The 110,940-nt window shown below is 67.2% G+C and carries 110 protein-coding genes, 1 other RNA gene and 2 pseudogenes (2 of these 113 cut by a window edge); 57 read left to right on the top strand and 56 right to left on the bottom strand.

The genetic code is table 11. The annotated features are described in order from the left end of the window. The 3 genes in view from ACW17V_RS06165 to ACW17V_RS06155 are tightly spaced (at most 18 nt apart) and all read left to right on the top strand, a layout consistent with a single transcriptional unit that may run on beyond the window. Positions 1–644 carry the 3' portion of an ABC transporter permease gene (locus tag ACW17V_RS06165; RefSeq protein WP_492107981.1) on the top strand. 565 nt of this gene lie to the left of the window's left edge, so only the last 644 of its 1,209 coding nucleotides appear in the window; its start codon lies off the left edge, out of view; the stop codon is at positions 642–644. Further along, positions 641–1,390, top strand: coding sequence for an ABC transporter ATP-binding protein (locus ACW17V_RS06160; RefSeq protein ID WP_492107980.1), 750 nt, complete (start codon positions 641–643; stop codon positions 1,388–1,390). Before ACW17V_RS06165 ends, ACW17V_RS06160 begins: the two co-directional genes overlap by 4 nt. 18 nt (positions 1,391–1,408) lie before the next feature. Continuing rightward, positions 1,409–2,413 carry an HlyD family secretion protein gene (locus tag ACW17V_RS06155; protein ID WP_492107979.1) on the top strand — a complete coding sequence of 335 codons (1,005 nt, stop codon included), beginning with the start codon at positions 1,409–1,411 and terminating at the stop codon, positions 2,411–2,413. Positions 2,414–2,477: 64 nt separating this feature from the next. Here the strand turns inward: ACW17V_RS06155 and ACW17V_RS06150 are convergent, their stop codons facing one another. Continuing rightward, a complete protein-coding gene (locus tag ACW17V_RS06150; protein WP_492107978.1) occupies positions 2,478–4,652 on the bottom strand; it encodes a copper-transporting P-type ATPase in 2,175 nt (724 codons plus the stop codon). 197 nt (positions 4,653–4,849) lie between these two features. Between ACW17V_RS06150 and ACW17V_RS06145 the strand changes: the two genes are divergently transcribed. Together ACW17V_RS06145 and ACW17V_RS06140 are read left to right on the top strand one after the other, a co-directional pair. Continuing rightward, positions 4,850–5,755 (top strand): SDR family NAD(P)-dependent oxidoreductase, encoded by a 906-nt coding sequence (locus ACW17V_RS06145; protein WP_492107977.1) that lies wholly within the window; start codon positions 4,850–4,852, stop codon positions 5,753–5,755. 233 nt (positions 5,756–5,988) lie between these two features. Continuing rightward, on the top strand, positions 5,989–7,287 hold the full coding sequence (locus ACW17V_RS06140; RefSeq protein ID WP_492107976.1) for an outer membrane protein transport protein: 1,299 nt from the start codon (positions 5,989–5,991) through the stop codon (positions 7,285–7,287). Positions 7,288–7,344: 57 nt separating this feature from the next. Here ACW17V_RS06140 and ACW17V_RS06135 read toward each other — a convergent pair whose 3' ends face one another. Next, a complete protein-coding gene (locus ACW17V_RS06135) occupies positions 7,345–8,457 on the bottom strand; it encodes an Mrp/NBP35 family ATP-binding protein (protein WP_492107975.1) in 1,113 nt (370 codons plus the stop codon). A gap of 105 nt (positions 8,458–8,562) precedes the next feature. On the opposite strand from ACW17V_RS06135, the gene hflK reads away from it, so the two are divergent. Genes hflK through ACW17V_RS06120 form a run of 3 tightly spaced genes read left to right on the top strand, consistent with a single transcriptional unit; the run spans position 8,563 to position 11,588 of the window. Then, positions 8,563–9,651: an FtsH protease activity modulator HflK gene (gene hflK / locus ACW17V_RS06130; protein WP_492107974.1), complete on the top strand. Its 1,089-nt coding sequence runs from the start codon at positions 8,563–8,565 to the stop codon at positions 9,649–9,651. Then, positions 9,648–10,499 carry a protease modulator HflC gene (gene hflC / locus ACW17V_RS06125; RefSeq protein WP_492107973.1) on the top strand — a complete coding sequence of 284 codons (852 nt, stop codon included), beginning with the start codon at positions 9,648–9,650 and terminating at the stop codon, positions 10,497–10,499. Before hflK ends, hflC begins: the two co-directional genes overlap by 4 nt. A gap of 51 nt (positions 10,500–10,550) precedes the next feature. Continuing rightward, the gene (locus tag ACW17V_RS06120) at positions 10,551–11,588 is read left to right on the top strand and encodes a purine nucleoside permease (protein ID WP_492107972.1); all 1,038 of its coding nucleotides are present in this window, start codon (positions 10,551–10,553) and stop codon (positions 11,586–11,588) included. 33 nt (positions 11,589–11,621) lie between these two features. Here the strand turns inward: ACW17V_RS06120 and ACW17V_RS06115 are convergent, their stop codons facing one another. Together ACW17V_RS06115 and ACW17V_RS06110 are read right to left on the bottom strand one after the other, a co-directional pair. Beyond that, positions 11,622–12,131, bottom strand: a complete 510-nt coding sequence (locus tag ACW17V_RS06115) for a group I truncated hemoglobin (protein ID WP_492107971.1) — start codon at positions 12,129–12,131, stop codon at positions 11,622–11,624. 11 nt (positions 12,132–12,142) lie between these two features. After that, positions 12,143–12,991 carry a DUF3034 family protein gene (locus ACW17V_RS06110; RefSeq protein WP_492107970.1) on the bottom strand — a complete coding sequence of 283 codons (849 nt, stop codon included), beginning with the start codon at positions 12,989–12,991 and terminating at the stop codon, positions 12,143–12,145. 229 nt (positions 12,992–13,220) lie between these two features. On the opposite strand from ACW17V_RS06110, the gene ACW17V_RS06105 reads away from it, so the two are divergent. Then, a complete protein-coding gene (locus ACW17V_RS06105; protein WP_492107969.1) occupies positions 13,221–13,802 on the top strand; it encodes a cupredoxin domain-containing protein in 582 nt (193 codons plus the stop codon). Positions 13,803–13,811: 9 nt separating this feature from the next. Continuing rightward, positions 13,812–16,157: a putative bifunctional diguanylate cyclase/phosphodiesterase gene (locus ACW17V_RS06100; RefSeq protein WP_492107968.1), complete on the top strand. Its 2,346-nt coding sequence runs from the start codon at positions 13,812–13,814 to the stop codon at positions 16,155–16,157. 18 nt (positions 16,158–16,175) lie between these two features. Here ACW17V_RS06100 and ACW17V_RS06095 read toward each other — a convergent pair whose 3' ends face one another. The 3 genes from ACW17V_RS06095 to ACW17V_RS06085 are packed head-to-tail and all read right to left on the bottom strand — an operon-like array spanning position 16,176 to position 18,108. Beyond that, positions 16,176–16,841 carry an HAD family hydrolase gene (locus ACW17V_RS06095; protein ID WP_492107967.1) on the bottom strand — a complete coding sequence of 222 codons (666 nt, stop codon included), beginning with the start codon at positions 16,839–16,841 and terminating at the stop codon, positions 16,176–16,178. Further along, complete coding sequence (gene serB, locus ACW17V_RS06090; protein WP_492107966.1) at positions 16,838–17,686, bottom strand: phosphoserine phosphatase SerB; 849 nt, start codon at positions 17,684–17,686, stop codon at positions 16,838–16,840. Before serB ends, ACW17V_RS06095 begins: the two co-directional genes overlap by 4 nt. A gap of 47 nt (positions 17,687–17,733) precedes the next feature. Next, positions 17,734–18,108, bottom strand: a complete 375-nt coding sequence (locus tag ACW17V_RS06085) for a hypothetical protein (RefSeq protein ID WP_492107965.1) — start codon at positions 18,106–18,108, stop codon at positions 17,734–17,736. Between the two features lie 103 nt (positions 18,109–18,211). Here ACW17V_RS06085 and miaA point away from each other — a divergent pair, with 103 nt between their 5' ends. Further along, positions 18,212–19,135: a tRNA (adenosine(37)-N6)-dimethylallyltransferase MiaA gene (gene miaA, locus ACW17V_RS06080; protein ID WP_492107964.1), complete on the top strand. Its 924-nt coding sequence runs from the start codon at positions 18,212–18,214 to the stop codon at positions 19,133–19,135. On the opposite strand, the gene ACW17V_RS06075 is transcribed toward miaA, so the two are convergent. Continuing rightward, the gene (locus tag ACW17V_RS06075) at positions 19,089–19,535 is read right to left on the bottom strand and encodes a hypothetical protein (protein WP_492107963.1); all 447 of its coding nucleotides are present in this window, start codon (positions 19,533–19,535) and stop codon (positions 19,089–19,091) included. The genes miaA and ACW17V_RS06075 overlap by 47 nt on opposite strands. A 235-nt stretch (positions 19,536–19,770) precedes the next feature. Between ACW17V_RS06075 and ACW17V_RS06070 the strand changes: the two genes are divergently transcribed. From ACW17V_RS06070 to ACW17V_RS06055, 4 genes are all read left to right on the top strand, one after another. Then, on the top strand, positions 19,771–20,268 hold the full coding sequence (locus ACW17V_RS06070) for a CinA family protein (protein WP_492107962.1): 498 nt from the start codon (positions 19,771–19,773) through the stop codon (positions 20,266–20,268). Positions 20,269–20,498: 230 nt separating this feature from the next. Next, a complete protein-coding gene (locus ACW17V_RS06065) occupies positions 20,499–22,307 on the top strand; it encodes an acetolactate synthase 3 large subunit (RefSeq protein WP_492107961.1) in 1,809 nt (602 codons plus the stop codon). Positions 22,308–22,351: 44 nt separating this feature from the next. Then, positions 22,352–22,906: an acetolactate synthase small subunit gene (gene ilvN / locus ACW17V_RS06060; protein ID WP_492107960.1), complete on the top strand. Its 555-nt coding sequence runs from the start codon at positions 22,352–22,354 to the stop codon at positions 22,904–22,906. A 12-nt stretch (positions 22,907–22,918) separates the two neighbouring features. Beyond that, positions 22,919–23,791 carry a hypothetical protein gene (locus tag ACW17V_RS06055; RefSeq protein ID WP_492107959.1) on the top strand — a complete coding sequence of 291 codons (873 nt, stop codon included), beginning with the start codon at positions 22,919–22,921 and terminating at the stop codon, positions 23,789–23,791. On the opposite strand, the gene ACW17V_RS06050 is transcribed toward ACW17V_RS06055, so the two are convergent. Further along, positions 23,788–24,699 carry an AraC family transcriptional regulator gene (locus ACW17V_RS06050; protein WP_492107958.1) on the bottom strand — a complete coding sequence of 304 codons (912 nt, stop codon included), beginning with the start codon at positions 24,697–24,699 and terminating at the stop codon, positions 23,788–23,790. The two genes, ACW17V_RS06055 and ACW17V_RS06050, sit on opposite strands and share 4 nt — an antisense overlap. A 335-nt stretch (positions 24,700–25,034) precedes the next feature. On the opposite strand from ACW17V_RS06050, the gene ACW17V_RS06045 reads away from it, so the two are divergent. The 7 genes from ACW17V_RS06045 to ACW17V_RS06015 all read left to right on the top strand — a co-directional run bounded on the left by ACW17V_RS06045 (position 25,035) and on the right by ACW17V_RS06015 (position 30,284). Continuing rightward, positions 25,035–25,301 (top strand): Atu4866 domain-containing protein, encoded by a 267-nt coding sequence (locus ACW17V_RS06045; RefSeq protein ID WP_492107957.1) that lies wholly within the window; start codon positions 25,035–25,037, stop codon positions 25,299–25,301. Continuing rightward, positions 25,280–25,645, top strand: a transfer-messenger RNA (tmRNA) gene (gene ssrA / locus ACW17V_RS06040). The genes ACW17V_RS06045 and ssrA overlap by 22 nt, the downstream gene beginning before the upstream one ends. Positions 25,646–25,870: 225 nt before the next feature. Beyond that, the gene (locus ACW17V_RS06035) at positions 25,871–26,353 is read left to right on the top strand and encodes an SspB family protein (protein WP_492107956.1); all 483 of its coding nucleotides are present in this window, start codon (positions 25,871–25,873) and stop codon (positions 26,351–26,353) included. Between the two features lie 3 nt (positions 26,354–26,356). Then, on the top strand, positions 26,357–26,827 hold the full coding sequence (locus ACW17V_RS06030) for a PaaI family thioesterase (RefSeq protein ID WP_492107955.1): 471 nt from the start codon (positions 26,357–26,359) through the stop codon (positions 26,825–26,827). Positions 26,828–26,836: 9 nt separating this feature from the next. Continuing rightward, positions 26,837–27,607 carry a C13 family peptidase gene (locus tag ACW17V_RS06025; RefSeq protein ID WP_492107954.1) on the top strand — a complete coding sequence of 257 codons (771 nt, stop codon included), beginning with the start codon at positions 26,837–26,839 and terminating at the stop codon, positions 27,605–27,607. 103 nt (positions 27,608–27,710) lie between these two features. After that, complete coding sequence (locus tag ACW17V_RS06020; RefSeq protein WP_492107953.1) at positions 27,711–29,831, top strand: serine hydrolase domain-containing protein; 2,121 nt, start codon at positions 27,711–27,713, stop codon at positions 29,829–29,831. Positions 29,832–29,897: 66 nt separating this feature from the next. Beyond that, a complete protein-coding gene (locus tag ACW17V_RS06015) occupies positions 29,898–30,284 on the top strand; it encodes a hypothetical protein (RefSeq protein WP_492107952.1) in 387 nt (128 codons plus the stop codon). Here ACW17V_RS06015 and ACW17V_RS06010 read toward each other — a convergent pair. Further along, positions 30,252–30,692 carry a RusA family crossover junction endodeoxyribonuclease gene (locus ACW17V_RS06010; protein WP_492108745.1) on the bottom strand — a complete coding sequence of 147 codons (441 nt, stop codon included), beginning with the start codon at positions 30,690–30,692 and terminating at the stop codon, positions 30,252–30,254. The two genes, ACW17V_RS06015 and ACW17V_RS06010, sit on opposite strands and share 33 nt — an antisense overlap. After that, positions 30,650–31,189 carry a DUF1697 domain-containing protein gene (locus tag ACW17V_RS06005; RefSeq protein ID WP_492107951.1) on the bottom strand — a complete coding sequence of 180 codons (540 nt, stop codon included), beginning with the start codon at positions 31,187–31,189 and terminating at the stop codon, positions 30,650–30,652. Before ACW17V_RS06005 ends, ACW17V_RS06010 begins: the two co-directional genes overlap by 43 nt. Before the next feature lie 127 nt (positions 31,190–31,316). On the opposite strand from ACW17V_RS06005, the gene fumC reads away from it, so the two are divergent. The 6 genes from fumC to ACW17V_RS05975 all read left to right on the top strand — a co-directional run bounded on the left by fumC (position 31,317) and on the right by ACW17V_RS05975 (position 34,966). Next, the gene (fumC, locus tag ACW17V_RS06000; RefSeq protein WP_492107950.1) at positions 31,317–32,708 is read left to right on the top strand and encodes a class II fumarate hydratase; all 1,392 of its coding nucleotides are present in this window, start codon (positions 31,317–31,319) and stop codon (positions 32,706–32,708) included. Further along, the gene (locus tag ACW17V_RS05995) at positions 32,708–33,157 is read left to right on the top strand and encodes a GNAT family N-acetyltransferase (protein WP_492107949.1); all 450 of its coding nucleotides are present in this window, start codon (positions 32,708–32,710) and stop codon (positions 33,155–33,157) included. The genes fumC and ACW17V_RS05995 overlap by 1 nt, the downstream gene beginning before the upstream one ends. Beyond that, positions 33,154–33,558, top strand: a complete 405-nt coding sequence (locus ACW17V_RS05990; protein ID WP_492107948.1) for a DoxX family protein — start codon at positions 33,154–33,156, stop codon at positions 33,556–33,558. The genes ACW17V_RS05995 and ACW17V_RS05990 overlap by 4 nt, the downstream gene beginning before the upstream one ends. Positions 33,559–33,628: 70 nt before the next feature. Next, entirely contained in the window at positions 33,629–34,399 is a 771-nt protein-coding gene (locus ACW17V_RS05985) for an AAA family ATPase (RefSeq protein WP_492107947.1), read from the top strand. Positions 34,400–34,413: 14 nt separating this feature from the next. Further along, on the top strand, positions 34,414–34,656 hold the full coding sequence (locus ACW17V_RS05980; protein ID WP_492107946.1) for a type II toxin-antitoxin system CcdA family antitoxin: 243 nt from the start codon (positions 34,414–34,416) through the stop codon (positions 34,654–34,656). Between the two features lies 1 nt (position 34,657). Beyond that, the gene (locus tag ACW17V_RS05975) at positions 34,658–34,966 is read left to right on the top strand and encodes a CcdB family protein (protein WP_492107945.1); all 309 of its coding nucleotides are present in this window, start codon (positions 34,658–34,660) and stop codon (positions 34,964–34,966) included. A 3-nt stretch (positions 34,967–34,969) separates the two neighbouring features. Here the strand turns inward: ACW17V_RS05975 and ACW17V_RS05970 are convergent, their stop codons facing one another. Then, positions 34,970–35,374, bottom strand: coding sequence for a YccF domain-containing protein (locus ACW17V_RS05970; RefSeq protein ID WP_419317646.1), 405 nt, complete (start codon positions 35,372–35,374; stop codon positions 34,970–34,972). Positions 35,375–35,573: 199 nt separating this feature from the next. On the opposite strand from ACW17V_RS05970, the gene ACW17V_RS05965 reads away from it, so the two are divergent. After that, positions 35,574–36,422, top strand: coding sequence for an FkbM family methyltransferase (locus ACW17V_RS05965; protein ID WP_492107944.1), 849 nt, complete (start codon positions 35,574–35,576; stop codon positions 36,420–36,422). On the opposite strand, the gene ACW17V_RS05960 is transcribed toward ACW17V_RS05965, so the two are convergent. Further along, positions 36,415–37,008, bottom strand: a complete 594-nt coding sequence (locus ACW17V_RS05960; protein WP_492107943.1) for a hypothetical protein — start codon at positions 37,006–37,008, stop codon at positions 36,415–36,417. The genes ACW17V_RS05965 and ACW17V_RS05960 overlap by 8 nt on opposite strands. Next, positions 37,008–38,018, bottom strand: coding sequence for a polyprenyl synthetase family protein (locus tag ACW17V_RS05955; protein ID WP_492107942.1), 1,011 nt, complete (start codon positions 38,016–38,018; stop codon positions 37,008–37,010). The genes ACW17V_RS05960 and ACW17V_RS05955 overlap by 1 nt, the downstream gene beginning before the upstream one ends. Positions 38,019–38,161: 143 nt before the next feature. Here ACW17V_RS05955 and ACW17V_RS05950 point away from each other — a divergent pair, with 143 nt between their 5' ends. Further along, complete coding sequence (locus ACW17V_RS05950) at positions 38,162–38,905, top strand: tRNA1(Val) (adenine(37)-N6)-methyltransferase (protein WP_492107941.1); 744 nt, start codon at positions 38,162–38,164, stop codon at positions 38,903–38,905. A 138-nt stretch (positions 38,906–39,043) separates the two neighbouring features. On the opposite strand, the gene ACW17V_RS05945 is transcribed toward ACW17V_RS05950, so the two are convergent. Continuing rightward, the gene (locus ACW17V_RS05945) at positions 39,044–39,607 is read right to left on the bottom strand and encodes a nucleoside 2-deoxyribosyltransferase (RefSeq protein ID WP_492107940.1); all 564 of its coding nucleotides are present in this window, start codon (positions 39,605–39,607) and stop codon (positions 39,044–39,046) included. A 54-nt stretch (positions 39,608–39,661) separates the two neighbouring features. Here ACW17V_RS05945 and ACW17V_RS05940 point away from each other — a divergent pair, with 54 nt between their 5' ends. The 3 genes from ACW17V_RS05940 to ACW17V_RS05930 all read left to right on the top strand — a co-directional run bounded on the left by ACW17V_RS05940 (position 39,662) and on the right by ACW17V_RS05930 (position 41,807). Further along, positions 39,662–40,459 carry a CAP domain-containing protein gene (locus ACW17V_RS05940; protein ID WP_492107939.1) on the top strand — a complete coding sequence of 266 codons (798 nt, stop codon included), beginning with the start codon at positions 39,662–39,664 and terminating at the stop codon, positions 40,457–40,459. Between the two features lie 64 nt (positions 40,460–40,523). Continuing rightward, complete coding sequence (locus ACW17V_RS05935) at positions 40,524–40,844, top strand: metalloregulator ArsR/SmtB family transcription factor (protein ID WP_492107938.1); 321 nt, start codon at positions 40,524–40,526, stop codon at positions 40,842–40,844. 12 nt (positions 40,845–40,856) lie between these two features. After that, positions 40,857–41,807 carry an acyl-CoA desaturase gene (locus ACW17V_RS05930; protein WP_492107937.1) on the top strand — a complete coding sequence of 317 codons (951 nt, stop codon included), beginning with the start codon at positions 40,857–40,859 and terminating at the stop codon, positions 41,805–41,807. Positions 41,808–41,829: 22 nt separating this feature from the next. On the opposite strand, the gene ACW17V_RS05925 is transcribed toward ACW17V_RS05930, so the two are convergent. From ACW17V_RS05925 to ACW17V_RS05900, 6 genes are all read right to left on the bottom strand, one after another. Next, entirely contained in the window at positions 41,830–42,411 is a 582-nt protein-coding gene (locus ACW17V_RS05925; RefSeq protein WP_492107936.1) for a YceI family protein, read from the bottom strand. Positions 42,412–42,522: 111 nt separating this feature from the next. Next, a complete protein-coding gene (locus ACW17V_RS05920) occupies positions 42,523–43,026 on the bottom strand; it encodes an SRPBCC family protein (protein ID WP_492107935.1) in 504 nt (167 codons plus the stop codon). Beyond that, on the bottom strand, positions 43,013–43,369 hold the full coding sequence (locus tag ACW17V_RS05915) for an ArsR/SmtB family transcription factor (RefSeq protein ID WP_492107934.1): 357 nt from the start codon (positions 43,367–43,369) through the stop codon (positions 43,013–43,015). Before ACW17V_RS05915 ends, ACW17V_RS05920 begins: the two co-directional genes overlap by 14 nt. Before the next feature lie 103 nt (positions 43,370–43,472). Continuing rightward, complete coding sequence (ilvC, locus tag ACW17V_RS05910; protein ID WP_492107933.1) at positions 43,473–44,492, bottom strand: ketol-acid reductoisomerase; 1,020 nt, start codon at positions 44,490–44,492, stop codon at positions 43,473–43,475. Positions 44,493–44,699: 207 nt separating this feature from the next. Further along, entirely contained in the window at positions 44,700–45,092 is a 393-nt protein-coding gene (locus tag ACW17V_RS05905; protein WP_492107932.1) for a DoxX family protein, read from the bottom strand. A gap of 181 nt (positions 45,093–45,273) precedes the next feature. After that, on the bottom strand, positions 45,274–46,176 hold the full coding sequence (locus ACW17V_RS05900; protein WP_492107931.1) for an RcnB family protein: 903 nt from the start codon (positions 46,174–46,176) through the stop codon (positions 45,274–45,276). A 104-nt stretch (positions 46,177–46,280) separates the two neighbouring features. On the opposite strand from ACW17V_RS05900, the gene ACW17V_RS05895 reads away from it, so the two are divergent. Further along, complete coding sequence (locus tag ACW17V_RS05895; protein ID WP_492107930.1) at positions 46,281–46,835, top strand: DUF924 family protein; 555 nt, start codon at positions 46,281–46,283, stop codon at positions 46,833–46,835. Between the two features lie 73 nt (positions 46,836–46,908). Next, complete coding sequence (locus tag ACW17V_RS05890) at positions 46,909–47,748, top strand: thymidylate synthase (protein ID WP_492107929.1); 840 nt, start codon at positions 46,909–46,911, stop codon at positions 47,746–47,748. On the opposite strand, the gene ACW17V_RS05885 is transcribed toward ACW17V_RS05890, so the two are convergent. Then, the gene (locus tag ACW17V_RS05885) at positions 47,745–48,767 is read right to left on the bottom strand and encodes a zinc-binding dehydrogenase (RefSeq protein WP_492107928.1); all 1,023 of its coding nucleotides are present in this window, start codon (positions 48,765–48,767) and stop codon (positions 47,745–47,747) included. The two genes, ACW17V_RS05890 and ACW17V_RS05885, sit on opposite strands and share 4 nt — an antisense overlap. Before the next feature lie 94 nt (positions 48,768–48,861). Here ACW17V_RS05885 and ACW17V_RS05880 point away from each other — a divergent pair, with 94 nt between their 5' ends. The 4 genes from ACW17V_RS05880 to ACW17V_RS05865 all read left to right on the top strand — a co-directional run bounded on the left by ACW17V_RS05880 (position 48,862) and on the right by ACW17V_RS05865 (position 53,783). Beyond that, on the top strand, positions 48,862–49,374 hold the full coding sequence (locus tag ACW17V_RS05880; RefSeq protein WP_492107927.1) for a dihydrofolate reductase: 513 nt from the start codon (positions 48,862–48,864) through the stop codon (positions 49,372–49,374). Positions 49,375–49,463: 89 nt separating this feature from the next. Continuing rightward, complete coding sequence (locus ACW17V_RS05875; protein ID WP_492107926.1) at positions 49,464–50,624, top strand: DUF3667 domain-containing protein; 1,161 nt, start codon at positions 49,464–49,466, stop codon at positions 50,622–50,624. A gap of 144 nt (positions 50,625–50,768) precedes the next feature. After that, entirely contained in the window at positions 50,769–52,805 is a 2,037-nt protein-coding gene (locus tag ACW17V_RS05870) for an ATP-binding protein (RefSeq protein WP_492107925.1), read from the top strand. A 66-nt stretch (positions 52,806–52,871) separates the two neighbouring features. After that, a complete protein-coding gene (locus tag ACW17V_RS05865) occupies positions 52,872–53,783 on the top strand; it encodes an SMP-30/gluconolactonase/LRE family protein (protein ID WP_492107924.1) in 912 nt (303 codons plus the stop codon). Here the strand turns inward: ACW17V_RS05865 and ACW17V_RS05860 are convergent. The 6 genes from ACW17V_RS05860 to ACW17V_RS05835 all read right to left on the bottom strand — a co-directional run bounded on the left by ACW17V_RS05860 (position 53,780) and on the right by ACW17V_RS05835 (position 57,958). Continuing rightward, on the bottom strand, positions 53,780–53,917 hold the full coding sequence (locus tag ACW17V_RS05860; RefSeq protein WP_492107923.1) for a hypothetical protein: 138 nt from the start codon (positions 53,915–53,917) through the stop codon (positions 53,780–53,782). The genes ACW17V_RS05865 and ACW17V_RS05860 overlap by 4 nt on opposite strands. Positions 53,918–53,965: 48 nt before the next feature. After that, the gene (locus tag ACW17V_RS05855; protein ID WP_492107922.1) at positions 53,966–55,057 is read right to left on the bottom strand and encodes an NADH:flavin oxidoreductase; all 1,092 of its coding nucleotides are present in this window, start codon (positions 55,055–55,057) and stop codon (positions 53,966–53,968) included. Between the two features lie 150 nt (positions 55,058–55,207). After that, positions 55,208–56,419, bottom strand: a complete 1,212-nt coding sequence (locus ACW17V_RS05850) for an acyl-CoA dehydrogenase family protein (protein WP_492107921.1) — start codon at positions 56,417–56,419, stop codon at positions 55,208–55,210. A gap of 5 nt (positions 56,420–56,424) precedes the next feature. Then, positions 56,425–56,715 carry a putative quinol monooxygenase gene (locus ACW17V_RS05845; protein WP_492107920.1) on the bottom strand — a complete coding sequence of 97 codons (291 nt, stop codon included), beginning with the start codon at positions 56,713–56,715 and terminating at the stop codon, positions 56,425–56,427. Positions 56,716–56,810: 95 nt separating this feature from the next. After that, positions 56,811–57,104, bottom strand: coding sequence for a hypothetical protein (locus ACW17V_RS05840; RefSeq protein ID WP_492107919.1), 294 nt, complete (start codon positions 57,102–57,104; stop codon positions 56,811–56,813). A 158-nt stretch (positions 57,105–57,262) separates the two neighbouring features. Continuing rightward, the gene (locus ACW17V_RS05835) at positions 57,263–57,958 is read right to left on the bottom strand and encodes a TerB family tellurite resistance protein (protein WP_492107918.1); all 696 of its coding nucleotides are present in this window, start codon (positions 57,956–57,958) and stop codon (positions 57,263–57,265) included. Between the two features lie 285 nt (positions 57,959–58,243). On the opposite strand from ACW17V_RS05835, the gene ACW17V_RS05830 reads away from it, so the two are divergent. Beyond that, complete coding sequence (locus tag ACW17V_RS05830) at positions 58,244–59,065, top strand: hypothetical protein (RefSeq protein ID WP_492107917.1); 822 nt, start codon at positions 58,244–58,246, stop codon at positions 59,063–59,065. Positions 59,066–59,256: 191 nt separating this feature from the next. Here ACW17V_RS05830 and ACW17V_RS05825 read toward each other — a convergent pair whose 3' ends face one another. The 12 genes from ACW17V_RS05825 to ACW17V_RS05770 form a co-directional block, all read right to left on the bottom strand. Further along, positions 59,257–60,708 (bottom strand): GH1 family beta-glucosidase, encoded by a 1,452-nt coding sequence (locus ACW17V_RS05825; RefSeq protein WP_492107916.1) that lies wholly within the window; start codon positions 60,706–60,708, stop codon positions 59,257–59,259. A gap of 96 nt (positions 60,709–60,804) precedes the next feature. Next, positions 60,805–63,006, bottom strand: coding sequence for a bifunctional diguanylate cyclase/phosphodiesterase (locus ACW17V_RS05820; RefSeq protein WP_492107915.1), 2,202 nt, complete (start codon positions 63,004–63,006; stop codon positions 60,805–60,807). A gap of 177 nt (positions 63,007–63,183) precedes the next feature. Next, positions 63,184–64,254, bottom strand: a complete 1,071-nt coding sequence (locus tag ACW17V_RS05815; RefSeq protein ID WP_492107914.1) for a M48 family metallopeptidase — start codon at positions 64,252–64,254, stop codon at positions 63,184–63,186. Position 64,255: 1 nt separating this feature from the next. Continuing rightward, on the bottom strand, positions 64,256–65,329 hold the full coding sequence (locus ACW17V_RS05810) for a YjgN family protein (RefSeq protein ID WP_492107913.1): 1,074 nt from the start codon (positions 65,327–65,329) through the stop codon (positions 64,256–64,258). 69 nt (positions 65,330–65,398) lie between these two features. Further along, positions 65,399–68,107: a methionine synthase gene (gene metH, locus ACW17V_RS05805; RefSeq protein ID WP_492107912.1), complete on the bottom strand. Its 2,709-nt coding sequence runs from the start codon at positions 68,105–68,107 to the stop codon at positions 65,399–65,401. After that, positions 68,104–68,505, bottom strand: a complete 402-nt coding sequence (locus tag ACW17V_RS05800; protein WP_492107911.1) for a DUF4259 domain-containing protein — start codon at positions 68,503–68,505, stop codon at positions 68,104–68,106. The genes metH and ACW17V_RS05800 overlap by 4 nt, the downstream gene beginning before the upstream one ends. Before the next feature lie 2 nt (positions 68,506–68,507). Further along, positions 68,508–69,587 carry a homocysteine S-methyltransferase family protein gene (locus ACW17V_RS05795; protein ID WP_492107910.1) on the bottom strand — a complete coding sequence of 360 codons (1,080 nt, stop codon included), beginning with the start codon at positions 69,585–69,587 and terminating at the stop codon, positions 68,508–68,510. Continuing rightward, on the bottom strand, positions 69,584–70,453 hold the full coding sequence (gene blaCAU / locus ACW17V_RS05790) for a CAU/MBL1b family subclass B3 metallo-beta-lactamase (RefSeq protein ID WP_492107909.1): 870 nt from the start codon (positions 70,451–70,453) through the stop codon (positions 69,584–69,586). Before blaCAU ends, ACW17V_RS05795 begins: the two co-directional genes overlap by 4 nt. After that, the gene (gene metF / locus ACW17V_RS05785) at positions 70,450–71,409 is read right to left on the bottom strand and encodes a methylenetetrahydrofolate reductase [NAD(P)H] (RefSeq protein ID WP_492107908.1); all 960 of its coding nucleotides are present in this window, start codon (positions 71,407–71,409) and stop codon (positions 70,450–70,452) included. The genes blaCAU and metF overlap by 4 nt, the downstream gene beginning before the upstream one ends. Further along, positions 71,406–72,383 (bottom strand): metalloregulator ArsR/SmtB family transcription factor, encoded by a 978-nt coding sequence (locus tag ACW17V_RS05780; protein ID WP_492107907.1) that lies wholly within the window; start codon positions 72,381–72,383, stop codon positions 71,406–71,408. The genes metF and ACW17V_RS05780 overlap by 4 nt, the downstream gene beginning before the upstream one ends. A gap of 43 nt (positions 72,384–72,426) precedes the next feature. Next, positions 72,427–72,801: a VOC family protein gene (locus tag ACW17V_RS05775; RefSeq protein WP_492107906.1), complete on the bottom strand. Its 375-nt coding sequence runs from the start codon at positions 72,799–72,801 to the stop codon at positions 72,427–72,429. A gap of 2 nt (positions 72,802–72,803) precedes the next feature. Further along, positions 72,804–73,163, bottom strand: coding sequence for a winged helix-turn-helix transcriptional regulator (locus ACW17V_RS05770; RefSeq protein WP_492107905.1), 360 nt, complete (start codon positions 73,161–73,163; stop codon positions 72,804–72,806). A 31-nt stretch (positions 73,164–73,194) separates the two neighbouring features. On the opposite strand from ACW17V_RS05770, the pseudogene ACW17V_RS05765 reads away from it, so the two are divergent. Together ACW17V_RS05765 and ACW17V_RS05760 are read left to right on the top strand one after the other, a co-directional pair. Then, a pseudogene (locus ACW17V_RS05765) lies at positions 73,195–73,476 on the top strand (carboxymuconolactone decarboxylase family protein); the annotation flags it as partial. Positions 73,477–73,507: 31 nt separating this feature from the next. After that, positions 73,508–73,740: pseudogene (locus ACW17V_RS05760) on the top strand (carboxymuconolactone decarboxylase family protein); the annotation flags it as partial. Here ACW17V_RS05760 and ACW17V_RS05755 read toward each other — a convergent pair. Next, positions 73,741–74,619, bottom strand: coding sequence for a LysR family transcriptional regulator (locus ACW17V_RS05755; protein WP_492107904.1), 879 nt, complete (start codon positions 74,617–74,619; stop codon positions 73,741–73,743). A 72-nt stretch (positions 74,620–74,691) separates the two neighbouring features. On the opposite strand from ACW17V_RS05755, the gene ACW17V_RS05750 reads away from it, so the two are divergent. After that, on the top strand, positions 74,692–75,129 hold the full coding sequence (locus ACW17V_RS05750; RefSeq protein WP_492107903.1) for a nuclear transport factor 2 family protein: 438 nt from the start codon (positions 74,692–74,694) through the stop codon (positions 75,127–75,129). A 1-nt stretch (position 75,130) separates the two neighbouring features. Here ACW17V_RS05750 and ACW17V_RS05745 read toward each other — a convergent pair whose 3' ends face one another. Further along, positions 75,131–76,090, bottom strand: a complete 960-nt coding sequence (locus ACW17V_RS05745) for a 2-hydroxyacid dehydrogenase (protein ID WP_492107902.1) — start codon at positions 76,088–76,090, stop codon at positions 75,131–75,133. A 147-nt stretch (positions 76,091–76,237) separates the two neighbouring features. On the opposite strand from ACW17V_RS05745, the gene ACW17V_RS05740 reads away from it, so the two are divergent. Beyond that, positions 76,238–76,978 carry a sulfotransferase family 2 domain-containing protein gene (locus ACW17V_RS05740; RefSeq protein ID WP_492107901.1) on the top strand — a complete coding sequence of 247 codons (741 nt, stop codon included), beginning with the start codon at positions 76,238–76,240 and terminating at the stop codon, positions 76,976–76,978. 106 nt (positions 76,979–77,084) lie between these two features. Here ACW17V_RS05740 and ACW17V_RS05735 read toward each other — a convergent pair whose 3' ends face one another. Both ACW17V_RS05735 and ettA read right to left on the bottom strand, forming a co-directional pair. After that, positions 77,085–79,391 carry a hypothetical protein gene (locus ACW17V_RS05735; protein WP_492107900.1) on the bottom strand — a complete coding sequence of 769 codons (2,307 nt, stop codon included), beginning with the start codon at positions 79,389–79,391 and terminating at the stop codon, positions 77,085–77,087. Between the two features lie 131 nt (positions 79,392–79,522). After that, positions 79,523–81,190: an energy-dependent translational throttle protein EttA gene (gene ettA, locus ACW17V_RS05730; RefSeq protein ID WP_492107899.1), complete on the bottom strand. Its 1,668-nt coding sequence runs from the start codon at positions 81,188–81,190 to the stop codon at positions 79,523–79,525. A gap of 227 nt (positions 81,191–81,417) precedes the next feature. On the opposite strand from ettA, the gene ACW17V_RS05725 reads away from it, so the two are divergent. From ACW17V_RS05725 to ACW17V_RS05705, 5 genes are all read left to right on the top strand, one after another. Next, complete coding sequence (locus ACW17V_RS05725) at positions 81,418–83,709, top strand: TonB-dependent receptor (RefSeq protein ID WP_492107898.1); 2,292 nt, start codon at positions 81,418–81,420, stop codon at positions 83,707–83,709. A 203-nt stretch (positions 83,710–83,912) separates the two neighbouring features. Beyond that, a protein-coding gene (locus tag ACW17V_RS05720; protein ID WP_492106886.1) for an IS630 family transposase occupies positions 83,913–84,855 on the top strand; the annotation gives its coding sequence in 2 pieces (ribosomal slippage) (positions 83,913–84,248 and positions 84,250–84,855; 942 coding nt in all). A 33-nt stretch (positions 84,856–84,888) separates the two neighbouring features. Continuing rightward, entirely contained in the window at positions 84,889–85,953 is a 1,065-nt protein-coding gene (locus tag ACW17V_RS05715) for an alkaline phosphatase D family protein (protein ID WP_492108744.1), read from the top strand. A 94-nt stretch (positions 85,954–86,047) separates the two neighbouring features. Continuing rightward, entirely contained in the window at positions 86,048–88,261 is a 2,214-nt protein-coding gene (locus ACW17V_RS05710; protein ID WP_492107897.1) for a S9 family peptidase, read from the top strand. Positions 88,262–88,393: 132 nt separating this feature from the next. Then, positions 88,394–88,597: a hypothetical protein gene (locus ACW17V_RS05705; RefSeq protein WP_492107896.1), complete on the top strand. Its 204-nt coding sequence runs from the start codon at positions 88,394–88,396 to the stop codon at positions 88,595–88,597. A 573-nt stretch (positions 88,598–89,170) separates the two neighbouring features. Here ACW17V_RS05705 and ACW17V_RS05700 read toward each other — a convergent pair. Beyond that, a complete protein-coding gene (locus tag ACW17V_RS05700) occupies positions 89,171–89,521 on the bottom strand; it encodes a DUF2200 domain-containing protein (protein WP_492107895.1) in 351 nt (116 codons plus the stop codon). A gap of 121 nt (positions 89,522–89,642) precedes the next feature. Here ACW17V_RS05700 and ACW17V_RS05695 point away from each other — a divergent pair, with 121 nt between their 5' ends. From ACW17V_RS05695 to ACW17V_RS05685, 3 genes are all read left to right on the top strand, one after another. Beyond that, complete coding sequence (locus tag ACW17V_RS05695; protein ID WP_492107894.1) at positions 89,643–89,972, top strand: hypothetical protein; 330 nt, start codon at positions 89,643–89,645, stop codon at positions 89,970–89,972. 65 nt (positions 89,973–90,037) lie between these two features. Then, a complete protein-coding gene (locus tag ACW17V_RS05690) occupies positions 90,038–90,820 on the top strand; it encodes a thioesterase family protein (RefSeq protein ID WP_492107893.1) in 783 nt (260 codons plus the stop codon). Positions 90,821–91,109: 289 nt separating this feature from the next. After that, positions 91,110–92,603, top strand: a complete 1,494-nt coding sequence (locus ACW17V_RS05685) for an amidase (RefSeq protein WP_492107892.1) — start codon at positions 91,110–91,112, stop codon at positions 92,601–92,603. 4 nt (positions 92,604–92,607) lie between these two features. Here the strand turns inward: ACW17V_RS05685 and ACW17V_RS05680 are convergent, their stop codons facing one another. The 6 genes from ACW17V_RS05680 to ACW17V_RS05655 all read right to left on the bottom strand — a co-directional run bounded on the left by ACW17V_RS05680 (position 92,608) and on the right by ACW17V_RS05655 (position 98,926). Next, positions 92,608–92,766, bottom strand: coding sequence for a hypothetical protein (locus ACW17V_RS05680; RefSeq protein ID WP_492107891.1), 159 nt, complete (start codon positions 92,764–92,766; stop codon positions 92,608–92,610). Next, positions 92,760–93,377, bottom strand: a complete 618-nt coding sequence (locus ACW17V_RS05675; RefSeq protein WP_492107890.1) for a hypothetical protein — start codon at positions 93,375–93,377, stop codon at positions 92,760–92,762. The genes ACW17V_RS05680 and ACW17V_RS05675 overlap by 7 nt, the downstream gene beginning before the upstream one ends. Beyond that, entirely contained in the window at positions 93,374–94,780 is a 1,407-nt protein-coding gene (locus ACW17V_RS05670) for a right-handed parallel beta-helix repeat-containing protein (RefSeq protein ID WP_492107889.1), read from the bottom strand. The genes ACW17V_RS05675 and ACW17V_RS05670 overlap by 4 nt, the downstream gene beginning before the upstream one ends. Beyond that, on the bottom strand, positions 94,777–96,288 hold the full coding sequence (locus tag ACW17V_RS05665; protein WP_492107888.1) for a tetratricopeptide repeat protein: 1,512 nt from the start codon (positions 96,286–96,288) through the stop codon (positions 94,777–94,779). Before ACW17V_RS05665 ends, ACW17V_RS05670 begins: the two co-directional genes overlap by 4 nt. 286 nt (positions 96,289–96,574) lie before the next feature. Continuing rightward, on the bottom strand, positions 96,575–97,798 hold the full coding sequence (locus tag ACW17V_RS05660) for an acyl-CoA dehydrogenase family protein (RefSeq protein WP_492107887.1): 1,224 nt from the start codon (positions 97,796–97,798) through the stop codon (positions 96,575–96,577). Between the two features lie 12 nt (positions 97,799–97,810). Further along, positions 97,811–98,926: an acyl-CoA dehydrogenase family protein gene (locus ACW17V_RS05655; RefSeq protein ID WP_492107886.1), complete on the bottom strand. Its 1,116-nt coding sequence runs from the start codon at positions 98,924–98,926 to the stop codon at positions 97,811–97,813. A 146-nt stretch (positions 98,927–99,072) separates the two neighbouring features. Between ACW17V_RS05655 and ACW17V_RS05650 the strand changes: the two genes are divergently transcribed. Then, a complete protein-coding gene (locus ACW17V_RS05650) occupies positions 99,073–99,636 on the top strand; it encodes a hypothetical protein (protein WP_492107885.1) in 564 nt (187 codons plus the stop codon). Positions 99,637–99,818: 182 nt separating this feature from the next. Here the strand turns inward: ACW17V_RS05650 and ACW17V_RS05645 are convergent, their stop codons facing one another. Continuing rightward, positions 99,819–100,472: an OmpW/AlkL family protein gene (locus ACW17V_RS05645; protein ID WP_492107884.1), complete on the bottom strand. Its 654-nt coding sequence runs from the start codon at positions 100,470–100,472 to the stop codon at positions 99,819–99,821. 179 nt (positions 100,473–100,651) lie between these two features. Between ACW17V_RS05645 and pepN the strand changes: the two genes are divergently transcribed. The 3 genes from pepN (at position 100,652) to ACW17V_RS05630 (ending at position 106,455) form a co-directional block, all read left to right on the top strand. Continuing rightward, on the top strand, positions 100,652–103,243 hold the full coding sequence (gene pepN, locus ACW17V_RS05640; protein ID WP_492107883.1) for an aminopeptidase N: 2,592 nt from the start codon (positions 100,652–100,654) through the stop codon (positions 103,241–103,243). Positions 103,244–103,400: 157 nt separating this feature from the next. Further along, the gene (gene pleC, locus ACW17V_RS05635) at positions 103,401–105,941 is read left to right on the top strand and encodes a cell cycle histidine kinase PleC (RefSeq protein ID WP_492107882.1); all 2,541 of its coding nucleotides are present in this window, start codon (positions 103,401–103,403) and stop codon (positions 105,939–105,941) included. A gap of 145 nt (positions 105,942–106,086) precedes the next feature. Continuing rightward, positions 106,087–106,455: a UrcA family protein gene (locus tag ACW17V_RS05630; RefSeq protein ID WP_492107881.1), complete on the top strand. Its 369-nt coding sequence runs from the start codon at positions 106,087–106,089 to the stop codon at positions 106,453–106,455. 9 nt (positions 106,456–106,464) lie between these two features. Here ACW17V_RS05630 and ACW17V_RS05625 read toward each other — a convergent pair whose 3' ends face one another. The 3 genes from ACW17V_RS05625 to ACW17V_RS05615 are packed head-to-tail and all read right to left on the bottom strand — an operon-like array spanning position 106,465 to position 108,550. After that, complete coding sequence (locus ACW17V_RS05625) at positions 106,465–106,911, bottom strand: NUDIX domain-containing protein (protein ID WP_492107880.1); 447 nt, start codon at positions 106,909–106,911, stop codon at positions 106,465–106,467. A gap of 4 nt (positions 106,912–106,915) precedes the next feature. Beyond that, a complete protein-coding gene (locus ACW17V_RS05620) occupies positions 106,916–107,947 on the bottom strand; it encodes a S1/P1 Nuclease (protein ID WP_492107879.1) in 1,032 nt (343 codons plus the stop codon). 18 nt (positions 107,948–107,965) lie between these two features. Continuing rightward, positions 107,966–108,550 (bottom strand): glutathione S-transferase family protein, encoded by a 585-nt coding sequence (locus ACW17V_RS05615; protein ID WP_492107878.1) that lies wholly within the window; start codon positions 108,548–108,550, stop codon positions 107,966–107,968. Positions 108,551–108,637: 87 nt separating this feature from the next. Between ACW17V_RS05615 and ACW17V_RS05610 the strand changes: the two genes are divergently transcribed. After that, complete coding sequence (locus ACW17V_RS05610; RefSeq protein ID WP_492107877.1) at positions 108,638–109,135, top strand: 3D domain-containing protein; 498 nt, start codon at positions 108,638–108,640, stop codon at positions 109,133–109,135. 65 nt (positions 109,136–109,200) lie between these two features. Here the strand turns inward: ACW17V_RS05610 and cckA are convergent, their stop codons facing one another. Further along, a protein-coding gene (cckA, locus tag ACW17V_RS05605; RefSeq protein WP_492107876.1) for a cell cycle histidine kinase CckA crosses the window boundary here: on the bottom strand, positions 109,201–110,940 show its 3' portion. It continues 348 nt past the right edge of the window; only the last 1,740 of its 2,088 coding nucleotides appear in the window; its start codon lies off the right edge, out of view; the stop codon is at positions 109,201–109,203.

Below are 110,940 nucleotides of genomic sequence, written 5' to 3'. Positions count from 1 at the left end.
ACGGCAAGACCATCACCATCGCCGTCGTCACCACCGGCTATCCCAACATCATCCAGCCCACCCTGGTGGTGTCGCGCGACACCCTGCGAATGCTGGGCGAGGCCGACACCGGCCAGCGGGTGGGCCCCCTGATGGTGCAGATCCGCGATCCGGCCCGCGCCGAGATCGTGGCGGCCCAGCTGAACAAGAAGGCCGACGGCAAGTTCCGCGCCTGGACCCGTCAGGAACTGGCCGACGCCAATTCCAGCGCCATGCTGGACGACCAGATCATCGGCATCATGCTGGGCTTCTCGGCCTTCCTGGGCCTGCTGATCGGCGTCGCCATCACCTGGCAGACCCTGCGCGGCGCGATCATGGCCAATATCAAGGAGTTCGCCTCCCTGCGCGCCCTGGGCGTGTCGATGGGCGACCTGCGCAACATCGTCATGGAGCTGAGCTTCTGGGTCGGCATCGTCGGCGTCGGCGCGGCCGGCCTGCTGACCTGGCTGGTCACCCTGCTGGCCAGCGCCGGCGGCGTGCCGATGTTCTTCCCGCCCAGCCTGATCATCATTGTCGCGGTCTTCCTCGTGGTCATCGCCATGCTCTCCGGCTTCCTGTCGCTGGGCATCCTGAAGAACAGCCAACCCGCGGACCTGCTGCGATGAGCAACGATCACAGCCACAAACGCGGCCAGAGCGCGCTGTCTGCCCAAGGCATCGTCAAGCGCTTCAAGACCGGCCGCACCTTCATCGAGGTGCTCAAAGGCGTGGATTTCGACGCCAAGCACGGCGACGTGACCATGGTCATGGGCCCCTCGGGCTCGGGCAAGTCGACCCTGGTGGCGGCGCTGTCGGGCCTGCTCAAGCCCGACGAGGGCAAGGTCACCGCGCTGGACGCCAATGACCTGTGGTCGCTGTCCAGCAGCAAGATCGACAAGTTCCGCCTCGACCACTGCGGCTTCATCTTCCAGGGCTTCAACCTGTTCCCGGCCCTCACCGCCAAGCAGCAGGTGATGACGGTGCTGAAGTACCAGAACGTGGGTCCCGGCGAGGCCTCGCGCCGCGCACAGGCCGCTCTGGAGTCGGTGGGCCTGGGCCCGCGCGTCAACCAGCGGCCGTCAGAGCTGTCGGGCGGCGAGAAGCAGCGGGTGGCCATCGCCCGCGCCCTGGCCAAGAACCCGAATCTGATCTTTGCCGACGAGCCCACCTCGGCGCTCGACGGCAAGAGCGGCGAGATCGTCATCAAGCTTCTGCGCGCCGCCGCGACCGAACGCGGCGCGGCCGTTATCTGCGTCACCCACGACCCGCGGCTGGAGGCTTATGCCGACCGCGTCATCCACATCGAAGACGGCCGGATCCTGGACGACGTGCGTAGAACGCCCGACGCCAATCCCGGTCCGCTCAGCCACTGACTTTTTGGGGAAACCGCTATGTTCGGCTTTTTGCGCCGCCCGATGTTCTGGATCGTCATCGTCGTGCTCGCCGTCGGCGGCGGCGGGTTCTTCTACATGAAGAGCCAGGCGGCTGAGAAAAAGAAGAAGCTCGAGGTGGCCGCGGCTCAGGAAGAGCCCAGCCCCTACGCGGCCATCGCCAACGGCAAGGCCGATGTCGAGGGCGGCATCATCCAGGTCGCCGCCCGTCGCGGCGGTGTGGTCGAGGCCGTCTATGTCCAGGAAGGCGATGTGGTCGTGAAGGACCAGATCCTGGCCCGCCAGCAGAGCGATGAGGGCCGCCTGGCCGTCGAACGCGCTTCGGCCGAAGTCGCCCAGGCCCGCGCCGCCCAGAACGCCACCCGCGTCCAGCTGGCCACGGCCCAGCGCGAGCATGCGCGCCTCAGCAAGCTGACCGCCAGCAACTTCGTGGCCGGCTCGCGTGTCGACGCGGCGTCGGACGCCATCGCCAACGCCCGCGCCACTCTGGCCGCCCAGCAGGCCCAGGTCGCCACCGCCGTCGCCCGCAAGAACGAGGCCCAGTATAACCTCGAACTGACGGTGATCCGCGCCCCGATGAACGGCCGCATCGCCCGCCGCTACGCCAATCCCGGCGCCGGCGCCTCGACCCTGAACGTGTCCAACATGTTCGACCTTGAGCCCGACACCCAGCGCATCGTCCGCGCCGAGATCGTTGAGGCCGACATCCCCAATGTGACTAACGGCCAGGAAGTCGAGATTCAGCCCGAAGGCGATCCCGACAAGGTCTATATCGGCCGCGTCCTGCGCCGCGCCGCCGTGTTCGGCGCCCGCAAGCTGGCGTCCGACGATCCCAGCCAGCGCAGCGATGAGCGCGTGGTCGAGGTGGTGGTCAGCGCCGACGGCGCCCCGCTGCTGGTCGGCCAGCGCGTGCTGGTCAAGTTCATGAAGCCCGGCAAGAAGGCCGGCGTGAAGCGCGACAAGCCCACCGCCCCTGTCAGCGGCGGCATGACCAAGCCGAAGTAGGCCAACAGCGTCCAAAGACGACGACACGCCGGGCGGCTCTCCGCCCGGCGTTTTTCGTTGGGGCTCAGGCCTTCCAGGCCCTCAGGCGCAGAGCGTTGCCGATCACGCTGACCGAGCTGAGCGCCATGGCCAGGGCGGCCAGCTGCGGCGTCAGGGTCAGGCCAAAGGCGGGATACAGCACCCCGGCCGCGATCGGCACGCCGGCGGCGTTGTAGGCGAAGGCGAAGGCCAGGTTCTGGCGGATGTTGCGCATCACCGCCCGTGACAGCGAGCGGGCCCGGACCACACCCATCAGGTCGCCGTTCAGCAGGGTGACCCCGGCCGCCTCCATCGCCACGTCCGCGCCGCCGCCCATGGCGATGCCGACATCGGCCGCGGCCAGGGCCGGAGCATCGTTGACGCCATCGCCCGCCATCGCCACCGACGCGCCCTCGGCCTTCAGCCGTTCGACGACCTGGGCCTTGCAATCGGGAAGCACGCCGGCCTCCACCTCGTCGATGCCCAGGGCGCGGGCCACGGCCATGGCGGTGACTTCATTGTCGCCGGTCATCATCAGCACGCGAACGCCCTGGTCCTTCAGCGCCTTGATCGCGGCGCGACTGGACGGGCGGATGGGATCCTTGATCGCCAGCAGTCCGGCGGCCGCGCCGTCCAGCGCCACGAAGACCACCGTCGCCCCCTCGCCTCTCAGCGCCTCGGCGCCCTTGGCCAGATCACCGACCGCGATCGCCAGATCGGCCATGTAGGGTTCGGCCCCGATCGCCACGCGGCGGCCCTCGACCAGACCGGTCACGCCGCGTCCCACGGGCGAGTCGAATTCAGCGACCTTGGCCAGGGACAGCTTTCGCGCCTCGGCGGCCTCAACGATGGCCTTTCCCAGCGGATGCTCGCTGCCGCGCTCCAGGCTGGCGGCCAGACGCAACAGCTCGCCCTCCTCCAGTCCGACGGTCTGGATGGCGGTCAGGACGGGCCGGCCTTCGGTAAGCGTGCCGGTCTTGTCGACGACCAGCACGTCGATGCGCTCCAGCCGCTCCAGCGCCTGGGCGTCCTTCAGCAGGATTCCCGCCTGGGCGCCGCGTCCGACGCCGACCATGATCGACATCGGCGTGGCCAGTCCAAGGGCGCAGGGACAGGCGATGATCAGCACACCCACGGCCGCGACCAGGGCGTTGGCGAGACGCGGCTCGGGCCCGACCAGCGCCCAGGCCGAGAAGGCCAGGACGGCGGCGCCCAGCACGATGGGTACGAACCAGGCCGAGACCCGGTCGGCCAACCGCTGGATCGGCGCGCGCGACCGCTGGGCCTGGGCGACCATGGCCACGATCCGCGACAGCAGGGTGTCGCGTCCCACCCGCTGGGCCTGCATGACAAAGCCGCCGCTCTTGTTGATCGCCCCGCCGACCAGAAGCGAGCCTTGCTCCTTGAGCACCGGCATCGACTCGCCGGTCACCATGGCCTCGTCGACATGGCCGCGCCCTTCCAGCACCACGCCGTCGACGGGAATCTTCTCGCCCGGCCTGACCCGCAGCCGGTCGCCCACCAGGATCGCGTCGATTTCGACCTCGGCGTCCTGGCCGTCGGCGCCGATGCGCCGGGCCGTTCGCGGAGCCAGATCCAGCAGGGCGCGGATGGCGCCGCCGGTGCGCTCGCGCGCCCTCAACTCCAGCACCTGGCCCAGCAGCACCAGGACGGTGATCACCGCCGCGGCCTCGAAATAAACCGGCGCCTGTCCGTGATGGCCCTTGAAGCTGGCGGGCAGCAGATCCGGCGCCAGGGTCGCGACCAGGGAGTAGAGATAGGCCGCGCCCGTCCCCAGGGCGACCAGGGTGAACATGTTGAGGCTGCGCGCCAGGATCGACGCACAGCCGCGCTGGAAGAACGGCCAGCCGGCCCACAGCACCACCGGCGAGGCCAGCGCCAGCTGGATGAAGGCGTTGGCGCGGTCACCCCACGGCGGCATGAAGCCGAACAGGTGCGCGCCCATGTCCAGTACGAAGACCGGCAGGGTGAAGACCACAGCGATCCAGAGCCGGCGGGTCATATCCGTCAGTTCGGGATTGGGGCCATCATCGAGTTCCGGCGTTTCGGGCTCAAGCGCCATGCCGCAGATCGGACAGACGCCGGGACCCACCTTCCGAACCCTGGGATGCATCGGACAGGTGTAGAAAGATCCGATGGCGGCGGACGCCTGCGCCGCGCCTTTTGGAGCGTGGGCGGGGTGTAGCGGATGGTCAGGCATCGCGAGTTTCTCCTGGCGTCCGGCCATCGCCATACGCCTCTGCGGCCCATGACACTGTGATCAGGGCCAAGGCTCGGACACGGAACGCCTGAGCGGCGCCAAACGTCAGGGCCGGGCGGCGCCGGCGCCCTTGACGCCTCCCCTCCCGCGCCGCACAAACGCGCCAAACCAAACACGCGTTTGAGGGAGACTAGGGCATGTCGGACATCCGTTTTGACGGCAAGGTGGCGATCGTTACGGGCGCGGGCGGTGGCCTTGGCCGACAGCACGCCCTGGAACTGGCCCGTCGCGGCGCCAAGGTGGTGGTCAACGACCTGGGCGGCAGCGTCGACGGCTCGGGCGGCTCGTCCGACGCGGCCCTGAAGGTCGTTGAAGAGATCAAGGCGGCCGGCGGCGAAGCCATCGCCCACGGCGCCTCGGTGACGGACGACGCGGGCGTCGCCGACCTGGTCAAGACCACCATGGCTGCCTGGGGCCGCATCGACATCCTGATCGCCAATGCCGGCATCCTGCGCGACAAGACCCTGAGCAAGATGGAGCTGGCCGACTTCGAGGCGGTCATGCAGGTCCACGTCTGGGGCACCTTCAAGCCGATCAAGGCCGTCTGGGACATCATGAAGGCCCAGAACTACGGCCGCATCGTCGTGACGACCTCGTCGTCGGGCATGTACGGCAATTTCGGCCAGTCCAACTATGGCGCGGCCAAGATGGCGGTGCTGGGCCTGATGAACACCCTCAAGCTTGAGGGCCAGAAGAACAACGTCCACATCAACGCCATCAGCCCCGTCGCCGCCACGCGCATGACCGAAGGCCTGATGCCGCCGGAAGTGCTGGCCAAGCTGGCGCCCGAGGCCGTCACCCCCGGCGTCGTCTATCTGGTGTCGGACGAGGCCCCCACCGGCGCGATCCTGACCGCCGGCGCCGGCGCCTTCGCCCTGTCGCGCATCTACGAGACCGAGGGCGTCTATCTGAGCGACGGCGAGCTGTCGGCCGAGGGCATCCGCGACCACTGGGGCCAGATCACCGCCGAAGACGGCCAGAAGGCCTATTTCAACGGTGGCGAGCAGGGCCAGAAGTTCTTCCGCAAGATGGCGGGCGGCTGATAGTCTTCGCGCAATGAAAGTGACACTTTGAGCGTCACATTTCTGCCAATACTGACATAACAGCGATTGAAACGGGGCCCAGGCGGCCCCGTTTCTTTGACCGCTTCAACAAAATTCACCGCATCGGGAATAAATAGCAACGGTTTCTGACCAGATGCGTTAGACGCGGCGCTCCTCCAGCGCCGCAAAGACGCTTGGGGACTTCTCCTCCCCAAGAAGGTCTCGTCAGTCTCATGTCCTTTTCGCGTAACCGCCTCGCCGCCGGCGTGGCTTTCGGCGTGCTCGTCGCCGCCTCCCAGGCCTCCGCTTCGGCCTTCTACCTGCAGGAACAGTCGGTGCGCGGCGCGGGCCGCGCCTATTCGGGCGAGGTCGCCGACCGCGGCGCCGCCAGCCTGTGGTGGAACCCCGCCGCGATCGCCGGCCTGGAGACCAACGAAGTCTATGGCGGCCTGCACGCCATCCAGGTCGACTCGGATGTCAATGACAACGGCTCGACCATCACCCGCCCGGTGCCGCCCACAGGCCTGACCACCCCGGTCGGCGGCAGCCTGCGCGCCTCCAAGCCGATCAAGGACGGCATTGTTCCCAACTTCGCCAGCGCCTGGCGGATCAACGACCAGCTGACCCTCGGCCTGTCGGTCGCCGCGCCCTATAACTTCACCACCGAGTACGGCCCGCGCAGCTGGACCCGCTATGACGCCCTCAAGTCGCGCCTGACCACGGCCGACATCCAGGGTACGGTCGCCTATCGCGTCACCGACAAGCTGGACCTCGGCGTCGGCGTCAGCGCCGTCTATGCCGACGCCGAGCTGACCAACGCCCTGCCCAACATCTCGCCGCTGCAGGCCGATGGCCTGCAGTCGCTGAAGGGCGACGGCTGGGCCTATGGCTGGACCGTGGGCGCCCAGTACCGCCCCACCCCGGCCCTGACCCTGGGCGCCAGCTACCGCGCCAAGGTCGACCACACCCTGAAGGGCGACATCGCCGTCTCGGGCCTCCTGGCCCCGATCCCGGCCGCCAGCAACTTCAAGACCGCCGGCGAGGCCGAGATCACCACCCCGTGGATGGCCATCATCGGCGCGCGCTGGGCGGTCAATGACCGCGTCACCCTGAACGGTTCGGTCAGCCGCATCGGCTGGAGCGAGTTCGACGCCATCCGCGTAAAGTTCGCGACCTCGGGCTCGACCAGCGTCCAGGACTACAAGGACATCACCACCGCCGCCGTCGGCGTCGACTATCAGGCCAGCCCGCGCCTGACCCTGCGGGCCGGCGTGCAATATGATCCGACCCCGACCCCGGACGTCGGCCGCACCGCCCGCGTGCCGGACGGCGACCGCATGATGTACGCAGCCGGCGCCACCTGGGCGGCCCAGCCGAACCTGAAGCTCGACGCGGCGATCAGCTACATCGGTTTCGACGACACGAAGATCAATCGCACCGACGTGACGGCGACCAGCTCGACCGTCAACCTGCGCGGCGACGTGACGGGCTCGGCCGTCGTGATGTCGACGGGCGTTCGCTACAGCTTCTAGGGGCTGGCGAAATCTGAACTGAAGAGGCCGTCCGGGGAGACCCGGGCGGCCTTTTTGCTAGGCCTGAAGCCCGGTCCACAAAGTTTTGGCCGCCCCGGCGAACGCCTTGGCGGCGGCGCTGTCGGGCCTGCCCAGCACTACCGGCAAACCGCCGTCGCCGCCTTCGCGGACGGCCAGTTCGATGGGCACCTCGGCCAGCACCGGCACGCCCAGCTTCGCGGCCTCGGCCACGCCGCCGCCAGAGCCGAAGATCGGGATCGGGGCGCCGGTCGAGGGATCGGCGAAGAAGGCCATGTTCTCGATCAGGCCTAGGATCGGCGTCGCGGTCTTGCCGAACATAATCGCCGCGCGGCGGGCGTCGATCAGGGCGACTTCCTGCGGGGTGGTCACCAGAACCACGCCGTCGATGCGCAGCTTCTGCACCAGGGTCAGCTGCACGTCGCCCGTACCCGGCGGCAGGTCGACGACCAGCACGTCCAGCGGCGCGGCCTCGGAGCCCCAGGCGACGTCGTGGATCATCTGGCGGACGGCGGACGAGGCCATCGGGCCGCGCCAGATCATCGCCTTGCCCTCGTCGACCAGGAAACCGATCGACATGATCCTGACGCCGTGGGCGTCCAGCGGCTGCAGCTTGCCGTCCTCGAAGCTGGGCTCGCCGTCCACGCCCATCATGCGCGGGGCCGAGGGGCCGTAGATGTCGGCGTCCAGCAGCCCGACCTTCAGGCCCATCGCCTGAAAGGCGCAGGCCAGGTTGGTGGCGACGGTGGACTTGCCCACCCCGCCCTTGCCCGAGGCCACGGCGATCACGTGGCGGACATGGGCGGGCTTTTCGGCTTCCGGCGGCGGGACCATGCGGGCCTGCGGATCTTCGGACACCCGGGCGCCCTTGCGCGCGCGGGTGACGCCTTCAGCGGCCTGCGCGGTCAGCACTACCTGGGCGACATCGACGCCCGGCAGGTCGGACAGGGCTTTCTCGGCCGCCGCGCGCACCGGCGCATAGGCGGCGGCGCTGGTGGCGGGAACCTCCAGCATGAAGCCGGCGCGACCGTTGCGCACCACCAGGCCCTGCACCAGACCGGCGGCCACAAGCCCCTGGCCGGTCACCGGATCGACGATGACATCCAGGGCCGCGCGGGCCTCGTCGAGGGTGGTGGATGCGGCGCCAGTCACGTCTATGTCTTGCCTTGTTGGGTGGGGGTCCTCATATCCGCGTGTGGGGAACGATTTACAATCCCCGCTGAAAAATCAAAAGCCGACGGGAAGACGACGCCGCTCATGCCGTGGAACGACAATGCTGGCCCTGGTCCCTGGGGTTCTCCGCCGCCAAATGGCGACAAGGACAATACGCCGCGCCCTGGTCCGCGCCGCCCATTAGGCGGACCGCGCGATCCCCAGACACCAATCGACCTGAACCAGGTGCTGGAAGACCTGACCGCGCGGCTGCGCGGCTATTTCCAGGGCCCAGACCGCCCGCGCGCCATCGCCACGGCGGCCGGCGCCGTCGTCGCCCTGTGGGCGGTGACAGGCGTCTATGTGGTGCAGCCCAACCAGCAGGGGGTGGTCAGCACCTTCGGCGCCTTCTCGCGCGTCGCCAATCCGGGGCTGCGCTACCACCTGCCCTTCCCGATCGAGGGCGTGGAGAAGGTCTCGGTCAGCGAAATCCGCACCACCGACATCGGCGCACCGGGCGCGGACGGCGGCGAAGAGCGACTGATGCTGACCAGCGACGAGAACATCGTCGACCTGGCCTTCTCGGTGCAGTGGCGTGTGTCTGATGCGCCCAAGTACCTGTTCAATGTCCGCGATCCCGACAGCGTGATCCGCGCCGTGGGCGAGAGCGCCATGCGCGAGGTGGTCGGCAAGACTGCCCTCACCCCGATCCTGACCACCGGCCGGGGCCAGCTTCAGCTGGAGGCCGAGCGCCTGATGCAGCAGATTCTGGATCGCTATGACGCCGGGGTCTTCGTCGAAAGCGTGCAGATCCAGACGGCCACCCCGCCGCCGCCGGTCATCGACGCCTTCCGCGACGTGCAGCGCGCCAGCCAGAACGCCCAGTCGGCCGCCAACGTCGCCCGCGGCCAGAGCGCCCAGATCGTGCAGCAGGCCAAGGGCTATCGCGAACAGGTCGTGCGCGAGGCGGCCGGTGAGGCCGCACGCTTCAACCAGGTCTATGATCAGTACAAGCTGGCCCCGGGCGTGACGCGCGAGCGTCTCTACATCGAGACCATGCAGCGCGTGCTGGCCAATTCGAACAAGGTCATCATCGACAGCAAGGGCGCCAGCGCCCCGGTCATCCTGCCGCCCGATGCGTTCCGTCCGCGAACCGCCACCGTGGTCAAGTCCATCGACGGAGCCGTCCAATGATCCGTCCGCAAAACCGTCTCACCGCCATCGGCGTCGCCGCCGGCGCGCTGCTGGTCCTGCTGGGGTCGACTGTCTATCAGGTCGATCAGCGCCATCAGGCCCTCGTGGTCCGCTTCGGCGACCCGATCCGCGTGGTGCGCACGCCCGGCCTGCACCTGAAGGCGCCGTTCCTGGATCAGGTGGTCAAGTTCGACAACCGCAACATCGCCCTGAACGCCGACCAGGAAGAAGTCATCGCCGCCGACCAGGAGCGCCTGGTGGTCGACGCCTTCGTTCGCTACCGGATCAGCGACCCTCGCCAGTTCTACAAGACTCTGCGCGACGAGGCCGTGGCCCGCGACCGGCTGGAGCGCATCGTCAACGCCTCGTTGCGCCAGACGATCGGCCGCGCCAATTCCGAAGAGGTCATCGCCGGCAAGCGCGCCGTCGTGATGGCCGCCATTCGCGACGATGTCGCCCGTCAGGTCTCGGCCTCCAACCTGGGCGTTCAGATCATCGACGTTCGGATCAAGCGCGCCGACCTGCCCGAAGCCAACCAGAAGGCCGTCTTCGAGCGCATGCAGACCGCCCGCCAGCAGGAGGCCGCCCAGCTGCGCGCCATCGGCGAGCAGCAGAAGCGCGAGATCGTGGCCACCGCCACCGAGGAAGGCGAAAAGATCCGGGGTGAGGGCGACGCCCGCCGCGCCGAACTGTTCGCGTCCAGCTTCGGCCGGGACCCGAACTTCGCGGCCTTCTATCGCTCGATGCAGGCCTATGAGGCGTCGCTTGGTCAGGGAGACGCCACCCTGGTGCTTTCCCCCGACAGCGCATTCTTCAAGTACTTCCAGCGCGGACCGCAAGCGCAGTAAGAACCAGGGCCGCGAGATTCTCTCGCGGCCCTTTTTCTTTCGAGGAAGACCATGCGTCGTCTCGCGGTTCTCGCCTGTCTTTTCGCCTGCCTGGCTTCAGCGCCCGCCCTCGCCGCCCCGCTTGAGGTTCGCGTGGTGGTGGTCACCGCCTTCGAGATCGGCGAGGACACCGGCGACAAGGCCGGCGAGTTCCAGGCCTGGGCCCAGGTCATGCCGCAGAAGATCCCGTTCAAGACCGGCTTTCGCGACCTGCGCTATGATCCGGCCCGCAAGGTGCTGCTGCTGTCGACCAGCATGGGCACCAACCGCGCGGCGATCTCGACCATGGCCCTGGGCCTTGATTCGCGCTTTGACCTCTCCAAGAGCTACTGGCTGATCGCGGCCATCGCCGGCGTCAATCCCAACCAGGGCTCGGTCGGCTCGGCCGCCTGGATCGGCGCGGTGATCGACAGCGACTTCGGCTACATGATCGACCCGCGCGAGACGCCCAAGGCGTGGTCGATCGGCCAGATCCCCCTTCATCGCAAGGCGCCCTACGAGGGACCTCCGGCGGCGGACAACGAGAACCTTTTCCCCCTGAACCTGGGCCTGCGCGACTGGGCCTTCGACCTGACGCGCGACGCGGCCATTGCCGACAACGACGCTCTCAAGGCCCTGCGCGCGCCCTATGTGGGCCTGCCCAAGGCCCAGACGCCGCCGATGGTGCTGAAGGGTGACGAGGTCAGCGGCCAGGCCTTCTGGCACGGCGAGATCCTCAACCGTCACTACGAGGCCTGGGCCAATTACTGGACCGGCGACCAGGACGGCTTCGTGATGACCGGCATGGAGGACACCGGCGTCCTGGCCGCAGTCGACGCCCTGGGCCGCGCGGGCCGCGCCGACCCCCGGCGCGTGCTGGTGCTGCGCACGGCCAGCAACTACACGACCCAGCCCCCCGGCGGCGACGCGGCGACCAACCTGCTGGGCGAGCAGACCGGCGTTCCGGCCCTGCAATCCTCGCTCGACGCCGCCTTCAAGGTCGGCGGCGTGGTGGTGGATGAGCTGGCGAAGAACTGGCCGCGCTATGCCGACGCGGTTCCGGGGAAATAGTCGCAGACCTCGCCGGGGAGCGCGGTGGCTGGACTACCGCTCCACCACGCCCCGCTGCATCGGGGCCAGCTTGGCCAGCAGCCTGTTCTGGGCGAAGAAGGGCACGCCCTCCTTCTCCATCGCCCACTGCAGGTTCTCGACGAGGGCGTTAAAGTCCCGGTTGGTGACGCCCATGTCCTTGTGGACGCTCTTCATGTCGCGGCCGGTGTAGTCGCAGCCGCCGCCCAGCACGTAGCAGAACTGCTCGGCCAGGGTCCGCTTCAGGCGGGGAGCGTCGGTGGCGGCGAAGATCTCCTTGATGCGCGGGTCGGCCAGGCTGCGATCGACCGTGTCGGCCGCGATGCGCGCCAGGCCGTCATTGCCGTGAAAGGCCTCGAACACCCGGGTGTCGGTCAGGGGCGTGGCGTGCGCATTGGCGTTGGACCGCGCATAGGGATCGACCGGCTGCTCACCCGGCGGAACGGCGTCCTGCGCCAGGGCGGCGCCGGCCAGGCCAAGGGTTAGGACGGCGACCAGGGCCGCGCTCTGGGTGAAACGATGCATCGAGCGCTCTCCTAGAAGCCGGCCTGCAGCGAGAGGTACAGGCCCCGCTGATCCTTGAACGTGGCGATGTCGCCCAGATCGACATAGGCGGCCGTCACCGACACCGTCTTGTTGATCGCATAGACGGCGAACAGGTCGACCCAGTCGTCCTCCTTCGCGAAGCCCAGGTTGCTGGGCTTGGTGCGATATTCGGCGCCCACGGCCAGGCGCTTGCTGAGCAGCAGGCCGGCCGAGCCCTCGAACTGGGCCTTGTAGCGATCGTTCCGGTCGCCGCCGAAGCCGAGCAGGCCGGTCTGGTTGGCCTTGGTCATTCGCACCGCGCCGCTCAGGACCAGGCTCTTGTCCAGCAGCAGCTTGGTGGCGGCGACATAGTAGTCGACGCCGCTGTCATGCTGGCCGCCGACAGCCTTGATGATGGAGCCCTGATTATTCTTCTTGAACTGCGCACCGACCGAGACCTGCGGGATCCAGGTGTCCTGCTCGTAGACGGCGTCGCCCAGCACCCGCAGCTTGGCGCCGATGATGTCCTGCTTGAAGGTGAAGCCCTTGCCCAGGCCAAGCTTGGCGCCCGTGGCGCCGGTGTCGAATTCCTGGCGGGCGACTGAGAGCTCGACCCGGTCATACAGGCCGATCGCGGCTCCTGCGGCGCGCAGCTGGTAGTCGGGAACGTCCACATAGGTCGCATGGACCTTGCCGCCCACGCCATTGCGGGTCTCGTTGCCGGCGATGACGCCCCAGGTGGCCAGACCGCCGCCCGCCCCGCCTTCGAGGGCGGTGACGCCGCCGGTCAGCAGCAGCTTTCCCCCGGTCTCGATCTCGGCGGCCGCCGCGCCGGTGGTCAGGCTCAGAGCTCCGGCCATGACACAGCCAAAAGCCGGAAGGATCCTATAGTGAAGCTTCATCGGCCCTCGGCGCGTCTCAACAGTTCAGTTGGCGAAGGTCGTTCAGAAGACTTTACAGAACCTTTCAGTTTAACCCTGTCACTCGGCAAGATGTGGCGGCAGGACATTCACGTTAACGGCGATTTCATTCGAGCGCCGCTAGTACTGCTTGATGAAACTCGCCCTTTCACTTCTCATGGTTGTGTTCATGGGAGGCGCCGCCGTCGCGGGCAGCCTGACCGTCACGGTGCGCGGCGCCGACGGCAGGCCCGTTCCCGATGCGGTCGTTACGGTCCATCCGGGCGGCCAGCCCAGCCGCGGACCGATCCGGTTTCCCTGGCCCTATCGCGTCGCCCAGCAGAACATCCAGTTCTCGCCTTTCGTGCTGATCGTGCCGGCGGGCGCCGAGGTGTCGTTCCCCAATCTCGATAAGGTGCGCCACCACGTCTATTCGTTCTCGGCCGGCAACAAGTTCGAGCTGAAGCTCTACGGCCGCGAAGAGAACCGCACCGTCAAGCTGCCCGCCGTCGGCGTGGCCGCGATCGGCTGCAACATCCACGACCAGATGGTCGGCTTCATCAAGGTGGTCGACACCCCGTATGCGGCCAAGAGCGACGACGCCGGTGTGGCGAGCGTCCGCGACATCCCGTCGGGCCCCGTCGTGGTGAAGGTCTGGCATCCGTATCTGCGCGGCATGAAGAACGAAAAGACCCTGACCACCACCGCGATCGGCGGCGGCGACAGTCGCGATTCCGTGTCGATCGAGCTGCGCGCTCCGGCGCACCACTAGAGGACGGCCGTGTTCAATCGCCTCCAGACCAAGCTTACAGTGCTCTATGCCGGGCTGTTCGCCCTGGCGCTGAGCCTTGTCGCGGTGACGGTCTATCTGGCGATCGCCGCCAACGCCCAGCAGGCGGTGCGCAAGGAACTGGCGGTCAGCGGCACGGTGTTCGACAGCGTCTGGGCGCTGCGCACCCAGCGCCTGCGCGACGGCGCCGACCTGCTGGCGCGCGACTTCGGTTTCCGGGCGGCCGTGGCCACCCATGATGTTCCGACCGTCGAGTCCGCCATCACCAATCTTCGCCAGCGTATGGGCCTGGACCTGGCGTTTATCGTCGGGGTCGATGGCGATGTGGTGGGCCTGGATCCCGCCAGGCTGGATGTCGAGAAGCTGTGGACGGCGCTGGACGCCGGCGACGGCGCCCAGGGCGTGTTCGTGGTCGATGGCGCGCCCTATCAGGTCATTTCAGCGCCGATCCTGGCCCCGACCCTGACCGGATGGATCGTTTTCGCCGCCAGGCTGGACGACCGGGAAATGCGCGCCCTCGAGCGCCTCTCGGCCATCGAGCTGGACGCCCAGGTCTTTGACCGGCGCGGCGAAGGCTGGATCACCGACGATGCGGGCTCCGACGCCAAACGGGTCGGCGCCTATGTCGAGACAGCCCTGCGCGACAGGATCGCCGAGCCCAGCCTGCTGAAGGCCGGCGGCCAGAACGACCTGATCCTGGTCAAGCCGCTGAAGGCGCTGGGCCAGAACGGCGCCGCGGCCCTCGTCCTGCGCTATCCCATGGCCAAGGCCATGGCGCCCTATCGGCCCCTGTTCGCCGCCGTGATCGTCGCCGGCCTGATCGGCGCGGCCCTGGTGGTCGCCGCCAGCTGGGCCCTGTCACGCGGCCTGGCCCGGCCCATCGCCGCCCTGGACGACGCCGCCCGCCGCCTGCAGCGCGGCGAGGATGTGCATGTCGAGGTCCAGACCCACGACGAGATCGGCCGCCTGGCCGGCAGCTTCAACCTGATGGCCGCGGAGATCCGCGACCGCGAGGCCCGGATGATCCATCAGGCCCTGCACGACGAGGAAACCGGTCTGCCCAATCGCCGCGCCCTCGAGCGCGAGATCACGACCCGCCTGGCCAACGCGGCCGAGGGTGAGCAGGTGATCATCAGCGCCGTAGGCCTGGACCGCTTCACCTTCGTGCGCGGCGCCATCGGCTATTCGCTGGCGACCCAGCTGATCACCGATCTGGGCGAGCGGATCATGGGCATCAGCCACGGGCTGACGGTGGGACGCCTGACGACCTCGACACTGTGCGTGATTTCCAATGTCACCGATCTGGCGGCCCTGTTGCCGCTGGTCGAAATGTCGGTGGGTCGTCTGGAAAGACCGATCCGCGTCGGCGGTGAGACGGTCGATGTTCACCTCACCCATGGCCTGGCGGCGACCGGCCCCACCGGACTGGACGCGCCGCGTCTGATCGAACACGCCCTGATCGCCCTGGACCAGGGCCGCGCGGCCAACCGCAAGGTGATGGTGTTCGACCCCGTCGCCTATGGCGACCCGGCCGGCAACCTGTCGCTGATGAGCGAGATGCTGGACGGCGTGGCCACCGGCGCCCTGTTCCTCAACCACCAGCCCAAGCTGGACCTGCGCACTGGCCAGATCACCGGCGTCGAGGCCCTGGTGCGCTGGAGCCATCCGACCCGCGGCTTCATGCGTCCCGACCTGTTCGTCGGCATGGCCGAGGAAACCGGCCACATCCGCGCTCTCACGGACTACGTCCTGACCCAGGCCATCGCCGACCAGAAGGCGCTGCGCGAAGCCGGTCACGACGTGCTGATGTCGGTCAACATCTCCGGCCGCCTGATCGATGACGCCGACTTCGCCGATCGCGCCATCGAGCAGGTCACCCGCGAGGCCGCCCGCGTCTGTTTCGAGATCACCGAGACAGCCGTGATCGGCAATCCCGACGTGGCGCTGGGCGTACTGGAGCGTTTCGAGGCGGCCGGCATCCCGGTCTCGATCGACGACTACGGCTCGGGCCTGTCGTCCCTGGCCTATCTGAAACAGATCCGCGCCGACGAGCTGAAGATCGACAAGGCCTTCGTGCTGTCGCTGCAGGCCGGCGGCAAGGACGCCCTGCTGGTCAAGTCGACCATCGACCTGGCCCATAGCCTGGGCATGAAGGTCACCGCCGAGGGCGTCGAGACCCGCGAAGCCCTGGCCGTGCTGCAACTGATGGGCTGCGACCTGGCGCAGGGCTATCACATCGCCAGGCCGATGGCGCTTGAGGCGCTGACCGCGTTCCTCGGCGACTGGTCGATAGAGCTGCCGGAGCAGGTCCAGACCGAGGCGCTAAAACAGGCCTGAAGCCCCTCACCCGCTCGCTCAGGTCGAGGCCTTCAGCAGGTCCAGCACTACGTGCAGGCTGTCGGCGATGTGGACGCACTTGTCGTGCATTTCCTCGTTGGGATCGAGGATATCGGGCACCATCACCGTCATCATGCCGGCCGCATGGGCGGCCCTGACGCCGGGGTGGGAGTCCTCCAGCGCCAGGCAGTGGGCGGGATCGACACCGAGACGGCGGGCGGCTTCCAGATAGGGATCGGGATGCGGCTTGTGGCGCACGACGTCGGCGTTGGCGACCACCGCGTTGAAGCGGCTCAGCAGATCAAAGCGCCCCAGATACTTCTCGACCGACACCATGCCGTTGGACGTGGCGATGGCGCACGGCAGGCCCAGGTCATCCAGATGGTCGAGAATCTCGATCACCCCGGCCTTCAGCCGCGTCTCGGCCTCCAGCAGGTCTTCAACGTCGGCCCAGACGCGCTCGAAATAGGCCTGGATCGGAAAGTCCTCGCCATAGAGTTCGCGCAGCAGGATCGCGCTCTCGGGATTGGTCTTGCCGACCATGGCCGCATAGATCTCGCCGGTGAAGGCGACGCCGAACACCGACCCCGCCTCGATCATCGCGGCGCGATAAACGATCTCGGTGTCCAGCAGCAGGCCGTCCATGTCGAAGATCACCGCCTCGACGCGGCGCGGGAAGCTCATGCGACAAACTCCGAGGTCTTGTAGCCCTGGAAGTAGAGCAAGGCGGTGAGGTCGGCGTGATCGACCTTGGCGTGGGCCTGGGCCGCGACGATGGGCTTGGCGCGATAGGCGACACCCAGGCCGGCGGCCTCGATCATCGCCAGGTCGTTGGCGCCGTCGCCGACCGCGAGCGCGTCGGCGGAGGTCAGACCCAGTGCGGCCGTCTCCTCGATCAGGGCGGCCAGCTTGGCCTCCTTGCCCAGGATCGGATCGCCCACCTGACCGGTCAGCTTGCCGCCTTCTTCGATCAGGGTGTTGGCGCGGTTCAGGTGGAAGCCCGCCGCCTGCGCCACGCGGGTGGTGAAGAAGGTGAAGCCGCCCGAGACCAGGGCGCAGCGCGCGCCGTGGGCCGCCATGGTCCTGACCAGGGTTTCGGCCCCGGGATTGAGCCGCACGCGATCATCGTAACAGCTCTGAAGGGCGTCGACCGACAGGCCGGTGAGCATGCCGACCCGCTCGCGCAGAGCGCCCTCGAAGGCCAGCTCGCCGCGCATGGCCCGTTCGGTGATCTCGGAGACCTGGGCCTTCACGCCGGCGAAGTCGGCCAGTTCGTCCAGGCATTCGACATTGATGATGGTCGAGTCCATGTCGGCGATCAGCAGGCGCTTACGGCGGTTCGCGGCCGGCTGGACGGCGAAATCGATCGGCAGGCCGGCCACCCGCTCGCCGACGCGGGCGCGCAGCTCGGCGACCTCTCCCGGCGCGATCAGGTCAAAGGCGTCATGGCCCAGTTGGACGGGATCACCCAGTCCAAGAGCGCGAGCGATGGTTTCGGCGCCGGGGCCGACGAGCGTAAGGGCGAGCATGGCGCGGCGCTAAGCCAGGCGCCCGCGCCCGTCAACCCGAGTCCGCCCTAACCTATGCCGGTGCAGCGCTGCATCAGCGCCATTCCGGCCTTGCGGCCGACCTCGTCGGCGGAGACGCCGGCCTCGGGCTTGATCAGCGTCAGCACCTGCGACACGCCCGCCTCATAGGTCTGGCTGGGCGTCAGGCCCTGGGCGCCGGCCTCGGCGAAAGCCTCGTCCATCATCGCCTTGCCCTTCAGGCCCAAGGCGCTGAGCACGGTCTGGATGCCCTTGCCGTTGGCCTGTTTGGCGAACAGCTCGGGATAGCCGTCCGCCACCTTGCCCAGGATCACCAGAACGGCGCCGCAGCCGGCCTTTTCGCCCAGAGCCGGGGCCAGGGCCGGGGGCGCGCCGAGCGGGACAGTCGCGGTCGAGGGCGGCACGGTCGCCTGCGCTGGGCGGGCGTTAACGTCTCCGGCTGCGGCCAGCGCTGGCGAAAGGGCGACGGATGCGGCAAGGCTTGCCGCGATGAGATAGGACGGACGCATGAGCTCCCCTGTGACCGACGCAACCCTGGATAACCCCATTGCGCATGACTATCGCATCTGGCTGATCGCCGGTCCAACGGCAAGCGGCAAGTCGGCTTTCGCCCTGCGTCTGGCCCAGGAAATCGGCGGCGAGATCGTCAATGCCGACTCCATGCAGATCTATGCCGACCTGCGCGTCCTGACCGCCGGCCCCACGCCGGAAGAGATGGCGGCCGTCCCGCATCACCTGTTCGGCACGGTCGACGCCGCCCAGACCTGGTCGGTCGGGAAATGGCTGGAGGCGGCCATGGCCGCCCTGCGCGACATCGACCATCGGGGCAAGCCAGCCGTCGTGGTCGGCGGCACCGGCCTCTATTTCCGCGCCCTGACCCATGGCCTGGCTGACGTGCCGGCCGTATCGGAAACCCAGCGCGAGATTTCCGGCCTGCTCTACGCCGCCCAGGGCGAGCACCTGTTCCGCGATGAGTTGGCCAAGCTGGACCCCGAGGCCGCCGCCCGCATCGAGGTCGGCGACCGCCAGCGCCTGCTGCGCGCCCACGCCGTCGCCGTCGCCACCGGCCGTTCCCTGACCGCCTGGCAGAACGACACCCGTCCCTCCCTGGCGCCGGGCAGCTGGAAGGGCGTGGTGCTGGATCCGCCGCGCGCCGATCTCTACGCCCGCTGTGACGCCCGGCTGGGGGTGATGGTGCACAACGGGGCGCTGGAGGAGGTCGCGGCCATGGAAGCGCGCGGCCTCAGCCCTGCCCTCCCCGCGCTCAAGGCCCTGGGCTACCGCGAACTGGCCGCCCACCTGCGCGGCGAGATCACCCTGGATCAGGCTCTGGACGCCGCCCGCCAGGAAACCCGCCGCTACGCCAAGCGCCAGTTGACCTGGTTCAGGAACCAGACGCCCGACTGGGAGCGGGTTTCGACGATTCCGTAATCGTCGCGCCCGACGCCGCCAGCATTGGGCGGACCACGATCCGGTAGTCATCTTCGAAGAAGCCCTTCGACAGGGTCTCGATCGAGGCGATGACTCGCCGTTCGCCGTGCTCGACCGGCGTGGCCTGAACATCGCACACCTGATCGGCGGGAAAGTCATTCTGTCCGGTGGCGCCCGCCGCGAGCGGCCGAGAGACGCCGTCCGTGCAACTGGTCAGGCCTGTCATCGAGTAGAAGCAGATCTCGCGCTGCAGATAGACCTCCACCGTCCAGACACACGGCGTCGCCGAGATCGCCTGGCCCTCGACCATCGCCGTGGCTCCCGGTCGCGCCGTGGTGCGGAGGAATATCTGATGGCGGACCAGCGCGGTCTCGGTGCGGCCGCCCTTGGTGAGGGTCAATGGCCGGTCTCGCTGTGAGATGGTCGACAGCCGCGTGGCCACGGGCGGCTCGGGCGCGGGCGCGACGACGGGCGGCGGAGCAGACGCTTGAACGAGCAACGAAGCCTCCAAGGATAACCTTGGCTATTGTTTTCACGTTTGCTCAATCTTGGCGACAGCCTTGGCGGGGACGTCTTCTCCATTTGCCCGGCCACGCCTTGCGCCTATGGGTGTGGGAGCAACCCAGGAAGCCATGATGTCCGACCTTTCCACCCTCGCCGAACGCGTCGCAGAGCGCCTGATCGCGCGCGGCGAGACCCTCGCCATCGCCGAGTCCTCTTCGGGCGGCCTGATCTCGGCGGCCCTGCTGGCCGTGCCGGGCGCGTCGAAGTTCTATGTCGGCGGGGCGGTCGTCTACACGGCCCGGGCCCGGCTGACCCTGATGGACATTCCGCAAAAGGCCATGGACGGCCTGCGCTCGGCCAGCGAGCCCTATGCCGTGATGCTGGCCCGGGTGGCGCGCAAGAACCTGAAAGCGACCTGGGGCCTGTCGGAGACTGGCGCCGCCGGGCCGGACGGCAACCGCTACGGCGACCTTCCCGGCCACACCTGCACGGCCGTGGTCAGCGAGGAGGTGTCGGTCAGCGCCACTCTGGAAACCGGCGTCAACGACCGCCCCGCCAACATGCAGGCCTTCGCGGTCGCCGCCCTGACGCTGCTGCTCAATACGCTGGACGCCGACTTGGGACAATAAGGCACATCCATGCCTTCAAACCCGCCTTGACGCCCCCTTTCGCGCATGGCATCACCCTTTCCGTAGCTTTGGAGCAAGACTCGTGCGCAAAACCATGATCGTACTTATGGAGCGGCTGTCCGCGATGTGACCTCGAAGTCACGTCGTAGTTCAGTCGCGCGCGCAAAGGTCCTTCGGGACCTTTTTTCTTTTCTGCCTCGCCCTTCCCGCATTCCCTACGGACCACCGCCATGACCGCCCACCAGACCATCGAGAGCCCCGCCTCGACCGACACCACCTTCGATCGCGCCATGACCGGCGCCGAGATCGTGGTTCGCGGCCTCGTGGACCAGGGCGTGGAGGTGCTCTTCGGCTATCCGGGCGGCGCGGTCCTGCCGATCTATGATGCGCTGTTCCACGAGCCGCGCCTGCAGCACATCCTGGTCCGCCACGAGCAGGGCGCGACCCACGCCGCCGAAGGCTATGCGCGCAGCTCGGGCAAGCCGGGCGTGGTCCTGGTGACCTCGGGCCCGGGCGCGACCAACGCCATCACCGGCATCATGGACGCCCTGATGGACTCCATCCCGATGGTCGTCATCACCGGCCAGGTCCCCACCCACCTGATCGGCACCGACGCCTTCCAGGAAGCCGACACCGTCGGCATGACCCGCTCGTGCACCAAGCACAACTATCTGGTCAAAGACGTCCGCGACCTGCCCCGGATCATCCATGAGGCCTTCAAGATCGCCACCACGGGCCGCCCCGGCCCGGTGCTGATCGACATCCCCAAGGACGTCCAGTTCGCCAAGGGCGAATATTACGGCCCGAGCGAAGTCGCCTCGACCCACGCCTACAACCCCAAGACCAAGGGCGAGCCAAACCGTATCGCCGAGGCGGCGGCGATGATCGCCCGCGCCCGCCGGCCGATCTTCTATACCGGCGGCGGTGTCATCAATGCCGGCCCGAAGGCCAGCGCGCTGCTGCGCGAGTTTCAGGCCCTGACCGGCGCGCCGGTCACCTCGACCCTGATGGGCCTTGGCGCCTTCCCGGCCGCCGATCCGGCGTGGCTGGGCATGCTGGGCATGCACGGCACGTTCGAAGCCAACAACGCCATGCACGACTGCGACGTGATGATCTGCGTCGGCGCCCGCTTCGATGACCGCGTTACCGGCCGGCTGGACGCCTTCTCGCCGGGCAGCAAGAAGATCCACATCGATATCGACGCCTCGTCGATCAACAAGAATGTCCGCGTCGACCTGCCGATCATCGGCGACGCCGCCAGCGTGCTCGAAGACCTGATCGCCGCCTGGAAAGCCGCCGGCCACCAGCCCAACAAGGCCGCCCTGACCGACTGGTGGGCCCAGATCGACACCTGGCGCGCCCGCCAGTGCCTGAAGTACCGGACCTCGGAAACCACCATCAAGCCGCAGTACGCCATCGAGCGCCTGTACGAGCTGACCAAGGGCCGCGACACCTACATCACCACCGAGGTCGGCCAGCATCAGATGTGGGCCGCGCAGTTCTATCGCTTCGAGGAGCCCAATCGCTGGATGACCTCCGGCGGCCTGGGCACCATGGGCTATGGCCTGCCGGCCGCCCTTGGCGTGCAGATGGCCCATCCGGGCGCCCTCGTCGTCGACATCGCCGGCGAAGCCTCGATCCAGATGTGCATCCAGGAACTGTCGACGGCGATCCAGTTCGACCTGCCGGTCAAGATCTTCATCATCAACAACGAGTGGATGGGCATGGTCCGCCAGTGGCAGCAGCTGCTGCACGGCGAGCGCTACAGCCACTCCTATTCCGACAGCCTGCCCGACTTCGTGAAACTGGCCGAAGCTTACGGCGCGGTCGGCATCCGCTGCTCCGACCCGGCCGAACTGGACGGCAAGATCCTGGAGATGATCAACAGCGACAAGGTCGTGGTCTTCGACTGCCGCGTCGAGAAGCACGAGAACTGCCTGCCGATGATCCCCTCGGGCAAGGCCCACAACGAGATGATCATGGGCGACGTCGAGGACATCGGCAACGTCATCGGCGAGGCTGGGGCGGGGCTGGTTTAGTCCGCCCCTCGCTCTTCGGCTCCTCTTTGCTTAGAAACGATCCCATGCCCAACGCTCCCGCCGCCTCCGGATCCGCCTACGACATGCCCACCGCCGCCCAGGCCGAGCAGACGGCGACCTTCGCCCTGCTGGTGGATAACGAGCCGGGCGTGCTGCACCGCGTGGTCGGGCTGTTCGCCGCGCGTGGCTACAATATCGAGAGCCTGACGGTCGCCGAGACCGACCACAAGGCTCACACCAGCCGCATCACCGTGGTGACGCGCGGCACACGGCATGTGCTGGACCAGATCGAGGCCCAGCTCCAGAAGGTGGTCAGCGTTCGCCGCGTCCATGACGTGACGCGTGACCCCAACGGCGTCGAGCGCGAGCTGGCCCTGGTCAAGGTGCGCGGCTCGGGCGCCGACCGGGTCGAGGCCCTGCGCGTGGCCGACATCTTCCGCGCCAAGCCGGTGGACACCACGCTCGAAAGCTTCGTGTTCGAAATCTCGGGCGCGCCGTCCAAGATCGACAAGTTCCTGGACCTGATGCGTCCGCTGGGCCTGGTGGAACTTTCCCGCACGGGGGTGCTTTCCATCGAGCGGGGCTTCGAAGGCATGTAACGGAGGTCGGCGATGAGCCTGGCTGGATTGATCGCGGGGCTGGCCCTCGCCGCCCAGCAGGCTCCGTCGCCGCCCGATCCGAACCTGCCCTCACAGACGCCCGATCCGGTCGTCTGGTGGTCGCCGGACACCGCTCGCCCGTCCTCCGAGGTCGATCCGCTCTATGGCCGCCGCCTCGGTCGGCGTGAAGAGCCCATACCGATCGCCAACGGCGTCGAGCCCCTGCTCTATCGGCTCTGGGGCCTGCAGCCGCTGCAGAACCAGTTGGTCCGGCGCGGCGAGATGGTGCTGGAGGTCTGGGCCCGCCCCTCGCGCGGCGTGCGCCAGGCCGTGATCCGCGTCACGACACGCCGCGACGGCCGCGCCTTCGTCCAGGCCCGCGCCGGACTGGGCTGCTGCACGCCGCAGATCGATCGCCGGGTCGACATCAACGCCGAACTGGCGTCCGAACAGATCCCCGCGCTGAAGGCCCTGATGGGCGATGCGATCTGGAGCCAGCCCCGCGACGTCACCGTCGACTATGGCGGCGGCGCGGTGTCGGCGGTCTGCCTGGACGGCGTGGCCTGGGACATCACCCTGCTGGTCGCCGGTCAGGCCCGGCATCTGCGGCGGGCCTGCGACGACGCCGAGGTCGGCTCCATCGCCCGCGCCCTGACCCTGGCCCTGGGCGCGACGGTCGGGCGCGACGCCCGCTTCGACGCGGTGTTCCCGCGCGGCGCCGACGTGTCGCGCCAGCAGACGGCCTATGAGCAGTTGATCGCCTCGGGCGGCCAGTTGAGACCAGCCGCCAACGCCCGCCCGCAGCCGCCGGCCGCGCCGCAGCCCTCAGATGACGAGGCGGAGGATCCGTCGGTCGCGCCCGCTCTGGAAACCCCCAGACCCTAGGCGCCGACCATCTGGTCCGGTTGCTCGCGCAGGCGGGCGGCGTCCCTCAGCGGCGGTGCCCCGAACAGGCGGGCATATTCGCGGCTGAACTGCGAAGGGCTGTCATAGCCGACCGTGTGACCGGCCGTGGCGCAGTCGAGACGCTGCACCAGGATCAGTCGCCGGGCCTCCTGCAGGCGAAGTTGCTTCTGGTACTGCAGGGGAGAGAGCGCGGTCACCGCCTTGAAGTGCTGGTGCAGGGCCGAGGCGCTCATCCGGGCCTCGGCGGCCACGTCCTCGATGCTGAAGGGCTGGGCGAAGTTGCGCTTGATCCAGCCGATCGCGCGGTTGATCTGGCGCAGCCGGCCGTCGGCGCGGGCGATCTGGGCCAGACGCGCGCCATGCTCGCCGGTCAGCAGGCGATAGAGGATTTCGCGCTCGATCAGCGGCGCCAGCACCGGAGCGTGCTCTGGCGCCTCCATCAGCCGGACCATTCGGCAGACCGCGTCGAACAGCTCTGGCGTCATCGCGCCCGCCGACATGCCGCCGACCAGAGGCGCCGAGGCGTCCAGCCGGGCCGCCATCCCGGTCTCCATGATCATCTCGCTGATCATGTTCGGGTCCAGGGTGATGCGGAAGCTGAGATAGGGGGCCTCGGGCGAAGCCTCGACCACCTGTCCGACCACCGGCACGTCGACCGAGGCCAGGAAGAAGTTGCGGTCGTCGTAGTGGTGCACGACGTCGCCCACCAGCACCCGCTTGCGGCCCTGGGCCAGCACGCAGAAGGCCGGTTCGTGCACGGCGTGCATTGGCTCGCTGGGCTGGCTCACGCGGTAGAGGCCGATACGCGGGCCGCAGCAGGTGTCATGCGGACCTTCGTTCGGCGTGAATCGTTCAATCAGGGCGGCCAGCGCCTCGCGCGTGCTCATGGAATTTCCGTTGTCTGCTTGAGCCTGTTGATAGGCCTTGCACGATCCTGCGTCACGCGACGGCGCTGCGTTCTGGAGGATCGTGCAATCAAGTCGGAGCATCGATCTACAGACTGCACGCCCCCCTCCGTCATAGTGACCTTGTTCCGCTCCGCGACGCGGCAACTCCCAAAATCAGACTCCACGATGAGACGCTACACGCCCCCACGCGGCGTGGCGGCTCCGCGCTGGTTCGTCGCCGTCCTGCTGGGCGGCGCGGCCGCGCTGACCGCCGCCACAGCCATGCTTCCCCCTGCCTCGCCCGCCCCTGCCCCTTCATCCTGGAGGATTGCCCCATGATCATCTCCACCATGGTCCCCCACGTTCCCGTTTCCGGCGTCTGGACCTCGCCCGACGGCGGCATCAGCCTGGAGCTGCGCCCCGACGGACGCTTCGTCGAGACCCGCGCCAAGCCTTTCAACCTGTTCACCGGGGTCTATCTTCTGATGGGTGAGACCTTGAAACTGTTCGAGGATTCCGGCGCCGTCGTCACCGGAACCCTGGCCGACGGACGCCTCAGCATCGGCGCCATCGAGGAACGCGCCTTCCATACGGCGCACTAAGGGCCTATATTGGACTTGTCCGGTCTCGGCCGGACTATGGGGATAAACGCGCACGTAATAAGCGGACTGGACCCGGGTGCGATTCCCGGCGGCTCCACCAATCTCTCCCGAGTTATCACGGGACTGCATGGGGCCGATCAGCATCGACAGACGTGTAAAGGTGTAATGCTTTCTCTCGGCGTGGCTCACCGTATCGGGCCGCTAAACTAACTGCGAACGATAACTTCGCTGAAGAGTTCGCTATCGCCGCGTAATGCGGTGCTAGTGAATTCGCGCCTTAAGTCCTAGGGGTTCAGATCCTTAGGCGGGGCCCGGAGGGAGCCTGCCAACAGAATCCCTCCACTTTCCATAAGTGGTAGCCGAGGCTCCCTCCTCTCTCTTCGAGAAGGAATGGGGGAGCCTGCCAACAGAATCCCTCCACTTTCCAAAAGTGGCGGCGCGCCTCGAACGGGGCCTTTTAACCATCCTTAAAATTTGTGGCCTCCTGAAGGGTTACCGCACCTTTGCCGAAAGGCCGCGACGCGCTAGGCTGGAACCCAGTTCAGTTCCCCAGTTTCTTGACGGACCGCATGGCCCCCACCAATCCGCCTGAAGACCTTATGCAATACGAGGCCATGGCCCAGGACGCCCTGCGCGGCGTCGTGAAGGCGGCCCTCAAGAAGGCGGCGGCTCCTGGCGGCCTGCCCGAACCGCATCATCTGTACATTACCTTCAAGACCCAGGCGGCCGGCGTCTCTGGACCGCAGGACCTGCTGGGCAAGTATCCCGACGAGATGACCATCATCCTGCAGCACCAGTACTGGGACCTGGCGCCGGGCGAGACCTTCTTCTCGGTCACCCTGAAGTTCGGCGGCCAGCCCAAGCGCCTGTCGGTGCCCTATGCGGCCGTGACCCGCTTCTACGATCCGTCGGTGCAGTTCGCCCTGCAGTTCGAGGCCCCCGAGGTGGTTCCGCCGGAACCCACCGTCGAGCCCGAGCCGGAAGCGCCCGCCGAGAGCGGTGGCGACGATACGCCCAAGATCATCTCCCTCGACCAGTTCCGGAAGAAGTAGCGCGTGAGCGACGTTGCGGCGGACGAACCCCAGGTTCTGACCGACGAGGCGATCCTCGAGCGCTTCCGCTCATCCAAGAACGCGCCGTCGGGCTCGCGCACCCTGGGCTTCCGGCTGCTGGCCGTGCGTCAGGCCGACCGCGAGGTCGAGGTCGGCTTCGAGGCCCGCGCCGACCTGCTGTGCAACCCGATGGGCCAGATCCAGGGCGGCTATGTCTGCGCCATGCTGGATGAGTGCATGTCGGTGGCCGGCATGATCAGCTCGGGCATGACCCATGTGGTGCCGACGCTTGAGATGAAGACCAGCTTCCTGCGTCCCGCCATGCCGGGCGCCCTGCGCGGCGTCGGGCGGGTGGTCAAATGGGGCAAGACCGTCTGTTTCACCGAGGGCGAGCTCTATGACGGCGAGGGCCGGCTGCTGGCCAAGGCCTCCGGCACGGCCATCCCGACCCCGTTCGCCCGGTTCAAGAAATAGGGGCGGGCGATGCGGAGCGCGGCGGGCATCCTGGTCGGCGTCCTCCTGCTCACCCTGACGTCGTTCGCCCGGGCCGAGGCCCCGTTCTCCCGCTGGTCGGCCGTGGTCGTGGCCGGCGACTGGCGCGCCCATTCCGGCGGCCCCACCGAGGCCTTCGACAACGCCCGCCGCGACGTGGCCCTCACCCTGGTCGATATGGGCTTTGATCCCGGCGCGGTTCGGCAGTTCTCCACGCGGCCACACCGCTACCCCGCCGTCGCCCCGGGCCCTTCGGACGCCCGCGCCATCCATGCCAGCCTCAAGCAGAGCGCCCTGAGCGCCCGGGCCGGCTGCCTGTTCTACATCAGCTCGCACGGCGGCCCCGAGGGCGCCCTGCTGGGCGACGTCATCCTGGGACCGCAGTTGCTGGCGGCCATGATCGAGGACGCCTGCCCCGCGCGCCCCAGCGTTGTGGTTATCTCGGCCTGCTTCTCGGGCGTGTTCATTCCGGCGCTGAAGAAGCCCGACCGCATGATCCTGACCGCCGCTCGCCCCGACCGGGCCTCGTTCGGCTGCGGCGAAAGCGATCGGTATCCGTTCTTTGACGACTGCTTCCTGTCGTCCGCACGGCAGGCCCGGGACTTCATCGCCCTCGGCGCCGCGGTGCAGACCTGCGTTGCGCGCAAGGAGGTCGAGGTCGGGGCCGAACCGACCTCGGAACCCCAGGTCTGGATCGGCCCGGCCCTTCGGCCGTTCCTGCCGCTCTATGCGTTCCCGCGGGCAAAACCCCCGGCGCCGTGAGGCCGTCCCCAGCAATAGGCGACAATAGCGCACGCCGCTCTTTGAACGCGGTGCGAGGCGCCCTAGAAGTCGGCTGAAGTCATTCAGCCTGAGGGGTCGGCCTTTGACGTCGCGCTTTTCGTCCAGAGCCGCTCTCATCGCGGCCATGATCGGTTTCCTGGCCTCGGCGAGCCTCGCCCAGGCTCAGGACGTCGCGCCGCCACCGCCCGAGGTCGCCGCACCCACGGTGTCGGAGGGACCCAAGCCCTATACCAGCCTGCGCCGCCGCATCCGGCCGCGCCCCGTCCCAGCCCGACCGGTCGTCAGCGCTGCAGCCATCGCGCCAACCGCGCCCATCGCCCGGCCCGTCGCAGGCGTCACACCCCTGCCGACGGCCGAGCTCGAAGCCTTCGTCGATGGTCTGATCCGCCGCAGCATGATCGAGGACCATATCGCCGGCGCGACCATCGCCGTCGTCCAGAACGGCCAGGTGGTGCTGAAGAAGGGCTATGGCGTCGCCAGCCTGAAAGAACGCCGCGCCGTCGACCCCGACACGACCCTGTTCCGCATCGCCTCGATCTCCAAGACGTTCACCTGGATCGCCCTGATGAACGAGATCGAGGCCGGCCGCATGCGGCTGGATGGCCCGGTCAATCTCTACCTGCCCGAACCCCTCCAAGTGCGCGGCAAGGACAAGGCTCCCGTCCTGCTGCGCCACTTGATGACCCACACGCCAGGGTTCGAGGATCGCGCCCTGGGCCAGCTGTTCGAGCAGGACTGGAAGCGGGTGCGCCCGCTGAACGAATATCTGCGCCAGGAACGTCCGCGCCGCGTACGTGAGCCGGGCGCCCTGCCGGCCTATTCCAACTATGGCGTGGCCCTGGCCGGCGCGGCCGTGGCCAATGTCACCGGCAAGCCCTTCGAGCAACTGGTGGCCGAAGAGATCATCTTCCCGGCGGGCATGACGCACACCACCTTCCGCGACGCCCGCCCGTGGCGCGACGACCTGCCCGCGCCGATGACCGCGGCCCTGGCCGCCGAGCGCTCGGCCGGCTTCCGCTGGACCCAGCTGGGCTGGCGAGAGCAGCCGCCGGAGCTGACCGGTCAGGTCGCCCCCGCCGGCGGCGCCTCGTCAACCGCGGCCGACATGGGCCGCTATATGATGCTGCTGCTGGGCAACGGAACGCTCGACGGCAAGACCATCTATTCGCCGCGCACCGCCCAGGCCTTCCGTACGCTGATGTACCAGCCCGCTCCGGAGGCGGCCGGCTGGAACGCCGGCTTCCAAGACATCGCCTTGCCCGGCGGCCGGCGCGGCTATGGTCACAATGGGGCGACCCTGTGGTTCTTCTCCAACATGGTCGTGGTCCCGGACCTTGGCTTGGGGGTGTTCATCGCCGTGAACACGGATACGGGCGCCGACTTGCCGTCGGTCGTGCCGACCGCGATCATCGAGCGGTTCTATGCGCCGCCGCCCGCCGTGCCGACCCTGCGCCCTCTCAGCCCGGACGCGGCGCGGATCTATGAAGGCGACTATCTGGGCACGCGTCGCGCCTATGGCGGCCTTGAAGGGTTCATCGGCCGCATCAGCCAACGGGCCGAAGTGCGGGTCACCCCTGACGGACAGCTCGCCGTGCTCAGCGACGGCCGCTCAACGCTGTGGAACGCCACCGAAAAGCCTAGCGTGTTCCAGGCCAGCGACAGCGCCAAGACCCTCGTCTTCGAAACCGTCGGTGGGCGCGGGAGCCGGTTCTACCCGTCTCCCGGCTTCTCGGCCTTCGAGCGGATCACCTTTCCCATGAGCGCGGGTCTGCTGATCTGGATCGTCGCGCTGTCGGCGTTCGCCGCCGTCGCCACCCTGGCGGGCGTGTTCATGCGCGACCGTCGCGAGACGCGCCAGACCCCGACCCAGACCCGCGCCAACCTGCTCCAGACCACCCAGGCGACCCTGTGGCTGATCGCCCTGTGCTGCGTGGGGGTGTTCGCGGCCAATTCGGGCGACATCGCCTGGGTGTTCTTCGGCTGGCCCAGCGGCTGGCTGGTGACCGCCTCGGCCTGCTCGCTGGTGGCCAGTGTCCTCACCGTCGTCACCCTGGTCATGGCCCCCGTGGTCTGGCGCGGCGGACGCCGGGTCGACAGCTGGACCACCCTGCGCAAGCTGGCCTTCACCTACACGGTCCTGCTGTATGGGGTGCTGGGCGTGCTGCTGGGCCTCTGGAACTTCCTGCTGCCCGTGAAGGGCTGAGCACCGCCCTAGCCGGCGCTGAAATTGCACCGTTCTCCCGCGGGAAGTCCTTTGGGAGGGGAAGACGTGTCAAAGCAGGACGGTTTGATATTCGGCGGCGCGGGTCTGGGCGCCTGGCTGGCGGCGACGGCGTTCTACGCCGCCTTCGGCGCGGGTGTTCTGGAGAGCGCCTTCTGGTTCTATGCGATCAACGCCTTCGCGGCGGCGGCGTTCGTGACCTTCGTGTTTCATGCCGCGGCGCGCCTGCGTCACATCAAGCGGGGCAAGCGCATGCTGCCGATGCTGACCTTCGCCGCGCCCGGCCTGATGGCCAGCGCCGTGGTGATCGGCCGGTTCGAGATGCTGATGCCCGCCGCCGACCCGGTCAGCCTGGGTCGCTACGGGGCCTTCCTGATGGTGCTGTTCACGGCCCTGGCCGCCTCAGCCTTCGAGCGTGCGCCGCAAAAGGCCTGAGGCGCGCTTTCGCACCAGGATGATGATCCGCTCGCGATCCCCCGGCCGGCGCTCGACCAGCAGCCGGCCGACCTGGGCGTCGTCGTGGAAGGCATAGCCCTTGATCGAGTCCAGCAGCGCCTTGGCCAGGTTGTCCAGATCCATCCATGGCGGCTCGCCGACATATTCCATGAAGATGTCGACCTCGAACTCGCCCCAGGCCGGCCGCGCGCCGCGCCACACCTTGCGGAAGAACTCATAGATCAGCGGCTTGTAGTACTTGCCCTGGGTGGTCAGGCCATCGACCACCAGGGTCAGCTCGCCGGCGACCTCGCGGGCGCGGACCTTGCCGTGATGGGTCCAGTCGGCGCCGTCCAGATCCAGGGTCACGCTTCCACCATCGCCGCCAGCTTGCCCACGGTGTTCCAGTTGCGGGTCGTGCCGGTCGGATAGCGCTTGGTCTTCTTCCAGTCGCGATCCAGCATCGACTCGCCGATGCCGTCCTTGAAATCGATGTAGAGCTCCCGCCCCTCGGCGTGAAATTCCTCCCGGCCGGTAATCGCCGCCCGCAGGATCTGCACCGCGTCCGGCTCGATCGGCGCCTTGAGGAAGTTGACCAGCAGGTGGTTGGGCCGCGTGGTCGCCTGTTCGTGGAACGGATTGGCGGCGATGATCGCCCTCAGCTCGGCCGGCGTGCGGACGATGAAGTCGGTGCGCAGGCCCATGCGCTTTTCGAGCCCGTCCTCCAGCCGCTTCTCCAGCGCCTCGCCGCCCTCTGCCTGCCCCCACAGCACCAGATTGCCGCTGGCGAGCAGCGTCTTGGCGTCGTCGAAGCCCAGGTCCTTGGCCAGGCCCAGCAGATCATCCTTGAGGACCTTGCGTCCGCCCACATTGACGGCGCGCAGCAGGGCGATGTGCGGGCTCATGGGCGTCTCCAGGCGGCTGAATAGGCCAGCCCTAAGACCCGCTGGCCCTTATCGCAAGCCGCGAACGTTGCCCTTGGCCCGCCTTGGGTCTAGACCGCGCTCGACCGTTTTTCCGGAGACCCGCCGCATGACCGCCACGCGCATCGAAACCGACACCTTCGGCCCCATCGAAGTCGCCGCTGACCGCTACTGGGGCGCGCAAGCCCAGCGCTCGCTCGGCAACTTCAAGATCGGCTGGGAAAAGCAGCCCCTGCCGATCGTGCGCGCCCTGGGCATCGTCAAGCGCGCCGCCGCCGAGGCCAATCTGGCCCTGGGCAAGCTAGATCCGAAGATCGCTGAAACCATCGTCGCCGCCGCCAACGAAGTCATCGACGGCAAGCTGAACGATCACTTCCCGCTAGTGGTCTGGCAGACCGGCTCGGGCACCCAGTCGAACATGAACGCCAATGAGGTGATCTCGAACCGCGCCATCGAGATGCTGGGCGGCGAGATGGGCAGCAAGAAACCCGTCCACCCCAACGACCACGTCAATATGAGCCAGTCGTCGAACGACACCTTCCCGACGGCCATGCACATCGCCTGCGCCGAGCAGGTGGTCCACGACCTGATCCCGGCGCTGAAGCACCTCCACAAGGCCCTGGCCGCCAAGGCCGCCGAGTGGAAGGACATCATCAAGATCGGCCGCACCCACACCCAGGACGCCACCCCGCTGACGCTGGGCCAGGAGTTCGGCGGCTACGCCCAGCAGATCGAGAACGGCATCGCCCGCGTTGAGATGACCCTGCCGATGCTGATGCAGCTGGCCCAGGGCGGCACCGCCGTCGGCACGGGCCTGAACGCCCCCGTCGGCTTCGCCGAACTGGTGGCCGAAAAGATCGCCGGCGTCACCGGCCTGGCCTTCACCACCGCCCCCAACAAGTTCGAGGCCCTGGCCGCGCACGACGCCATGGTCTTTACCCATGGCGCCATCAACACGGTCGCCGCGTCTCTGTTCAAGATCGCCAACGACATCCGCTTCCTGGGCTCGGGGCCCCGCGCGGGCCTGGGCGAACTGGCCCTGCCGGAGAACGAGCCCGGCTCGTCGATCATGCCGGGCAAGGTCAACCCGACCCAGTCCGAAGCCCTCACCCAGGTCTGCGCCCAGGTGTTCGGCAACCACTCGACCCTGACCTTCGCCGGCAGCCAGGGCCATTTCGAGCTGAACGTCTTCAACCCGGTGATGGCTTACAACTTCCTGCAGTCGGTGCGCCTGGTGGCCGACGCGGCGATCAGCTTCACCGACAACTGCGTCGTCGGCATCGAGCCGCGGGTCGACAACATCAAGAAGGGCGTCGAGAACAGCCTGATGCTGGTCACGGCCCTGAACGGCAAGCTCGGCTACGACGCCTGCGCCAAGATCGCCAAGACGGCGCACAAGAACGGCACCACCCTGCGCGAGGAAGCCGTCGGCGGCGGCTACCTGACCAACGAAGAGTTCGACGAATATGTGCGCCCGGAGAAGATGATCTCGCCGGGCTGATGCTTCAGCTCGTCAGGATCTTTGACGACCTGCCGGAGGACTTCGACGACCTCGTCGCCGAAGCCTCCGGCGAAGGTGTGCGCAACATGGCCCTGCTGGCCGACGGCTGGCGGGCTGGCCAGCGCTTCCAGGGCGACGGCGAGGCCTTGTTCGCCGCGGTCCTGGCCGGAACGCTCGCCGGCCTTGGCGGGATGTCGATCGAGACCACCGCGAATGAACCCGCTCGCCGCATGCGCCGCCTGTACGTTTCTCCGCGCTTCCGCCGCCAGGGCGTCGCCACTGCCCTCGCCTGCGCCCTGATTCATGAAGGCCTCGACAGTGTCGGCCTGCTGACGGTCAACGCCGCCGCGTCTGCGGCCGCCGGGCCGTTCTGGGAGGCGCAAGGGTTCACCGCTGACGCAACCGGCCCCTGGACCCATGTCCTGCGGCGAAGCATTCCAATGGCATGACCTGGAACGCCCAAGGCCGCACCCGCCTGCTGATCGCCGCGATCTATGCCCCCTTCGGCGTGCTGCACATCGTCGGCAGCCATGGCTTCCTGGCAATCATGCCGCCGATCATCCCGTTTCCGCGCGAGGTCGTGATCTTCACGGGCCTGTGCGAGATCCTCGGCGCCGCGGGACTGCTGATCCCGCGAACCCGACGGCTGGCCGGGATCATGCTGGCGCTCTACGCGCTGTGCGTCTGGCCGGCCAATCTCCACCACGCGTTCAGCGGCGTCTCGGTCCCGTCGCTGCCGAGCTCGTGGTGGTACCACGGGCCGCGACTGTTGATCCTGCAGCCGCTGTTCATCTGGGCGCCGCTCTGGGCCAGCGGCGTGACCGGCTGGCCCTTTCGAAAAACGCGATAGGGCCAAAAAACGTCGGTTGCAACCCGAACCAGATGTGCAATCTTGGCGTGAACATATCGGGAACGCATCGATGGTCGCGCTGGATCGCCCATACTGGATTGAGGCCCGCATTGAACCGCGAGAAGGTTGGGACGCCGAGGCCTATCCCTTCAACCTGCCGGTGCTCCGCAGCCTCGACAGCCTAGAATTCCATCCGCACGTGACTTTTCTGGTCGGCGAGAATGGTTCTGGCAAGTCGACGCTGATCGAGGCGCTGGCGGTGGCCTGGGGTTTCAACGCCGAGGGCGGGTCGCGCAACTTCAATTTCAGCAGCCGCGCGTCGCACTCCGACTTGCACAGCCACATCCGCCCCGTGCGATCCATCATCCGTCCGCATGACGGCTACTTCCTGCGCGCCGAGAGCTTCTTCAACGTCCAGACCGAGATTGAAGCGCTCGACCGGGAGCCGGGTCCTGCTGGGGCGTCCATTGCAAGCGCCTATGGTCACCGCCCCCTGCATGAGCAGTCTCATGGCGAGGCCTTCTTCGCCCTGTTCGATAACCGCTTTCGCGGCGATGGCCTCTACATCCTCGACGAGCCCGAGGCGGCGCTGTCGCCCAGCAGGCAACTGTCGTTCCTGGCCAAGCTGCATCAGTTGGTGCTGGCCCGCTCGCAACTGATCATCGCGACCCACTCGCCGATCATCCTCGGCTATCCCGACGCCTGGATCTACGAGACCTCCGAACGTGGGCTGGAGCGGGTGGAGTATGAAGACCTCGACCACGTCACGGTGACCCGCAGCTTCCTCAACCGCCGCCAGACCTTCCTGGACGTGCTGCTGTCGGAGGATGAGGAGGAATGATAGTCTCCCTATCCATGGACGCCCCCGAACGCGATGTCAGCATCGACCCGGAACTGCTGGCCCAGGCCCGGCGGCTGGGGATTTCCGTCGCGGGCCTCAGTGAAACCCAGCTTCGCCTGCACCTGCAGAAGGTCGATCCCGCCGGCGCCGAGGACCGCGCCCGGCGCTGGGCAGCGGAGAATGCTAAAGCCATCGCCGAACATAACGAACGCATCGCCCGACGCGGCCTGATCTCAGACCACTTCAAACGGTGGTAGTTTGCGGCAGTTCGACGCTTACCAGAATCCCTCGGCGGAGAGCCGCGAGGTCGCGCCCTTCCTGGTGGTGCTGTCTTCGCATCACCTGCATGGCCTTGAAGAGGTCGTTGTCGCGCCGACGGTGAATGACGCAAAGCGTCAGATCAGCGGCCTGGAGATCTGCGTCGACATCCAGAACCAGCCGCTCGTGCTGATTGTCAGCGAACTCTTCAGCATGACGGCAAGCACGCTTCGGACCCGGACGGCCAACCTCGCCGCCCACGAAGACGAAATCCGCCGCGCCCTCGACCGCCTGTTCACCGGCTTCTGACGTCTAGCGACGAACCTCCACCACCTCGCGGCCGATCGGGGCCAGGGCGATGATCGCCAGCTGGAAGTCCTTGATCGCGAAGGGGATGCCGACAATGGTCACCGCCTCGGCGGCGGCGATCATCAGGTGGCTGAGCGCGATGTACCAGCCGCCCAGGATGAACCAGATCACGTTGAGCACGAAGCCCAGCGGACCGGTGCCCAGGTCACCCCGACCGCTGACGATCTCGCGGCTGACGATCTCCTTGCCGAACGGCCAGAAGGCGAAACCGGCGATGCGCCAGGCCGCGCCCGTATAGGGCAGGCCGACGATGGTGATGGCCAGCAGGGCGCCGCCCAGCAGCCACAGCAGGCCGGAAAGCCAGCCGCCGAGGACGAACCAGAGGATGTTGAGGATCAGTCGGATCACGAAGACGGCTCCCAGCCCATAAACCCAGACCCTAGAGGTGGGGCGTATCGCGAGACTTGTCGAGAACAAGGCGCGCGCGTTACGGCGAATTCACCCCCCCTCCCCCAAACGAGGGGACTGTGGCCAAGGGGTCAAAATCGGATAGGTAGCTGCAAGCACAGGGCGCCGGGACAGACCCGCGCCGCCGACGAGGACGATCATGGGCCTGTTCCGCAAGAAGCGTCGACCGATCGAACTGCCGGCCGGCGTGGCCCCGACCCTGATGGAAGTGAAGTTCCGCGGCTGCGTGTTCTGGATGCCGGAGCACTGGGTGATCACTCGCCAGCTCGATGACGGCAAGGACTACGAGCCCTGGGTGCTCGACTATTTCCTCCAGATCCTGAAGCCCGGCATGACCGTACTGGATGTCGGGGCCAGCTGGGGCGCGTTCGCCCTGCCGGCCGCCAGGAAGGTCGGCGCAACCGGCAAGGTCATCGCCATCGAGATGAGCGCCGGCAACGGCCGCGTGCTGCTGGAAAGCGCCAAGGCCAGCGGCGTTAGCAACATGCAGCTGCTGCTGGTGGGCGTCTCCGACCGGCTTGGGACCGAATATCTGCGCCGTCAGACCGTGCACAACAATTTCCAGATGGAGCCGCCCACCGACGGCATTCCCGAGAATCTGGACGCCTTCGACATCGCCCCCGTCGTGCCGCTGGACCTGTTGCGCGCCGACTTCGGCAAGGTCGATGTGCTGAAGATCGACATCGAGGGGATGGAGTATCGCGCCTTCATGGGCGCCAGGGCGCTGATGGCCGAGCAGAAGCCCATCACCTTCCTGGAATATTCGCCGCGCTTCCAGAGCGAGATCTCGGGCGCCGATGGCGCGGCCCTGCTGACCTTCTTCCTCGACCTCGGCTATGGCGTCGAGATCCTGCATCGCAAGAAGAAGCGCGAACGGGTGGCCGGTGGTGACGCCGCCCAGGTCATCGCCCAGGTCGATGCGGCCTGGACCCGGCACGTCGAGGACGACAGGGGCACCCACCTGGACCTCTGCCTGACGGCTATTTGATCAGCTGCCATCCACGGACCCAGCGGCCCTTGGTGATCTGGCCCAGGGCCAGCAGGTAGATGCCCGCATAGATCACCGTGCCCAGGCCCAGGAGCGCCCAAGTCCAGGGGCCCGGCATGTGCAGGGTCGGTGCGGTCGTCACCCAGTCGTGGCGCGGCGAGGTCAGTTCCAGCCACAGCCCGCCGACCCAGGCGGCGGCGAACACGGCCACGATCGGATAGCGCAGGATCGGGCTGCGCTGCACCAGCAGCCAGGTCTGGATCAGGGCCACCGCAAGACCGGCCGCCAGGCCCGCCAGCCAGGGCCACCAAGGCCCGGGGACCAGACGCGCGGCCCGCAGGGCCGCCCAGCCGGGCGCCCACAGCACCGGTCCCAGCATCAGTACGATCAAGAGGAAGCCGACCAGCACGCCCACACCGCCGCCGATCACCTTGCCGGCCGCCTCGCCGGCCTCCTGGGCCCGCACATTGGGGTCGCCGCTCGGATTGGCGGCCGAGGTGGCGATGATGGTTTCCAGGCGCGGCAAGCGCTCGCCCGGTGCAGCGTGAGGCAGTCCAAGATGGAGAGGCTTGCGCCGCAGGGCCATCAGGCTCTCCGGCTGACCGCGAAGTCGGCGAGGCTTTCCAGCGCCGTGCGCCACTCGCTGGCCGGGAACATCGCCAGGGCCGACTTGGCCTTGTCGGCATAGTCGGCGGCCAGGTCCAGGGTGGCATCCAGGGCGCCGGAGCCGATGATCAGTTCGCGAGCGCGGCGGAAATCGGCCTCGGTCTGTTCGCGGCGGCCGATGGCCCGCTCCCAGAACTCGGCTTCGCGCGGCCCCGAGCGGGCAATGGCCAGCAGCAGCGGCAGGGTGGCCTTGCCTTCGCGGAAGTCGTCGCCGGCGTTCTTGCCCAACGTCTCGGTCGCGCCGCCATAGTCCAGGGCGTCATCGGCCAGCTGGAACGCCAGGCCCAGGTTCAGGCCATAGGCCCGCAGGGCGTCGGAGCGGGTCTTGTCGACCCCGGCCGACACCGCGCCGGCCTCGGAGGCGGCGGCGAAAAGCTCGGCGGTCTTGGCGGCGATGATGTCGAGATAGATCGCCTGCGAAAGATTGAGGTCGTGGCTGCGGGTGAGCTGAAGCACCTCGCCCTCGGCGATCACCCGGCTGGCGCGGGCCAGGATCTCCAGGGCCTTCATCGAGCTTGTTTCCACCATGAGCTCGAAGGCGCGGGCGAACAGGAAGTCGCCGACCAGCACGCTTTGCGCCGCGCCCCAGATCAGGTGGGCCGCGACCTTGCCGCGACGCAGCTGGCTGCCGTCGACGACATCATCGTGCAACAGGGTGGCGGTATGGATGAACTCGACCGAAGCGGCCAGCTTCAGGCAGTCGTCGTTGTCCGAGCCGGCTAGGCGCGCGGCGGCCACGGTCAGCAGCGGGCGCAGACGCTTGCCGCCGGCGGCGATCAGGTGCTCGGCCAAGGCCGGGATGACCGGCACGTCGCTCTGCATGCGTTCGGTGATCAGGCGGTCGACCCCGGCCATGTCGGCGGCGGCCAGACGCACGAGACGATCCACCGATCCCGGTTGTCGGGCGAGGGTCGCTGCAACTGCGTCCAAGACCATACTCTCCTTGACCGACGTCCACTGAACCTGGTCCAGGGGCGTTCGGGCTTGCATCCGCCCCCCAGCAGGATCAGCCGTTGCGAGGGACAATGGTGGCGGGATAGGTCACGGTCAAGGCAAGCACAAGGCCCGAAACGTTGGACGATACTCAGGTCACCGAAGATCGCGTGCTGAACGGCCGTGTCCGGCTGCGCCAAAAGGCCGGCGGATACCGCGCGGGCATGGACGCCGCCCTGCTGGCGGCCGCCTGTGACGCGGGTCCGGGCGAGCGTGTTCTGGAGGCCGGCTGCGGCGTCGGCGGGGCGCTTCTGGCCGCCGCGACGCGCAGGCCGGACGTGCGCTTCCATGGCGTCGAACGGGATTCGGACGCCGCAGACCAGGCTCGGGGCAATGCGGCGCTGAACCATCTGGCTGATCGGGTCGAGATCTCAACGGGCGACATCCAGGCCGGGTTTCGCGCTCTGGGCCTGCCGGTCTTCGACGCCGTGATGAGCAACCCGCCGTTTTTCGACGATCCGGGCGCGCTGCGGGCCCCCTCCCCGGCCAAGACCGGAGCCTGGATGGCCGACGGCGGGCTGGCGGCCTGGACGGGCTTTCTGCTCAAGGCCGTGCGCGAGGGCGGGACCATCACCCTCATTCACCGCGCCGATCGCCTGGCCGACATCCTGGCCCTGCTGGCGCCCAAGGCCGGCTCGTTCAGGATTCGGCCCATCCAGCCGTTCGCCGACGCCCCGGCCAAGCGGGTGATCGTGAGGGCGCTCAAGACCGGCAAGGCGCCGCTGGCGCTGCTGCCCGCCCTGGTGCTGCACGAGCGCGACGGGGCACAGCACTCGACGGCGGCGGAGGCGATTCTGCGAGGAGAAGCAGGGCTGGATTGGTGACGTGCGGCAAGTCCTCCCCCTGAAGGGGGAGGCGGCCGGAGGCCGGTGGGGGAAGACCGCAATGACTGCGCGGTCACTTCCCCCTCCGTCGGCTTCGCCGACACCTCCCCCTCTGGGGGGAGGACTTTTAGCCCCGCCCTACTCCGCGTAGAGCCTCAGCGCCTCGAGACAAAGCTCCAGCCCCGTCAGGTCGTGCAACGGATCGCCGGTGACGATCACGAACAACCGCCGCGCCTCGGCCCACAGCATCACTGTCTCGGGCAGGCCATAGTCCTCCACAACGCAGCCGTCGCCATCGCGCCAGACGCCGGCCTCGTCGCGCTGGGCGCCGACGAACGATTCGACCCGGTCGACATATTCGGCCTGGGATTCGTCGGCCACGTTCAGATAGGCGAAGATCGGCCGCCCCAGCCCCGCCAGCACGCCCGTCTCGAAGGCCGCGCCCGGATCGGCCGAGGGGCCGCGCCAAGGGGTCAGATTGACCACACCGGCGTCGGCCTGACGCAATCGCGCCATGCGGGCCGCGTAGAGTTCACGCGCCTCGAGTTCGGAGCCGTTCTCCGCGCTCAGGGGCGCGGGATCGGGGGTCAGGCCCGTGAACCCTGCGTCGATGCAATGGGCCCGCTGGCGCGCCGCCTGGGCCGCGGAATCGGGGAGCCAGACATCAGGGCCGGCCAGCCATATGGAACGCACGGGACGCATGGGGTCTTAGAGCTTGGTCCCGGGGGTTCCTGTCAATCACTGTTAAGGGCCGCGATGCCGCAAATCCTTCGAAGAACCCTGCTGACCGCCCCCCTCGTTCTGGCCGCCGGTCTGGCGCACGCCGCGCCGATCGCGCGCTGGCAGGCCTATGACCGCAGGCTGCGCGCGGGCCTCTCCGACGCGTCGGGCGGCGACTTCGACGACGGGTTCGAAGACACGCTGCTGGACCTCAACAATCTGATCCGCGAACGCCAGGGCGTGGCCGGGCTGCGACCAGACCGGGGTCTGATCCTGGCGGCGCGGGCCCACGCCGCCGACATGGCGGTCAGCGGCGTCTTCGACCATTTCACCTCGGATGGTTTCAGCGCCGCGGGCCGGGTCGGGCTGCTGGCCCGCGACCTGGTCGGCGCGCCGGGCGAGAACATCGCCATGCGCCGCAACGCCGTCGGCCCCGTGCAACCCGATCAGATCATGAACCAGTGGCGGGGCAGCCCCGGCCACCGCGCCAACCTGCTGGCGCGCGGCTTTACGCATGTGGGCTATGGCGTCCTGCGCCAGGGACCGCGCGTGATCGCGGTGGGCGCCTATGCCGAGGTCAGCGCCCGGCTGGCCCGACCGGCGCCGCTGCGCGTCAGCTCATCCAACGAGATCGCCGCCGCCCTGTCGGGCGCGACCCCGGCCATCGGCCAGTTCTCGGTCTCGGAGCCCGGCGGCGACGTCCTGACCACGACCTATGTCGAGGGGCGCCCCCCGTCGGTCCTGCCGCCCGGGGCCTGGCAGCTGCGCCCGCACCTGTCGTCGGGCGAGCACCGCTACCAGGTGGCCTGGGGGCCGGTGTTCTTTCTGGAGTAGCAGGAGGCTTGACATGAACCTTTTCGCCATGTAGTTAACTAATAAGTTAAGTAGGGAATTAGTTTTGGAAAAGGTATTCGAGGCGCTGGCTTCGACGCCCCGGCGAAAGATCCTAGCCTATCTCGCAGAAGCCGAACTGACAGCTGGCGAAATCGCTGCGCGGTTCGACATGACCAAGCCCGCTATCTCCAAGCACTTGGCGGTTCTTGAAAACGCTGGCCTCGTGAGAAGCGAGAAGCGCGGCCAATACGTCCACTACGCCTTGGTGCGCGACAGCCTCGTCAACACGCTGAATGGCTTCGTCCAGAACCTGTGCCCGGTCTCCACCCCCCTGAAAAACGAAAGTGCTCGCGTCAAGAAGGCGCAGGACGCAAAGCCCGAATAGCTGGAGGTTTGCATGCAACTGGTCGCCGGCTCCGAGAGGATAGTCGCTACGCCCACCTCAAATCCCGCAAGCGGCCGGGTGCGATGGGCGCCAGGCAAATCGCTGTGGATCGGGAGCATGACCCTAGGCGCGCTCATCCTGGCTCCGCTGTTCTTTTCTTGGAGCGCCTTCGCACTCTTCCTGGGGACCAGCGCCGTCACCCTCTGCTTTGGCCATTCGGTGGGCATGCACCGGCGTCTGATCCACGGCAGCTTTCAGTGCCCCCTCTGGCTCGAATACGCCTGTGTCTATCTAGGGGTGCTCGTCGGGATGGCGGGACCAGTCGGCATGATCCGGATCCATGACATGCGCGACTGGGCGCAACGCCAGTCGGCCTGCCATGACTATTTCGGGCATCGCGCCAGTTTCTGGCGGGATGGCTGGCGGCAATTGCACTGCGAACTGGTCCTGGATGATCCGCCGAGCTTCCAGCTCGAACCCCGGCTGGCCGATGACAAGGTCTACGCCCTAATGGAACGGACCTGGATGTGGCAGCAGGTCCCTTGGGCGGTGTTGTTCTTCTGCCTCGGCGGCTTGCCTTGGCTGGTCTGGGGCGTGTGCGTTCGGGTTACGGTTTGCGTGATCGGCCATTGGCTTGTCGGCCATTTTGCCCATCGGCAAGGCGACCAGAGCTTCGTGGTCGAGGGAGCCGCCGTGCAAGGCTACAACGTGCGCATAGCGGGCCTGATCAGCATGGGCGAAAGCTGGCACAACAATCACCACGCCTTCCCCGGCTCAGCGCGATTGGGCCTACATAAAGGCGAGGTCGATCTGGGATGGCTTCTGATCTGCTCCCTCGCGCGCCTGGGACTGGCTTGGGAGATCGTAACACCCGACCGGATAGCCTATCGGCCAGCGCTCCGTATCCTTCGCAGATCAAGTCCGCCGGGCTGCCCGATAGCGCGCAGGATGGGGCTCGGCTAGTGTCCGAGCCCTATGGAGTAGCCTACTGCGCGACCGCTAGGGCCTCGATGCGGATGGCGACACTGTCACCGATCGCGCCGGCCCCTGTGGTGCTGCCGAAGGCCTTGCGGCTGATCGCGCCGGTGATGGTGAAACCGGCCTGCTTCTTCTGATTGTTGGGCGCCGTGCCGATCTTGTTGAGCTTGACCTCAAGGGTGGCAGGCTGGGTCACGCCCATGATGGTCATGTCGCCGGTCACCTTGGCGGTGTCGGGCCCGGTCTTTTCCACCTTGGTCGACTTGAAGGTCATGGTCGGGAAGGCGGGAGCGTTCAGCCAGCGCGCGGCCTTCAGGTGTTCATCCCGGGCCGTATTGGCCGACAGCAGGCTGTCGACCTGAACCGTGGCCTCCACGCGCGACTTCTCGGGCGCGGCTTCGTCCAGCCATACGGTGCCCTCGGTTTTGGCGAACAGACCGATCACTGAATTGAAGCCAAACCGGTCGATGACGAACATCGTCTCGGTGTGGGCTTCGTCCAGCTTGTAGGCGACCTCGGCGGCGAAGGCCGGTGCGGCGGCGACCGACAGCGCGGCGCCGGCGATCATGGTGGCGAGCAGGCGTTTCATGGAGCGTCTCCTTCGTCATTCCCAAGCGGAACCGGCGCGGACTGTTCATCGCCCCGAAGCGTCGCGCAAGCCGGAAACGGAGCCCTCGGCCGCGGCCGAGGGCTCCGCGCGTCAGACGCCGGCGCCCAGTTCGACCAGCAGGGCGTCCAGCTGCGCGAACTGCTCGGGCAGGCCGGCGGCCGAGCCCTGGAGGGCCTCGTCGCAGGCTTCCTTGTCGGGATAGAGCTCGGACAGCACCAGCAGCGTCTTGCCGCCCTGCTCCTCGAACGTGACGGTCGTCACCGCGCCCGCGTCGCCGCTTTCCTCGTTGGTCCAGACGATGCGCGAGGGCGGTATCACCTCGATATAGCGCCCGAAGAAGGCCATGGAATTGGCGGCGTCCAGCCCGAACTCCAGGCGGTACCCGCCCCCGGTTCGGACATCCATCTCGCAGGCCCGCAGGGGAACGCCCAGCGACTTGGGAACCCACCAGCGCTGGAACAGCTCCGGCCGGCGCCAGGCCTCAAATACGATATGGGCGGGGGCGTCGAACGTCCGCGTGACGACCAGCTCCCGGTCCGACTTCCGCTCCACCGCCGTGTGGCGCCTCTGGGGAGCACTGCTATTCACGTCCATCCACGTCCTCCTTCTGTTTCAAGTCCTCGACGATCTCGTCCAGCGCGTCGAAGCGAAGCGCCCAACGCCGGCGGTATCGCTCGATCCACGCCGCCTCGTCCTCCAGCCCGCCCGGACAGAGCCGGCAGGTCCGCACGCGGCCGATCTTCTCCGTCTCCACCAGCCCCACCTGCTCCAGGAGGCTGACGTGCTTCTTCATGCCGGTGAGGGTCATATCGAACCGCTCGGCGAGATCGGTGATCGAGGCCTCGCCGCGCCCAAGCTGCTCCAGAACGCCACGACGGGTGGCGTCCGAAAGCGCGGCGAAGGCGGCGTCGAGGCGGGCGGCTTTATACTGAACCATATGGTTCATTATTGGGTGATGATGGCCGAACCGCAAGCCCAAAATGAAAAAGCCCCCGGCCGGGGGCGGCCGAGGGCTCTGACACGATCCTTGGAGAGGGACCTTAGTTCTTGGTGACGTCCACCAGCTTGTTCTTGGCGATCCACGGCATCATGCCCCGCAGACGCGCGCCGACTTCCTCGATCTGGTGCTCGCCCGCGCGGCGGCGGGTGGCCTTGAACGAGGGTTGGCCGACAGCGTTCTCGAGCATGAAGTCACGGACGAACTTGCCCGACTGGATGTCTTCCAGCACGCGCTTCATCTCGGCCTTGGTATCGGCGGTGACGATGCGCGGACCGGTGACATATTCGCCATACTCGGCCGTGTTGCTGATCGAGTAGTTCATGTTGGCGATGCCGCCTTCATAGATCAGGTCGACGATCAGCTTCAGCTCGTGCAGGCACTCGAAATAGGCCATTTCCGGCGCGTAGCCGGCTTCGACCAGCACTTCGAAGCCGCAGCGGATCAGTTCCACCGTGCCGCCGCACAGGACGGCCTGCTCGCCGAACAGGTCGGTTTCGCACTCTTCGCGGAAGTTGGTCTCGATGATGCCCGAGCGACCGCCGCCGATGGCCGAGGCATAGGCCAGGCCCAGGTCGTGGGCGTTGCCGGTGGCGTTGTGGTGCACCGCGATCAGGCAGGGCACGCCGCCGCCCTTTTGATATTCGCCGCGCACGGTGTGACCGGGGCCCTTGGGGGCGACCATCAGGACGTCGATGGTGTCCTTGGGTTCGATCAGGCCGAAGTGGACGTTCAGGCCGTGGGCGAACAGCAGGGCCGCGCCGTCACGGATGTTGGGGGCGATGTCGGTCTTGTAGATCGCGGCCTGATGCTCGTCGGGCGCCAGGATCATGATCAGGTCGGCCCAGGCGGCGGCTTCGGCCACGGTCATGACCTTCAGGCCTTCGCCCTCGGCCTTCTTGGCGGTGGGCGAACCGGCGCGCAGGGCGACGGCGACGTTCTTGGCGCCCGAGTCGCGGAGGTTGAGGGCGTGCGCGTGACCTTGCGAACCATAGCCTACGATCGCGATCTTCTTGTCGAGGATGCGGGCGAGGTCGGCGTCGCGATCATAATAGACGCGCATGATTTATTCTCCGGACTGGTCAATCAGGGCCGCCTGGCGCAACGGCGAAGCGACAAAGGCCGGGCGTTTGAGCGTTTTTTTGCCGTTTCGTCAAGGCGACGACGACAGAACGTTGTGACGCAAATGCCTCGGCGACGCGGTTTTAACCGGTTGGGCGTTGTTTGCCCATGAGCCAGTCCGCCGCCAGCAGAGGCGAGCGGCGTCCTGTCAGTCGCGCCGCCACGGAAACAGCCCCCTGAGGCGCTCATCCCGTAGCCACAGGCCGCCCCACAGGAACAGCCCCAGATACAGGCCAAACAGTTCATGGCTGAACAGCGGGTTCTCGACCCGCACCTGGGTCGCCATGGCGCCGCCCAGCAGACCGGTCATCAGGATCGCGCCCAGAAGACTGGTACGCGGGATGAGATAGAGGACCAGAAAGGTCAGCTCCATGATCCCGATCATCAGGACATAGCCCGGCTTCCAGCCCAGCGAGACCAGGGTGTCGGCCGCGATCGGCATGCCGGCCAGCTTGGGCGCGATCGAGGCGCCCAGCATGAAGAGGGCGAAGAGGCCGGTCAGGACGCGTCCGGTCCAGACCATGGGAGAGGCTTTCAACATCGTCGTTCCTTTCGATGCCGGCGCGCGGCGATGCCCCAGGACGATCGCCGATCGCCAAGGCCGACATCTCCCGATCGAAAGATGCATCGGAACCGTCCCGACCTCGAAGCCAGCGATCCGAAAACGAAAAACCCGGCGGACCTGATGATCCGCCGGGCTCTTCTGTCGTCAGGGTAATCGCTTACCAGAACAGGTCGTAATAGACGCTCAGCACCTGGCCGGACCAGACGTCGACCAGGATGGCATTGTCGCCGACCCGGACCCATTCGCAGCCGATGGGCGGGTTGGGCAGGCCATAGCGGAACCAGTCCAGATAGTACGAGGCCGAATACCAGCCGCCCGGCAGATAGTCGCCAAACGACCAGCTGCGGACATACCAGCCGCGCGGATAGCGATAGGCGCCGACCCGGTAGCGTTGCGAGGCGTGGAAGCTGGGGCGATAGCGGCGCTGGTCGTAGTGCGAGCGGCCATTGTCGCGGTCGCGATACTGCCCGCCCTGCCCCGGCCGACCACGGTCGTAGCCGCCCCGATCATCGCGGCCTCTGTCGTCACGGCCGCGATCCCAGCCGCGATCCCAACCGCCATTGCGATCCTGACCGCCACGGTTCCATTCCTGGCCGCCGCGATTGTCGCCGCCGCCGGGCCGACCCTGGTCGCCCCGGCCTTGATCGGGACGACCCTGGTCTCCACGACCTTGGCCCCGATCCGGGCCGCCACGATCCGGGCGATCGCCTCGGTCGCCGCGATTCCAGTCGGGCCGGCCGCCCGGCTGTTGCGCCTGGGGAGCGGGCGAAGGCTGCGGGGGCGTCGGCGCCTGGGGCGCGGGGCGAGCGCCGCCGCCGGCGTTCCAGTCGGGCCGACCGCCACCGCGATCGCCGCGGTCGCCACGTGGCTGCCCCCGGTCCTGACCGCCCTGACGTTCGCCGCCTTGACGGCCGCCGCCACGGTCGCCACCGCCGCGATCACCGCGCGGGCCATCCTGCCGCTGCTCGCGCTGGGCGACCACCGCCGCAGCGGACCCGGCTTCCGCCGCCGCGCCGCCCAATAGCGACAAGGCCATGGCGGTCGAGATCAGACGCTTCATTTCGTGCTCCAAGGGGCCTTGTGCGCGGCCCCGGCTTTGTCCCTTGATAGCAACATCGGCTGTCGCGGATGAACCGCGTTTGAACGGATACACCAGGACCTCAGATGCCCGCCCACCCCATGGATATCGTAGGCTTCTGGCGCTCGGCCGGTCCCAAAAAATGGTTCGCCAAGGACGCCGGCTTTGATTCGATCATCGCCCTCAAGTTCGAGCAGACCCACTATAGAGCCGCCCAGCGCCGTTACGATCACTGGACCGGAAGCCCCGAAGGCGCCCTGGCCCTGCTGATCCTGCTGGATCAGTTTCCGCGCAATCTGTACCGCAACACCGCCCACGCCTTCGCCACCGATCCCCTGGCCCGCATGTTCGCCCGCGCCGCTCTGGCTGACGGTCACGATCAGGCCGTCGAGGCGCAGTTGCGGCCGTTCTTCTACCTGCCGTTCGAGCACTCGGAGTCGTTGGCCGACCAGGAGTTCTGCGTCGAGCTGTGCGCCGCCCTGCAGGCCGACAGCGGCGATGAAGACACCATCAAGTGGGCGATCGAGCATCGCGACATCATCGCCCGCTTCGGCCGCTTTCCCCATCGCAACGCCGCCCTGGGCCGCGAAACGACGCCGGAGGAGCAGGCGTTTCTCGACGAGGGCGGATTCGCGGGGTGAATCCGCGCCCGCCTGTGGACAGGCCGGGGCGCCGCACTGTGCAAACGCGCGATTCGCGGCCACTCTGCCGGTCATGAGCACCGCCGTCCTCGCCCCGCCCAAAGCCGCCGCCGACCATCCCGAGCGGCAGTACCTGAACCTGCTCGCCGATATCCTGGAAAACGGCGTCCAGCGCGGCGACCGCACGGGCACCGGCACGCTGGGCGTGTTTGGCCGACAGATCCGCTTTGACCTGTCCAAGGGCTTCCCGGTCCTGACCACCAAGAAGCTGCACCTGCGCTCGATCTTCATCGAGCTGCTGTGGTTCCTGAAGGGCGACACCAACATCGCCTGGCTGAAGGAAAACGGCGTCCGCATCTGGGATGAGTGGGCCGACGAAAACGGCGATCTGGGCCCCGTCTATGGCAAGCAGTGGCGCTCGTGGGCCACGCCCGACGGCGGATCCATCGACCAGATCCAGAATCTGATCGAAGGCCTGAAGACCAACCCCAACAGCCGCCGGCACATCGTCAGCGCCTGGAACCCGGCCGATGTCGAGGACATGGCCCTGCCGCCCTGCCACTGCCTGTTCCAGTTCTTCGTCGCGGACGGGAAACTGAGCTGCCAACTCTACCAGCGCAGCGCCGACGTCTTCCTGGGCGTGCCGTTCAACATCGCCTCCTATGCCCTGCTGACCCTGATGGTCGCCAAGGTGGTGGGGCTGGAGCCGGGCGAGTTCGTCCACACCTTCGGCGACGCTCACCTGTATCTGAACCATCTGGACCAGGCCCGCGAACAGCTGACCCGCGAGCCCTTCCCCTTCCCCACCCTGACCATCGCCGACAAGCGCGACCTGTTCGGGTTCGAATACGAAGACTTCACGCTGGAGGGCTACGAGGCCCACCCGCACATCAAGGCCGAGGTCTCGGTCTAGGGTTTCAGGACGATCTTCCCCGCCACCCCGGTCGACTGCAAAAGCTCTTGGGCCTTGGCCGCCTCGGCCAGGGGGAAGGTCGCGCCGATCTGCGGGTTGAGCCTGCCCGCGCCGATCAGGGCCATCACCGCCGCCAGATCCTGCCGATAGGCCTCGGGCCGTGCGTCACGCCATGAGGTGACGTTGTAGCCGACCACGCCCTGGCTGGCCGAGAACAGCTTCAGCGCCGACAGCCGATCGGCCATCAGCATCTTGATCATCGCGCCGGGCCGCGTCTTGCCGCCCCGCGTGGCGTCGTAGCCACCATACAGCACCGCGTTTCCGCCATGGCGCAGGGCGGCGATCGAGGCGGTCTTCAGGTGGGGTCCGCCGACATGGTCAAAGGCCGCGACCACGCCGCCGCCGGAGATGGCCTGGGCCAGTTGCGCCACGGGCTGGCTGCGATAGTCGATGTGGACACCGCCCTTGGCCTCGACCACCGCGCGCTTGCCCGCCGACGCCGTGCCGATCGCCCGCACGCCCGCCAGACGCGCCAAGTCCAGCAGCAGGCCGCCGACGCCGCCCGCGGCGCCATGCACCAGAACCCATTCGCCGACCTCGGCCGAGGCGACGCGGTTGAACATCTGCCAGGCCGTCAGGCCATTCAGAACTCCGGCCACCAGGGCCTCCGCGGCGACGCCCTCGGGCGCGGCGACCAGATGGCGCGCCTCGACATTGCGCCGATCGGCATAGGAGCCCGTCACGGTCAGGGCGGCCACGCGCTGCCCCACCGCGAGGCCTTCGACCCCCGGTCCCAGCGCCTCGATCCGGCCGACCAGATCATAGCCCGGCGTCACCGGCGCCTTGACCCCGGGATAGAGCCCCGTGCGCATGACGATGTCGGCGAAGGCGACGCCCGCCGCCTCGATCGCCACCCGCGCCTCGCCCGGCCCCGGCGGATCCAGGGCGACGGAACGGCCCTGCAGAACCTCGACGCCGCCGGTGCGGGCCATGTGCATCTCGAAGGCCGATATGGTCATTCTGCTTCTCCCCGCCCGCAAGTTAACGACGTTCAGATAACTGGCAAGGTCTCTTGGCTGGCGTCCGCGATAGGGCGAGGCTAAGCAGGGGGCCATGATCCCGATCCTCTCCATCGTGGTGGCGCGCGCCGCCAACGGCGTCATCGGTCGCGACGGCGATCTGCCCTGGCGATTGAAGTCAGACCTGGCCCTGTTCAAGGCCAACACCCTGGGCAAGCCGATCATCATGGGCCGCAAGACCTGGGACAGCCTGCCCAGAAAGCCCCTGCCCGGCCGCATGAACCTGGTGCTGACCCGCGACGGCAGCTTCGAGTCCGAAAAGGCCGTGGTCTGCGAGAGCTTCATGGAAGCCGTGCAGATGGCCCGCGAACAGGCCCAGGACGACGGCGTCGACGAGGTCTGCGTGATCGGCGGGCGGGCGCTGTTCGAAATGGCCCTGCCCAAGGCCAAGCGGCTGTACATCACCGAAGTCGACGCCACGGTCGAGGGCGACGTGACCTTCCCCGCGTTCGACGAGGCCGCCTGGGTCGAGGTCCGCCGCGAAACGCACCCGGCCGGTGATGGCGATGACCATGCTTTCATCTTCCGAGTGCTCGAGCGCCGCTAGAATCCGCTCTGCACGCCCCAGGGCGAGGCGAATCTTTTGACGATCGCGCCGGCTCGGGGCAGAGACGGCGCGGGGCAGAGGGCGGACTGATGATCGACATGGATGCAGCCGGCGGGGCGGTTACCGGCGGACTGGTGGGCAGCGCGCTGGAAAAGCCGCAGGGCAAAGCGGGCGAGGCTCATTCCGGCGCCTGCACCGATTGCGGCCAGACCGTCAGCGACAACTTCTGCGCCCATTGCGGCCAGCCGACCCATGTTCACCGCTCGCTGCTGCATCTGGGCGAAGAACTTCTGCACGGCGTGATGCACTTCGACGGACGCATCTGGCGCACCGTGCCCCTGCTGGTGATCAATCCCGGCCGCCTGACGCGCGAATGGGTCGAAGGCAAGCGGTCGCGGTATGTTTCGCCGCTGGGCCTGTTCCTGTTCACGATCTTTCTGATGTTCTTCATCCTGAGCTTTGGCGGCGACAAAGCCTTCAAGATGGCCGCCACCCACGACAGCGAGACGGCGGCGCGCCAATCGGTCGCCACCGCCCACGAAGCGATCGCCCGGGCCAAGAGTGAGTTCGCCGAAGCTCAGAAGGACGTCGCGACCGCCAGCCCGTCAGAAGTCCCGGAGGCAAAAGCGCTGCTGGCCAAGGCCACGGAGGATCTGGACGAGGCTGCCGATGATCTGGCCGAGGCCAGCAACAGGGTGACCCGCCTGCGAATGGAGGCGGAGGCGGCCCCCCGCCCGGATGGCCTGACGCCCGGCAGTTGGCAAGCCAAGATGCGCGACGCCGTGACGAAAGAGGACGTCAAGATTCAGGTCATCGGCGGCAAAGAAACAAACAAGAAGATTCTCAAGAAGCTGGCGAACCCTGATCTCGCCCTCTACAAACTTCAGCAGACGCTCTACAAATTCTCGTTTCTTCTGGTTCCGCTTTCCATACCCTTCATGGCGATATTGTTTCTGTGGAAGCGTGGATTTACGCTCTATGATCATGGCGTCTTTGTACTGTACTCACTGACCTTCATGGCGATGATGAGCATGGCGCTGAGCCTGCTTGGCCAACTGCCCTGGGTCAGCGGCTTCGTGCTCCCGATCGCCTTGATGGCGCCGCCCGCTCACATGTTTGCCCAGCTGAAAGGCGCCTACGGCCTGTCCACGTTCTCGGCGGTATGGCGAACCTTTCTGCTACTGATTTTCTGCGCCATCGCCCTGGTGCTGTTTCTGGTGGCGATCATCCTTCTTGGCTTGGGCAGCTAGATCGAGCCTGACCCGCGACACCCCGCCGCAACAGCGCTTAACGAAAAGCCGACGGTTTGGCGTCACGGTGCGCGGCGGTCAGAGAAGGTCGGTGTGTCCAAAAGCGTAAATCTCGACAGAGTGTCGGCAAACTGGCGCAGGCTCATGGGCCTCTCGCTCGCCTACGCCGGATGCATGGGCTACAGCCTGCTGCTGGCCGGGGCGACCCATGGCCTGCCCACGATCTGGACGGCCAACGCTGTCCTGGTCGCGGGCCTGCTGGTCATGGACCGCAAGGATCGCTGGACGCTTCTGGGCCTGACCGCCTTGCTGCACGTGCTGATCGAATTTTCGATCGGCAGCCCACCGCCGCAACTGCTTCTGCTCACCACCCTCGACACGCTCCAGGCGGCGGCCATCGCCTGGGTGCTGCGGATGCTTCGGCTGCCCAGCCGCGTGCGCGACATGCGCAGCCTGACCTTGCTGGTCGCGATCTCTGCGCTCCTGACCACCGTCTCCTCGGTGGCGATTAGTGGGCTACTGGCCTTTCAACGCGGGCAGGCGGTCTGGACCGGGTTGAACGACTGGACGATGCCCAATGTGCTGGGCATGGCCTTGGCCCTGCCCACGGTGCTGATCCTGCTCGACGCCCGCCTGATGCGCGGCTTCCGCGTACAGCCGCTTGAGGCCGCCGGAATGGCCCTGATCGCCGCGCTGACCGCCGCCGCCGTGTTCTCGACCCAGCCGCTCCTGCAGTCGCTGCTGTTCGCGCCCGCGCTGCTGGCGGTGTTCCGGGGCGGGCCGCGCGCCGTGGCCCTGGTGATCACCGCCTCGCTGGCGGCCACCATCCCGGCGGTGCTGCGCAAGACCGGCATAGATCCCGCCATCGCCCTGCCGCCGCTGCACCAGGCGCTGATGTTCCACATCGTCCTTTATGGGGTCTGCATGGTTGCGGCCCTGGCGCTCAGCCGCCAGGCCCGGCTTCAGACCCTGCTATTGCGGGGCCAGGCCGTCGCGCGGGCCGCCCAGGCGCGGGCCATCGCCGCCAACGCCGCCAAGTCCGACTTCCTGGCGACGATCAGCCATGAGATCCGCACCCCGCTCAACAGCGTGCTGGGCTTTGCCGGCCTGGTCGCCGACGATCCCGGCCTCTCGGCCGAGAGCCGCCGGCGGCTGGACCTGATCGGCCGCGCCGGGCGATCCCTGGCCGAGATCGTCAATGACCTGCTGGACTTCGCCAAGGTCGAGGCGGGGCGAATGGACCTGAACCTGGCGCCCGCCTCGCCCGCGCGCCTGCTGGGCGACGCCGTGGCGATCGTCGCGCCCGTGGCCGAGGCCAAGGGCCTTCGCCTGAACGTGACCCTGTATGGCGACGAAACGGATCAGCCGGCGGTCTTCGCCCTGGACGAGGTGCGCCTGGGCCAGGTGCTGCTGAATCTGCTGGCCAACGCGGTGAAGTTCACGGCCGCCGGCGAGGTCTCGGCGCGCATGGATCTGGACGCGTCGACCGGAACCCTCCGCTTCGAGATCGCCGACACCGGCATCGGCATCGCGCCCGAGGTGCAGTCGCGCCTGTTCCAGCGCTTCAGCCAGGCCGACAGCTCGATCAGCCGCAGCTATGGCGGCGCGGGTCTGGGCTTGGCGATCAGCAAGGCTCTGATCAACCAGATGGGCGGCCAGATCGGGGTCCACAGTGTTCCGGACCAGGGCTCGCGGTTCTGGATCACCCTGCCGGCGACGCCGGTCGTGGCGACCGCAGCGCTCGGCGCCGGCAGCCAGGACAGGGTCATGCCCGGGGCGTCCCGCGTGCTGCTGGTCGACGATCATCCGATGAACCGCGAGCTGGGCCACGCCCTGCTGACCCTGGCCGGCTGCGTCGTCACCACCGCCGAGGATGGCGTCCAGGCCGTGGCCGCGGCGCGCGATGGCGGCTTCGACCTGATCCTGATGGATGTGCACATGCCCAACATGGACGGTCTGGCCGCCACCCGCGCCATTCGGTCCCTGCCCGGCGCGGTGGCCGGCACGCCGATCATCGCCCTCAGCGCCGATGTCATGCCCGAACAGATCACGCGCTGCCGGCTGGCGGGCATGAACGACCACGTGGCCAAGCCCATCCACCGGGAAAGCCTGATCGCCGCGGTGACGCGAGCCCTTGCTCCCGGCGCGGCCGCGCCGGGCGCTGCCGTTGGGTCATCCTAGCCCCGCATCCAAACCGGCGCTTATAGTCTCTCATCCGCCCGTCAGAGGCGCACAGGGAGAGACGTGATGGACATCGAACTGGTGGCCGAAGGCCTGCTGTTTCCGGAAGGCCCCATCGCCATGGCCGACGGCTCGGTGATCCTTACCGAGATCCAGGGCCAGCGGCTGAGCCGGATCACCCCGGACGGCCAGCGCCAGACGGTCGCGCAGACCGGCGGCGGTCCCAACGGCGCGGCCATCGGCCCGGACGGCGCGATCTATGTCACCAATAACGGCGGCAGCTTCCAGTTCATCGACATGGGCGGCCTGAACGTGCCCGGCCCCACGCCCCCAAGCCACACGGGCGGCTCGATCCAGCGAGTGGATCTGGCGACCGGCGCGATCACCACGCTCTACACCGAATGTGACGGCAAGCCCCTGGTGGGCCCCAACGACCTGGTTTTCGACCGGCAGGGCGGGTTCTGGTTCACCGACCACGGCTGCAGCACGCCCGAGGGCCGCAAGTTCGGCGCGCTCTACTACGCCCTGACCGATGGCTCGAAGATCACCCGGCAGCGCGACCACTTCGTCTCGCCCAACGGCGTGGGCCTCTCGCCCGACGAGAAGACCGTCTACATGGCCGACACCAGCCTGGGGCGCCTCTGGTCGTTCGATATCGCCGAACCCGGCGTCCTGGCCCCGAACGCCGGCTTCGCCCCCGGCAATGTGGTCTGCAACCTGCCAGGCTATCAGCTGCTGGACAGTCTGGCGGTCGAGGCCGGCGGCAAGGTCTGCGTGGCGACCATTATCAATGGCGGGATCACCGCCTTCGATCCCGACGGTACGACCGAGCATTTCGCGTTTCCGGACGTGATCGTCACCAACATCTGCTTTGGCGGGGCCGACATGCGCGATGCGTGGATCACGGCCTCGGGGACCGGCAAGCTCTACAAGGCGCGATGGCCGAGGCCTGGGCTGAAGCTGAACTTCAACGCCTAGTCCTTCAGCAACGCCCCGATGACCAGCAGGATAAGCGCCGACATCGCAAACAGGCCGGCGATATAGGGCAACCAGGTCATGACGCGCCTCCGCTCGGGAGCGGCGGAATGCGGCTCGTCCGATAGCGCGACCATGGGCCGGGGCCGTCCAGCTGGACAGCCCCGGAACAGGGGGGATAGGCCCTAGTAGAGAACGCCCAGGGCTTCGCGTTCAAAGCTCTTCAGTTCGTCGTTGCGGCCCTCGCGGATCTTCACGACCCACTCCGGATCCTGCAGCAGGGCGCGGCCCACGCCGACCAGGTCGAACTCGCCGCGATCCAGGCGCTCCAGCAGACCGTCGATCGAGGCCGGCTGGCTACCTTCGCCGCCGAAGGCCGCGATGAACTCGCCCGACAGGCCCACCGAGCCGACCGTGATGGTCGGGGCTCCGGTCAGCTTCTTGGCCCAGCCGGCGAAGTTCAGGTCGCTGCCTTCGAACTCCGGCTCCCAGAAGCGGCGTTGCGAGCAGTGGAAGATATCGGCGCCGGCGTCGGCCAGGGGCGACAGCCAGGCTTCCAGGAGCTGCGGCGTCTCGGCGTTCTTGACGGCATAGTCCTGCTGCTTCCACTGCGACAGGCGGATGATCACCGGATAGTCGGGACCCACAGCGGCGCGAACGGCCTTCAGGATCTCGGCGGCGAACTTGCTGCGATCGCCGATCGTCGGGCCGCCGAAAGCGTCGCCGCGAACATTGGTGCCTTCCCAGAAGAACTGGTCGATCAGATAGCCGTGGGCGCCGTGCAGCTCGATCGCGTCAAAGCCCAGCAGCTTGGCGTTGCGGGCGGCGTCGGCGAAGGCGGCGATGGTGTCGGCCACCTCCTCGTCGGTCATCGGCTCGGTGAAGGGGTTGCCGCCCTTCTTGGACAGGCCTGAGGGGCTGTCGATCTTGCCCAGCACGTCCTTACCCTTGGCGGCGCCCACGTGCCAAAGCTGCGGGGCGATCAGGCCGCCGACAGCGTGGACCTCGTCGACCACCTTTTTCCAGGCCGCCAGTTCCTTCTCGCCATGGAAGCGCGGGACATTGGCGTCGTTCAGCGAGGCGTCGCGGGCCACGCCCGTGCCTTCGGTGATGATCAGGCCGACCTGGTTCTCGGCGCGCCGACGGTAATAGGCGGCCACGTCGTCGGTGGCCACGCCGCCGGGCGAGAACGAGCGGGTCATCGGCGCCATCACCACCCGGTTGGGCAGTTTCAGCGACTTGAATTCAAACGGCTTGAAGAGGGCGTCGAGGGCCATGGGCGCTCCGAAGGAGGGTCGGTGTTGCGAACGTTATGAAGCGGGTTGCGATTAAGGACTATGCAGAAAATCTGCAACCGAGCCTGTGCCTGGTTGAGAAGCCATGCATCCCTCGAAGCCCGCTTCGCGAGCGCCGAAGGACGCCGACCTTCAGAGCCCCAGCACCATCTTGGCCATGATGTTGCGCTGGATCTCGTTGGATCCGGCATAGATCGAGGCCTTGCGGTAGCTGAAATAGCTGGGCGCGGCCGGGGCGGCATAATCGGGACCCGCCCGCTTTTCGTTAGTCGGCGCCCAAGTGTCGCGCACGAACGGCGCGGCATAGGTTCCGACCGCTTCCAGGGTCAGCTCGGTGATCGCCTGCTGGGCTTCGGAGCCCACGCACTTGAGCATCGACGACACCGGACCGACCGCCTTGCCGGCGCTCTTGCCCGAGAAGATCCGCAGCTCGGCCGCGTTCAGCGCCTCGACCGAGATTTCCAGATTGGCGATCTTGGAGCGGAAGTCCGGATCGTCGATCAGACGGCCGCCGTCATCGGCCAGCTCCAGCGTCGCGATCTTGCGCACCTTGCGGATCATGTTCATCAGGCCGGGCGCATAGGCGTTGCCGCGCTCGAACTCGAGCAGGTACTTGGCGTAGGTCCAGCCCTTGTTCTCCTCGCCGATGCGGTTGGCGACGGGCACGCGGACATTGTCGAAGAAGACCTGATTGATTTCCTGCTCGCCCTCGGCCGGGCCGTCCAGGGTGGGCAGCGGCTTGATCTGGATGCCGGGGCTGTCCATGCGCAGCAGCAGGAAGCTGATGCCGTTCTGGGGCTTGCCCTCGGTCGAGGTGCGCACCAGACAGAACATCCAGTCGGCCCACTGGGCCTGGGTGGTCCAGATCTTGGAGCCGTTCAGCACATAGTCGTCGCCGTCGCGCTCGGCCTTCATCTGCAGGCTGGCCAGGTCAGAGCCCGAACCCGGCTCCGAATAGCCCTGGCACCACCAGATGTCGGACGACAGGATCGGCGGCAGGTGCTGCTTCTTCTGCTCTTCGGTGCCGAAGGCCAGAATGACCGGCGCGCACATCTTCAGGCCCATGGGCGAAGGATTGGGCGTGCCCGCCAGGCTCAGCTCCATGTTGAAGATGTAGCGCTGCGAAGCCGTGAAGCCGCAGCCGCCCCACTCCACCGGCCAGTCGGGCGCGGCCCAGCCGCGTTCGGCCAGCTTCTTCTGCCATTTCACCTGGCCGGCCTTGTCCAGATAGCCGTTCTTGGACTGGCTCATCTGCCGGCGCAGATCGTCGTCATAGGCGCCGGCGATCCAGTCGCGGACTTCCTGCTGGAAGGCCAGGTCTTCAGGCGAAAAGGCGAGATCCATGGCTGCTACTCCACCGCGTCCAGATATTCGATCTCGGGACGCCCGGCCATGAAAGGCCCCATCGCCGCGCCGCCGGCCTTGAAATAGTCGGTGCCGCCGTGGGCCTTCAGGTCATCCATCGAGGCGTACAGTTCCAGCACCTTGTAGGTGCCCGCTTCGGTCTTTGACCGGGTCAGTTGGTAGACCAGGCAACCGGGCTCATTGGCCTTCACCTTGGCCGCCAGATCCAGGAACACCGCTTCAAATTCAGAGGTCTTTTCGACCTGGACCTTCAAGGTCGCCACTACACCGATCATGCTCGCCTCCCAACGCTTGTTTGAAAGCAACATCGGCCACACAGACGCGCGCCGCAAGGGCGACGTTGGGGAAGGCGGGAAATCAGTGTTGGAGATTAGGGCCGGTCGTTCCAGCCGTAGGCGACCCAGGAATGGCCGCCGACATTGCGGGCTTCGATCAGGGTCGGATCGCTGCTGGTCTTGGCCTGGACGGTGCGACGGGCCCGCAGGGCCAGAGCCACCAGACCAAACAGCGCGCTGCCCATGAAACCGATGACCACCACCGTGGCGGCGAAGACGACGGCGAGCACGGAACCGATGACGACAGCGGCGGAAGTCGCCAGCGCACCGGCCAGCCATGCCAGGCTGCGCAGAGCAGAACCGCCGGTCATCGTGGTCGAACCCGTCATTGATCGTCCCTTTCCAGCCTAGGGCTGCAACTCAGCACGTATGGTCAACAAGGTTGGTTCACGGACGCTGAAGGTCAACTCAACACCCGCGTGATCGATCTGAAAAGCCCATTTCGCCCGAGACATAGTGTCCCGGTCCGCGACTCGCGCCGCGCGGGTCAACCGGCGGTGGCCAGACCCAGCTCGCGACGCTCGCGCATCACGGTGCTGAAGGCCTCGTTGATCGCCGCCGACTTGGCCTCGGCCACCTCGATGAACTCGCTGGGCAGCCCCCGGGCGCGGGCGCGATCGGGGTGCGCCGAGGACAGGGCTATCTTCCAGGCCGAACGCACCGCAGCGTCGTCGGCGTCGTGCGCGACGTCCAGGATCATGTACGGATCGTGGGCGTCCGCCCCCAGATGCACGGCGCGCAGCCGGCGGAAAGCCAGCGACGACAGACCAAAGAGGTCCGCCACCCGCTCCAGATAGTCCAGCTCGTCCTGGCTCACCACGCCATCGGCCTTGGCGATGTGGAACAGCCCGTCGACCACGTCCTCGAGGATCTGCGGGCAGGTGCGATAGCGCTTGGCCAGACGCTTGGCGTAGCTCTCAAACCCATGCGTCGTCTGGCGCGCCAGGTCGTACAGCCGGTGGATATTGTCTTCCGAGGCCGGATCGGGCTGAAACACCTCGCTGAAGGCGGCGAACTCGTGCCCGTCGGCGCGGCCGTCGGCCTTGGCCAGCTTGGCGCCCAGCGCCGTCACCGCCGTCGAGAACGCAGGATCTTCGCCCGGCAGACCCGCCGGACAGTCCGGGCACTCGGCCAGGTCAAGCCGGCGCGCGGCTATGGTTGCGATGTTGCGCCAGAAGGTCATGGAAGCGGTGAAAGCCCAGAAGGGTGGCGAGGTGATGACAGAACAGGTACGCGCGACAACGCGATACGGATCACGCTCTCTGTCGGTCTTCTAACATATTCTGTCGCGGTCCCCACCCCGCGGGCGGCCGGATGAACCCGAATTCATGAGGGAGCCTTTCACGCCGTCGCCCGTTATGGCCCAGCTTGGGATCGTGCTGACGCCAAAGGCGCCATGCTGTGGTCCCATTCCGCCCCGAAATGCTCTAGTCAAAGCGTCACAGATCTCAAAAGGACTTCCGCCCGCATGGCGACCGCCCTCTTCCTCGCCCTGGCCATGATGGGCCAGGCGCCCATCGCTCCCGCCGCCACGCCGCCCAGCGACGACTATGGCTATGTCGCGTGGTGCTATGGCGCTCTGGGCGGCTATGTCGATCTCTACGATCAGGTGATGCCGGAAGTGACCCGCATCGAGAAGGCCTTTCCCGGTCCCGACGGCGTCGCGGCCTCGCTGAAGACCTATCCCGAGATGCGCGCCCAGGCCCGCGCCGACATGAAGGTGTTCACCGCGGCGATCACGGCGGCCGAAAAGGCCAGCCCACGCCCGATCTCGGAATATGGCGGCGCGGCCGTCAAGAAGGGCCGCTCGGTCTGGAGTGGCGCGGACTCGGCCAACAAGGCGCGCCTGGCCCAGGTGTGGATGAGCTGGTCGCCGCCCGGCGACTGCGAAACCCGCGCCAAGGCCCTGGAGAAGAAGTCCAACATCCTGGGCAAGGCCCTGATCTACAACGCCGCCAAGCCGATCGAACAGGCCCCTGCATCGGCCGTCGAGGCCCTGCCGGAACCGGTTCCGGCTCCCGTGATGGCGCCCGTCGTCGAACAGGCCACGCCGCCTGAACCGGTGGTGACCGAGGCGCCCAAGCCCGCGCCCGTGGCCAAGCCGGTCGCCAAGCCGCCAGCAACCAAGGTCGCGACGAAACCGGTCGCCGCCAAACCGACGGCGCCCAAGCCCGCCGCCTCGGCCAAGGCGGAGTTCATCATCGACTTCGCAAATCCCAAGCCCTGCCCCGGCCGCCTGGACCCCGCCAAGCGCGACGGCAAGGAAGTGCTGGTCTGCAAGCCGGACTGACGCTCTCCCTCTGAAGGGCGGGCCATTACATCTGATCAAAAGCGGTTGTCATCCCGGACAAGCGCGAAGCGCGAAGATCCGGGACCGACGCCTGAACTCAGCGCTTCCGGCGGTCCCGGATCTGCGCCCGGCTTTCGCCGGGCTTGTCCGGGATGACAGCCTTTTTTGATCATAGGTAGTCGTCGTACCCGCTACGGCTTGACCGGCAGCGCCCCGCTTGCCGCCAGGGCCTTGAACCAACCGTAGGACGCCTTGGGCGTGCGCACGCCGGTTGCCCGGTCGTGCGCCACCAGGCCGAACTTGGACGTGTAGCCCAGGTCCCACTCGAAATTGTCGAGCAGGGTCCAGCAGAAATAACCGCCGATGGGCGAACCCGCCTCGCGCGCGGCCAGCACCGCTTCCAGGTGGCGGCGCAGATAGTTGATCCGGAACGTATCGTCGATCACCGCCGGCCCCTTGCTGAACGGGTCAGAGCAGCCGTTCTCGGTGATCAGCACCGGCGGATTGCCATAGTCACGACGCACGGTCTCCAGCACCTGAAACAGGCCCGACGGGTCGATGTGACGGCCAAAGGCGTCCAGCTCCGCGCCCTTGGGCGGATTGGCGGGCGCGATCTTGCTGGGCGAGGACAGGTCCAGCCGCACATAGGCCGGCGCGTAATAGTTCACCCCCAGGAAGTCGACCTTCTGGCGGATGGCGGCCATGTCGCCGTCACGGACCACGCCGGGCTTGAGCAGGTCTTGCAATTCCTTGGGATAGGTTCCCCTGAACAGGGGATCCAGCCACGCGCCGTTCCACAGCGCGTCCAGGCCGTCCGACGCCAGGCGGTTCCAGAGCGCCAGCTGGCCGCCCGCCGGCCGGCACGGCTGCAGCGCCATGGTGGTGCCCACCGACAGGTCGCCGCGCCCGGCCCGTAGCGCCTGCATCGCCAGTCCCTGGGCCAGGTTCATGTGGTGGACGGTCGGCCCCAGCAGATCCATGTCCTTCAGCCCCGGCGCGTGCTCGCCCAGCACATGGCCGAACACCGCGTGCACCGCCGCCTCGTTGAGCGCGATATAGTGCTTGAGCCGGTCTCCCAGCCGGTCGACCACGGCATGGGCGTAGTCGGCGAAGCGCAGGGCCGTGTCGCGGTTCTTCCAGCCGCCCTTGTCCTGCAGCGCCTGTGGCAGGTCCCAGTGGAACAGCGTGGCGTAGGGCGTGATCCCCTTGGCCAGCATGGCGTCGACCATCTTCGAATAGTGGTCCAGGCCCGCCGGATTGATCGCCCCCTCGCCCGTCGGCAGCACACGCGACCAGGAGATCGAGAAGCGATAGGCGTCTAGCCCCGCCCCGGCGATCAGGTCCACATCGTCGGCGTAGCGGCGATAGCTGTCGGTGGCGACGGTGGCGTCGGACCCGTCGGCGACGATGCCCGGCTTCTTTTCGAACAGGTCCCAGACACTGGGTCCGCGCCCGTCGATGGCCTGGGCGCCCTCGGTCTGAAAGGCCGCCGAGGCCACGCCCCAGATGAAGTCCTGCGGGAACTGCCGGGATTTGGGATGAAGCTCGGTGTCCGGCCTGTTCTCGCAAGCCGACAGGCCCACGGCCGCTCCGCCCAGAGCCATGGCCGCCAGGCCCCGCCGACTTATGCCTTGATGATCCACGCTGCATCCCTCCCATGCTCGGAGGTCAGCGCCTCCGTTGCGAGGCAGGATGCCGTGGAAGAACGCCGGTTGACCAGCCTTCCTTTGCGAAGGCGTCTAGCGACGCTGGCGGGCCGAGACCCTGGCGGCGTTCGCCAGCGCCTGGCGCGCTTCGCAGGCGGCGGCGATGTCTTCGGCGGGCATGGGACGGGCCAGTAGGAAACCCTGGAATTCGACACAGCCCAGCTTCACCAGGGTGTCGAACTGGGCCTGCGTCTCGACGCCCTCGGCCGTGGTCTTCAGGCCCAGCGACTTGGCCAGGCTGATGATGGCGCCGGCCACCGAGGTGACCTCGCCGTCGGGCGACAGGGTTGAGACGAACGAGCGGTCGATCTTCAGCTTGTCGATCGGATGGCGGCGCAGATAGGCCAGGCTGGCATAGCCGGTGCCAAAGTCGTCCAGCGCCAGACGGAAGCCCAGGCGCTTGATGCGGCGCAGGGCGTCGTGGACGCCGTCGCTGTCTTTCAGCAGGGCCGTCTCGGTGATCTCCAGCACGAAGCCGGACGCCTGAGCGCCGGTCTCGGCCAGGATCTGCTCAATCTCGTCGACGAAGCCCGGCGCCGACAGCTGCAGGGCCGAGACGTTGACCGACACTTCCAGCCCCGACCAGCGCAGGCTGTCATAGCAGGCGCGACGGAAAACCGACCGGCCGATGGCGGCGATCAGCCCCGTCGACTCGGCCAGCGGAATGAAGATGGCGGGCGAAATGTCGCCGCGCTCGGGATCGTGCCAGCGCGCCAGAGCCTCGACGCCCTGGATGACGCCGCGCGCGTCGGTCAGGGGCTGATAGGCGACGGTCAGGCGTTCCTGGTCGATGGCGGCGCGAAGGTCGCGCTCCAGGCCTTTGCGCAGGCGCAGGGCGGCGTCCATCTCCGGCTCGAAGAAGCAGTAGCGGCCGCGACCGGCTTCCTTGGCGCGGTACAGGGCCACGTCGGCCTGACGCAGCATCTCGGCCTGGCCGTGGTCGGCGTCGGACACCACCGCCACGCCCACCGAGCACGACAGCTCGGCCCGGCCGATGCTGAGGTCCAGATCGCCCGACAGGCCCTCGACCACGCGCTGGGCCAGGGTGGCGCAGCCGGCGGGCGTGGTGTCGGGCTGGATGATGGCGAACTCGTCGCCGCCCAGACGGCAGATGGTGTCGGTCTCGCGGCAGATGACCTGCAGGCGACGGGCGACCTCGCGGATCACCTGATCGCCGGCGTCGTGGCCATAGCTGTCGTTGACCTCCTTGAACCGGTCCAGATCGACGCACAGCACGCCCAGATAGCCGGGCTTGCGCCGCAAGAGGGCGTGGGCATGGATCAGGCGGTCCGTGAACAGGGTGCGGTTGGCCAGGCCGGTCAGGGGATCATGCAGGGCCAGGTGCTTGGCCTCGGCCTCACTGAGCAGCAGCTTCTTGGCGGCGCGACGCGTGACGCGGAACAGCAGCACGGCGCCGATGGCGGCGGCCAGGGCGGCCAGGGCCAGGATGGGTGTCGCCTGCTGCAGCAGTTCAGCGCCCGGCCGGCGGGGATCCCAGCGCAGCACGATGCCGCGACCATCCGGCGCCCGACCCATCAGGGCCTGGGCGTTCTCGCTCTTGATCTGCTCAGCGGGGACGATTTCGATGCGAGCGTTCTTGAGCAGGAAACGTTCAGAGAAGGCCATCACCACGCTGCTGGCGACCGGCATGCCCGAGATCACCAGCGGCGCGCGCGCGCCCCGGGTCTTGGCTTTCAGATCGGGGCGCACCAGCGATACGGTGATCATGACCGGCTCGCGGCCGACGAGCTCGACCCGGCTGACATGGACAGCGCGCAACCGCGCAACCTTGGCCGGATCGGTCTCGATGGCGCGGACCTTGTCGATCAGATGCTGGGCCCGGGGGGCGTACAGGCTGAAGGATTCCGGTGAGACGTCGGTGCCGTTCATGTGGCCGTAGATGGGCCGGTTATCGGCGTCGAGCACGAAGACGGCGCTGTGGCCCAGGGCGCCGCCGATCGAGGTTCCGATGTTCTGGTTGGCCCAGCCCAGATCGAAGTCGTTATCCAGCTTGTGGATCGCCTCGTCCCAGATCACGTACGGATTCAGCGCGGTCTGCACCTCGCGCCCGCGCTGACGCAAGCCATTGGCGACCAGGTTTTGCTCATACTGGCGCTCGCGCAGGTCGGCCTGGCGCGTGGCGGTGAACAACAGGCCAGCCGCCAGCAGGACCATGGCCGCAGCCATGCCCACGATCAGGCCGAAGATCTTCAGCTCGATATTGTTGCGATTCATACCCGGGTCCCGGCAGACGCCGGCATCTGGCCACGCGACCCGTTGCTGAATTCCTTACCGCGACGGCTTTTCTGGATGTTTTGTGGCGCATTGTCACACTGGGCGGGGGAATGACGGGTTTAGGGTCAGGCAGGCGACGGCTTCGCCCAGACCCCGGGCCCTACCTAGACCCCAGCCCTAGCGCCGAGCCGCCTGGCAAGCGGCCTTAAGAACTCGCCAATCGGCCTCCGACAGGGCCGGGGTTCCGGGCGTGGCTGCCGCCGCCGCGCGGCGGGCGCGCTCGCCCGTGTCCGGGTGGGTCGCGAACCATTCGGCGGCGCGACGCAGGCGGGGATCGTCCTTGCGATTTGCCATCCGGCCGAAGAAGTCCGCCATGCCCCGGGTCGAGATGTCCTGGGCGCCCAGCATCTGGATGGCCCGCGCATCGGCCTCGGTCTCAAGATCGCGACTGAAGCGCTGATCGGCGAAGCCGCCGGCCAAGAGCACGGCCTGCTGACCGGCGCCGGTGCCGCCGCCGACCACGGCGTCCAGCAACAGTCCTGCCCCCATCGACCGCCAGGCCGCCTGCATGGCGTGACGCCGCTCGACGTGAGCGATCTCGTGGGCGACCACCGCCGCGAGTTCGTCGGGCGTGCGCGCCTGGGCGATCAGGTCGTCAGTGACCAGGATCGCGCCGCCCGGCAGGGCGAAGGCGTTGACGAACGGCGCTCGCACCGCTTGCACCCGGATGTCGAACGTTGAGGCTGAGCCTTCCGACAGACGGTCCCCCAGCTCGGACAGGATCGCCGACCCTCGCGGGTCGCCCTTGCAGGGCCGGAACGCGACTTTCAGTTGGGCTTCCATGTTGGCGCCAAACCGGGCCTCCAGCGCGGGCGGGGTCCAGGCGGCCAGCGGGCGTGCCGCGCGCGGCACGCCGACGAAAACCACCGCCGCCAGGATGGTGCCCGCTCCGATCAGGCCGGCGATCAAGGCCCACTCGGCGCCGCGCCCGCGCCGCACGATCGCGGTCGCCGAGCGCCCGGACAGGGCCCGCCAGGCGTGGATCTCGACGATCAGCCGAGCGTCGTCGTCGCCGCGCGTCAAGCGATAGCGGCCGGCGGCATGAGCGGCCTCCCGCACTTCCTCCAGTGGCCAGTCGATCCCGACGTCAGGGTCGTCCACCGCCCGAGCGGTGACCTGGCCGGCCTCCAGCACGATCTCGGCCTGCCACGGGCGGGACGTGACACCGTCGTAGAGCAGACCTTCCACGTCAGAACGGCGAGACGTCGAAGGCGTCGGCCAGGCCTTCGCCCGTCTTCGGCCCGCGCTCGGCCTGCAGCGCCTCGGCTAGAGGCGCCTCGCCCGTGCTGGACAGCCGCGAAATCAGGAACCTGGTGGTCCGCGCCACCACGACGGGCGTCAGGAACCCCAGGGAGAAGATCGTCAGCAGAAGGTTGGTCAGGGTCAGGCCGATCAGCGCGCCCGCCTTCACGTTCAAGGTGAAACGCGCGTCGCCCAGCCGTATCGAGCGCGCGATGGTCCGCATCAGGGCCGCGTGATAGGCCGCCGAGGCCACCACGAGGAACAGCGCATAGATAAACGCATAGCCATAGATCAGCAGGAACCGCGCCACGCCTGGTTCTGTCCCGGCCTGCATCGACGCCAACATACCCGGCACGATGGCTGCGATAAGCACCCCATAGCCGACGATCCCCGCCACCCAGGCGATCGCGAACGGCCCGTACAGGCCCTCGTCGCGCGAGCGCTCCAAGCGCAGCTTCTGGTCGCCGTAAGACATACCGCCCCACAACTTCTCGGCGATGCGCATCGACATGGCCGGTGCGTACCAACCCAGGGTGATCATGGTGAGCAGGGTGTAGCCGAGATAGGACCAGCCGAACTTGGAGGCCGAACCATGCAGCTGGAACCGCACGCCGCGCCAGACCGTGCGGCTGGCCATGTAGCGATAGGTCATGAAGATCGCCACGCCGATCAGCAAGATGATCGCGATATAGAGCGGCAGCATCAGCAGGGTGAACATCGGGCTGACGAACTGGATCGCCAGGATCAGCGCTAGATAGGGCACGCCCAGCACCAGCAGCGCGATCAGGAAGCCGCGAAACAGCTCCCCACCCTTGCCGGTATATTCAAAAGGCTCGTTGTTCAGGGTGATGTGGGACCAGACCCGGCGGCGCACCTCTGTCTTCCCCCAGAACCGGTAGAGCGTCAGGGTGATGATATTGAGCAGGCCGTTTTTCAGGCTCAGGCCGATGAACGACCCCGGCTTGATCGTGTGGCCAAACGTCAACGTTTCGCCCGTCACGGGCGATTGAGCGCCATCCATGAAATCCCCCGAAGCCCCCGCTCGCAACTGTCGCAAGCATGGCAACTCTTGCGAGATTTAAATCGAGGGTCAATCTTTACGGAGAGTGGCTGCAAAAGTTTCTCCCCCTGCGGGAAAGCCGGCGCGCGCCTTCGCGCCGGGGTCATAGTTCAGGATCGGCGCCAGCCATTTCTCGGCCTTGGCCAGGTCCCAGCCCTTGCGGCGGGCATAGTCCTCGACCTGGTCCAGATCCACCTTGCCGACGCCGAAATAGTGGCTCTTGGGATGGCTGAAATAGAGGCCACTGACGGCTGCGCCGGGGCTCATGGCGTAGCTTTCGGTCAGGATCATGCCGGTCTGCTCGGTCGCATCCAGCAGGGTGAACAGCGTGCCCTTTTCGGTGTGGTCGGGCTGGGCCGGATAGCCGGGGGCCGGGCGGATGCCCTGGTACTTCTCGGCGATCATCACGTCGGCGTCGGCGGACTCGTCGGGGGCGTAGCCCCACAGCTCGACGCGGGCCTTGTAGTGCAGCCACTCGGCGAAGGCTTCGGCCAGGCGGTCGGCCAGGGCGCTGGCCATGATGGCGCTGTAGTCGTCGCCGGCGTCCTTGAAGCGCTTGACGATCTCGTCCTCGCCATGGCCGGCGGTGACGGCGAAGCCGCCGACATAGTCCGCCCCCTGCCCGATCGGGGCCACGAAGTCCGACAGCGCGGCGTTGGTCTTCCCCGCCCCCTTGTCCATCTGCTGGCGCAGGGTGTGCAGGCGCGACAGTTCGGCGGTGCGGGTGTCGTCGGTATAGAGCACGATGTCGTCGCCCTGGGCCTGGGCCGGCCAGAAGCCGATCACGCCCTTGGCCCCGAACCATTTCTCGGCGACGATCTTGTCGAGCATCTCGCGGGCTTCGCGATAGAGCTCGGTGGCGGCCTCGCCGACCACGTCGTCCTCCAGGATCTGCGGGAAGCGGCCGATCAGCTCCCAGCTGGCGAAGAACGGCGACCAGTCGATGAAGGGGACGAGTTCCGCCAGCGTCGGCTCGAAGGTGCGCGTGCCGATGAAGGCGGGCTTGGGCGGCGTATAGCCCTCCCAGTCGATGACGAACTTCTTCTGGCGGGCCTCGGCCAGGCTGGTGCGCGCCCTAGCCGTCTGGCCCCGGGCATATTGCTCACGGATGCGGATATATTCGGCCCGGGTCTCGGCCTGCAGGCGGTCGCGTTCGCTGGCCGATAGCAGGCCCGAGACCACGCCCACGGCCCGGCTGGCGTCCAGCACATAGGTGGTCGAGCCCTTGTGATAGGCCGGTTCGATCTTGACCGCCGTGTGGGTGCGGCTGGTGGTGGCGCCGCCGATCAGCAGCGGGATGGTGAAGCCCTGGCGCTCCATCTCCGACGCCACGAACACCATCTCGTCCAGCGACGGGGTGATCAGGCCCGACAGGCCAATCATGTCGACCTTGTGCTTGCGCGCCTCGTCCAGGATGCGGTCGGCCGGGACCATGACGCCCAGGTCGATGACCTCGTAATTGTTACACTGCAGGACCACGCCGACGATGTTCTTGCCGATGTCGTGGACGTCGCCCTTGACCGTGGCCATCAGGATACGGCCGGCCTGCTCGCGCGGCTTGCCGGCCTTTTCGGCCTCCATGAACGGCTCCAGCCAGGCCACGGCCTGCTTCATGACGCGGGCCGATTTGACGACCTGCGGCAGGAACATCTTGCCCGAGCCGAACAGGTCGCCGACCACGTTCATGCCGTCCATCAGATGGCCCTCGATGACGTGCAGCGGCCGCTCGACCGACAAGCGGGCTTCTTCGGTGTCCTCGTTGATGAACTCGGTGATGCCGTTGACCAGGGCGTGGGTGATGCGCTCGCCCACGCTGCCCTTGCGCCATTCCAGATTGGCCGTCTGGACCTGGCTCTTGTCACCCTTGTAGCGCGGGGCCAGATCGACCAGACGCTCGGTGTTGGAGACATTGGTCCGCTGCGGGCGGTTGAGGATCACGTCCTCGACGGCCTCGCGCAGTTCGGGATCCAGGGTGTCATAGACCGGCAGATCGCCGGCGTTGACGATGCCCATGTCCATGCCCGCCGCGATGGCGTGATACAGGAACACCGAGTGGATCGCTCGCCGCACAGGCTCGTTGCCGCGGAAGCTGAACGAGACGTTCGACACCCCGCCCGAGATGCGAGCATAGGGGCAGCGCTTCTTGATCTCGCGCGCGCCCTCGATGAAGTCGACGGCGTAGTTGTCGTGCTCCTCGATCCCGGTCGCCACGGCGAAGATGTTGGGGTCGAAGATGATGTCTTCCGGCGGGAAGCCCACCTTGTCGACCAGGATGCGATAGGCCTTCTCGCAGATCTCGATCTTGCGGGCGGCGGTGTCGGCCTGACCGACCTCATCGAAGGCCATGACCACCACGGCCGCGCCGTAGCGCAGGCACAGCTTGGCCTGCTCGATGAACTTGGCCTCGCCCTCCTTCATGGAGATCGAGTTGACGATGGCCTTGCCCTGCACGCACTTCAGGCCCGCCTCGATCACCTCCCATTTGGAGCTGTCGATCATCACCGGCACCCGGGCGATGTCGGGCTCGGCCGCCATCAGGTTCAAGTAGGTGACCATGGCCTGCTTGGAGTCGAGCAGGCCCTCGTCCATGTTGACGTCGATGACCTGGGCGCCGGCCTCAACCTGCTGGCGGGCGACTGACAGGGCTTCGCCGTAGTTACCCTCGACGACCAGCTTCTTGAACTTGGCCGAGCCGGTGACGTTGGTGCGCTCACCGATATTGACGAAGACGGGTCTCATGATTGGCCGTTCAACAGGGATTGCAGGCCGGCGATCTGGGTGAGCCACGCATCGTGGTCCTCGCCCTCCTGCCAGGTTTCATCGAGTTCGGAAGCCGGCCCCACCACGCGGGCCAGAGCCCGGCGGGCGAGATTGGCGGCGCCTTCAGGCGGCTTGCCCATAGTGGCCTTCAGGTCGGCATGACTGTCGGGCAGCACTGATCCCGCGCCAATGCACGAGGCGACCACCGCGGCGGCGGCCACGGCCAGCTCGGCCTCAGCCTCTTCCAGATAGCCGGTGACGCCGGCGGCGTGCTCCATCAGCGCCACCACCATGCGCCAGTCCGGCGCCTCGGTGAGATCCTCGATGAAGTCGGCGGCCTCTTCGTTGTCGAAGGGTCCGGGAGCCCAGGCGGTCATCTTCAACCCACCAGTTCGAAGGGTTCGAGGCCCGCCAGGCGCATGGCCCGGGGACGCTCGGGGATCTGACGCGGAGTGACGCCGGCGACGGCTTCGGCCACGTGGCGGATGTGGTCCGGCGTGGTGCCGCAGCAGCCGCCCAGGATGTTCACGAGACCATCGGACGCCCATTCGTGCAGGGCGTGGCCGGTCTGGTGCGGCTCCTCGTCATACTCGCCCATGGCGTTGGGCAGGCCGGCATTGGGATAGGCGGCCACCAGGGTGTCGGCGATGCGAGCCATCTCGGCGATGTGCGGACGCATCAGGTCGGCGCCCAGGGCGCAGTTGAAGCCGACGGCGAACGGCTTGCAGTGCTTGATCGAGTTCCAGAACGCCTCGGCCGTCTGGCCCGACAGGGTGCGGCCAGAGCGGTCGGTGATGGTGCCGCTGATCCAGATCGGCAGCTCTTCATGGCCCTCGTCGCGCAGGTCCAGGATCGCCTTAATCGCGGCCTTGCAGTTGAGGGTGTCGGTGATGGTCTCGATCAGAAACAGGTCGACGCCGCCTTCGTAGAGGGCCGAGACCTGCTGGCGATAGGCTTCATAGACCTGGTCGAAGGTCACCTTGCGCGCGCCGGGATCGTTCACGTCCGACGACATCGACAGCATCACGTTCAGCGGCCCGATCGAGCCGGCGATGAAGCGCGGCTTTTCGGGATGCTCGGCCAGCCAGCGGTCGGCCACCGAGCGACCGATGCGCGCGCCTTCGAAATTGATGTCCCAAACGTCCTTCTCACCAAGGCGATAGTCGGCCTGGGCGATGGTGGTGCCGGAAAAGGTGTTGGTCTCGGAGATGTCGGCGCCGGCCGCGAAATAGGCGTCGTGCAGCTCGGCCACCAGGTCGGGCCGCGTCAGGCAAAGGACGTCGTTATTGCCCTTCATCTGGCCGTCGTAGTCGGCGAAGCGCTCGGCGCGGTAGTCGGCCTCCGACAGCTTTTTCTTCTGGAACATCACGCCCCAGGAGCCGTCGAGGATCAGCACGCGCTCTTTGGCGGCGGCCTTCAGGGCGGCGATGCGCCCCGCACGGGTCGTGAGGTCGGTCACTTGCCCGCTCCCTGCTGGCGCGCCAGCTCCTTGTTGAACGCGGCTTCCGAGGCGGCGACAAAGCGGCCCAGCTCGGTCGGATCGATGAAGGCGTTGTTGTCGCCGCGCAGCATCTTCTGGCGCTTGGCCAGCAGGTCGCCCTGCTCTTCGTGCGCGGGCAACATCACGTCCGTGGGGATCGTCCGCAGCTTGGCGAAGGTCGAGCGATAGTCGGCGACGATGCTCCTGTGGGTCTTGTTGCCGACCAGCACATTGCCGGCCACCGACAGCGAGCAGGTGAAGGTCACGTTCAGCGGTCGCGCCTTCTCGGTCACCGTCGTGGTCCAGGAGGTGCAGCCGACGGTGTGTCCGGGCGTCAGATGGGCGACCAGGGTGGTCTCACCCAGCTTCAGCTTCTGGCCATCGCCGAAGGCCTTGTCGACCTTGACCGCCGGAAAGGGCGTCAGGCCGTTGTCGTTGTCGCCGAAGTGCCGGCCCTGCTCGAGCGCGGGCTCGTCCAGGCGCGAGGCCCAGACCTTGGCGCCGGTGTCGGCCTTGACCTGGGCCAGGCCGCCCGCATGGTCGAAATGGGCGTGGGTGTTGATCAGGATCTTCACGTCGGCCAGCTTGAAGCCCAGCGAGACGATGTTGCGCTCTACCAGCTTGGCGCCTTCCGCTGACATGCCCGGGTCCAGCAGGACATGGCCCGCCGACGAGGTGATCAGCCAGGCCGACAGGGTTTCCGAGCCGACGTAATAGATATTGCCGACCACCCGATAAGGCTTGTTGGGCGCGGTCCAGCCGGGCGGCGCAACGACGTCGGCTTGCGCGGCCGTGGCCGCGCCCAGGGACACGACGCCGCAAAGGATCAAAGCCAGGGTCTTCATGCCGCGACCTCCGTCGATGTTGTTTCCGGTTCCCGTACGCCCAGCACCCGACAGATCGCATAGACCAGATCGGCGCGGTTGAGGGTGTAGAAGTGGAAGTCCTCGAACCCCTGCTCCTGCAGCTTGGCGCACATCTCGGCGGCCACCGAGCAGGCGATCAGGCGACGCGTCTCGGCGTCATTGTCGAGCCCTTCGAACAGGTTGGCCAGCCAGGTCGGCACCGCCGTCTGGCAGGCCTGGGACATCTTCTTGAGGCCATTGAAATTGGTCACCGGCATGATCCCGGGCACGATCGGGATGGTGATCCCGGCGGCGCGAACCTTGTCGTTGAACCGCAGGAAGGCGTCGATATCGAAGAAGAACTGGCTGATCGCCAGCGTCGCGCCGGCGTCGACCTTTTGCTTGAGCACGTCGATGTCGTGCTCGATCGACGGGCTCTCGGGATGCTTCTCGGGATAGACACCGACCAGCACCTCGAACGGCGCGATGCCGCGCACGGCCTTGGTCAGTTCGGTGGCGTTGGCGTAGCCGTCCTCGCGCGGGACATAGATCCCGCCGATACCGCCCTCGGTCGGCGGAGGATCGCCGCGCAGCGACACGATGTGGCGAACGCCCGTCTCCCAGTATTCGCGGATCACCTCGTCGACCTCGTCGCGGCTGGCGCCGACGCAGGTCAGGTGGGCGGCGGGCTTCAGGCTGGTTTCTTCGAGGATGCGCTTGACCGTGCGGTGCGTGCGCTCGCGCGTCGAGCCGCCGGCTCCATAGGTCACCGAGACGAAGGCCGGATCCAGAGGGGCCAGGCGGGTGATGGCCTGCCACAGGCTTTCCTCCATCGCCGGGGTCTTGGGCGGGAAGAACTCGAACGAGACGCGGGCGCGCCCTCCAGCCTGGCTCTGGCCGCGCTCTCCGGCGCGGGCCACGGGACCGAGCACGCGGCGCGTGGGAGGAAGGGTCATGCGGCGCTCCTTTGCGCGGACCGTTCGGCCGGACGGCGGGCCGTCCAGATCTTGACGGTCAGCCCCTGGGCCGAGGACGGCGGCAGGGCGATGTTGTTTTCCAGGCGCAGGCCGGCGGCCTCCAGCCAGGGGATGATCTCGGCGTCCTCGAAGCCCAGGCGCCGGTGCTGGTGAGCCTCGCGCAGGAACTCGTGGTCGTGCGGCGCGAAGTCGGCGATCAGCAGCAGGCCGCCATGGGCCACCAGCCGCGCGGCCTCGGCGACGGCGGCGGCCGGATCGCCCAGATAGTGCAGCACCTGGTGCACGGTCACCAGATCGGCGCAGCCGCCCGGCAGACCTGTGGCGAAGATATCGCCATGACGCAGCTCGCATCGCGCCAGCCCCGCCTTGGCCACCTCGTCGCGGGCGATGTTCAGCATCTGCTGCGACAGGTCCAAGCCCAGGGCCGCCCCGGCTCGCTGGCCCAGCAGGGTCAGCATGCGGCCGGCGCCCGCGCCCAGGTCGACCATCTCGTCGAAAGGCCCCTCGCCCGTCGCCCGCAGGATCGCCGCCTCGACCTCGGCTTCGTCGACATACAGCGAGCGGATCTCGTTCCAGCGCGCGGCGTTGCGGGCGAAATAGGCCTGGGCGCCGGTCGAGCGCTCGGCCCGCACCTTGGCCAGTTTCTCGGCGTCGGCGTGGACGGCCGGATCGGCGGGGTCGATCAGATCCAGCGCCTGGCGGACCAGATGCCGGCCCAGCGACTTGCCGGCCAGGCGATAGAACACCCAGGCCCCGTCGGGGAATCGCTCCACAAGCTCCGCCTCGGCCAGCAGCTTGAGATGGCGCGAGACGCGCGGCTGGCTCTGGTCCAGGATCTGGCACAGCTCCAGCACCGAAAGCTCCTCGCCGGCCAGCAGGGCGAGCAGCCGCAGACGGGTGGATTCCCCCGCCGCGCGCAGCACTTCAACAACCTGTTCAGCCGACAGCTTCATGAGGACATAAAGATATCTTTATGTCCGATTTGGCAAGCTGATTTTATGCCTCGGGAGCGGCCCTGGCGGGCTCCCAGAGCTCGATCTTGACCCCGGCCGGGTCCAGAATCCAGGCAAAACGACCCATCTCCTCGTCCTGCCGGCCGGTGGGTTCAACGCCCTCTGCCGCGGCCCTGGCCAGCAGGCCGTCCAGGTCATCGACGATGAAATTGATCATGAAGGCCGCCTGCGACGGCTCGAAGTACTGGGTGTCGGCCGCGAACGGCGACCAGTTGGCCTGGCCGACTTTCGGGTGATCGAAAACCACCCCGCCCCAGTCATGGACCTCGAAGCCCAGCACCCGCGCATACCAGTCGCGCACCGCGACCGGATCGGCCGCCTTGAAGAATATCCCGCCCAGACCCAGCACCTTGGCCATGATCAGTCCCCCGTCGCCAGATCGTCGGCCCAAGCCTGCGACCAAGTCATCAGCGGCGCAAGCGCCTCGATCAGCGCGGCTCCGCGCGGCGTCAGACGATAGCCGGCCTCGGCCGACACGACGTCGGCGGCCCGCAGCTCGGCCAGGCGGGCATTGAGCGTGCCCGGCGGCAGCTCGGCCGCCGCCTGCAGCGCTCGAAAGGTCAGGACAGCGCCCTCGCGCAACTCCCAGACGATCCGCAGGGCGCCGCGCCGGCCCACCAGATCCAGCGCCGCCATGACCGGACGGCCCGTGGTCGAGCCTCGCACCGGCTTGCCCGGCAAGGGCGCTTCAAATTCTGTAGCAATTGGCGACTTTGGCATGATACAGTTTTTGTAGCAGAAGGAGACCGCCATGTCCGCCCGCATCGCGCCCGCCCGGCCGCCCTATTCCGCCGCGATCCAGAAGACGCTCGAGCACCTGAAGACGCCCGGCGATCAGCCGCTGTCGCTCTTCAGAACCCTGGCGCGGGACGAGCGCCTGTTCTCGCGTTTCACCGGCGGCGGCCTGCTGGATCCGGGCCATCTGAGCCTGACCGACCGCGAGATCGTCATCCACCGCATCTGCGCCCTCAACGGCGCGGGCTATGAGTGGGGCGTGCACGCGGCGATTTTCGCGCGCGCCGCCGGTCTGGACGAAACGCGCCTGGCCGCCACCGCCGCGCCGGGGATCGCCGACTGCTGGTCGCCGCATGAGGCGCTGCTGATCGGCTTCTGCGACGCGGTGAACGCCCGGGCCGACATCGACGATGACCTGTGGGCGCGACTGTCCGACGCGTTCGACGAGCCAGCCCGCATCGAGCTGATGATGCTGGCCGGCTTCTATCGCACGGTCAGCCTGCTGGTGAACGGCCTGCGCCTGGAGCCTGAACCGTTCGCCGCGCCGTTTCCCCGGTCCTGATCAGAGGCCGACCACGTCCTGAACCAGGCTGCGCAGCCACAATGCGGCCGGGTCGGCGTCCAGGCGGGACGGATGCATCAGCCATTGCTGATCCGGCGCCTGCGGAATGTCGAGCGGCGCGCTGCCCACGCCCAGCGCGGGCCCCAGGGCGGCCACCATGCGTGAGGGCAGAACGGCGACCAGGCCGCCGCGCGCCACCAGTTGCAGGGCCAGCAGATAGTGCGGCACGACCAGGCCAATGCGGCGATGGCGCCCGCTCTCGTCCAGCCAGCGATCGACGGGATCCCGCGTCGCTCCCACGGCGATCACCGCCACGTGCTCCAGCAGCAGCGGATCCCCGGCCGGGGCCCGCGAACCGGCGAAGGCCAGGACGTCCAGGTCCTGGAACAGCGGCCGCATCCGGAACCCGGGAAAGGCGTCGACCTCGGTGGTGATCACGAAATCCAGATCGCGGGGCTGCTCGGCCTCGCGACGCCAGGGCAGCAGTTCAAGCCGGCACGCCGGAGCCTCCCGCGCTATACGGGCCAGCAGGTCGGGCAGGATGACGGCGGCGACAACGTCGGGGATCACAACGCGGAAAACCCGGTCGGCCGTCGCGGGATCAAACCGTGGGCGAGCATACAGCGCCTCGGCCGATCGCAGCATATCCGCCAGCGGCGCGCGCAGCTGTTCCGCCCGGGGCGTCAGCTGCATGCGCGCCCCGACCCGCACCAGCAACGGATCGTCGAAGGCCACCCGCAGACGTCCCAGCAGCCGGCTGACGGCCGGTTGCGACAGTCCCAGCCGTTCGCCGGCCAGCGTCAGGTTCGCACAGTCGAAGATGACATCCGCCGCGACCAGCAGGTCCAGCTTGCCCCGCAAGGCATGCACATCACGCATGATCGATATCCCATCAATGCATTTCACGCATTGCATAGGGGATGGCATCTCTCAGGGCAAAGGAGAACACCCATGAGCGCCATCGAAAACAAGGAAACCATCCGGCGGATCTATGCGGCCCTGGAGCATGGCGATCAGAGCGTGTTCAGCGCCAGCGTCCATCCCGACTATGTCTGGCGCTTTCCGGGCCACGCCGAATGGTCGTTGCGGTTCGAGGGACAGGAGGCCATCCGCCGCGACCTTCTGGGGCCGCTCTTCAACCTGTTCGCCGACACCTACACCGCTAGGGCTATCAACCTGATCGCCGAGGGCGACCAGGTCGTGGCCGAGGTGCGCGGCGCGGTGATGACCAAGCGCGGAGAGCGCTACGACAACGAATACTGCTTCGTCTTCCGCTTTCGGGACGGCCGGATCGCCGAGGTCGTCGAGTACTGCGACACCGACCTGGAGACCCGGGTGCTGGGCTCCTATCAGGCCGCTCTTGAGGCGTACCGCGCCCGCAAGACCTGACCTAGCTTTCGACCGGAGACGCCAGCGGCTCGCCGTTGAAATAGCAGCGCAGGTTCGCCAGGGTCAGATTGACCATGGCCGGAATGCTGTCGAGCGTGGCGCCGGCGGTGTGCGGCGTCAGCACGGTGTTGGGCGCGTCAGCCCAGCGCGCGGGGGGCGTGGGCTCCTGCTCGAAGACGTCCAGGGCCGCCATGCCCAGGCTGCCGTCCTTGAGCGCGGCGATCAGGGCGTCCTCGTCGACCAGCGAGCCGCGCGCCACATTGACCAGCAGACCCTGCGGCCCCAGCGCCTCGATCACCGCCTGATTGATCATGTGATGGTTGGACGCGTCAGGGCGCGCGCAGACCACCAGCACGTCGCTGTCGCGAGCCAGGGCCAGCAGGCTTTCGGCCCGCGGCCAGCTAGCCTCTTTGGCGCGGGGCGCCCACCAGGAGACCTTCATCTCGAAGGCCTCGACGCGGCGGGCCACCGCCTCGCCGATATGGCCCAAGCCGACGACGCCCACCTTGCGGCCGCGCAGGCCGTGACGGGGCGCCATGCGCTCGGCATGGCTCCAGCGACCGGCCCGCAGGCGGCGATCACCCTCGACGATGCCGCGCCAGGCCGCCAGCATCAGCCCCACGGCGTGGTCGGCCACATCGCCGGCGTTCAGGCCCGTGGAGTGGGTCACCGAGATCCCGTGGGCCTTGCACCAGGGCACATCGACGCCGTCATAGCCGACGCTGACGCAGGCGATGAGGCCCAACCTCGGCATCTCCGACAGCATGTCCTTGCCCAGCGCCATCTCGCCCGCATGGACGATGGCCCGCACCGACTGGCCTGGGCCCTCCAGAAACACCAGGGGGTCGGGATAGTCCCACAGCCGATGCACCGTATAGGCGCCCTCCAGCAACGGCTGCAGCGGCAGCAGCATCTCGTGCGAGATCAGCACATCGGGCTTTTCGGCGGGGGTTTTCGGCATCTACGAACTCCACACGGGCTTGGATACGATCAGTTGGACCACGCCCCCGCGACAGTCGTCCAGCGGATCAAGTTAGGCTCAGTCCCTCGACACGACCATGGTCTTGCGATCTTGACCGTAAACCTTGCGGCTGATCCATAGGCGCCCATGCGCGCCTATGACCCGACCCTTCCGCTCGTCTCCCTGCACATCCCCAAGACGGCGGGCACCAGCCTGAGATCCACCCTCGTCGACTGGTTCGGGAACGACCGCCTGTTCCTGCACTATCGCGGCGACCAGGGCGAGGCGCCAGAGCGGTTCAACCTTGGTCCCGGCCACTGCGTGCACGGTCACTTCAACCGGGTGCGGGGGATCGGGGCCCTCGACTACTATCCGGAAGCGCGCCAGTTCGTGACCTTCCTGCGCGAGCCGTTCGCGCGGTTCGTCTCGCAATGGCGCTACCTGCATTTCCAACAGCGCATGGGCGTGGCCGTCCCCGCCCTGGACGACAATCCCACCTTCGCTGACTGGTTCGCCCGCCGGGCCGAGGCCATGGCCAAGGGCGAGGATCCGTTCTCGTTCCTGGCCCAGTTGCACCGGGCGGTTCCTGCCGACAATCCGGCCAGCACCTTCGACACCGACTATGTCGCGGTGGGGATCATGGAGGACTACGACAATTCGGTGCGGGCCCTGGCAACCGCTCTGGGCTACGCGCCCCCGGTGGGATCGACCCATATCAACCGCGCCGACGACCCGCACCGGGCTGGCGACCCCACGGCCGATTTTCCGGAGTGGCGCGAGCCGCATCGAGAAGCCTTCGCCCTGGAGTACGCGGTCTACGAGGCCGGGCGCGCGCGGATGCTCGAAGGGCTGGCAAAGTACCAGGCGGCCTACCCTCCGCACCTGTGAACCCGTCACGGGAACAGCGGCCGTTTTTCACCCGTCGGCAGCCGCCGCCGGAACCCGAGACCCGAGACCCGAGGCCCGAGGCCCGAGGCCCGAGGCCCTGCGCCCTCTAGATGTGCAGCCAGTCGCCAATAGTGGCCTGGGTGATCCCCATCAGGATTATCTGGTCGCCGGCGCCCAGACTGACCACCGCGCCCTCGGCGGTATAGCTGAGGGTGTAGGCTTGGCCCGCGTCCAGCAGCACACGATCGCCTGATGCGCTGGAGAAGTCCGTCACGCGATCGACAGCCGCCCCGACGAAGAAATAGAAGGTGTCGGCACCTGCGCCGCCGGTGAGGGTGTCATTGCCCCGGTCGCCGGACAGCCAGTCATTGCCGGCTCCGCCGTCGAGGATATCGTCGCCCTGCCCGCCGCGCACCCAGTCGGCGTCCGCGCCGCCATAGCAGGTGTCGTTGCCGAGGTTGCCGTTGACGACGTCAGCGCCGTTCTCGCCGTAGAGCAGGTCGTTGTCCTTGCCGCCCACGACCCAGTCACCGCCCTCGCCGCCATAGGCGGTGTCGTTGCCCTGATTGCCGTTGATCTGGTCGAAGCCGACGCCGCCAATGGCATAGTCCTGCCCCAAGCCGCCCCAAACGATGTCATCGCCCGCGTCACCCAGCAATGTGTCGTTGCCATCACCGCCATCGATGAAATCCGCTCCGGCGCCGCCGATGAGCGAATTGGCTTGGATGTCGCCTTTCAGCGTGTCGTTGAACTGAGAGCCCTTCAATCCTTCGATATTAATCAGAGTGTCGAAGCCATCGCCGCGCACGTTCTGAACGGTCTTAAGTGCCAGATCGACTGTCACGGCGCTGACTGCGCCCTCGTAGGACGCGATGTCGAAACCAGCGCCGCCATCAAGGGAGTCATCGCCTCCCTGCCCAAGCAGAAGATCATTGTCCATCCCGGCTAGAAGCGTGTCGCCCCCCGCCCCGCCAGACAGGGTGTCCGCGCCGGCGCTGCCGTCAAGGATGTTGGACCGGGCGTCGCCGGTCAACTTATCGGCGAAAGCCGAGCCTCGCACATTCTCGATATTGGAAAGTCGGTCTGAACCACCGCCGCCCGCAGCTTGGCTGGAGGTCGAGGTGAGATCGACGATGACGCTCGAGGTCGCAGAAAGATACTCTGCCCAGTCGCTCGCGCCGCCTTGGCCGTCCAGGACGTCGTGCCCCTCGCCGCCCACCAGCGTGTCATTGCCTTCCCCACCCAAAAGCGTATCGGCGCCGGCTCCGCCATCAAGGCGATCGTTGCCACCCAAGCCATCAAGCTTGTCGTCCGAAGCGCCGCCTTGGAGCACGTCCGGCCCATCAGTTCCCCCATCAGGGATGATGCTCGCGAGATTGACCGAAACGACCGCTCCGTCCGCGAGGATCACGAGATGCGACCCATCGGCGGAAAGGCTCAACCGATCACCATAGGCGCCAGCATTCCCATAGGTCGCACTTCGAACGTCGACACCTAGAGAAATGGATCGGGTTATCGCCCAATCTGAAGTCGATAACTCAAGAACACGATCCTTGGAGCCATCCAGAACGTAGAGATATTTTCCATCGTTGCTGAAATCGAGACCATAGACCGATCCAGGAAGGTCAGTATGAATATTTGTGACATTGGTCAGGTATTTTAGATTTGAATCATAGATATGAATCTGACCAATATACTGAGCTATCATCCCGCCACTAGGTGAAATCGCCTGTATTCCACTATTGTAACCAGAAACATTATCCTGATAATTCTGATGAGAAGCCGTTATACCTTTACCTGAATTGTAGATAAAAAGCGGAGCATCGGAGATATTCTGCGGCGCCAATAGAATGATGGAATGGTCAGCCGATGGAGACAGAACACCCGTTTGCGCGAACGATTGCTGAGACTCGGAGAATTTCCCGGTCGCGAAGTCGAGCGTGGTCAGGGCAACCCACCCGGAGCCCGCAAAGTCTTGGGTGAAGACGGCCTTACCGTCGCTCGTATAGGCGACGTCGTAAAACCCACGATCATATCCTTCGGCCGTGGCGACGAAATCCTTGATCTCACCCGTTGTCAGATCAAGCCGGTGCGCCTTGATCGACGCCGTGAAGCTCCACTGATCGCCTGTTGGATTTTCGATCTTGCCTTCGGTGACCAGCAGATATCGGCCATCAGGCGAAATATCCATTCCGCCCAATTGGTCGCCGACTTTCCAACGTCCAACCAGATCGCCCGTGGAGACGTTGATACCGCTGACCCAGCCTTCGGAATTCGATACATAGGCGACCTGCCCATTTGGACTCAGGACTACATCACGAAGGTCACCGGTCGCCAACGTCTGGACTGCGCCAGCCGGCTGTACTGTACTCAACTCGCCCCCCAGGATACCAAATAGCCAAAACTCAACCAAGAATAACAACCCTGAGCGGGGTTACAACTGCGGAAAGCGGCATCTGGCGGTTTCTTCTCGGGTTCAAGCTCAACAAAAAGCGGGACGGCCCGCCAAGGCCGCCCCGCTCTTCGTCCGCGTGGAAGACCGCTTTACCGCGCGAACTTCTGGAACTTGATGCGCTTGGGGATCAGGCTGTCCGCCCCCAGCCGGCGCTTCTTGTCTTCCTCGTACATCTCGAAGTTGCCTTCGAACCATTCGACGTGGCTGTCGCCTTCGAAGGCCAGGATGTGGGTGGCCAGGCGGTCCAGGAACCAGCGATCGTGGGAGATCACCACGGCGCAGCCGGCGAACTCTTCGAGCGCCTCTTCCAGGGCCTGCAGGGTTTCGATGTCCAGGTCGTTGGTCGGTTCGTCGAGCAGCAGCAGGTTGCCGCCGGTGGCCAGGGTCTTGGCCAGGTGGACGCGGTTGCGCTCACCGCCCGAGAGGAGACCGACCTTCTTCTGCTGGTCGGCGCCCTTGAAGTTGAAGCTGCCGACATAGGCGCGGCTATTGATCTCGCGCTTGCCGACGATCATCACGTCGGTGCCGCCCGAGACTTCTTCCCAGATGGTCTTGTTGGGATCCAGCGCGTCGCGGCTCTGGTCCACATAGGAGAGCTTGACGGTCTCGCCGACCTTGACCGTGCCCTGGTCGGGCTGTTCGCGGCCGGTGATTAGCTTGAACAGCGTCGACTTGCCGGCGCCGTTGGGGCCGATGACGCCGACGATGCCGTTGGGCGGCAGGCGGAAGGACAGGTCCTTGAACAGGACCTTGTCGCCATATTCCTTTTCCAGGCCTTCGACTTCCAGCACCAGGTTGCCCAGGCGCGGGCCGGGCGGGATCTGGATGTGGGCCTGGGTCTGGGCGGCGCGGGCGTTTTCCTGCGCGGCGACCATTTCCTCGTAGCTCGCCAGACGGGCCTTGGACTTGGACTGACGGGCTTTCGGGCTGGAGCGCACCCACTCCAGTTCGCGGGTCAGGGCGCGCTGGCGGCTGTCGGATTCCGACTGCTCCTGCACGACGCGCTTGGTCTTCTGTTCCAGCCAGCCGGAATAGTTGCCCTCATAGGGCACGCCCTTGCCGCGATCGAGTTCCAGCGTCCACTTGGTGACCTGATCTAGGAAGTAGCGATCGTGGGTGACCAGGATGACGCAGCCCGGGAAGTTTTCCAGGTGATGCTGCAGCCAGGCCACGGACTCGGCGTCCAGGTGGTTGGTGGGTTCGTCCAGCAGCATGATGTCGGGCTTGCTGAGCAGCAGGCGCGCCAGGGCGATGCGGCGCTTTTCACCGCCCGACAGGCTTTCGATATTGGCGTCGTTGGGCGGGCAGCGCAGGGCGTCGATGGCCATCTCGACCTTGGAGTCGATGTCCCACAGGTCGCGGGCGTCGATGATCTCCTGGAGCTTGGTCATCTCCTCCATCAGCTCGTCGGAATAGTCCTCGCCGAGCTTGTTGGCGGCTTCATTGTAGCGATCGAAGATCTGCTTGTCCTCGCAGTCGGCGATGACATTGCCCCAGACGTCCTTGGTCGGGTCCAGCACCGGCTCCTGGGGCAGGTAGCCCCGGCGGATGCCTTCGGCGGCGCGCGCCTCGCCCGAGAACTGGTCGTCCAGGCCGGCCATGATCTTCAGCAGGGTCGACTTACCCGAACCGTTGACGCCGACGACGCCGATCTTGGCGTCGGAATAGAACGACAGCCAGATGTTCTCGAACACCTTCTTGCCGCCCGGGAACGCCTTGGTCAGGCCTTGCATCTGGAAAATATATTGCTGGGCCATGGGGGCGTCGGTCTCGCTGTCAGAGTTCGGGGGGCGGGCGCTGAAATAGCGGTCGGGGGCGGTTTACGCAATGATGGCGCGTCGGGGCGCCCCAAAGTAAGCTTCACCATTCCGTCTCAAGACTGTCGGAAACCCGACGCGTTTCCGTCGTCGAGACGTCGCGCAGCGCTGCTACCCGGGCCGGAGAACCGGCGTGCTCCCCGCGCGACCGGGCGAGGGGATAGATCATGAAACATCATCTGATGCTGGGCGCCGCTTCGGCCGCCCTCCTGCTGCTCGCGGCCGCGCCCGCTCTGGCCGCCGATCCCGCGCCGGCCGAAACCGCCGAGACCACCACCGCCGTCGACGCCGTCATCGTCATCGGCCAGGGCCAGAGCCGCCAGGTCCAGACGCTGAAGGACGACGCCATTTCGCTGGAAGCCGCCGGCACGAGCCCCCTGAAGGCCATCGACAAGCTGCCGGGCGTGACCTTCCAGTCGGCCGACGCCTTCGGCGCCTATGAGTGGTCGACCCGCATCTCGATCCGCGGCTTCAACCAGAACCAGCTGGGCTTCACCCTGGACGGCGTGCCGCTGGGCGACATGAGCTATGGCAACCACAACGGCCTGCACATCAGCCGCGCCATCACCAACGAGAACATCGGTCGGGTCGAGCTGGCCCAGGGCGCCGGCGCGCTGGGCGTGGCCTCGACCAGCAATCTGGGCGGCACGCTGCAGTTCTTCTCGCGCGCTCCCTCGCAGGACTTCGGCGGCCAGCTGAACGTCACGGGCGGCTCGGACAACATGTACCGGGTGTTTGGTCGCATCGACAGCGGCGCCATCGAAGGCCTGGGCGGCCTACGCGCCTACGCTTCGGTCGCCAGCCAGGAAACCGAGAAGTGGAAGGGCGGCGGCGAGCAGAAGCAGTTCCAGTACGACCTGAAGGCCGTTCTGCCGGTCGGTCAGGGCGAACTGACCGCCTTCTACAACGGCTCCCAGCGCCGCGAGCAGGACTATCAGGACCTGTCGTTCGAGATGATCAAGCGCCTGGGCCGCAACTGGGACAACGCCCAGCCCAACTGGGCCCTGGCCGTGGCCGCCGCGCGCGCCTACCAGACCAACACCGCCCTGCCCGCCCCGTTCGCCACCGTTGACGACGCCTACTATGCCGGCGCCGGCGTGCGTGACGACCAGCTGTACGGCCTGGGCCTGAAACTGCCCCTGACCGACAGGATCAAGCTGGACGCCACCGCCTACGGCCACACCAACGAAGGCCAGGGCCTGTGGTACACGCCGTACGTGGCCAGCCCGGGCTTCGGCACGGCCGGCTCGACCGCCGCTCCGCTGTCGATCCGCACCACCGAGTACGACATCACCCGCGCCGGCCTGACCGCCGGCCTGACCATCGACCTGGGCTCGCACGAACTGAGCGGCGGCTTCTGGACCGAGAAGAACGACTTCAACCAGGCTCGCCGCTACTATGCCGAGACCGCCGCGGCCCCGACGCGCGACCCGCTGAACTTCCAGGAGAACCCGTTCTTCACGCAGTGGGAATACAAGTTCGAGACCGAAACCCTGACCGGCTACGTCTCCGACACCTGGACGATCAACGACGCCCTGAAGGTCAATTTCGGCTTCAAGGCCATGCAGGTGAAGAACAACGTCGAGCGCGTCGCCGGCAATCCGCTGGCCGGCGAAATCGAGAGCCAGGACAGCTTCCTCCCGCAGGTCGGCTTCGTCTACAAGGCCATGCCGGACCTGGAGTTCTTCGGCGGCTACACCGAGAACATGGCCGCCTACGTCTCGGCCGCCACCTCGGGTCCGTTCGCCTCGCAGAACCAGGCCGCGGTCGACTACATCACCAAGACCCTCGAGCCTGAGACCTCCAAGACCTTTGAAGGCGGCATGCGCTATCGCACCGACCGCTTCCAGGGCGTCGCGGCGCTGTATCACGTGACCTTCGAGAACCGCCTGCTGGCCGCCAGCACCGCGGCTCCGATCCTGGGCCTGCCGGCCGTGCTGTCCAACGTCGGCGGCGTGGAAACCAACGGTGTTGAACTGGCCGGCGAATACAAGCTGACCGACAACTGGTCGCTCTACGGCGCCTATACCTACAACCAGTCGGAATATCAGGACAACGTCCTCAACGGCCTGGGCGTCGTCACCGCCCGCACCGCCGGCAAGGAAGTGGTCAACACGCCCAAGAACATCTTCAAGGGCGAGCTGAAGTTTGAACTGGCCGGCTTCTATTCCAAGCTGGGCGTCGCCCACACCGGCGAGCGCTACTACACCTACGAGAACATCGGCGGTCAGGTGGACAGCACCACCGTCGCCGACCTGACGCTAGGCTATCGCTTCGACGGCGAGACCTGGGGCAAGGGTCTGGAGATCCAGGCCAACATCACCAACCTGACCGACGAGGATTATATCTCGACCATCGGTTCGGGCGGGTTCCTGAACAATGACGCGGCCGGCACGGGCCAGACGGTCCTGACCGCCCCGCCGCGTCAGTTCTTCGTCTCGATCAAGAAGGCCTTCTAGGCCTCACTTCATCTCGAAACCTGGGGCCGGGAGGCGACTCCCGGCCCTTTGTCGTTCAAGCTGCGCCTCAAAACGAGGAAACGTCCGTGACCGATCTCTCCCGCCGCGGGGCCCTAGAGCGCGCTTGGATTTGATTGAATCGGGGGATTCCGGTTTTCGCCGGATCGTGATTCAAGATGTGGGCTGGGTGGAGGCCAGCTTGCATGGTTCGACCCTATTCGATGGATCTGCGTGAGCGTTTGGTTGCTGCGGTTGAGGCAGGCGAGAGCCGGCGCTCGGCGGCGCGGCGGTTTGGAGTAAGCGCGTCGGTCGCGGTGAAGTGGCTGCAGCGTGTGGAGCGGACGGGCAGCGTCGCGCCGGACCAGGTGGGTGGCTACCGGCGGCCGGCGCTGGAGGGCGAGCGCGACTGGGTGCTGGCGCGGATCGCCCAGAAGCCAGACCTGACGCTGCGGGCGCTGGCGGCGGAGCTGAACGCGCGCGGTGTGAAGGCGGGCCAGTACGCGGTCTGGTCGTTCTTCAAGCGCGAGGGACTAACCTTCAAAAAAAACCCTGCACGCGGCCGAACAGGACCGGCCGGACGTGGTCAGGAAGCGCAACCGATGGAAGCGGTATCAAGGTCGGCTTGATCCCAGCCGTCTGGTCTTCATCGACGAGACCTGGGCCAAGACCAACATGACCCGCACCCACGGCCGGGCCCCATGCGGCGAGCGGCTGCAGGCCAAGGTCCCGCACGGCCACTGGAAGACCATGACCTTCATCGCCGCCTTGCGCCTTGAGGGGATCACCGCGCCCCTGGTGCTGGACCAGCCGATCAACGGCGAATGGTTCAGAGCCTATGTCGAGCAGGTCCTGATCCCGACCCTCAAGCCCGGCGACGTCGTCATCTGGGACAACTTGGGCAGCCACAAGGGCCAGGCCGTTCGTCAGGCCCTGCGCCGAGCCGGCGTCCACCTGCTCTTCCTGCCGCCCTACAGCCCCGACCTCAATCCCATCGAGCAGGTCTTCGCCAAGCTCAAGAGCCAGCTGCGCAAAGCCGACGAGCGATCCATTGAAGCCGTCTGGCGACGTATCGGCTCCTTGCTCGACCTCTTCAGCGCTCAAGAATGCGCAAACTACATTAGACACGCCGGTTATGCGTCCGTCTAAACCAAGCGCGCTCTAGGCCTTTCGGCCGCCGCCCTGGCCGTCGCGCCCGCCGCAAAGGCCGCCGTCCTCGACGCGCCCCACCCGGCGCTCGACAAGCCCCTGACCCGCATCGCCTTCGGCTCCTGCGCCAACCAGGACAAGGACCAGCCGATCTGGGAGGCGATCTTCGCGGCCAAGCCTGACCTGTTCGTCTTCCTGGGCGACAACATCTATGCCGACACCCGCGATCCCAAGGTGATGGCGGCCAAGTACGCGACCCTGGCGGCCAAGCCGCACTTCAAGCGGCTGCGCGACACCACGCCCGTCATCGCCATCTGGGACGACCACGACTTTGGCGAAAACGACGCCGGGGCCGATTATCCGATGAAGGCTGAGAGCCGCCGCCAGTTCTGCGACTTCTGGGGCGAACCCGCCGACTCGCCGCGACGGACCCGCGACGGGGTCTATGCGGCCTATGTCTTCGGCCCCGCCGGCCAGCGCGTGCAGATGATCCTGCCCGACCTGCGCTGGAACCGCACGCCCCTGGCGGAGAAGACCTTCAAGGGCGGCTACAAGGTCTGGGCCACCGCGCGCGGCCTGTCGGGCAAGGAAACGCCCGGCCCCTATGACCGCATCCCCGACCTGACCGCCACCATGATCGGCGAGCCGCAATGGGCCTGGCTGGAGCAGCAGCTGGCCCAGCCCGCCGACCTGCGGATCTTCGGTTCCAGCCTGCAGGTGCTGGCCGATTTCGCCGGCTGGGAAAGCTGGATCAACTATGCCCGCGACCATCAGCGCCTGCTGGACGCCATCCGCCGCCAACGCGCCGACCGCCTGATCTGCATCAGCGGCGACACCCACTATGCCGAGGTCTCGCGGCTGGACGTCAACGTCCCCTACCCGATCTGGGATGTCACCTCCTCGGGCCTGACCGAGGTCTGGCCCGTCACCCCGCCCAACGCCCTGCGGGTGTCACCGGTGCTGCGCGAGCGCAATTTCGGGATGATCGAGATCGACTGGAGCGGCGCCGCGCCGGTGGTCACGCTGCGGGTGCATGACGAGAAGGGCGCGGTGAAGATTTCGCAGGTGGTGGATACGGCGGGGCTGAAAGTCGGCTGAGACAAGTCCTCCCCCTTCAGGGGGAGGACCAACCACCGCCCCTCAAACTTTTCCCTGCTGACAACCTCACGGCGTCCCACTAGCGTCCCGCGCCATGATCAGACCCTCGCTTACCGCCCTCGCGGCGTGCCTCGCCCTGACTTCGCCGGTTCTGGCGGAAAAGCTGCCCCCCGAACGCATCTTCGCCGATCCCAGCCTGACGGGCCCCATCGCCAAGGGCGTGGCCCTGTCGCCGGACGGCAAGCGCGTCACCTATCTGAAGGCCAAGGCCGAAGCCGCCAATGTCCAGGACCTGTGGGCCGCCGACGTTGCCGGCGGCGAGCCCTATCGCCTGATCGACTCGGCGGCCCTGTCCTCGGGCGCCAAGGAGCTGTCGGAGGCAGAGAAAGCCCGCCGCGAACGCGGCCGGGTGTTCTCGCGCGGCATCGTCGAATACAGCTGGGACAGCCAGGGCCGCTTCATCCTGGTCCCGCTGGACGGCGACCTCTATCTGGACAGCGTCGCCGACGGCAAGGTCAGCCGCCTGACCGAAACCCCGGGCGACGAGGTCGACGCCAAGGTCTCGCCGCTGGGCGGCTACGTCTCCTATGTCCGCGACCAGAACCTCTATGTGAAGCCGGTCAATGGCGGGCCCGAAAAGGCCCTGACCACCGAGGGCAAGGACGCCCTGTCGTTCGGCGTCGCCGAGTTCATCGCCCAGGAAGAGCTGGACCGCTTCAGCGGCTACTGGTGGTCGCCCAGCGAAGGCCACATCGCCTATACGCGCGTCGATGAGAGCGGCGTCGACATCGTGCCCCGCGCCGACATCGGCCCCGGCGGCGCCACCGTCGTCCTGCAGCGCTATCCCCGCGCCGGCCGCCCCAACGCCGTCGTCGACCTGTTCGTGCGCGACATGGCCACCGGCAAGGACGTGCAGTTGGACCTGGGCGCGAACAAGGACATCTATGTCGCCCGCGTCGACTGGTCGGCCAACGGCAAGACCGTCTATGTCCAGCGCCTGTCGCGCGACCAGAAGACCCTGGACCTGATCGCCTTCGACCCGGCCACGGGCAAGGGCAAGACCGTCCTGACCGACAGCGACCGCAACTTCATCGAGGTCGCCGAAGACTTCCGCCCGCTGAGCGACGGCACCTTCCTGTGGTCGTCGGAAAAGTCGGGCTTCAACCACCTCTATCGCCACGCCGCCGACGGCAAGCTAATCGCCCAGATCACCAGGGGCGACTGGCCCATGGACCGGGTCGAGGGCGTCGATGAGGCCCGCAAGGTGGTGATCTTCGGCGCCTCCATCGACACGCCGATCGAGCGCCGCCTCTACGAGGTCTCCTACCTCAAGCCGGGCAAGCCCCGGGCGCTGACCCCGGCGGGCGGCTGGTGGACGGCCAAGGTGGCCAGCAACGGCGCCTTCGCCGGCACGTATAACGATCCCAAGACTCCGCCGCAGACCGCGCTCTACGCCCCCGACGGCAAGCGCGTGCGCTGGATCGAGGAAAACCGGCTGGCCGAGGGCCACCCCTACTGGCCCTATGCCGCGACCCTGACCACGCCGGAATACGGAACCCTGAAGGCCGCCGACGGCGAGGTCCTGCACTATGCGATGATCAAGCCGTTCGATTTCGATCCGGCCAAGAAGTACCCGACCATCGTCGCGGTCTATGGCGGCCCCCATGCCCAGAACGTCAAGAAGGTGTGGCAGAGCGCCTCGGAACGCACCTATCTGGAAGCCGGCTACATCATCTTCCGGCTCGACAATCGCGGCACGGGCAACCGATCGGCTAGGTTCAAGCGCGCCCTGGATCGCCGCATGGGCACGGTGGAGGTCGACGACCAGCTGGTCGGCGCCAACTATCTGAAGACCCTGCCCTATGTCGACGCCGAAAACCTGGGTGTCATGGGCTGGTCCTACGGCGGCTTCATGACCCTGATGATGCTGACCGCCGACAACAGCCCGTTCAAGGCCGGCGCGGGCGGCGCCCCGCCCACCGAATGGGGCCTGTACGACACCGCCTATACCGAGCGCTACATGGGCAAGCCCGAGGAGAACAAGGACGGCTATGCCCGCTCCGACATCCTGAACCGCCTGGACAGGATGAAGCCCGGCAGCCTGCTGCTGCTGCACGGCATGGCCGACGACAATGTCATCTTCGAAAACAGCACCCGACTGATCGCGGCCCTGCAGAAGAAGGCCATTCCCTTCGAAATGGCCCTCTATCCCGGCGAGCGCCACAGCGCGCCGAGCAGCAAGACCAAGGGCCTCAGCGTGCTGAAGACCCACCTGGAGTTCTTCGGCCGCAAGCTGAAGGGGCAATAGGCTGGCGGGCCCGTTCGCGGCGGCGGCGCCGCGGACGGGCTGCGTCAAAACGCCCGTCTGGATTGACCTTTTGTCACAGCCTCAAGTGGCAGGGCATCGCCTATCCTCGGCAGGACTGATCGAGGACGCGTAATGTTTAAGACCGATGACGCCGTCGAATGGCTGATCCACGCGCTCAAGGACGCCCTGGAGCACGGTGGGGCCTCTGAATCCGATCTCGAGGACTGGCTGCTGGCGGCGATCTCGCTCGAGGAAATCTCGCTGGAAGACGAGCTGGCCACCCGCGAGGCCCGCTCCCTGGGCGCGTGGATGAACGCGTCGGCGACGCTGCACTGAGACGGCGGAGCGGCCGGGCACGGGGATAGACCGCGCCCAATCCCCGTGCTTTCCGAGACAAATCCCAGCCTGATCAATGGCTTGTAAAATAGTTGATCGCGCCCATCAGACGCGCCGAAACCGCCCGCATAATCAATCTCACCTGACAGCACGGGAAGGGCGTCCGGCCGGCGACCAGCGACGGCTGTCAGAGGTGATCGAGCGGGGTCTGTCGTAGTCGCGAGAGCGGGACCGGCGGACTTAATCAGAGGGCGGGTGACGTAAACCCGCCTATCGGGGGAAGGCCAAAACCCCCGCCCGTCCGAAGGTTCGCTCCGGGTTCCTCCGGAATCGGCGTGGCCGCAGCCCAAGGCTGGGTCCGTCGCGAGGAGGAGAAAATCCGGGTGGGGCATAGGGTTGAACAAGACCCGCGCGCCCCGGCCAGAGGGATAACGATCACGCGGAGCGTCTGTCTTCGTCGAAACGGTATTTGCTATCCCATCATCCGGGCGAGGCCCGGGCGCTCCGCGACCCTTCCCACCCACTCGGCGGTTTTCCGCGCGAGGTCGCGAGCTTGCGTCTGGCCCGGATCGATCACGCGCGCAGGATTTTCTCCATGGCCTTTCCCTTGGCCAGCTCGTCGATCAGCTTGTCGAGGTAGCGGATCTCTCTCATCAGCGGATCGGCCACCTCTTCGACGCGAACGCCGCAGACCAGCCCCTTGATGTTGGCCCGCGCCGGGTTCAGGCCGGGGGCCTGGGCGAAGAAGGTTTCGAAGTCTGTCTTGTTGGCCAGATGGTCATTGAACGCGTCCTGGCTGAAGCCGGTCAGCCACAGGATGATCTGGTCGACCTCCGCCTTCGTCCGCCCCTTGCGCTCAGCCTTGGCCACATAGTGCGGATAAACGCTGGCGAAACTGGTTGTGTAGAGGCGATGCTGGGCCATCCCGAAAGGATCCGCTGGGGTCTGGACGTGAGGGCGATCCATAACACTTTCCGCCCCCTGGCGCAGGCCCGCGCCACGGCGCGGGGTGGTCTGGACGCGCGTGACGGGCTAACACCCTTGCATGGCGCGAACAAAACTGAGCCCCGAGTTTGAAATCGAGGTCGCGGGGGACCCCTACATGTGGCGGCTTCATCGCCAGCCCGGCTGGTCCAGCGACGCCCCCGAGCGGCATGGCATGGCGATCGCCGTGCGCCACAAGGAAGGTCAGCGCGAAGCCGTGATCGAGTTTCCGCCCGGTCCGCAGCCCCGTTATGGCGCGCCGCTGCTGAAGCCCTCGCAGGTGGCGCCGGAACTGGTGGCCAGGGCCATCGCCTCGGCCATCGTGGCGGGATGGGATCCGCTGTCGCGCGGCAAGACGGTGGCCATCATCGTGGATTCGACCGGCGGCTGAGGCCTGCCCTTGACTTCCGTAGCGAAAGAAAACGAACCTCAGGCAAAGCTCCGGGGAATCTTCGCGTGACCACCTATACCGACCTCATCGCCGGCATGACCGCCACGGCCTCGGGCCACGCCGCGCACGTCACCGACGACTGGAAACAGGGCCGCACCACCTATGGCGGGCTGTCGGCCGCCCTCTGCCTGGAGGCCGCGCTGCGGACCCTGCCAGACGCCCCACCCCTGCGCTCGGGCCAGTTCGCCTTCATCGGCCCGGCGGCCGGAGAGCTGGCCATCGAGACCAGGGTGCTGCGCCAGGGCAAGTCGACCCTGTTCGTCGGCGTCGATCTGGTGGGCGAGCAGGGCCTGGCGACGCGGGCCATCCTGACCTTCGGCGCGGCGCGGGAGTCGCTGGTCTCGCACAGCGACCTGCCCTGCCCCGTCGTCGCCCCGGCGGCGGACTGCGAGTTCTTCTTCCCGCCAGGCTCTGGCCCCGGCTTCTCCGGTCAGTTCGAAGTGCGCATGGCCGGCGGCGCGCGGCCGCTGTCGGGCCTGCCGCCGGAATATCTGCTGTGGATCCGCCACCGCGACCCGGCCGCGCGCTCCCTGGCAGCCCTCGTCGCCCTGGCCGACACCCCGCCGCCACCGGCCATGACCTTGTTTCCGAAGTTCGGCCCGATCTCGACCATGACCTGGTCGCTCGACGTCGTGGGCCTGCCGGCCAAGGACGACGACGGCTGGCGGCTGTTGCGCAGCACGGCCGAGACCATCGGCGACGGCTATTCCACGCAAGGCATGATGCTGTGGGACGCGGCCGGTCGCCCACTGATCGCCGCGCGGCAGAACGTGGCCGTCTTCGTCTGAGGGTGAGACTTTAAATACCTCCGCTCTCCCCGGCGAAAGCCGGGGCCCAGATCGAACCCAGGGAGGCTGCTGTTCGGGCTTGGGCAGCAGGCGCATCATCCCCAGACGCTCTGGCTGAATCTGGGCCCCGGCTTTCGCCGGGGAGAGCGGAGTTTGAGATCATTTTCAGAACGTTTCGATCCAGGAGGGCAAAGCGCTCGCACGAAGGCCTTGGCTGAAGCGAAGTTTTGCCCTCATCCTCCGCCCCGTTCGGCCGACCCGTGATGTCGGCCCGCGTGGGGGTATTCGCATGACCAAGATCGCCTGCCTGGCCGGAGCGGCCGTCGCCGCCCTGCTGGCCACCAGCGCCGCCGCCCAAACCTCGGAACAGGCGACCAGGGCCTATCTCGACCAGATCAAGGCCAAGAACGACATCCTGCACGCGGTGATCGCCGTGAACCCCGCCGCCGTGGCCGACGCCAAGGCTCGCGACGCCGAGCGCAAGGCCGGCAAGGTTCGCTCGGCCATCCACGGCCTGCCGATCCTGCTGAAGGACAATATCGAGTCCGCCGAACCGCTGGCCACCACCGCCGGCTCTCTGGCCTTGAAGGACAATGTCACTGGCCGCGACGCGCCGCTGGTCAAGGGCCTGCGCGAGGCCGGGGCGGTGATCCTGGGCAAGGCCAACCTGTCGGAATGGGCCAATATCCGCTCCAACAAGTCGATCAGCGGCTGGAGCGCCGTCGGCGGCACGGTGCGCAACCCCTATGTGCTGGACCGCAGCGCCTGCGGCTCGTCCAGCGGCTCGGGCGCCGCCGTCGCGGCCGGCCTGGCCTGGGCGGCGATCGGCACCGAGACCGACGGCTCGATCACCTGCCCGGCGGCGATCAACGGGCTGGTGGGCCTCAAGCCCACCGTGGGCCTGGTGTCGCGCACCCATATCGTTCCGATCAGCCATAGCCAGGACACCGCCGGCCCGATGACCACCACGGTCAAGGACGCCGCCGACATCCTGACCGCCATCGCCGGCTCTGATCCCGCCGATGTCGCGACCCAGGCCGCCGACAGCCACAAGACCGACTACGCCAAGGGCCTCGACAGGAACGCGCTGAAGGGCGTCACCTTGGCCGTGGCGCGATTCTACACCGGCTATTCGCCCAAGACCGACGCGGTGTTCGAGCAGGCCCTGAAGGACCTCGCGGCCCAGGGCGCGACCCTGGTCGAGGTGAAAGAGTTCGACGAAGGCCCGATCGGCGCGGCCGAGGGCGTCGTGCTCTACACCGAACTGAAGGTCGACCTCGCCGCCTATCTGGCCTCGACCGATCCGGCCAAGGTGCCCAGCCGCACGCTGGCCGACCTGATCGACTTCAACAAGGCGACCCCGAAGGAGTTCGAATGGTTCGGCCAGGAGAGCTTCGAGAAGGCCGAGAAGACCAAAGGCTACAGCGATCCCGACTACATCAAGGCCACGGCGGACGCCAAGCGGCTGGCGGGTCCCGAGGGCATCGACAGGATCCTGAAGGAGACCGGCGCTGTCGCCATCGTGGCCCCGACCACCGGTCCGGCCTGGACCATCGATCCGCTGAACGGCGACAACTATGGCGGCTCATCGACCACCCTGCCCGCCGTGGCCGGCTATCCGCACCTTACGGTGCCGATGGGTCAGGTCACCGGCCTGCCCGTGGGGCTGTCGTTCATCGGTCCGGCCTGGAGCGAGAAGCTGCTGCTGAACCTGGGCTACGCCTATGAGCAGGCCACGATGAAGCGCAAGGCGCCGACCTTCCTGCAGACGATCGCGCCGTAAGACCTCAGACCCGAGGCCGGATCACGTCGATCGGCGGCGGCGGCGGGGTGACGCGGTCGGGAGACGGCGAATGCGGCGCTGGCGGCCCGAACGGCCTGTGCGGCTGGGCGCAGCCGCAGAGGGCCGCCGCCGTCAGGGCCAGGATCAGGCCTGTCTTCAGCATCCCACCAGGCCTACGCCGCCGAAATTGCGATTGCCGCCAACGCCGACCCCGCCGAAGCGATCGCCGACCGCGACACCCACACCCAGAGCGCCAGGAGGGCTGGCCACGGCCACGCCCAGATTGCCGCTGGAGGTGAAGATGCCCAGGCCAGACTTGAAGCAGCGATTGTCGCCGCGCGGGTCCCAGACCTCGACCCGGCCGTCGGCGCGGGTAAAGGCCCAGCGTTCGCCCCGCTCGTCGCGACCGCTGACGGTCAGCTTGCCGCTGCCGTCCGGCGTGACGCCGTAGGACTCACGGCTGAAGCCGTCGACCGCGCAGGACGAGACCAGGCCCGGACGGCTGAGATCGCCGTTCAGGGCGGCCGCCGAGCGGGTCTGGGCGTTGTAGGCCGAGACCTCGGTGTCGCCGCCGCGCCCGCCGCCGACAAACACCTGGGTGCCGGTCGAGCTGTCATAGGTCATGATATCCGGCGCCTGCCCGCTCAGGGGTTCCCCGCAGGCCACCGGACGACCACCGCCGGGTCCTCGACCGCTCTGGGCCTGTACCTGGGTCGCGCCCAGCGAAGCCGCGACCGTCAGGGCGACGGTGAGACCATGGACAAACTTGCTCATTTGGGGGCTCCCCCTGATTGAGGTCCGCCCGCCAGAGCGTTTTCAGGCAGCTGTGGCGGAGCCGAGGTCGCCGAGGCCGGCAGAACGGTCGGGGCGGGCCAATAAGAATCAAAGTCCAGCCGGGCCATGTCGCGGGGCGTGCGGAACACTTCCGGCGCCTCGAACCAGGGACGGCAGGTCAGTTCGCCGCTGAAGTGGCCCTTGACCAGGGCCTCGCAGCCGCCGGGACGGGCGAAGACACGGTTGTCGACCGAGCGCACCTGACCGCCGGCGTCGGCATAGATGCCCGAGCGCATGACGCGGTGAATGCGGTTGTTGGAGGCGAACACGATGCCGGAGGCGGCATAGATGCCAACGTCATTGGCTTCCAGATCGCCGCCGCGGATCTGCAGGTTGGCGTTCTCCAGCACCACCGCCCAGTCGCTGTCGCGGACCACGGGATTGATCAGCGTGGTCTCATCGCCCCCGCCGACATAGACGCCGCGCGAGAAGCCGTCGACATACAGGCCCTCGATCTTGACCAGCTGCTGGCGGTTCATGCCGGCGATCACGAAGCCGGCCGAGTTGCGGGTTCGCGACGAGCCGGTCCAGTCACCCAGACGGGTGATGCGGATATCCCGCATGCGGCTGTCGCCCGAGGTCTCGAAGGCCGCGCCGATGGCGGTGGCGGCGATCTCGACATTGGACGCCATGATCTCGCCCGTGGCCTTGACCACCGGCTGGCGGGTGCGGCCGATGAAGACGGTGTCCTGCAGCTCGATGCGGCTGTCCTCGACGTCCATCGCCGAGCCTTCGCCGTCATAGCGGATCGTCACGCCCTTCAGGGCCAGCTCGGTGGCGCGGCCGGTGATGCAGGAGGCCTGGCCAGCGCGCACGGCCTCGATGCCCAGACCTTCCAGCACCACGTACTGCACGCCTGGCGCAATGCGGATGCAGGGCTGGCCGGCCGGCGACACCAGGATCGGCCCGTTGCGCGACGGCGTATAGTCGCGGACCACGATCGTCACCGACTGGGTGATGTTCAGCGACTCGACACAGGCCCCGCCCTGGCTCGAGGTCAGGGTCAGGAGGTCGCCGTCATAAAGGCGGGCCAGCGTGTCATTGACCTGACCTGGATAGGCATAGTCGCAGTTGATCTCGCGCTGGACGTAACCGGGGCGCCCGCCATTGCCGACCTCGCAGCGGCCGCGCACACGGTAGCTGCCGCGCGGGCAGGGCTTGGCCTTGGGCCGGTAGCCCGTCTTGCAGCCCCTCGAAAGATTGGGCTCGAGCAGCAGACCAAAGCAGGGACGGATCTGCTGGTCGATCTTGGCGTCCGGCGAGGCCAGCGCCACGGCGGGCGCGGCGGCGAAGCCGAGCGACAGCACGGCCACGAGGGCCAGGAAGCGGCTCAGGCGGCTCATCGATAGTCCCTTTCGATGTAGGGCCGGCCACCGCGCTCGGCGGCGGGTCTGGGCGGACGCGAGACCTGGGCCAGAAGTTGCTGCAGACGCCAGACCGACGGCTTGAAGCCCGCCAGCGCGCCGTCCAGTTGATAGACCACGGCCTTGGCGCGATCCTGGTCCGCCACGCCCTGCAGGCCCAGCGAGAAGAAGGTCGACATGGCGTACTTGGCCTCGGCCGAGCCCTGGCGTTCGGCCTCCTCGTACCAGTGATAGGCGCGGGCATAATCACGGGGCACGCCCACGCCCTCGGAATACATCACGGCCAGGACGAGCTGGGCCTTGGACGATCCGTTGACGGCGGCGTACTGCACCGCCCGCACCTTTTCGACGGCGCTCAGCCGTCCGGTGATCGGACGGCCGATCATCGCCTGGAAGGTCTGGGCGTCGTTTGTGGAAAGCAGTTTCTCGTCGATGACCGGCGTCGGGATCACCCGCAGATAGGCCAGGGCCTCGCCGATGTGGACGAAGGGCAGCTCGTGCAGGCGCGTCTGGGCGGCTTCCCTGGCTTCGCCCGACTGGTCGGCTTCGTCGGAGTGCGGCACGCCCGATTCCGGCGATTCGGGCGGATAGAACTCGTAGGGCGGGATCCAGCGCTTGGCCTTGGTCTCGACGAACGCGCCATAGGAGGCCCGCTGCGGCGAGGAGCGCTCGAAATCCTTGAGCATCACATAGGCCGAGACGTCGCCCGTCTGCACGGCCAGATAATTGTAGAGATAGGCGTCAACGTCGTTGCGGCGGAACAGGTCCAGCGCCGCCGGCGTGCCGGCGCGCTTCTGGCTGCCATAGGCCTCGACCGCCTGAAGATTGTCGGACGGCTCGCCATAGGGGCCGAAGAAGCCGTCATGCATCCGGGCCAGCACGCGATAGCCGTCCGCGCCCTGGCTGGAGAGCACGTAGATCACGCGGTTGCGGACCTTCTCGCGCTCCTCGGTCGACATGCGCGACAGCAGCCGGTCCAGCGCGCCATAGGCGCTCTGGCGCTCGAAGGCGCGGCAGTCGTCGAAGCGAGACAGCGCCTTGCCGTCGCCCTTGCCACGCCGCTCATAGGCCGAGATCGGCGCATAGCCGCCGGCATTGGCGAGCGCCATGGCGTACCAGGTCGCGGCCTCGACCTGGTCCTCGAGGTTCTTGTCGACCGAGCGCTGGCCTTCGTAGCGACGGGCCAGTTCCAGCTGCGCGAAGAAGTCGCCGCGGAAGCCGCCCTGGCGAAGCGCCCGGATCTCTTGCTGCTGCTGGTTGAACTGACCAGACACGCCCTGGGCGGCCTGCGGACGCGGACAGGCGCTGGCCTTTCTCTGGAACCAGAGGCTGGGACCGACATCGCAACCGACAAGGGGAATCACCACGGCGGCGACCAGCGCCCCGATCGGAACGCGGCGCAGCAGCGCGCCTCGCCGGGAAACCGCCCCAAACAGGGTCATTCGGAGCGCGGAATAGCGCGAAACAGCATCGCTGACTTCGTGCATCACTCCCCCTCCGGCACGCCGTTAACCATAAGCATCGAGAACTCATGTGCCCGGGGTTGCATACTGTCAAGGTGAAGCAACGGCGTTCGGCCAGCGGCGCGTTTTCGAGGCCACGCAAGGACTCGCGCCTCAGGAGAATTCGCCAAACCCCAGCGAGATTCGCCGCCGGTCGAAGTCGTGGGACTGTGAAAACCGCAACCGCGAGGCGAATTTTATTCTGCCCTGAATCAGACTGGCCGCGCCCGGTTTTCGAGCGCGGCCAGCCCCGGATCAGACCGGCTGAGGACTAGCGTCCGGTCGGCATGTCCTTGAAGGCCACGTCCTTGTCGACGCGCACATCGCCCGGCAGGCCCAGCACCCGCTCGGCGATGATATTCTTGAGGATCTCGTCGGTGCCGCCGGCGATACGCAGCCCCGGCGCCCACATCAGGCTCTGCTGGAACGCCGCCTCGGCAGGGGCCTGATCTGGATCGACCAGGATGCCGTACTGGTCCTCCATCTCGACAGCGGTGTTGGCCAGCTCCTGCATCTGGTTGGCGGCGATGATCTTGCCGATCGAGCTCTCCGGTCCCGGCGTCTGGCCGCGCGACAGGGCGGTCATGGTCCGGAAGCGGGTGAACTTCAGCCCCTCGGACTGCACGTACCAGTCGGCCAGCTTTTCGCGGAAGGCGTTGTCCTTCAGGGCCGGGCCGGTGGCGCCGGTCAGCTCACGGGCCAGGCCCATGATCTCACGATAGTTGGGGCCCGAGGAGCCGCCGACCGCCAGACGTTCGTTCATCAGGGTGACCAGGGCCACCTTCCAGCCCTCGCCGACCTCGCCCAGACGCTGGCTGTCCTTGACGCGCAGGTCGGTGAAATAGACCTCGTTGAACTCGCGGCCGCCCGACATCTGGTGGATCGGCCGGCATTCGACGGCGGCGTCCTTCATGTCGATCCAGAACATGGTCAGGCCCTTGTGCTTGGGCACGTCGGGATCGGTCCGGGTCAGCAGGATGCCGTAGTCGCAATAGTGGGCGCCGGTGGTCCAGACCTTCTGGCCGTTGATCACCCACTCGTCGCCGTCCTTGACGGCGCGGGTGCGCAGGGCCGCGACGTCGGAGCCGCCCGCCGGTTCGGAGAACAGCTGGCACCAGATTTCCTCGCCCTTCACGGCGGGGCTGACGAAGCGCTGCTTGGTCTCGGTGTTGGAGAACGCCATCACGGTGGGCACGCACATGCCCAGGCCGATGGTGAAATAGCCGTAGCTGAGACCGGCCTTGGTCTCCTCCTGGCCGAAGATCACCGACTGGATCGGCGTGCCGCCGCCGCCGCCGATGGCCGCGGGCCAGGTGATGCAGGCATAGCCGGCGCCGGCCTTGCGGGCCTGCCAGGCCTTGGCGGCGACCATGTGCTGGTCGGTATTGGGCTTGAGCTCCCCGAACTGGGCGCGGTGCGCGGCGGCGTTCTCGGCCAGCCAGGCGCGGGCCTTCTCGCGATAGGCGGCTTCTTCGGGTGAATCGTTGAAATCCATGATCGTCTCTCCCTATGCCGCGTTTTTCTGTTCAAGCTGGCTGACCAGCCGCTCTTTCCAGACCCGCGGCGCACCGGCCACGAGGCTGAGCTGGCGCGAGCGCCGGTAGTAGAGGTGGCAGTCGACGTCCCAGGTGAAGCCCATGCCGCCATGCACCTGGATGCTTTCCTTGCTGGAGAACCAGTAGGCGTCCGACGCCGCGATGCGGGCGGCCGAGGCGGCGATCGGCAGCTCCGGCGCGTCCACGTTCAGCGCCCAGGCGCCGTAATAGGCGTTGGAGCGGGCGACCTCGTTCTTGACGTACATGTCGGCCAGCTTGTGCTTGATGGCCTGATAGCCCGCGATCACGCGGCCAAAGGCGTAGCGGCCCATGGCGTATTCCTTGGCCATCTCGAGGCACTTGTCGGAACCGCCCAGCTGTTCGAAGGCCAGCAGCACCGCGGCGCGGTCCATGATCGCCTGCACCAGCTCCAGGCCCGCGCCCGCCTCGCCCACCCGCTCGGCGGTGACGCCGTCGAAGGTCAGCTTGGCCACGCCGCGCGTGGGGTCCAGGCTCTTCAGGGTCTCGCGGGTCACGCCCTTGGCCTTCAGGTCGACCAGGAACAGGCCGGGCTTGCCGCCTTCGCTGGCCAGGACCAGGGCCATATCGGCAACGTCGCCGTCGGTGACCGGTATCTTCACGCCCGCCAGCTTGCCGCCCTCGACCCGGCAGGCCAGGTTCGAAGCATTGACCACCCCGGGGCCTTCCGAGGTCGCCAGGCAGCCGATGAGTTCGCCAGCGGCGATGCGCGGCAGGACGACGGCCTTCTGGGCCTCGCTGCCGGCCATCATCACGCCCTCGGCCAGGAAATAGACGGTCGAGGCGAACGGGATCGGCGCCACGGCGCGGCCCAGTTCCTCGGCGATGGCGCACAGCTCGACCCGGCCAAGGCCCAGGCCATTGAACTCTTCGGGGATACAGGCGCCCAGCCAGCCCTGCTCGGCGACAGCAGTCCACAGGTCCTGGTCGAACGAGCGGGTGGCGTCATCCAGAACGCCGCGCACAACGGCGGGGCCGCAGCGCCCGTCGAGGAACTTGCGCGCCTCGTCCTTCAGGAACTTCTGGTCGTCGGAAAAGTCGAAATCCACTGGGTGGCCTCCCTGGGCGCGGCTCTCGATTGGCGCGCCTCGAAATCCACCCTGACTGACCTTTCGCCGCAGGGAAAGATTGACCCGGCGTCAAGGATTTCAGGTTCTTATGACGGCCGTTCAGTTCACGTCGCGTCCAAGGGGCCATGGCCAAGACCGTCTATCAACGCAACCAGAAGGTTTGGGTCGAAAGCGTCGGCGCCTGGGCGACGATCGAGCGGATCGTGCCGATCTGGGCCAAGGGCTTCGACGAGCCCGTGCGGGTGACCTATGACGTCGGTCTGGGCCGCGAATTTCACGCCCATGAGCTCAAGCCCGAGGAAAAGGTCGACGCCGAGGGCGCCGGCATGGTCGCAAACTGGCGGGTTCTACGCGCCCGCAACAAGTGGCAACAGGAAAGCGACTGCCCGCACCACCCCTATCCCGGCACCTATCCGGTGGTGGTCACCGACCCCAATGACTGGGGCGGCTGGCGGACGCCCGGCGCGGAATATGACCGGGATCCGCGCAAGATCGAATATCAGGCGAGATTGATCTCCAGCGCCCCGCGCCTGCACGCCATCGCCCGTCAGATCCTGGAACTGGTCGCTGACCATCCTGAGGACGCGCCTCCGGCCCTGGCCGCACTGGCTCAGCAGGCTTCAGCGATCGAGCGCTATCTGCACGAGGTCCCGGCGGCCGACGGTGCGGTCATCAAGATCGAGGGCTAGAGCCCGCGACCGGCCGCCCATGTCATACTGATCGGGACATGCTCTGGAGAGGTGGCCGGGCGGGATCAAGCTCGACTTTGACACCCGCCCGCCCTCGCCTGCACCGCAGACCGGCCGCGTCCAAGCGACCTTCCGCAGCCTCGCGCCGTTGACGCTGGGGCCGCGGATCCAGGCAAGGCATATTAGAAGCGGTAGCCGATACCGACCGAAGCCACGATCGGGTCCAGCTTGACCTTGGACTTCAGAGCGCCGCCATTGATCGAGGCGTCGGTCTCGAACCACACCTTCTTGACGTCGATGTTCAGGTTGTAGCGCGCGTTCAGCGGCACATCGGCGCCGACCTGCAGGGCGTAGCCGAAGCCGTCGTCCAGCTTCACCTTGAAGCCGTTCTTGTCCTTGCTGCTGTAGAACAGCATGTAGTTCAGGCCCGCGCCGACATAGGGGCTGAACTTGGCGGCCGGGAACGGGTGGTATTGCAGCGAGACAACCGGCGGCAGGACCCAGGTCTTGTGAACCTCGACGTCCGTGCCAGGACCGACGGCCTTGACCGTGTGCTGGGTGGTGCCGGCAATCACCTCGACGGCGAGCTTGTCGCTTAGGAAATAGGACAGGCCGATGGTCGGCTTGATGTCGTCATTGACGTCGGCCTTCAGGCCTGAGGCGGCGCCCGCGGCGGTGACGATCGAGTTGCCTGCGTCGGGCGCCACATCGGTGACGCGGACGTTCAGAACCAGATCACCCTTGGCCTTCGGCTTGACGGCCTCTTGAGCCTGAGCGGCGGAAACGGCCAGGAGGCTGGCGACGCAGGTCAGGGCCAGGCGGGTCGCGATAGTCATTTTTATCCCCTTATTTCGAACCGGGCGCTGCATTGGGGGCGCCCGAGAGGGGAATTGCGCCCAGTTGAGCGCGCATTCTTTGATCCGGAACAAGTCCGCACGGAAAATGTGGCCTTTGGCCAAGGCCTTATTACTTAAGGGCTCTCGCGCCGGCCGTCGCGGACCTCTAGATTGCCCGCATGCGCACAGAAACGCCCCAGGCCATCCGGCTCGCCGACTACCGCCCCTTTCCGTTCGAAATCGAAGAGACCGAGCTTGTCTTCAAGCTCGATCCCTCGGCCACGCGCGTCCTGGCCACGCTGAAAATCAGGCGCACGGGCAAGGCCGGCGAGCCGCTAATCCTCAACGGTGAGCGACTGAAACTGATCTCGGCGGCCATCGACGGCCGCGCTCTAAGCGCGTCCGAATACAGGCTGGACGCCGAGTTCCTGACCCTGGCCGATGTGCCCGACGCCTTCGTGCTGACCACCGAGGTTGAGATCGATCCTGCCGCCAACAAGGCGCTGATGGGTCTCTACATGTCAGGCGGCCGCTTCTGCACGCAATGCGAAGCCGAGGGCTTCCGCACCATCACCTACTTTCCGGACCGCCCGGACGTGCTCTCCCGCTACACCGTCCGCATCGAGGCCGACGAGGCCTTCAGCTATCTGCTGAGCAACGGCAATCTGTGGGAAGGCGGCGAACTGGACGACGGCCGCCACTACGCCGTCTGGAACGACCCCTTCCCCAAGCCCGCCTATCTGTTCGCCCTGGTGGCCGGCGAACTGGACGTGCTGGAAGACAGCTTCGTCACCATGAGCGGGCGGACCATCGCCCTGCGAGTCTATGTCGATCCCGGCCAGGCCCCGCGCGGCGCCTATGCGATGGACAGCCTCAAGCGTTCGATGAAGTGGGACGAGGACGCGTTCGGCCGCGAATACGACCTGGACCTGTTCATGATCGTCGCCGTGCGCGACTTCAATTTCGGAGCGATGGAGAACAAGGGGCTGAACATCTTCAACAGCTCCCTGCTGCTGGCCGATCCCGAGACCGCCACCGACGCCGACTACGAGCGCATCGAGGCGGTCGTGGCCCACGAGTATTTCCACAACTGGACCGGCAACCGCATCACCTGCCGCGACTGGTTCCAGCTGTGCCTGAAGGAAGGTTTCACGGTCTTCCGCGACCAGAGTTTCAGCGCGGACCAGCGCGGCGCGGCCGTGCAGCGGATCAAGGACGTCAAGGCCCTGCGCGCCCGCCAGTTCGCCGAGGACGCCGGCCCCCTGGCCCACCCTGTGCGGCCGTCCAGCTATATGAAGATCGACAACTTCTACACCGCGACCATCTACGAGAAGGGCGCGGAGATCATCCGCATGCTCAAGACCCTGCTGGGCGCCGAGGCGTTCCGGAAAGGCAGCGACCTCTATTTCGAGCGTCATGATGGCCAGGCCACCACGGTCGAGGCCTTCATCGCCTGCTTCGCCGACGCCTCGGGCCGCGACCTGACCGACTTCTTCGCCTGGTACGAACAGGCCGGCACGCCGGCCGTGTCGCTGGCCAGCGCGTATCACGAAGACTCAAAGGCGCTAGAGATCACGCTGACCCAGGTCACCGCGCCGACGCCGGGCCAGCCGACCAAGAAGCCCCTGCCGATCCCGATCACCATCGGCCTGCTCGATTCTGACGGCGCGCCGCTGCGTGACAGCGAGGTCGTGGTTTTGGATGGCGCGACCAAGACGGTCCGCTGGGAAGGCGTCGCCGCCTCGCCCGTCATCTCGGCGCTGCGTGGCTTCTCCGCCCCGGTGAGCCTGACCACCGACGCCCGGCCGGTCGATCGCTATGTGCTGTTCGCCGCCGATCCGGATCTCTTCAACCGCTGGGAAGCCGGCCAGACCCTGGCGCGCGAGTTGATCCTGACCCGCGCCGGCGGCGCCGCCGACGAGGTCGGGGAAGAGCGCTATGCCGACGCCTTGGGCCGCGCGCTGCTGGACGAGCATTCGGAGCCGGCCTTCAAGGCGCTGCTGCTGGCCCTGCCCAGCGAGCCTGACCTGTCGCTGGCCATGGAGCCGGCCGATCCGGCGGCCATCCATACGGCCCGCAACGCGCTGCGCAACCGCATCGCAGTGCATCTGGGCGACCTGCTGCGCCGCCTGCATGGCGACCTGCAAACGGCCGGCGAATTCTCGGCCGACGCCCAGGCGGCCGGCAGGCGGGCCCTGCGCAACGGCTGCGCCGACCTGCTGGCGGCTGATCCGCACGCCTTGAACGTCGAGCGCATCGTCGGCCACTTCGAGGCGGCCGCCAACATGACAGACGCCATGGGCGCGCTGTCGGCCCTGGTCCAGATCGGGGGCGAGGCCCGCGACCGGGCCCTGGCCGCCTTCCACGCCAAATGGAAGAGCGAGCCGCTGGTGCTGGACAAGTGGTTCGCCGTCCAGGCCCGCGATCCGTCGCCGGACGTCCTCGACCGCATCGTCGCCCTGACGAAGCACGCCGATTTCGACGCGACCAACCCCAACCGCTTCCGGGCGCTGGTCTCGACCTTCGCCAACTTCAACCCATCGCGGTTCCATGATCCCAGCGGCGCGGGCTATCGCTTCCTGGCCGAAAAGATCCTGGCCGTGGACGCCTATAACCCGATGACGGCGGCGCGCCTGGTCGAGGCTCTGGGCGGCTGGCGCCGCTATCCGGAAGCCCTTGGCGCCCAGATGCGCGAGGCCATCAAGGGCGTCGCGGCCCATCCCGGCCTGTCCAAGAACGTGCTGGAACTGGCGACCAAGGCGCTCGACTGACAACGCCAGGCACGGCCGCCGACAGATCGATTGCGACCAATAGGCTCATACCCCGTCAAATCGGCCGTTCGGCCGTGACGGGGACCTTTAGCGTGCGGTAGATTCAGCCGGTGCGGCGAAGTGACTCGCCACAGTAGTTTTGGGGAGTCCTGGGCGTTTGAGAGTTGGGGATGCGAGACCCGGAAGACCGGCGGGAGCCGGACTTTCCGCGGCGGGCGTCGTGCGGTCGATCACCGCGCGTTCGCCGTCGCAGGTCTATGTCCGCGTCGCCATCCTGGCCGCCCTGCTGCTGCTGGCCGTCTATACCGCCTTCGGCGTCAAGCGCCTGCAGGATGAAGCCGCCATGGCGCCCGGCGGCGCCAGCCTCGCCGCAGAAGCCAGCCTGGTGGCGGGCCGCATCGAAACCAACCTGGCCGCCCAGCGCGCCGGTCTGTCGGCCGCTTCCGACATCCTCCAGCGCGACCCCGCCGACACCATGGACGCGGCCGAGATCGCCCTGCGCGCCAGCGGCGGCGAGGCCATGGCCGTGGCGGTCGCCGGTCCCTCGGGCGTCCAGGCCGTGGCCGGTCGCGACGAGGGCGCGGACTGGAAAGCCGCCGCCCGCGCGGCCGCAGCATCGGGTCGCTCGACCTGGATCGGCGCTGCGGGCGATACCGGCCGCCTGTATGTCGCCGCCGTCGCCCCGGCTTCGACCGGGCGCAACTTCATCATCGCCAGCGGCGATCCCAGTCGCCTGCTCGTCGATCCCGGCAAGGACGGCGCCCGCGCCATCGCCCTGCCCGATGGCAGCCTGGTCGCGACCCAGGGCCGGATCGTCCAGGGCATGCAGAGTTTCCGCGACGCCTTCGCGCTCTCGATGGAAGACGTCGGCGGCCAGAGCGCCGCCCTGCGCGGTCAGGCCGCCAATGGCGCGCTCTTGGACGTGGCCGTGCAGCCCCTGGCCGAGGGCGCCCTGCTGGCCGTGGCCGGCGCGCCGTCGCGCAATGTGGCCAACCTGGACCGCCAGGTCATGGAAGGCGCCTTCAATCTGCTGGCCCCCCTGGGCGTCGGCATCGCCCTGGCCCTGCTGCTGATGATGCAAAGCCGCAAGGCCGAGGTGGCGCACCGCGAATTCGTCGACAGCGAGCAGCGCTTCCGCCTCGCCGTTGAAGCCGCCCGCTGCGGCATCTGGGAGTGGGATCTGCGCGGCGACCAGGTGTTTCTGTCCGACGTCACCGGCGTGATGTTCGGCTGGGGCGGCGGCGGCATCGTCTCGGGCCAGGAGATGCTGGACCGCATTTCCATCGACCACCGCGAGCGCGTCCGTCAGGCCCTGGCCAACGCCGCCATGTACGGCGCCTTCGACGTGTCGTTCCGGGTGCCAGCCACCCAGCAGGGTGGCCGCTCGATCTGGATCGACGCCCGCGGCCAGGGCTTCGGCAAGCCTGGCCAGGACGGCTATGTCCGCATCATCGGCGTGGCCCTGGACGTCACCGAGGAACGCCTGGCCCAGGCCCGCGCCCAGGCCGCCGAGAACCGCCTGCGTGACGCCATCGAGAGTGTGTCCGAAGCCTTCGTGCTGTGGGATCGTCAGGGTCGCCTGCTGATGTGCAACCGCAACTACCGCAGCGTCTTCAATCTTGAGCCCAAGCTGCTGAAGCCCGGCGCGCCCCGCGCCGAGGTCAACCGCTTCGCGGCCTTGGCCATCAAGCAGGACCACCCGGCCCCCGACGGCGCCAAGGGCGTGCGCGAAGCCGAGCTGATGGACGGTCGCTGGATCCAGATCAGCGAACGCCGCACGGCCGAGGGCGGCCTGGTGATGACCGCCGCCGACATCACCGCCATCAAGAACCAGGAAGAAGCCCGCCGCCTCAACGAGGAGCAGTTGCAGAGCGCCGTCGCCGGCCTGGAGCGCAGTCAGGATCAACTGGCCGAGCTGGCCCGCAAATACGAGATGGAGAAGGTCAAGGCCGAGGGCGCCAACAAGGCCAAGAGCGAGTTCCTGGCCAACATGTCCCACGAGCTGCGCACCCCGCTGAACGCCATCAACGGCTTCTCCGAGATCATGATGAACGAGATGTTCGGTCAGCTCGGCGACCAGCGCTACAAGGGCTACAGTCAGGACATCCACAATTCCGGCCAGCACCTGCTGGCCCTGATCAACGACATTCTCGACATGTCGAAGATCGAGGCCGGCAAGATGAACCTGAAGTTCGAGCCGCTGAACCTGGAAGACGTGGCCGAGGACGCCGTGCGTCTGGTGCGCAATCGCGCCGAGGCGGCGGGCCTGAAGCTGGTGATCGACTTCCCTCAGCTGCCCGAGATCGAGGCCGACTATCGGGCGGTCAAGCAGGTGCTGCTGAACCTGCTGTCCAACGCCATCAAGTTCACGCCTAGAGCCGGCAGCATCACCATCCGCGCCGAGGTGCGTCGCGATCCCCTCGGCGAGCGCGTGCGGGTCTCGGTGCAGGACACCGGCATCGGCATCGCCAAGGAAGACCTGGCGCGCCTGGCCCGGCCGTTCGAGCAGGTCGAGAGCCAGCTGTCCAAGACCACCCAGGGCACCGGCCTGGGCCTGGCCCTGACCAAGTCGCTGATCGAGATGCACGACGGGTCGCTGGAAATGGCCAGCACGCCGGGCGAAGGCACGACGGTCAGCTTCATCCTGCCGATCCGCCAAAGCGAGATCCATCCGGCCCGCGACTTCGCCGCCGCCTGATCACGGCACGGCCGCGGCCGATTATGACTTTTCTTTCATAGACTTAATTCTGCGTCATGAAGCAGACGTAACGGGTAATGGCGTTATCTCAGGTCTAAACCCTCGCTCAGAAAACGCGCCTGGCGCACATCGAGGGAGTTACGCAATGTCCAAGTTCATCAACCGTCTGGCCGCTGTGGCCGCCCTGGCTCTGGCCGCGACGCCGATCATCGGCCTGACCGCCGCCCACGCCGCCGAACCCGTTCAACCTGCCCGGATCCAGGTCGGCGACCTGACGCTGTCGCGTCCTTCCGACGCCGCCGAGTTCATGCGCCGCGCCGAGCAGGCCGCCGACGAAGTCTGCGCCGCACGCACCACCAAGGAAAAGCTGCGCGGTCTGTCGGTTCGCGCCTGCTACCTGGACTTCAATGCCGATCTGCGGAGCGAGCTGAGCCGCACCCAGCTGTCCGATCTGCGCGCCGCGCGCCGCGCCCAGCCGGCCAGCTTCGCCACGCGCTCGATCGGCCTGTTCTAAACCGGGGCTCTAGCCTCGACGCATCCACGCCGCGACGGCCCAGGCATGGGCGTCGTGGCGCAAGGCGACCACGGCGTCGCGAGGATCCAGCCAGGCCAGTTCATGGTCGTCCTCGATCTTGAGCCCCGCCTTCAGTTCGATCATGCGCGCCGTGTGGACGCCCCCGAAATTGCGCACCGGCTGGCCGTTGGACTTCAGGAAATGCTGCGAGACCGTCGCGACCAGATCGTCGACCTCGACGACCAGGCCGGTCTCTTCGCCAAATTCGCGGACCACGGCCTGGGGTTCGGTCTCGCCCGGATCGACCGCGCCCCCCGGCAGGTCGAAATAGGGCGGCTTGCCGGGCTTGGTCACCCGCACGACCGCGATCTCGCCGAGGGTGTTCTCGACGATGCCGAAGGCCGCTGAGCGGTCCAGGTAGGTTAGCCCCGCCACCGGCTGGCCGAACGCGAGCAAAGGTTCAGTCCTTGCCGTAGAGATCAGGCCACGGATCGGCCTTGCCGCTCTCGACGTCGGCCACGCTGATCTCCGGACGATAGCCGATCTTGCCGTTGGCGCTTTCCCGCCAGGCCTCGGTCACCAGATCGCGCAGCGCGGTGGCGCCGGCCGCCAGGCGAGCCTGGGTGAAGGCCTTGCCGCGCGGATCGGTGTCGACCAGACCGCCGGCCTTTTCCAGGGCGTACAGCGGCTCGGTCTCTTTCCACGTGGTGGTCAGGTAGCCAACGACGCGGGTCTCGATCGAACAGGCGCAGTCCTTGTAGGCCGGCATCAGCGCCTTGACCTGGGCCTCGTCGCCGACGGCCTTGGCCAGGGGCCCTTCGAAGTTGAAATGGGTCGAGCGGGACTGGGTGTAGCCGTTGGGGTTCGGATAATCGCCCCAGCCATTGTAGTGGACCGACAGGTGCATCGGCTGGCTGGCGTCGCCCACATAGTGCGCCCAGACGCCCAGGTCGCGGATCAGCAGGACCTCGCGACGCTTCAGATCGGCGGCGTACCAGGCCTTCTTCATCGGATCCGTCGCCGACTTCTCGGCGGCCACCAGGATGCGCCAGTAGGTGAAGTCCTTCACCAGCTGCTGGTAGCCGTCGATGATCGCATAGGGCAGATAGCCGGCCTTCCAGCTGTCAACGCCGGCGGCCCGCAGGGCGGTTTCGTAGTCGGCGCGCGTACCCGGCATCGCCTCGACCGTGAACATCGGACCGCCGTACATGCGGCCCTGATCGTCGACATCAAGGAAGTGGGCGGAGTCGCGGTCGTGGTCGTGGATCTTGCCCGACCCCTTCGAGCGGTCCGGCTCGCGGGCATATTCGCCGATCGCCGCCACCGCCGTCGGCGTGCGCAGGAAGGCCGGCACGTCTGACGGCAGGCCCTGAGCGCCCAGCACCCCGACCAGACGGTGGCCCGACGAGCCCCAGGCCAAAGCGGAATTGGCGGGCGCGGCGAGCGCCGCCCCGATAGCGAGAACCTTGAGGCTGGACGACAGGCGCGACATGGAAGCTCCGCGAAACAATTAAAGGCCCAGGGCGGCCTCGACCCGACCGACCCAGGCCTTGACGGCCGGATACAGCGACAGATCGAACCCGCCTTCGTGAGCGACCCGGGTGTAAGCCACCAGCGCGATATCCGCCAGAGTGAGCCGTTCGCCCACCAGATACAGCGTCTGTTTCAGCTGCGTTTCAAGACGACCCAGGGCGCCGTTCCCGCGCTCGACCAGCTTGGCGTCCAGATCGCTGACCGGCTTGCCCAGGTAGGCCACGTGGAAGCGGGCCACGGCGACATAGGGCTCGTGGCTGTACTGCTCCCAGAACAGCCACTCGTACATCTTGGCGCGTTCGAAGGCGTCGGTCGGGATCAGCGCCGAGCGTTCGGCCAAGTGCAGCATGATGGCGTTCGACTGGGCCAGGGCCCGGCCGTCGTCGAGGATCACGGCCGGCACCTGCCCCGCCGGGTTCATGGCCAGGAACTCCGGCGTCCGCGATTGCGACTGCAGGATATCGATCTCGATCCACGCGAACGGCAGGGCCAGCTGCTCGGCGGTCCACTTCACCTTCAGGCAGTTGCCCGATTTCGTGTCACCGTAGATGCGAAGGGTCATGAGTTCTCCTCCCGAGGGTTGTCACGCGGCCGTGATCGGACTATCCAGAGCCCGCCCGACAGATACGCCGATAAGAGGATTCCCTCGATGCGTCGCACGCTCGCCGGAATTTTGGCCGTTATGGCCATGTCCACCGCTCTTCCCGCCTTCGCTGCCGACTCGGACTCCGAGTCCAGGCCCGACCCGCTCGGCGACTTGATCACCGGGGCCCTGACGGGCACCATTCCCGGCACGCTTGAATACAAGATGCGGGCGACGCTGTATCACGCCGGCGCCAAGGGTATTCGCGGTCTGGACTCGCTGGGCTGCAAGGTCGTGGCCATGCGCACCGTCGCCGTCGACAAGACCGTGATCCCGCGCCGCACGGTGCTGTTCATCAAGGAAACCGTCGGTCTGCCCATGCCCGACGGCGGCAAGCACGACGGCTACTGGTACGCCTCCGACGTGGGCGGCGCGATCAAGGGCCTGAAGCTGGATCTGTTCAGCGGCTCGGGCCGCGCGTCGATGAACCCGTTGCTGGCCCTGAACCTGACCCACCTGTCGGTCAGCAAGGTCGGCGAGTTCAAGGGCTGCCCGCCGGAATAAGGCGGGCCTTACGGCGCAAGATCCCAGCGCCGCTTTCCATACCGATCCGTTTTGGGGGGGCCGCTCTAGGCCGCCTGCAGCTGCTGCTTGACGCGCTCGGCCAGGGTCTTGATGTCGATCGGCTTGGGCAGGAAGGTCACGCCGGTCTCGCCTTCCAGCAGGTCGCTGAACTCGGCCTCGGCATAGCCGCTGATGAACATCACCGGCGCATTGCCCAGATAGCCACGAGCCTTCTTCAGCAGGGTCGGACCGTCGATGCCGGGCATGATCACGTCGCTGATCAACAGGTCGATGGTGCCGGCATTGGCCTCGGCGATCAGCAGCGCTTCCTCGCCGTCGCAGGCCTCCAGCACCTCATAGCCGCGAGCACGGAGCAGGCGGGCGGCGACGCCGCGCACGGCGTCCTCGTCCTCGACGAACAGGATGCGGCCGGCGCCCGACAGATCGCGGGGCGGACGGGCCTTGGGCGGCTCGGCGGCGACAGCGGCCGCCTCGGCGATGGCGGCGGCCGTCGGCACGTGGACCGGCAGGAAGATGCGGAAGGCCGCGCCTTCGTCCGGACGGCTGTGGACGTGGATCCAGCCGTCGCTCTGCTTGACGATGCCATAGACGGTGGCCAGACCCAGGCCCGTGCCCTCGCCCACCGGCTTGGTAGTGAAGAACGGGTCGAAAATCTTGCCCATGACGTCGGGCGGGATGCCCGGACCGTCGTCGCTGACCTCGATGAAGGCCGTGTCGCCGTCAGCGCCGGGGAAGCCCAGAGCCACGGCCTCTTCCTGGGTCAGGCGAGCGGTGCGAATGCGAACGATGCCGCCGCCCTTGGCGGCGCGCACGGCGTCGCGGGCATTGACCGCCAGATTCATGACCGCCGTCTCAAGCTGGCTCTTGTCGGCGCGAACCTGCGGCAGGTCGCGGCCATAGTCGGTGATCAGCTTGACGTCTTCACGCAGCAGGCGGCGCAGCAGGACCTCGAATTCCGAGATCAGTTCGCCCAGGTCCAGCACTTCGCGCTGCACGGTCTGCTTGCGCGAGAAGGCCAGCAGCTTGCGCACCAGATCGGCGGCGCGCACGCCCGTCTGGCGGATCTCGTTGAGGCCTTCATACGAAGGATCACCGACCGGGTGACGGTGCAGCAGCTCGTCCAGGCGCAGCTGGATGGCGGTCAGCAGGTTGTTGAAGTCGTGGGCGACGCCGCCGGCCAGCTGGCCGATGGCCTGCATCTTCTGGGCCTGGGCCAGCTGCAGCTCGATCTGCTTCTGCTCGGACACGTCGATCATGTAGGCGACCAGACGCCCCTCGGCCCGATAGAGGTAAAGGTGGGCGATGCGGGTGGGGTCGCGCGAGAGGCGCACCTCGAACGGCCCGGCCTTGCCGCCGGCCATGCGGGTCTCGGCCTCGGTACGGGTGACCGGTTCGATCAGGTCGCCGAACAGAACCCCGGCCTTGGCGCTGGGGCCGGCCATGGCGGTCAGTGCGGGATTGGCCTCGAGAATGCGGGAGTTGAAGGGGTCCAGCCCTTCCAGCAGGGCCGCGCCGAACGGCGAGGCGCCGGAGAAGGCGTCCAGCGAACCGGGCGGCGGCGCCATGGCCGGAGCCACGGGCGCGGGCGGCGCTTCGGCCGAGATGGTTTGGACGACGGCGGGCGGCGCCAGGCGGACCAGCAGGCGTCCGCCGGCCAGGCGAGACACGGTGGCGACGCGGTCGGCGCCATCGACGCGCAGCAGGCCCTCGGCCATCTCGCCCTTGCGCGCCCGGACCAGGGCCGCGAACAGGCCCGAGCCCGCCACGCCCTTGGGCAGTCGGCG

It is taken from the genome of Caulobacter sp. FV2ye17ST (assembly GCF_058680955.1).
Note: the sequence above shows the minus strand (reverse complement) of the source record. Positions and strands in the feature narration are given on the sequence as shown.

Excerpts from the sequence above, each read along its gene's own strand:
- ACW17V_RS06160 (WP_492107980.1), top strand. The coding sequence starts at position 641 with ATGAGCAACGATCACAGCCACAAACGCGGCCAGAGCGCGCTGTCTGCC.
- ACW17V_RS06155 (WP_492107979.1), top strand. The coding sequence starts at position 1,409 with ATGTTCGGCTTTTTGCGCCGCCCGATGTTCTGGATCGTCATCGTCGTG.
- ACW17V_RS06150 (WP_492107978.1), bottom strand. The coding sequence starts at position 4,652 with ATGCCTGACCATCCGCTACACCCCGCCCACGCTCCAAAAGGCGCGGCG.
- ACW17V_RS06145 (WP_492107977.1), top strand. The coding sequence starts at position 4,850 with ATGTCGGACATCCGTTTTGACGGCAAGGTGGCGATCGTTACGGGCGCG.
- ACW17V_RS06140 (WP_492107976.1), top strand. The coding sequence starts at position 5,989 with ATGTCCTTTTCGCGTAACCGCCTCGCCGCCGGCGTGGCTTTCGGCGTG.
- hflK (WP_492107974.1), top strand. The coding sequence starts at position 8,563 with ATGCCGTGGAACGACAATGCTGGCCCTGGTCCCTGGGGTTCTCCGCCG.
- hflC (WP_492107973.1), top strand. The coding sequence starts at position 9,648 with ATGATCCGTCCGCAAAACCGTCTCACCGCCATCGGCGTCGCCGCCGGC.
- ACW17V_RS06120 (WP_492107972.1), top strand. The coding sequence starts at position 10,551 with ATGCGTCGTCTCGCGGTTCTCGCCTGTCTTTTCGCCTGCCTGGCTTCA.
- ACW17V_RS06115 (WP_492107971.1), bottom strand. The coding sequence starts at position 12,131 with ATGCATCGTTTCACCCAGAGCGCGGCCCTGGTCGCCGTCCTAACCCTT.
- ACW17V_RS06110 (WP_492107970.1), bottom strand. The coding sequence starts at position 12,991 with ATGGCCGGAGCTCTGAGCCTGACCACCGGCGCGGCGGCCGCCGAGATC.
- ACW17V_RS06105 (WP_492107969.1), top strand. The coding sequence starts at position 13,221 with ATGGGAGGCGCCGCCGTCGCGGGCAGCCTGACCGTCACGGTGCGCGGC.
- ACW17V_RS06095 (WP_492107967.1), bottom strand. The coding sequence starts at position 16,841 with ATGAGCTTCCCGCGCCGCGTCGAGGCGGTGATCTTCGACATGGACGGC.
- serB (WP_492107966.1), bottom strand. The coding sequence starts at position 17,686 with ATGCTCGCCCTTACGCTCGTCGGCCCCGGCGCCGAAACCATCGCTCGC.
- miaA (WP_492107964.1), top strand. The coding sequence starts at position 18,212 with ATGAGCTCCCCTGTGACCGACGCAACCCTGGATAACCCCATTGCGCAT.
- ACW17V_RS06070 (WP_492107962.1), top strand. The coding sequence starts at position 19,771 with ATGTCCGACCTTTCCACCCTCGCCGAACGCGTCGCAGAGCGCCTGATC.
- ACW17V_RS06065 (WP_492107961.1), top strand. The coding sequence starts at position 20,499 with ATGACCGCCCACCAGACCATCGAGAGCCCCGCCTCGACCGACACCACC.
- ilvN (WP_492107960.1), top strand. The coding sequence starts at position 22,352 with ATGCCCAACGCTCCCGCCGCCTCCGGATCCGCCTACGACATGCCCACC.
- ACW17V_RS06055 (WP_492107959.1), top strand. The coding sequence starts at position 22,919 with ATGAGCCTGGCTGGATTGATCGCGGGGCTGGCCCTCGCCGCCCAGCAG.
- ACW17V_RS06050 (WP_492107958.1), bottom strand. The coding sequence starts at position 24,699 with ATGAGCACGCGCGAGGCGCTGGCCGCCCTGATTGAACGATTCACGCCG.
- ACW17V_RS06045 (WP_492107957.1), top strand. The coding sequence starts at position 25,035 with ATGATCATCTCCACCATGGTCCCCCACGTTCCCGTTTCCGGCGTCTGG.
- ACW17V_RS06035 (WP_492107956.1), top strand. The coding sequence starts at position 25,871 with ATGGCCCCCACCAATCCGCCTGAAGACCTTATGCAATACGAGGCCATG.
- ACW17V_RS06025 (WP_492107954.1), top strand. The coding sequence starts at position 26,837 with ATGCGGAGCGCGGCGGGCATCCTGGTCGGCGTCCTCCTGCTCACCCTG.
- ACW17V_RS06005 (WP_492107951.1), bottom strand. The coding sequence starts at position 31,189 with ATGAGCCCGCACATCGCCCTGCTGCGCGCCGTCAATGTGGGCGGACGC.
- fumC (WP_492107950.1), top strand. The coding sequence starts at position 31,317 with ATGACCGCCACGCGCATCGAAACCGACACCTTCGGCCCCATCGAAGTC.
- ACW17V_RS05995 (WP_492107949.1), top strand. The coding sequence starts at position 32,708 with ATGCTTCAGCTCGTCAGGATCTTTGACGACCTGCCGGAGGACTTCGAC.
- ACW17V_RS05990 (WP_492107948.1), top strand. The coding sequence starts at position 33,154 with ATGACCTGGAACGCCCAAGGCCGCACCCGCCTGCTGATCGCCGCGATC.
- ACW17V_RS05985 (WP_492107947.1), top strand. The coding sequence starts at position 33,629 with ATGGTCGCGCTGGATCGCCCATACTGGATTGAGGCCCGCATTGAACCG.
- ACW17V_RS05980 (WP_492107946.1), top strand. The coding sequence starts at position 34,414 with ATGGACGCCCCCGAACGCGATGTCAGCATCGACCCGGAACTGCTGGCC.
- ACW17V_RS05965 (WP_492107944.1), top strand. The coding sequence starts at position 35,574 with ATGGGCCTGTTCCGCAAGAAGCGTCGACCGATCGAACTGCCGGCCGGC.
- ACW17V_RS05960 (WP_492107943.1), bottom strand. The coding sequence starts at position 37,008 with ATGGCCCTGCGGCGCAAGCCTCTCCATCTTGGACTGCCTCACGCTGCA.
- ACW17V_RS05945 (WP_492107940.1), bottom strand. The coding sequence starts at position 39,607 with ATGCGTCCCGTGCGTTCCATATGGCTGGCCGGCCCTGATGTCTGGCTC.
- ACW17V_RS05940 (WP_492107939.1), top strand. The coding sequence starts at position 39,662 with ATGCCGCAAATCCTTCGAAGAACCCTGCTGACCGCCCCCCTCGTTCTG.
- ACW17V_RS05930 (WP_492107937.1), top strand. The coding sequence starts at position 40,857 with ATGCAACTGGTCGCCGGCTCCGAGAGGATAGTCGCTACGCCCACCTCA.
- ACW17V_RS05925 (WP_492107936.1), bottom strand. The coding sequence starts at position 42,411 with ATGAAACGCCTGCTCGCCACCATGATCGCCGGCGCCGCGCTGTCGGTC.
- ACW17V_RS05920 (WP_492107935.1), bottom strand. The coding sequence starts at position 43,026 with ATGGACGTGAATAGCAGTGCTCCCCAGAGGCGCCACACGGCGGTGGAG.
- ACW17V_RS05915 (WP_492107934.1), bottom strand. The coding sequence starts at position 43,369 with ATGGTTCAGTATAAAGCCGCCCGCCTCGACGCCGCCTTCGCCGCGCTT.
- ilvC (WP_492107933.1), bottom strand. The coding sequence starts at position 44,492 with ATGCGCGTCTATTATGATCGCGACGCCGACCTCGCCCGCATCCTCGAC.
- ACW17V_RS05905 (WP_492107932.1), bottom strand. The coding sequence starts at position 45,092 with ATGTTGAAAGCCTCTCCCATGGTCTGGACCGGACGCGTCCTGACCGGC.
- ACW17V_RS05900 (WP_492107931.1), bottom strand. The coding sequence starts at position 46,176 with ATGAAGCGTCTGATCTCGACCGCCATGGCCTTGTCGCTATTGGGCGGC.
- ACW17V_RS05895 (WP_492107930.1), top strand. The coding sequence starts at position 46,281 with ATGCCCGCCCACCCCATGGATATCGTAGGCTTCTGGCGCTCGGCCGGT.
- ACW17V_RS05890 (WP_492107929.1), top strand. The coding sequence starts at position 46,909 with ATGAGCACCGCCGTCCTCGCCCCGCCCAAAGCCGCCGCCGACCATCCC.
- ACW17V_RS05885 (WP_492107928.1), bottom strand. The coding sequence starts at position 48,767 with ATGACCATATCGGCCTTCGAGATGCACATGGCCCGCACCGGCGGCGTC.
- ACW17V_RS05880 (WP_492107927.1), top strand. The coding sequence starts at position 48,862 with ATGATCCCGATCCTCTCCATCGTGGTGGCGCGCGCCGCCAACGGCGTC.
- ACW17V_RS05875 (WP_492107926.1), top strand. The coding sequence starts at position 49,464 with ATGATCGACATGGATGCAGCCGGCGGGGCGGTTACCGGCGGACTGGTG.
- ACW17V_RS05870 (WP_492107925.1), top strand. The coding sequence starts at position 50,769 with ATGGGCCTCTCGCTCGCCTACGCCGGATGCATGGGCTACAGCCTGCTG.
- ACW17V_RS05865 (WP_492107924.1), top strand. The coding sequence starts at position 52,872 with ATGGACATCGAACTGGTGGCCGAAGGCCTGCTGTTTCCGGAAGGCCCC.
- ACW17V_RS05860 (WP_492107923.1), bottom strand. The coding sequence starts at position 53,917 with ATGGTCGCGCTATCGGACGAGCCGCATTCCGCCGCTCCCGAGCGGAGG.
- ACW17V_RS05855 (WP_492107922.1), bottom strand. The coding sequence starts at position 55,057 with ATGGCCCTCGACGCCCTCTTCAAGCCGTTTGAATTCAAGTCGCTGAAA.
- ACW17V_RS05850 (WP_492107921.1), bottom strand. The coding sequence starts at position 56,419 with ATGGATCTCGCCTTTTCGCCTGAAGACCTGGCCTTCCAGCAGGAAGTC.
- ACW17V_RS05845 (WP_492107920.1), bottom strand. The coding sequence starts at position 56,715 with ATGATCGGTGTAGTGGCGACCTTGAAGGTCCAGGTCGAAAAGACCTCT.
- ACW17V_RS05840 (WP_492107919.1), bottom strand. The coding sequence starts at position 57,104 with ATGACGGGTTCGACCACGATGACCGGCGGTTCTGCTCTGCGCAGCCTG.
- ACW17V_RS05835 (WP_492107918.1), bottom strand. The coding sequence starts at position 57,958 with ATGACCTTCTGGCGCAACATCGCAACCATAGCCGCGCGCCGGCTTGAC.
- ACW17V_RS05830 (WP_492107917.1), top strand. The coding sequence starts at position 58,244 with ATGGCGACCGCCCTCTTCCTCGCCCTGGCCATGATGGGCCAGGCGCCC.
- ACW17V_RS05820 (WP_492107915.1), bottom strand. The coding sequence starts at position 63,006 with ATGAATCGCAACAATATCGAGCTGAAGATCTTCGGCCTGATCGTGGGC.
- ACW17V_RS05810 (WP_492107913.1), bottom strand. The coding sequence starts at position 65,329 with ATGGATGGCGCTCAATCGCCCGTGACGGGCGAAACGTTGACGTTTGGC.
- metH (WP_492107912.1), bottom strand. The coding sequence starts at position 68,107 with ATGAGACCCGTCTTCGTCAATATCGGTGAGCGCACCAACGTCACCGGC.
- ACW17V_RS05800 (WP_492107911.1), bottom strand. The coding sequence starts at position 68,505 with ATGACCGCCTGGGCTCCCGGACCCTTCGACAACGAAGAGGCCGCCGAC.
- blaCAU (WP_492107909.1), bottom strand. The coding sequence starts at position 70,453 with ATGAAGACCCTGGCTTTGATCCTTTGCGGCGTCGTGTCCCTGGGCGCG.
- metF (WP_492107908.1), bottom strand. The coding sequence starts at position 71,409 with ATGACCCTTCCTCCCACGCGCCGCGTGCTCGGTCCCGTGGCCCGCGCC.
- ACW17V_RS05780 (WP_492107907.1), bottom strand. The coding sequence starts at position 72,383 with ATGAAGCTGTCGGCTGAACAGGTTGTTGAAGTGCTGCGCGCGGCGGGG.
- ACW17V_RS05775 (WP_492107906.1), bottom strand. The coding sequence starts at position 72,801 with ATGGCCAAGGTGCTGGGTCTGGGCGGGATATTCTTCAAGGCGGCCGAT.
- ACW17V_RS05770 (WP_492107905.1), bottom strand. The coding sequence starts at position 73,163 with ATGCCAAAGTCGCCAATTGCTACAGAATTTGAAGCGCCCTTGCCGGGC.
- ACW17V_RS05755 (WP_492107904.1), bottom strand. The coding sequence starts at position 74,619 with ATGCGTGATGTGCATGCCTTGCGGGGCAAGCTGGACCTGCTGGTCGCG.
- ACW17V_RS05750 (WP_492107903.1), top strand. The coding sequence starts at position 74,692 with ATGAGCGCCATCGAAAACAAGGAAACCATCCGGCGGATCTATGCGGCC.
- ACW17V_RS05745 (WP_492107902.1), bottom strand. The coding sequence starts at position 76,090 with ATGCCGAAAACCCCCGCCGAAAAGCCCGATGTGCTGATCTCGCACGAG.
- ACW17V_RS05740 (WP_492107901.1), top strand. The coding sequence starts at position 76,238 with ATGCGCGCCTATGACCCGACCCTTCCGCTCGTCTCCCTGCACATCCCC.
- ettA (WP_492107899.1), bottom strand. The coding sequence starts at position 81,190 with ATGGCCCAGCAATATATTTTCCAGATGCAAGGCCTGACCAAGGCGTTC.
- ACW17V_RS05725 (WP_492107898.1), top strand. The coding sequence starts at position 81,418 with ATGAAACATCATCTGATGCTGGGCGCCGCTTCGGCCGCCCTCCTGCTG.
- ACW17V_RS05710 (WP_492107897.1), top strand. The coding sequence starts at position 86,048 with ATGATCAGACCCTCGCTTACCGCCCTCGCGGCGTGCCTCGCCCTGACT.
- ACW17V_RS05705 (WP_492107896.1), top strand. The coding sequence starts at position 88,394 with ATGTTTAAGACCGATGACGCCGTCGAATGGCTGATCCACGCGCTCAAG.
- ACW17V_RS05700 (WP_492107895.1), bottom strand. The coding sequence starts at position 89,521 with ATGGCCCAGCATCGCCTCTACACAACCAGTTTCGCCAGCGTTTATCCG.
- ACW17V_RS05695 (WP_492107894.1), top strand. The coding sequence starts at position 89,643 with ATGGCGCGAACAAAACTGAGCCCCGAGTTTGAAATCGAGGTCGCGGGG.
- ACW17V_RS05685 (WP_492107892.1), top strand. The coding sequence starts at position 91,110 with ATGACCAAGATCGCCTGCCTGGCCGGAGCGGCCGTCGCCGCCCTGCTG.
- ACW17V_RS05680 (WP_492107891.1), bottom strand. The coding sequence starts at position 92,766 with ATGCTGAAGACAGGCCTGATCCTGGCCCTGACGGCGGCGGCCCTCTGC.
- ACW17V_RS05675 (WP_492107890.1), bottom strand. The coding sequence starts at position 93,377 with ATGAGCAAGTTTGTCCATGGTCTCACCGTCGCCCTGACGGTCGCGGCT.
- ACW17V_RS05670 (WP_492107889.1), bottom strand. The coding sequence starts at position 94,780 with ATGAGCCGCCTGAGCCGCTTCCTGGCCCTCGTGGCCGTGCTGTCGCTC.
- ACW17V_RS05665 (WP_492107888.1), bottom strand. The coding sequence starts at position 96,288 with ATGCACGAAGTCAGCGATGCTGTTTCGCGCTATTCCGCGCTCCGAATG.
- ACW17V_RS05660 (WP_492107887.1), bottom strand. The coding sequence starts at position 97,798 with ATGGATTTCAACGATTCACCCGAAGAAGCCGCCTATCGCGAGAAGGCC.
- ACW17V_RS05650 (WP_492107885.1), top strand. The coding sequence starts at position 99,073 with ATGGCCAAGACCGTCTATCAACGCAACCAGAAGGTTTGGGTCGAAAGC.
- ACW17V_RS05645 (WP_492107884.1), bottom strand. The coding sequence starts at position 100,472 with ATGACTATCGCGACCCGCCTGGCCCTGACCTGCGTCGCCAGCCTCCTG.
- pepN (WP_492107883.1), top strand. The coding sequence starts at position 100,652 with ATGCGCACAGAAACGCCCCAGGCCATCCGGCTCGCCGACTACCGCCCC.
- ACW17V_RS05630 (WP_492107881.1), top strand. The coding sequence starts at position 106,087 with ATGTCCAAGTTCATCAACCGTCTGGCCGCTGTGGCCGCCCTGGCTCTG.
- ACW17V_RS05620 (WP_492107879.1), bottom strand. The coding sequence starts at position 107,947 with ATGTCGCGCCTGTCGTCCAGCCTCAAGGTTCTCGCTATCGGGGCGGCG.
- ACW17V_RS05615 (WP_492107878.1), bottom strand. The coding sequence starts at position 108,550 with ATGACCCTTCGCATCTACGGTGACACGAAATCGGGCAACTGCCTGAAG.
- ACW17V_RS05610 (WP_492107877.1), top strand. The coding sequence starts at position 108,638 with ATGCGTCGCACGCTCGCCGGAATTTTGGCCGTTATGGCCATGTCCACC.